General features: G+C 27.5%; 114 protein-coding genes, 1 riboswitch and 1 other annotated feature. Of the genes, 94 read left to right on the top strand and 20 right to left on the bottom strand.

Features of this window, described 5'->3' with window-relative positions; translation table 11 throughout:
* Positions 1-202 precede the first annotated feature (202 nt).
* The 4 genes from ACEXNK_RS11000 (at position 203) to ACEXNK_RS10985 (ending at position 4,209) form a co-directional block, all read left to right on the top strand.
* Positions 203-853: an HD domain-containing protein gene (locus ACEXNK_RS11000; protein WP_373598588.1), complete on the top strand. Its 651-nt coding sequence runs from the start codon at positions 203-205 to the stop codon at positions 851-853.
* Between the two features lie 233 nt (positions 854-1,086).
* On the top strand, positions 1,087-1,791 hold the full coding sequence (locus ACEXNK_RS10995) for a response regulator transcription factor (RefSeq protein WP_373598587.1): 705 nt from the start codon (positions 1,087-1,089) through the stop codon (positions 1,789-1,791).
* Positions 1,760-2,815, top strand: a complete 1,056-nt coding sequence (locus tag ACEXNK_RS10990; RefSeq protein ID WP_373598586.1) for a sensor histidine kinase — start codon at positions 1,760-1,762, stop codon at positions 2,813-2,815. Before ACEXNK_RS10995 ends, ACEXNK_RS10990 begins: the two co-directional genes overlap by 32 nt.
* 8 nt (positions 2,816-2,823) lie before the next feature.
* Positions 2,824-4,209, top strand: a complete 1,386-nt coding sequence (locus ACEXNK_RS10985) for a sensor histidine kinase (protein WP_373598585.1) — start codon at positions 2,824-2,826, stop codon at positions 4,207-4,209.
* Positions 4,210-4,245: 36 nt separating this feature from the next.
* Here the strand turns inward: ACEXNK_RS10985 and ACEXNK_RS10980 are convergent, their stop codons facing one another.
* A complete protein-coding gene (locus tag ACEXNK_RS10980) occupies positions 4,246-5,862 on the bottom strand; it encodes a HAMP domain-containing sensor histidine kinase (protein ID WP_373598584.1) in 1,617 nt (538 codons plus the stop codon).
* Positions 5,831-6,541: a response regulator transcription factor gene (locus ACEXNK_RS10975; RefSeq protein WP_373598583.1), complete on the bottom strand. Its 711-nt coding sequence runs from the start codon at positions 6,539-6,541 to the stop codon at positions 5,831-5,833. The genes ACEXNK_RS10980 and ACEXNK_RS10975 overlap by 32 nt, the downstream gene beginning before the upstream one ends.
* Before the next feature lie 217 nt (positions 6,542-6,758).
* Between ACEXNK_RS10975 and ACEXNK_RS10970 the strand changes: the two genes are divergently transcribed.
* Both ACEXNK_RS10970 and ACEXNK_RS10965 read left to right on the top strand, forming a co-directional pair.
* Positions 6,759-9,347: an ABC transporter permease gene (locus tag ACEXNK_RS10970; protein WP_373598582.1), complete on the top strand. Its 2,589-nt coding sequence runs from the start codon at positions 6,759-6,761 to the stop codon at positions 9,345-9,347.
* Positions 9,348-9,364: 17 nt separating this feature from the next.
* Complete coding sequence (locus tag ACEXNK_RS10965) at positions 9,365-10,030, top strand: ABC transporter ATP-binding protein (RefSeq protein ID WP_373598581.1); 666 nt, start codon at positions 9,365-9,367, stop codon at positions 10,028-10,030.
* Positions 10,031-10,070: 40 nt separating this feature from the next.
* On the opposite strand, the gene ACEXNK_RS10960 is transcribed toward ACEXNK_RS10965, so the two are convergent.
* Positions 10,071-10,892 (bottom strand): MerR family transcriptional regulator, encoded by an 822-nt coding sequence (locus tag ACEXNK_RS10960; protein WP_373598580.1) that lies wholly within the window; start codon positions 10,890-10,892, stop codon positions 10,071-10,073.
* An 84-nt stretch (positions 10,893-10,976) separates the two neighbouring features.
* Here ACEXNK_RS10960 and ACEXNK_RS10955 point away from each other — a divergent pair, with 84 nt between their 5' ends.
* The 4 genes from ACEXNK_RS10955 to ACEXNK_RS10940 all read left to right on the top strand — a co-directional run bounded on the left by ACEXNK_RS10955 (position 10,977) and on the right by ACEXNK_RS10940 (position 14,688).
* Positions 10,977-12,344, top strand: coding sequence for an MATE family efflux transporter (locus tag ACEXNK_RS10955; RefSeq protein ID WP_373598579.1), 1,368 nt, complete (start codon positions 10,977-10,979; stop codon positions 12,342-12,344).
* A gap of 2 nt (positions 12,345-12,346) precedes the next feature.
* Positions 12,347-12,985 carry a pentapeptide repeat-containing protein gene (locus ACEXNK_RS10950; RefSeq protein ID WP_373598578.1) on the top strand — a complete coding sequence of 213 codons (639 nt, stop codon included), beginning with the start codon at positions 12,347-12,349 and terminating at the stop codon, positions 12,983-12,985.
* A gap of 117 nt (positions 12,986-13,102) precedes the next feature.
* A complete protein-coding gene (locus tag ACEXNK_RS10945) occupies positions 13,103-13,798 on the top strand; it encodes a bacteriorhodopsin (protein WP_373598577.1) in 696 nt (231 codons plus the stop codon).
* Positions 13,799-14,244: 446 nt separating this feature from the next.
* Positions 14,245-14,688 (top strand): YaiI/YqxD family protein, encoded by a 444-nt coding sequence (locus tag ACEXNK_RS10940; protein WP_373601603.1) that lies wholly within the window; start codon positions 14,245-14,247, stop codon positions 14,686-14,688.
* Positions 14,689-14,707: 19 nt separating this feature from the next.
* Here ACEXNK_RS10940 and ACEXNK_RS10935 read toward each other — a convergent pair whose 3' ends face one another.
* Positions 14,708-16,858: a type IA DNA topoisomerase gene (locus tag ACEXNK_RS10935; RefSeq protein WP_373598575.1), complete on the bottom strand. Its 2,151-nt coding sequence runs from the start codon at positions 16,856-16,858 to the stop codon at positions 14,708-14,710.
* 264 nt (positions 16,859-17,122) lie between these two features.
* Here ACEXNK_RS10935 and ACEXNK_RS10930 point away from each other — a divergent pair, with 264 nt between their 5' ends.
* Together ACEXNK_RS10930 and ACEXNK_RS10925 are read left to right on the top strand one after the other, a co-directional pair.
* A complete protein-coding gene (locus tag ACEXNK_RS10930; protein WP_373598574.1) occupies positions 17,123-18,511 on the top strand; it encodes an SH3 domain-containing protein in 1,389 nt (462 codons plus the stop codon).
* A 116-nt stretch (positions 18,512-18,627) separates the two neighbouring features.
* Positions 18,628-19,029, top strand: a complete 402-nt coding sequence (locus ACEXNK_RS10925; RefSeq protein ID WP_373598573.1) for a hypothetical protein — start codon at positions 18,628-18,630, stop codon at positions 19,027-19,029.
* Positions 19,030-19,098: 69 nt separating this feature from the next.
* Here ACEXNK_RS10925 and ACEXNK_RS10920 read toward each other — a convergent pair whose 3' ends face one another.
* From ACEXNK_RS10920 to ACEXNK_RS10910, 3 genes are read right to left on the bottom strand one after another with little or no spacing between them, the layout of a single operon-like run.
* On the bottom strand, positions 19,099-19,671 hold the full coding sequence (locus ACEXNK_RS10920; RefSeq protein WP_373598572.1) for a manganese catalase family protein: 573 nt from the start codon (positions 19,669-19,671) through the stop codon (positions 19,099-19,101).
* A gap of 18 nt (positions 19,672-19,689) precedes the next feature.
* Positions 19,690-19,953, bottom strand: a complete 264-nt coding sequence (locus tag ACEXNK_RS10915; RefSeq protein ID WP_373598571.1) for a spore coat protein CotJB — start codon at positions 19,951-19,953, stop codon at positions 19,690-19,692.
* Complete coding sequence (locus tag ACEXNK_RS10910) at positions 19,953-20,156, bottom strand: spore coat associated protein CotJA (RefSeq protein WP_373598570.1); 204 nt, start codon at positions 20,154-20,156, stop codon at positions 19,953-19,955. The genes ACEXNK_RS10915 and ACEXNK_RS10910 overlap by 1 nt, the downstream gene beginning before the upstream one ends.
* 258 nt (positions 20,157-20,414) lie before the next feature.
* Here ACEXNK_RS10910 and ACEXNK_RS10905 point away from each other — a divergent pair, with 258 nt between their 5' ends.
* From ACEXNK_RS10905 to ACEXNK_RS10845, 13 genes are all read left to right on the top strand, one after another.
* Positions 20,415-21,275: a tRNA 2-thiocytidine biosynthesis TtcA family protein gene (locus tag ACEXNK_RS10905; RefSeq protein WP_373598569.1), complete on the top strand. Its 861-nt coding sequence runs from the start codon at positions 20,415-20,417 to the stop codon at positions 21,273-21,275.
* 188 nt (positions 21,276-21,463) lie between these two features.
* Positions 21,464-22,480 (top strand): exonuclease domain-containing protein, encoded by a 1,017-nt coding sequence (locus ACEXNK_RS10900; RefSeq protein WP_373598568.1) that lies wholly within the window; start codon positions 21,464-21,466, stop codon positions 22,478-22,480.
* Between the two features lie 158 nt (positions 22,481-22,638).
* Positions 22,639-23,652 carry a PTS sugar transporter subunit IIC gene (locus ACEXNK_RS10895; protein WP_373598567.1) on the top strand — a complete coding sequence of 338 codons (1,014 nt, stop codon included), beginning with the start codon at positions 22,639-22,641 and terminating at the stop codon, positions 23,650-23,652.
* A gap of 193 nt (positions 23,653-23,845) precedes the next feature.
* The gene (locus tag ACEXNK_RS10890) at positions 23,846-25,039 is read left to right on the top strand and encodes an MORN repeat-containing protein (RefSeq protein ID WP_373598566.1); all 1,194 of its coding nucleotides are present in this window, start codon (positions 23,846-23,848) and stop codon (positions 25,037-25,039) included.
* Between the two features lie 79 nt (positions 25,040-25,118).
* Positions 25,119-25,544, top strand: a complete 426-nt coding sequence (locus ACEXNK_RS10885; protein WP_373598565.1) for an NfeD family protein — start codon at positions 25,119-25,121, stop codon at positions 25,542-25,544.
* Positions 25,545-25,561: 17 nt separating this feature from the next.
* Positions 25,562-26,506, top strand: coding sequence for an SPFH domain-containing protein (locus ACEXNK_RS10880; RefSeq protein WP_373598564.1), 945 nt, complete (start codon positions 25,562-25,564; stop codon positions 26,504-26,506).
* 100 nt (positions 26,507-26,606) lie between these two features.
* Positions 26,607-27,524 carry a S8 family peptidase gene (locus ACEXNK_RS10875; protein WP_373598563.1) on the top strand — a complete coding sequence of 306 codons (918 nt, stop codon included), beginning with the start codon at positions 26,607-26,609 and terminating at the stop codon, positions 27,522-27,524.
* 116 nt (positions 27,525-27,640) lie between these two features.
* Positions 27,641-28,327, top strand: a complete 687-nt coding sequence (gene ftsE / locus ACEXNK_RS10870) for a cell division ATP-binding protein FtsE (protein WP_373598562.1) — start codon at positions 27,641-27,643, stop codon at positions 28,325-28,327.
* Positions 28,311-29,210 (top strand): permease-like cell division protein FtsX, encoded by a 900-nt coding sequence (gene ftsX, locus ACEXNK_RS10865; RefSeq protein ID WP_373598561.1) that lies wholly within the window; start codon positions 28,311-28,313, stop codon positions 29,208-29,210. The genes ftsE and ftsX overlap by 17 nt, the downstream gene beginning before the upstream one ends.
* Positions 29,211-29,230: 20 nt before the next feature.
* On the top strand, positions 29,231-30,322 hold the full coding sequence (locus tag ACEXNK_RS10860) for a murein hydrolase activator EnvC family protein (RefSeq protein WP_373598560.1): 1,092 nt from the start codon (positions 29,231-29,233) through the stop codon (positions 30,320-30,322).
* A gap of 165 nt (positions 30,323-30,487) precedes the next feature.
* On the top strand, positions 30,488-30,991 hold the full coding sequence (locus ACEXNK_RS10855) for a 3'-5' exonuclease (protein ID WP_373598559.1): 504 nt from the start codon (positions 30,488-30,490) through the stop codon (positions 30,989-30,991).
* A 162-nt stretch (positions 30,992-31,153) separates the two neighbouring features.
* Positions 31,154-32,215, top strand: a complete 1,062-nt coding sequence (locus tag ACEXNK_RS10850; RefSeq protein ID WP_373598558.1) for a serine/threonine-protein kinase — start codon at positions 31,154-31,156, stop codon at positions 32,213-32,215.
* A gap of 241 nt (positions 32,216-32,456) precedes the next feature.
* Positions 32,457-32,945 carry a hypothetical protein gene (locus ACEXNK_RS10845; protein ID WP_373598557.1) on the top strand — a complete coding sequence of 163 codons (489 nt, stop codon included), beginning with the start codon at positions 32,457-32,459 and terminating at the stop codon, positions 32,943-32,945.
* Between the two features lie 34 nt (positions 32,946-32,979).
* On the opposite strand, the gene ACEXNK_RS10840 is transcribed toward ACEXNK_RS10845, so the two are convergent.
* A complete protein-coding gene (locus ACEXNK_RS10840) occupies positions 32,980-33,150 on the bottom strand; it encodes a 4Fe-4S binding protein (protein WP_373598556.1) in 171 nt (56 codons plus the stop codon).
* Between the two features lie 211 nt (positions 33,151-33,361).
* On the opposite strand from ACEXNK_RS10840, the gene ACEXNK_RS10835 reads away from it, so the two are divergent.
* Complete coding sequence (locus ACEXNK_RS10835; RefSeq protein ID WP_373598555.1) at positions 33,362-34,264, top strand: transglycosylase domain-containing protein; 903 nt, start codon at positions 33,362-33,364, stop codon at positions 34,262-34,264.
* Between the two features lie 12 nt (positions 34,265-34,276).
* On the top strand, positions 34,277-34,696 hold the full coding sequence (locus ACEXNK_RS10830; protein WP_373598554.1) for a DUF3785 domain-containing protein: 420 nt from the start codon (positions 34,277-34,279) through the stop codon (positions 34,694-34,696).
* 223 nt (positions 34,697-34,919) lie between these two features.
* On the opposite strand, the gene ACEXNK_RS10825 is transcribed toward ACEXNK_RS10830, so the two are convergent.
* Complete coding sequence (locus tag ACEXNK_RS10825; RefSeq protein ID WP_373598553.1) at positions 34,920-35,558, bottom strand: SIMPL domain-containing protein; 639 nt, start codon at positions 35,556-35,558, stop codon at positions 34,920-34,922.
* A 133-nt stretch (positions 35,559-35,691) separates the two neighbouring features.
* Between ACEXNK_RS10825 and ACEXNK_RS10820 the strand changes: the two genes are divergently transcribed.
* On the top strand, positions 35,692-36,966 hold the full coding sequence (locus tag ACEXNK_RS10820; protein WP_373598552.1) for a replication-associated recombination protein A: 1,275 nt from the start codon (positions 35,692-35,694) through the stop codon (positions 36,964-36,966).
* Between the two features lie 49 nt (positions 36,967-37,015).
* Here ACEXNK_RS10820 and ACEXNK_RS10815 read toward each other — a convergent pair whose 3' ends face one another.
* Complete coding sequence (locus ACEXNK_RS10815) at positions 37,016-38,287, bottom strand: peptidoglycan-binding domain-containing protein (RefSeq protein WP_373598551.1); 1,272 nt, start codon at positions 38,285-38,287, stop codon at positions 37,016-37,018.
* A 170-nt stretch (positions 38,288-38,457) separates the two neighbouring features.
* Here ACEXNK_RS10815 and cspBA point away from each other — a divergent pair, with 170 nt between their 5' ends.
* Complete coding sequence (gene cspBA, locus ACEXNK_RS10810; RefSeq protein ID WP_373598550.1) at positions 38,458-41,730, top strand: bifunctional germination protease/germinant receptor pseudoprotease CspBA; 3,273 nt, start codon at positions 38,458-38,460, stop codon at positions 41,728-41,730.
* 11 nt (positions 41,731-41,741) lie between these two features.
* Positions 41,742-43,424: a bile acid germinant receptor pseudoprotease CspC gene (cspC, locus tag ACEXNK_RS10805; protein ID WP_373598549.1), complete on the top strand. Its 1,683-nt coding sequence runs from the start codon at positions 41,742-41,744 to the stop codon at positions 43,422-43,424.
* Positions 43,425-43,470: 46 nt separating this feature from the next.
* Here the strand turns inward: cspC and ACEXNK_RS10800 are convergent, their stop codons facing one another.
* Complete coding sequence (locus ACEXNK_RS10800) at positions 43,471-44,031, bottom strand: hypothetical protein (protein ID WP_373598548.1); 561 nt, start codon at positions 44,029-44,031, stop codon at positions 43,471-43,473.
* A gap of 234 nt (positions 44,032-44,265) precedes the next feature.
* Between ACEXNK_RS10800 and ACEXNK_RS10795 the strand changes: the two genes are divergently transcribed.
* The 9 genes from ACEXNK_RS10795 (at position 44,266) to ACEXNK_RS10755 (ending at position 51,549) form a co-directional block, all read left to right on the top strand.
* Positions 44,266-45,036: a GNAT family N-acetyltransferase gene (locus tag ACEXNK_RS10795; RefSeq protein WP_373598547.1), complete on the top strand. Its 771-nt coding sequence runs from the start codon at positions 44,266-44,268 to the stop codon at positions 45,034-45,036.
* Positions 45,037-45,201: 165 nt separating this feature from the next.
* Positions 45,202-45,651 carry an RrF2 family transcriptional regulator gene (locus tag ACEXNK_RS10790; protein ID WP_373598546.1) on the top strand — a complete coding sequence of 150 codons (450 nt, stop codon included), beginning with the start codon at positions 45,202-45,204 and terminating at the stop codon, positions 45,649-45,651.
* A gap of 18 nt (positions 45,652-45,669) precedes the next feature.
* Positions 45,670-46,851 (top strand): cysteine desulfurase NifS, encoded by a 1,182-nt coding sequence (nifS, locus tag ACEXNK_RS10785; protein WP_373598545.1) that lies wholly within the window; start codon positions 45,670-45,672, stop codon positions 46,849-46,851.
* A 14-nt stretch (positions 46,852-46,865) separates the two neighbouring features.
* A complete protein-coding gene (gene nifU / locus ACEXNK_RS10780; protein WP_373598544.1) occupies positions 46,866-47,318 on the top strand; it encodes a Fe-S cluster assembly scaffold protein NifU in 453 nt (150 codons plus the stop codon).
* Positions 47,319-47,489: 171 nt separating this feature from the next.
* Positions 47,490-48,401: a quinolinate synthase NadA gene (nadA, locus tag ACEXNK_RS10775; protein WP_373598543.1), complete on the top strand. Its 912-nt coding sequence runs from the start codon at positions 47,490-47,492 to the stop codon at positions 48,399-48,401.
* Between the two features lie 3 nt (positions 48,402-48,404).
* A complete protein-coding gene (locus ACEXNK_RS10770; RefSeq protein ID WP_373598542.1) occupies positions 48,405-49,709 on the top strand; it encodes an L-aspartate oxidase in 1,305 nt (434 codons plus the stop codon).
* On the top strand, positions 49,687-50,532 hold the full coding sequence (gene nadC / locus ACEXNK_RS10765) for a carboxylating nicotinate-nucleotide diphosphorylase (protein ID WP_373598541.1): 846 nt from the start codon (positions 49,687-49,689) through the stop codon (positions 50,530-50,532). The genes ACEXNK_RS10770 and nadC overlap by 23 nt, the downstream gene beginning before the upstream one ends.
* Positions 50,533-50,792: 260 nt before the next feature.
* On the top strand, positions 50,793-51,086 hold the full coding sequence (locus ACEXNK_RS10760; RefSeq protein WP_373598540.1) for a hypothetical protein: 294 nt from the start codon (positions 50,793-50,795) through the stop codon (positions 51,084-51,086).
* A 244-nt stretch (positions 51,087-51,330) separates the two neighbouring features.
* The gene (locus ACEXNK_RS10755; RefSeq protein ID WP_373598539.1) at positions 51,331-51,549 is read left to right on the top strand and encodes a hypothetical protein; all 219 of its coding nucleotides are present in this window, start codon (positions 51,331-51,333) and stop codon (positions 51,547-51,549) included.
* 72 nt (positions 51,550-51,621) lie between these two features.
* On the opposite strand, the gene ACEXNK_RS10750 is transcribed toward ACEXNK_RS10755, so the two are convergent.
* Positions 51,622-55,053: a pyruvate carboxylase gene (locus tag ACEXNK_RS10750; RefSeq protein WP_373598538.1), complete on the bottom strand. Its 3,432-nt coding sequence runs from the start codon at positions 55,051-55,053 to the stop codon at positions 51,622-51,624.
* Between the two features lie 345 nt (positions 55,054-55,398).
* Between ACEXNK_RS10750 and ACEXNK_RS10745 the strand changes: the two genes are divergently transcribed.
* The 3 genes from ACEXNK_RS10745 to ACEXNK_RS10735 all read left to right on the top strand — a co-directional run bounded on the left by ACEXNK_RS10745 (position 55,399) and on the right by ACEXNK_RS10735 (position 59,065).
* Entirely contained in the window at positions 55,399-56,094 is a 696-nt protein-coding gene (locus ACEXNK_RS10745; RefSeq protein ID WP_373598537.1) for a hypothetical protein, read from the top strand.
* 256 nt (positions 56,095-56,350) lie between these two features.
* Positions 56,351-58,036 carry an MFS transporter gene (locus tag ACEXNK_RS10740; protein ID WP_373598536.1) on the top strand — a complete coding sequence of 562 codons (1,686 nt, stop codon included), beginning with the start codon at positions 56,351-56,353 and terminating at the stop codon, positions 58,034-58,036.
* Between the two features lie 108 nt (positions 58,037-58,144).
* Positions 58,145-59,065, top strand: a complete 921-nt coding sequence (locus ACEXNK_RS10735; RefSeq protein WP_373598535.1) for a hypothetical protein — start codon at positions 58,145-58,147, stop codon at positions 59,063-59,065.
* A gap of 32 nt (positions 59,066-59,097) precedes the next feature.
* Here the strand turns inward: ACEXNK_RS10735 and ACEXNK_RS10730 are convergent, their stop codons facing one another.
* Both ACEXNK_RS10730 and ACEXNK_RS10725 read right to left on the bottom strand, forming a co-directional pair.
* The gene (locus ACEXNK_RS10730) at positions 59,098-59,511 is read right to left on the bottom strand and encodes a DUF3783 domain-containing protein (RefSeq protein WP_373598534.1); all 414 of its coding nucleotides are present in this window, start codon (positions 59,509-59,511) and stop codon (positions 59,098-59,100) included.
* 267 nt (positions 59,512-59,778) lie between these two features.
* On the bottom strand, positions 59,779-60,846 hold the full coding sequence (locus ACEXNK_RS10725) for a M24 family metallopeptidase (RefSeq protein ID WP_373598533.1): 1,068 nt from the start codon (positions 60,844-60,846) through the stop codon (positions 59,779-59,781).
* Positions 60,847-61,008: 162 nt separating this feature from the next.
* Here ACEXNK_RS10725 and ACEXNK_RS10720 point away from each other — a divergent pair, with 162 nt between their 5' ends.
* The 10 genes from ACEXNK_RS10720 to ACEXNK_RS10675 all read left to right on the top strand — a co-directional run bounded on the left by ACEXNK_RS10720 (position 61,009) and on the right by ACEXNK_RS10675 (position 71,488).
* A complete protein-coding gene (locus ACEXNK_RS10720) occupies positions 61,009-61,428 on the top strand; it encodes a hypothetical protein (RefSeq protein ID WP_373598532.1) in 420 nt (139 codons plus the stop codon).
* Between the two features lie 57 nt (positions 61,429-61,485).
* The gene (gene mnmA, locus ACEXNK_RS10715; protein ID WP_373598531.1) at positions 61,486-62,571 is read left to right on the top strand and encodes a tRNA 2-thiouridine(34) synthase MnmA; all 1,086 of its coding nucleotides are present in this window, start codon (positions 61,486-61,488) and stop codon (positions 62,569-62,571) included.
* Positions 62,572-62,635: 64 nt separating this feature from the next.
* Positions 62,636-62,858 (top strand) — a binding site (T-box leader).
* A gap of 63 nt (positions 62,859-62,921) precedes the next feature.
* Positions 62,922-65,567 carry an alanine--tRNA ligase gene (gene alaS / locus ACEXNK_RS10710; protein ID WP_373598530.1) on the top strand — a complete coding sequence of 882 codons (2,646 nt, stop codon included), beginning with the start codon at positions 62,922-62,924 and terminating at the stop codon, positions 65,565-65,567.
* Positions 65,568-65,610: 43 nt separating this feature from the next.
* Positions 65,611-65,871, top strand: coding sequence for an IreB family regulatory phosphoprotein (locus tag ACEXNK_RS10705; RefSeq protein ID WP_373598529.1), 261 nt, complete (start codon positions 65,611-65,613; stop codon positions 65,869-65,871).
* Positions 65,872-65,880: 9 nt separating this feature from the next.
* Positions 65,881-68,046, top strand: coding sequence for a hypothetical protein (locus ACEXNK_RS10700; RefSeq protein WP_373598528.1), 2,166 nt, complete (start codon positions 65,881-65,883; stop codon positions 68,044-68,046).
* 141 nt (positions 68,047-68,187) lie between these two features.
* Positions 68,188-68,613 (top strand): Holliday junction resolvase RuvX, encoded by a 426-nt coding sequence (ruvX, locus tag ACEXNK_RS10695; RefSeq protein ID WP_373598861.1) that lies wholly within the window; start codon positions 68,188-68,190, stop codon positions 68,611-68,613.
* Positions 68,614-68,680: 67 nt separating this feature from the next.
* Complete coding sequence (locus tag ACEXNK_RS10690; protein WP_147546514.1) at positions 68,681-68,950, top strand: DUF1292 domain-containing protein; 270 nt, start codon at positions 68,681-68,683, stop codon at positions 68,948-68,950.
* 118 nt (positions 68,951-69,068) lie between these two features.
* Positions 69,069-69,830, top strand: a complete 762-nt coding sequence (locus ACEXNK_RS10685) for a YdcF family protein (RefSeq protein ID WP_373598527.1) — start codon at positions 69,069-69,071, stop codon at positions 69,828-69,830.
* Positions 69,831-69,917: 87 nt separating this feature from the next.
* Entirely contained in the window at positions 69,918-70,880 is a 963-nt protein-coding gene (locus ACEXNK_RS10680; protein ID WP_373598526.1) for an LCP family protein, read from the top strand.
* 173 nt (positions 70,881-71,053) lie between these two features.
* Positions 71,054-71,488, top strand: a complete 435-nt coding sequence (locus ACEXNK_RS10675) for a Fur family transcriptional regulator (RefSeq protein ID WP_373598525.1) — start codon at positions 71,054-71,056, stop codon at positions 71,486-71,488.
* A 23-nt stretch (positions 71,489-71,511) separates the two neighbouring features.
* On the opposite strand, the gene ACEXNK_RS10670 is transcribed toward ACEXNK_RS10675, so the two are convergent.
* Entirely contained in the window at positions 71,512-72,249 is a 738-nt protein-coding gene (locus ACEXNK_RS10670) for a metal-dependent hydrolase (RefSeq protein WP_373598524.1), read from the bottom strand.
* 211 nt (positions 72,250-72,460) lie between these two features.
* On the opposite strand from ACEXNK_RS10670, the gene ACEXNK_RS10665 reads away from it, so the two are divergent.
* The 13 genes from ACEXNK_RS10665 (at position 72,461) to ACEXNK_RS10605 (ending at position 82,969) form a co-directional block, all read left to right on the top strand.
* Entirely contained in the window at positions 72,461-74,137 is a 1,677-nt protein-coding gene (locus tag ACEXNK_RS10665) for a ribonuclease J (protein ID WP_373598523.1), read from the top strand.
* 194 nt (positions 74,138-74,331) lie between these two features.
* On the top strand, positions 74,332-74,667 hold the full coding sequence (locus ACEXNK_RS10660; protein ID WP_373598522.1) for a YlbF family regulator: 336 nt from the start codon (positions 74,332-74,334) through the stop codon (positions 74,665-74,667).
* Positions 74,668-74,775: 108 nt separating this feature from the next.
* On the top strand, positions 74,776-75,885 hold the full coding sequence (locus tag ACEXNK_RS10655) for an ABC transporter ATP-binding protein (RefSeq protein ID WP_373598521.1): 1,110 nt from the start codon (positions 74,776-74,778) through the stop codon (positions 75,883-75,885).
* Positions 75,886-75,987: 102 nt separating this feature from the next.
* Positions 75,988-76,758, top strand: a complete 771-nt coding sequence (locus tag ACEXNK_RS10650) for a PucR family transcriptional regulator (RefSeq protein ID WP_373598520.1) — start codon at positions 75,988-75,990, stop codon at positions 76,756-76,758.
* A gap of 15 nt (positions 76,759-76,773) precedes the next feature.
* The gene (locus tag ACEXNK_RS10645) at positions 76,774-77,061 is read left to right on the top strand and encodes a DUF503 domain-containing protein (RefSeq protein ID WP_373598519.1); all 288 of its coding nucleotides are present in this window, start codon (positions 76,774-76,776) and stop codon (positions 77,059-77,061) included.
* Between the two features lie 68 nt (positions 77,062-77,129).
* The gene (locus tag ACEXNK_RS10640) at positions 77,130-78,290 is read left to right on the top strand and encodes a D-alanyl-D-alanine carboxypeptidase family protein (RefSeq protein WP_373598518.1); all 1,161 of its coding nucleotides are present in this window, start codon (positions 77,130-77,132) and stop codon (positions 78,288-78,290) included.
* Between the two features lie 107 nt (positions 78,291-78,397).
* Positions 78,398-78,991 carry a site-2 protease family protein gene (locus tag ACEXNK_RS10635; RefSeq protein ID WP_373598517.1) on the top strand — a complete coding sequence of 198 codons (594 nt, stop codon included), beginning with the start codon at positions 78,398-78,400 and terminating at the stop codon, positions 78,989-78,991.
* Positions 78,992-79,021: 30 nt separating this feature from the next.
* On the top strand, positions 79,022-79,750 hold the full coding sequence (locus ACEXNK_RS10630) for a segregation and condensation protein A (RefSeq protein ID WP_373598516.1): 729 nt from the start codon (positions 79,022-79,024) through the stop codon (positions 79,748-79,750).
* Position 79,751: 1 nt separating this feature from the next.
* A complete protein-coding gene (gene scpB / locus ACEXNK_RS10625; protein WP_373598515.1) occupies positions 79,752-80,279 on the top strand; it encodes an SMC-Scp complex subunit ScpB in 528 nt (175 codons plus the stop codon).
* Between the two features lie 91 nt (positions 80,280-80,370).
* Entirely contained in the window at positions 80,371-81,042 is a 672-nt protein-coding gene (locus ACEXNK_RS10620) for a hypothetical protein (protein WP_373601602.1), read from the top strand.
* Complete coding sequence (gene ytfJ / locus ACEXNK_RS10615) at positions 80,996-81,424, top strand: GerW family sporulation protein (protein WP_373598513.1); 429 nt, start codon at positions 80,996-80,998, stop codon at positions 81,422-81,424. The genes ACEXNK_RS10620 and ytfJ overlap by 47 nt, the downstream gene beginning before the upstream one ends.
* Before the next feature lie 181 nt (positions 81,425-81,605).
* Positions 81,606-82,046, top strand: coding sequence for a MarR family winged helix-turn-helix transcriptional regulator (locus ACEXNK_RS10610; protein ID WP_373598512.1), 441 nt, complete (start codon positions 81,606-81,608; stop codon positions 82,044-82,046).
* Positions 82,047-82,333: 287 nt separating this feature from the next.
* Positions 82,334-82,969 (top strand): hypothetical protein, encoded by a 636-nt coding sequence (locus ACEXNK_RS10605; RefSeq protein ID WP_373598511.1) that lies wholly within the window; start codon positions 82,334-82,336, stop codon positions 82,967-82,969.
* Between the two features lie 5 nt (positions 82,970-82,974).
* Here the strand turns inward: ACEXNK_RS10605 and ACEXNK_RS10600 are convergent, their stop codons facing one another.
* Positions 82,975-83,649 (bottom strand): TMEM164 family acyltransferase, encoded by a 675-nt coding sequence (locus ACEXNK_RS10600; RefSeq protein WP_373598510.1) that lies wholly within the window; start codon positions 83,647-83,649, stop codon positions 82,975-82,977.
* A 235-nt stretch (positions 83,650-83,884) separates the two neighbouring features.
* Between ACEXNK_RS10600 and ACEXNK_RS10595 the strand changes: the two genes are divergently transcribed.
* From ACEXNK_RS10595 to ACEXNK_RS10565, 7 genes are all read left to right on the top strand, one after another.
* Positions 83,885-84,841 carry a hypothetical protein gene (locus ACEXNK_RS10595; protein ID WP_373598509.1) on the top strand — a complete coding sequence of 319 codons (957 nt, stop codon included), beginning with the start codon at positions 83,885-83,887 and terminating at the stop codon, positions 84,839-84,841.
* 34 nt (positions 84,842-84,875) lie between these two features.
* Positions 84,876-86,159 (top strand): FAD-dependent oxidoreductase, encoded by a 1,284-nt coding sequence (locus ACEXNK_RS10590; protein WP_373598508.1) that lies wholly within the window; start codon positions 84,876-84,878, stop codon positions 86,157-86,159.
* Between the two features lie 155 nt (positions 86,160-86,314).
* On the top strand, positions 86,315-87,505 hold the full coding sequence (dltD, locus tag ACEXNK_RS10585; protein ID WP_373598507.1) for a D-alanyl-lipoteichoic acid biosynthesis protein DltD: 1,191 nt from the start codon (positions 86,315-86,317) through the stop codon (positions 87,503-87,505).
* On the top strand, positions 87,465-87,611 hold the full coding sequence (locus ACEXNK_RS10580; RefSeq protein WP_373601601.1) for a hypothetical protein: 147 nt from the start codon (positions 87,465-87,467) through the stop codon (positions 87,609-87,611). The genes dltD and ACEXNK_RS10580 overlap by 41 nt, the downstream gene beginning before the upstream one ends.
* A gap of 14 nt (positions 87,612-87,625) precedes the next feature.
* Entirely contained in the window at positions 87,626-89,140 is a 1,515-nt protein-coding gene (locus ACEXNK_RS10575) for a D-alanine--poly(phosphoribitol) ligase (protein ID WP_373598506.1), read from the top strand.
* Positions 89,140-90,288 carry a D-alanyl-lipoteichoic acid biosynthesis protein DltB gene (gene dltB, locus ACEXNK_RS10570; RefSeq protein ID WP_373598505.1) on the top strand — a complete coding sequence of 383 codons (1,149 nt, stop codon included), beginning with the start codon at positions 89,140-89,142 and terminating at the stop codon, positions 90,286-90,288. The genes ACEXNK_RS10575 and dltB overlap by 1 nt, the downstream gene beginning before the upstream one ends.
* A gap of 19 nt (positions 90,289-90,307) precedes the next feature.
* Positions 90,308-90,538 (top strand): phosphopantetheine-binding protein, encoded by a 231-nt coding sequence (locus ACEXNK_RS10565; RefSeq protein ID WP_373598504.1) that lies wholly within the window; start codon positions 90,308-90,310, stop codon positions 90,536-90,538.
* Between the two features lie 47 nt (positions 90,539-90,585).
* Here the strand turns inward: ACEXNK_RS10565 and ACEXNK_RS10560 are convergent, their stop codons facing one another.
* Positions 90,586-90,888: a hypothetical protein gene (locus ACEXNK_RS10560; RefSeq protein WP_373598503.1), complete on the bottom strand. Its 303-nt coding sequence runs from the start codon at positions 90,886-90,888 to the stop codon at positions 90,586-90,588.
* A gap of 175 nt (positions 90,889-91,063) precedes the next feature.
* Between ACEXNK_RS10560 and murJ the strand changes: the two genes are divergently transcribed.
* The 4 genes from murJ (at position 91,064) to ACEXNK_RS10540 (ending at position 94,283) form a co-directional block, all read left to right on the top strand.
* Complete coding sequence (gene murJ / locus ACEXNK_RS10555) at positions 91,064-92,608, top strand: murein biosynthesis integral membrane protein MurJ (RefSeq protein WP_373598502.1); 1,545 nt, start codon at positions 91,064-91,066, stop codon at positions 92,606-92,608.
* A 192-nt stretch (positions 92,609-92,800) separates the two neighbouring features.
* On the top strand, positions 92,801-93,412 hold the full coding sequence (locus tag ACEXNK_RS10550) for a DUF3786 domain-containing protein (RefSeq protein ID WP_373600626.1): 612 nt from the start codon (positions 92,801-92,803) through the stop codon (positions 93,410-93,412).
* Positions 93,413-93,488: 76 nt separating this feature from the next.
* On the top strand, positions 93,489-93,611 hold the full coding sequence (locus ACEXNK_RS10545) for a hypothetical protein (RefSeq protein WP_373600625.1): 123 nt from the start codon (positions 93,489-93,491) through the stop codon (positions 93,609-93,611).
* A gap of 114 nt (positions 93,612-93,725) precedes the next feature.
* On the top strand, positions 93,726-94,283 hold the full coding sequence (locus tag ACEXNK_RS10540) for an NUDIX hydrolase (protein ID WP_373600624.1): 558 nt from the start codon (positions 93,726-93,728) through the stop codon (positions 94,281-94,283).
* Positions 94,284-94,359: 76 nt separating this feature from the next.
* Here ACEXNK_RS10540 and ACEXNK_RS10535 read toward each other — a convergent pair whose 3' ends face one another.
* Positions 94,360-95,097, bottom strand: coding sequence for a hypothetical protein (locus ACEXNK_RS10535; RefSeq protein ID WP_373600623.1), 738 nt, complete (start codon positions 95,095-95,097; stop codon positions 94,360-94,362).
* 213 nt (positions 95,098-95,310) lie between these two features.
* Between ACEXNK_RS10535 and ACEXNK_RS10530 the strand changes: the two genes are divergently transcribed.
* Positions 95,311-96,249, top strand: coding sequence for a dipeptidase (locus ACEXNK_RS10530; protein WP_373600622.1), 939 nt, complete (start codon positions 95,311-95,313; stop codon positions 96,247-96,249).
* Positions 96,250-96,394: 145 nt separating this feature from the next.
* Positions 96,395-96,462, top strand: a riboswitch (Fluoride riboswitch).
* Between the two features lie 53 nt (positions 96,463-96,515).
* Positions 96,516-97,745, top strand: a complete 1,230-nt coding sequence (locus ACEXNK_RS10525) for a cation:proton antiporter domain-containing protein (protein ID WP_373600621.1) — start codon at positions 96,516-96,518, stop codon at positions 97,743-97,745.
* Between the two features lie 16 nt (positions 97,746-97,761).
* Here ACEXNK_RS10525 and ACEXNK_RS10520 read toward each other — a convergent pair whose 3' ends face one another.
* Positions 97,762-98,109, bottom strand: a complete 348-nt coding sequence (locus ACEXNK_RS10520) for a hypothetical protein (RefSeq protein ID WP_373600620.1) — start codon at positions 98,107-98,109, stop codon at positions 97,762-97,764.
* 240 nt (positions 98,110-98,349) lie between these two features.
* On the opposite strand from ACEXNK_RS10520, the gene ACEXNK_RS10515 reads away from it, so the two are divergent.
* From ACEXNK_RS10515 to ACEXNK_RS10455, 13 genes are all read left to right on the top strand, one after another.
* On the top strand, positions 98,350-100,008 hold the full coding sequence (locus ACEXNK_RS10515) for a LytS/YhcK type 5TM receptor domain-containing protein (RefSeq protein WP_373600619.1): 1,659 nt from the start codon (positions 98,350-98,352) through the stop codon (positions 100,006-100,008).
* A gap of 12 nt (positions 100,009-100,020) precedes the next feature.
* Positions 100,021-100,758, top strand: a complete 738-nt coding sequence (locus ACEXNK_RS10510) for a LytR/AlgR family response regulator transcription factor (protein WP_373600618.1) — start codon at positions 100,021-100,023, stop codon at positions 100,756-100,758.
* Positions 100,759-100,923: 165 nt separating this feature from the next.
* Complete coding sequence (locus tag ACEXNK_RS10505; RefSeq protein WP_373600617.1) at positions 100,924-102,264, top strand: PTS sugar transporter subunit IIC; 1,341 nt, start codon at positions 100,924-100,926, stop codon at positions 102,262-102,264.
* Between the two features lie 2 nt (positions 102,265-102,266).
* On the top strand, positions 102,267-103,019 hold the full coding sequence (locus tag ACEXNK_RS10500) for a MurR/RpiR family transcriptional regulator (protein ID WP_373600616.1): 753 nt from the start codon (positions 102,267-102,269) through the stop codon (positions 103,017-103,019).
* A gap of 2 nt (positions 103,020-103,021) precedes the next feature.
* The gene (locus ACEXNK_RS10495) at positions 103,022-104,200 is read left to right on the top strand and encodes a MalY/PatB family protein (protein ID WP_373600615.1); all 1,179 of its coding nucleotides are present in this window, start codon (positions 103,022-103,024) and stop codon (positions 104,198-104,200) included.
* Between the two features lie 185 nt (positions 104,201-104,385).
* Positions 104,386-105,339 (top strand): ABC transporter permease, encoded by a 954-nt coding sequence (locus tag ACEXNK_RS10490; RefSeq protein WP_373600614.1) that lies wholly within the window; start codon positions 104,386-104,388, stop codon positions 105,337-105,339.
* Complete coding sequence (locus ACEXNK_RS10485; RefSeq protein ID WP_373600613.1) at positions 105,329-106,321, top strand: iron chelate uptake ABC transporter family permease subunit; 993 nt, start codon at positions 105,329-105,331, stop codon at positions 106,319-106,321. The genes ACEXNK_RS10490 and ACEXNK_RS10485 overlap by 11 nt, the downstream gene beginning before the upstream one ends.
* On the top strand, positions 106,321-107,076 hold the full coding sequence (locus ACEXNK_RS10480; protein WP_373600612.1) for an iron ABC transporter ATP-binding protein: 756 nt from the start codon (positions 106,321-106,323) through the stop codon (positions 107,074-107,076). Before ACEXNK_RS10485 ends, ACEXNK_RS10480 begins: the two co-directional genes overlap by 1 nt.
* Positions 107,077-107,151: 75 nt before the next feature.
* Positions 107,152-108,114, top strand: a complete 963-nt coding sequence (locus tag ACEXNK_RS10475) for a siderophore ABC transporter substrate-binding protein (protein ID WP_373600611.1) — start codon at positions 107,152-107,154, stop codon at positions 108,112-108,114.
* Positions 108,115-108,242: 128 nt separating this feature from the next.
* Entirely contained in the window at positions 108,243-109,943 is a 1,701-nt protein-coding gene (locus ACEXNK_RS10470; RefSeq protein WP_373600610.1) for an ABC transporter ATP-binding protein, read from the top strand.
* A gap of 169 nt (positions 109,944-110,112) precedes the next feature.
* Positions 110,113-110,703: a GNAT family N-acetyltransferase gene (locus tag ACEXNK_RS10465; protein ID WP_373600609.1), complete on the top strand. Its 591-nt coding sequence runs from the start codon at positions 110,113-110,115 to the stop codon at positions 110,701-110,703.
* Positions 110,704-110,995: 292 nt separating this feature from the next.
* Positions 110,996-111,991 carry a peptidylprolyl isomerase gene (locus ACEXNK_RS10460; RefSeq protein ID WP_373600608.1) on the top strand — a complete coding sequence of 332 codons (996 nt, stop codon included), beginning with the start codon at positions 110,996-110,998 and terminating at the stop codon, positions 111,989-111,991.
* Between the two features lie 84 nt (positions 111,992-112,075).
* On the top strand, positions 112,076-112,423 hold the full coding sequence (locus ACEXNK_RS10455; protein WP_373600607.1) for a cupin domain-containing protein: 348 nt from the start codon (positions 112,076-112,078) through the stop codon (positions 112,421-112,423).
* Positions 112,424-112,447: 24 nt separating this feature from the next.
* On the opposite strand, the gene ACEXNK_RS10450 is transcribed toward ACEXNK_RS10455, so the two are convergent.
* Positions 112,448-112,753: a PadR family transcriptional regulator gene (locus ACEXNK_RS10450; RefSeq protein WP_373600606.1), complete on the bottom strand. Its 306-nt coding sequence runs from the start codon at positions 112,751-112,753 to the stop codon at positions 112,448-112,450.
* 132 nt (positions 112,754-112,885) lie between these two features.
* Between ACEXNK_RS10450 and ACEXNK_RS10445 the strand changes: the two genes are divergently transcribed.
* The 3 genes from ACEXNK_RS10445 to ACEXNK_RS10435 form a co-directional block, all read left to right on the top strand.
* Positions 112,886-113,563, top strand: coding sequence for an ABC transporter ATP-binding protein (locus ACEXNK_RS10445; RefSeq protein ID WP_373600605.1), 678 nt, complete (start codon positions 112,886-112,888; stop codon positions 113,561-113,563).
* The gene (locus tag ACEXNK_RS10440) at positions 113,542-114,288 is read left to right on the top strand and encodes an ABC transporter permease (protein ID WP_373600604.1); all 747 of its coding nucleotides are present in this window, start codon (positions 113,542-113,544) and stop codon (positions 114,286-114,288) included. The genes ACEXNK_RS10445 and ACEXNK_RS10440 overlap by 22 nt, the downstream gene beginning before the upstream one ends.
* 125 nt (positions 114,289-114,413) lie before the next feature.
* The coding region (locus tag ACEXNK_RS10435) for an SH3 domain-containing protein (protein ID WP_373601600.1) at positions 114,414-115,343 on the top strand (930 nt) is incomplete at its 3' end.

Below are 115,343 nucleotides of genomic sequence, written 5' to 3'. Positions count from 1 at the left end.
CACGCGGTGAAGCTGCGAGTAAATGTCGCTGCAACTTATATATCACTACTCCACCCTGTTAGCTATTTTAGGGAAGAAGGAAAATAGAAAGACTCTTGATGTATCAAGAGTCTTTTTATATGTTAGAATTTATAATAAAGATATTTAGTAGGGTATGAATTTTATAAAATTAATATAGAGGATAAGCAGGGAGGTTTATATTATGCGTGAAGAAATTATGATAGATAATACTAAAACTTTTGTTAAGGACAAGTTGTTTGGAGAAGGTAGTGGACATGATTGGTTTCATGTAGAGCGAGTTTATAATATGGCTAAGTATATAGGTGAAATGGAGGGTGCTGATAGTTTTGTAGTTGAAATGACAGCTCTTCTTCATGATATAGATGATTGGAAGTTTTCAGATGGTAATGAAACTGAAACTACTGTTACTGAGGAGTTTTTAATGTCTATTGATGTATCTAGTGAAGATATGGATAAGATTATAAGTATAATAAAGACTATGTCTTATAAAGGTGGAGTTGTTGATTCTAGTCAAGGTACTATAGAGGGGATGGTTGTTCAGGATGCAGATAGGTTAGATGCTATTGGAGCTATTGGGATAGCTAGGACTTTTGCTTATGGGGGAAGTGAAAATAGGGTTATGTATGATCCTGATGTTAGGCCTATGGATTTTAAGAGTTTAGATGAGGTTAAGTGTGATAATAATCATACGGTTAATCATTTTTATGAGAAGCTGCTTAAGTTAAAGGATTTGATGAATACTGATACTGCTAAGGTTATAGCAAAGAGAAGACATAAGTTTATGGAAGATTACCTAAAAGAATTCTACTACGAGTGGGAGTTTAAGGGATAACTAAGTTGGGCGCGAAAGGGGAATATATAAGCTTTGCTCCATATACGCGATGAGGCTGCGTGTAAATGTCGCTACAGCTTATATATTCCCCTTTCGCTTGGCAAGTTTAGTTATAACCGTTTTGTGGGGAAAGTATAAAGAATTTGTTAAGAAAAATTTAAGAATTGTGCAAAGTTTATTGTAAGATTTGTGTGATAATATGTGTTTATAGTTAACTATTTATGGAGGGGTTTATGAGTGAGTATAGTGTTTTAGTGGTTGATGATGAGAGGGAGATTCCTGATGCTGTTGAGAGGTATTTGAGACATGAGGGGATTAGTGTTTTTAAGGCTTATGATGGGAATGAGGCTTTGGATATTGTGGAAAGAGAAGAGGTTCATTTGATTTTGATGGATGTTATGATGCCTAATTTGGATGGTATCGAGGCTACTATGAGAATTAGAGAGGATAAGAATATTCCTATTATTATTCTTAGCGCTAAGTCTGAGTATAGTGATAAGATATTAGGTTTAAATGTTGGTGCTGATGATTATATTACTAAGCCTTTTTATCCGTTAGAGCTTGTGGCAAGGGTAAAGTCACAGTTAAGAAGATATGTGGATTTAGGCAATTTTAAGAATAAAGATAATGATGAGGTTATTTTGATAGGCGGAGTTAAGCTTGATACTGTGAGTAAGGAGTTAGAGGTTGATGGTAATATCAAGAAAGTTACACCTATGGAGTATAAAATTCTTGAGCTACTTATGAAAAATGCGGGTAGAGTTTTTTCGGCAGAAGAGATTTATGAAAAAGTTTGGAATGATTATTGTGTAAATACTGATACTGTTATGGTTCATGTTAGGAGGATTAGAGAAAAGATTGAAATTAATCCTAAGGAACCTAGATATTTAAAGGTGGTGTGGGGAATTGGATATAAATTCGATAAATTTAAAAGATGAGAAGCTGACAAAGCTTTTTAAAAGAGTAAGGTTGATAAAATATAGCGTGTATATATTAGCAGGGTTATTAAGTGTAAGTATATTTTTATTTGGTTATGATAAGTTTTTAGCTATTACAAGTAGTTTATTTATAATAACTATGGTACTTATGGTAGAAAATTTTATAAATGAAATTAGAGATATAGCTCTTTTTCAGGAAATACATTCAATTACTCAAATATCAGAAGATACTTTAGATATATTTGAACATATACATAAGGAATATGCTGGAAGAAGTGAGATATTAGGTAAAGATAGAGAAAATATAATGAAACATTTAGATAAAGTTTCTGAGTATATATACGATAGTAAGATGAAAGAAAAAAGTAATAAGAATATGACTAATGAGCTTATTTTAAGTGTAGCGAAAAGTTTAAAAGATCCTGTAAATGAAATCACAGAAAACATAGAGGAACTAGATATAAATTTAGACTATGAAACTATAAATAATTTAGAAGAAAAGTCTAATTTGCTTAAACATAATATAGAGGAATTATTTGAACTAACAAAGGCGGTTAATAATGATATAGATTTAGAAATAGAGAGTTTAGATATAAAAAATATACTAAAGCAAGCTATTGTGGAATATGAAGATAAGTTTAAAGAACATAACTTAGTAGTAAAAAATAGTATGGTTGATGAAAAATTATATATAAATTGCGATGGACAGAAGATGTGGAGAGCATTTGAAATATTATTAGATAATATAGTTAAATATTCAAAGGAAAATAGTAGGGTACATGTGAAACTATACCAAGTAAATGATGAAGTTATTATAAAGCTTATTAATACATCTAAGGAAGAGTTAAATATAGATACTAAGGATTTCATAGAAAGTTTAAGTAATGGAGATAAAAAACAAATGGGTCTTTTTATAGCTTGTAGTTTGATAGAACTTCAAAAAGGTAAGGTAAATATAGTCATAGATGGGGATATGTTTAAGGTAGAAATTAAGTTTAAAAATATAGAAACGGATAAAGAGTAGGTGGGAATATGTTTGAAGCTTTTTTATATAAATTTAATGATAGATATAAAGTATTTGATGAAGAAGATTTAAAAATTAGATTATCACTTTCAAAACCTTTATTAGTGCAAAAGGTATGGTACTACATATTACTTACTATATTTTTTATTATGAGTTATAGATTTTATTATGGATATTATAACTATTACTATTATAGTTTATTAAAAGTTATGACAGTAATAGAATGGGGAATATATTTAGCTCTAGCGATAAGTACGATTACTGTGTTGATGAGGTCAGTATATTGGTATAGGTTAAATGTAAAAAAAGATGAAGATAGTGAAAACTCCATATATACAAAGATTATCATAAAAAAATGGATAGCATTAATTCTACATATAGCACTTGTATTTGGATATATAGGATCTGTAAGAGATGGAGATATGCTATTAACCAAAGTATTTATAGGGGTATTAATAATAAATATATTAAGATTAATACTAAAAATAGCTGGAAATAAAATGAGTTTATCTATAATAAAAGAAAATCTGATAATGGCTATGGAAAATGTAGATAAAAGAGAAGGCAGATTGGAATATATAAAAAACCACTTAGGAATAGATAAGGATATAGAGGTATTCTTTGGAGCAAGATGTGTGTATATAACTAATAGATTAAAATTAGCTTTATTAAAGGTAGAAGAATCAACACTAAAAGAAAAGCTGAGTATAAGCAATAAATCACAGTTAATAACAAACTTATCACATGATTTGAAAACTCCATTAACATCTATAATAAACTCAACTTATATATTAAAAACAGAAAAATTAAATGATGAAGAAGTATTAGAGCAAATAGATATATTAAAAAATAAAACTAATAGATTAAATTCTCTTATAGATAATATGAATGATGTTATAAACTCAGATGAAGAAGATGTTGTATTAAATACAGAGAATATAAATATAGTTTATTTATTGAAAGATACTATAGAAAACTTTAAAGATAGATTAGGTGAAAGTAATCTACACTTAAGAGTTAATATACAAAATGAAGATATAATAATGAATTTAGATAAAGATAAGACTACTAGAATATTTGAAAATTTATTAGATAATATAATTAAATATTCACTAGAAGACACCAGAGTTTATATAGATTTATGGCAAAAAGAAGATGATATAGAAATTAGTTTTAAGAATATAAGTAAATACGATATAGATACAAATGAAGATATGCTAACTAATAGATTTGTAAAAGGTGATAAGTCGAGAAACAGTGAAGGATATGGACTTGGATTAAGTATAGTAAATAATTTGGTTAAGGTTCAAGGTGGAAAAGTTAAAGTAGAGGTAGAAGGAGATTTGTTTAAAGCTTTAATAACTTTTAAAGCTTTAAACAATAATATTGTATAAAAAAGTAGGAGTACCGTTTTGGTACCCCTACTTTTATTAAACTACTTCTTCAACTATTTTCTCACACAGCTCAGTAGTTTTTATAGCTTTAAATTTAAGTATAACTTTAAATAAATCCCCATCAATATCAAGGTCAAGGCTACCATCTTGCATATCAACTAAATTACTAGCAATAGAAAGTCCTAGTCCACTTCCATTAGTAGTTCTTGAAACATCACCACGAACAAATCTTTCGAGAAGTTCTTCGGGAGAAATATTTAATTTATGATTTGAAATGTTTTTCATCGTAATAACTGCAAATCCATCTTGTATAAAAGCATCAATATAAACCCGAGTACCTCTTAAAGAATATTTAGTTATATTAGATATAAGGTTAGAGAAAACTCTAAACATTCTTTTACCATCTATATTAGTAAAGATAGGTTCATTTGGAGCATTTATTACAAAATCCAATCTAGCATGTTCTATTTTATCATCAAGTTCAACTACACTTTGAATAAGCAATTCTTTTATATCGGTTTTTTCAAGATTTATTTCTATATCACCACTACTTATTTTAGAAGCTTCAAAAATATCTTCTACTAAGTTTTTAAGTCTATAAGCTTTTTTATCAAGTATATTTATATAGTCCTTGGTAGTTTTATCATCAAGTTCATTATTTTTTAAGATATCTATATAACTTACTATAGAAGTAAGTGGAGTTTTTAAGTCATGACTAACATTAGTTATAAGTTCTGTTTTCATTCTTTCATTTTTAAGCTGAGTTTCAAGTGCTTTATCAAGTCCATCGCTAATGTTATTAATACTATTTGCAATAGATGATAGTTCATCATTTCCAATAATATCTAATTCACACTTTAAATCTCCATTTTCTATACTTTTTATATTACGTTCTAGATACTCAACATATTCAATTCTATCATTGATAAGCTTATAAACATATGAAAAGCATATACAACTTACAATGCAAGTAAGTATGGAATAAATAAGAACAGTAACAATAGAACAATAATATGTATAAAGTAATAAAAATGTTAATACAAATTGAACACAAATAGCAAAGATAAATATTTTGCTTAATTTTATACTTAATATATTTTTATTAAATTTATTTAAATAGTTTTTTATAAGTGACAACGTAAGAATCCTATTTTTAAATGGAATTTCAGAAGCTATTAATCCATTAAAAGTAAAATATAATGCCCATAAAATTATAATGTTACAATTAACTAGTTCGGTATCATAAAACTCTGGAGTCATTCTCCAAGTGCTATATCTTGATAAAATTAAGAAGCTTATTAAGAATATAATAATTTCTATTGGAGCTTTAGACATTAAAGAAATAAAATAATCTAAAATTATATTTTTAGCTTTTCTATTGAAAAGATAAATAACTAAGAAAATTAACGAAGCAGTTAAAGTTATAATTGCTATATCCTTTTGGAATTCTAAAAGGTAAGTTTTAGGATGTTTATAAACCGGACCAAATAAATAATATTTAGGTATGAACTCGGTAGTTGATTCACCTAAAAAGTTAAACATAATATTAAAACAAACTTCAAATAAGACAGACAAAGAGAAAAATAGCGCAAATAAAGATAATAACTTTAAAACAGAATTATTAATAAATAATTTCTTCAATTTTGTAGCCAATTCCCCACACCACCTTTAAATACTTTGGTTCTTTTGAATTAATTTCTATCTTTTCCCTAATCCTTCTTATATGAACAGCAACAGTCTTTTCACAGTGATAAGCAACTTCTTCCCAAACATTTTCGTAAATATCTTTAGAAGAAAAGACCGTTCCCTTATTTTCAAGTAAAAACTCTAAAATCTTAAACTCAATAGGAGTTACCTTAACACTTTCACCATCTAAAGTAACAACCTTTGTATCTTTATTTAAACAAAGACCACCACTAACTAATAAAGAATTGTTAATACAATCATCGATACTCCTATTATTCAAATTAATAAATCTTCTAAGCTGAGATTTAACACGAGCTATAAGTTCTAGTGGGTTAAAAGGTTTAGTAACATAATCATCAGCACCCATATTAAGCCCTAAAATTTTATCCATATCAGCATCCTTAGCAGATAAAAGTATTATAGGAATATTATTATTTTCTCTTATCTTAAGGGTTGCTTTAAGTCCATCCATATTAGGCATCATAACATCCATTATAACCAAATCTATATTAGTATCTAGTAACTTTTCTATAGCTTCCAATCCATCATAAGCCTTTAAAACATTAAACCCCTCTGGCTTTAAATAAAACTCTATAGCATCAACTATTTCTCTATCATCATCAACTATTAATATATTTTCACCCAAATAAATCACTCCTTCAAAAGTATTATAGCATACCAAAAATTACAATTAATGGATAAAACCAATTTTAATTATTAAGATTTTATTACGAAAGTATGTAATTATTAAGACTTTATTACGAAGTTTGTACAATGAAACTAATTTCCTGTTTTTGTAAAAAAATTAAGCTAGAATGATGTTGTGAGTAAAGCAGTGCTTTAAAAAAGAAAGGGGAAGTAAAATGCGAAAAAAAGTAAATCTAGGTGCTAGGTACATGAAAGCCTACAAAGCAAGGTCTTTTGCAATTATATTAAGCATGATTTTATCTGTAGGGATGATAGTGGGAGTATTAACTTTAACAAAAACACAAAACATGAATGAACTTCAAACTATGAAATACAACACTGGAATATATCATACAACATTTAAAGATTTAAATGATAAGCAATTAAAAATATTAGAAGAATCTAATAATGTAGAAAATGTAGGTGCTTTTAATTTTCATGGAGTTACCACAGATAAAGAAAAACAAACTGTAGCAATACTAAATTGCAATGAAGATTATATAATATCAAACTCAAAGCTTGAAAAGGGAAGTTTTCCAAAAGCTAAAAATGAAATAGTAGTTGAAGAGTGGGTTTTAAAAAATCTTGGGTTAAAACCAGAAATAAATCAAACTATAAAACTTAATATAGAAGACATAAACAAAAATGTTAAAGATGAAGAATTTAAACTGGTAGGTATTATAAAAGACAGACCTACAGAAAAGAAATTGGGTAAGATGCAAATGTATTTACCTCTAAAAGATAAAAGTGAACACTTAGAAATTGGAGTAGCTTTTAACGAGAAAATAGATATACAACAATACTCTTTAGAACTAGCTAAAAAAGCTAATGTAAATGAAGAAAATGTGAGTGTTTCAGAGGACTTGGTATCAATAGCATATTCTGCAAATAATGTTAGCTCAGACACAATAATAGGTGCAGTAGTTATAAGCTTAATATGTGGAGTAGTTATATATAGTATTTTTAATATATCTATGTACAAAAGATTTAAGGAATATGGAATCTTAAGAGCAATAGGAGCTAGAAACTTTAAAGTATTTAAACTTATCTTAAATGAATTAATGACACTTGCAATTATAGGAATACCTATAGGTATATTAGGAGGACTAGGAGCTTCTTTAATAGCTTATAAAAAAACAAGCAAGTTACAAACTAATATAGTTTTAGATGGGAAATTAATGAGTTCACATATGGTGTATCCAATAGTTGAAATATTAGTAGCACTACTATTTATGTTTTTAATATTACTTTTGATAGCATTTTTTACATATAGAAAAATAAATAAACTATCAATAATAGATGCTATAAAAGGAAATAGGAAAGAAGATGATTTAAAAAGAAATAGAGTGAGTGTTAAAACTTTAAGTAAGTATATGAAAACTTATAAAGCTATTTCTTTTAAGAATATATTAAGAAATAAAAAGAGATTTTTAATGATAGTACTATCCATGAGTATTTGTGGAATTTTATTTATAAATTCTAATTACCGTTCACATCTATCTCAATCAGATGATTTTGTAAGTGATAGAGCCATGTGTAATAATTCTGATATGAGGATTGATGTATATGGAACTGGAAACCAAAGAGATGGATTGACTAAAAAAGATATAAAACAAATTGAAAATATAGATGGAGTAAAAGAAGTTGTAAAATCTCAAATAATGAATGGAAGAATGGTTATTAATAAGGGAGATATAATCAATGAAGATTATTTTGACTCTATAAATAACTCAATTAGAGGAAAAAAACTTTTTAAAGGATATCTTGTAAAAGATAAGATAAACAATGAATTAATATTAAAACAAAATTTAAGAGGCTATGATGAAAAAGCTTTAAAAGAATTAAATAATTACTTGGTTGAAGGAAAAATAGATATTAACAAAATGAAAAAAGAAAACTTGGCTATAGTTTATGTTCCAAGAGTTGTAGAAGAAAATTATGATGGAGTACCATATTACAACAAAGTTGATAATGGAAAATCAGTTGCAAATATAAAGGTAGGAGATACTGTAAAAGTTAAGTTTAGAGAAGATGGTAACGTACCTATAGAATTTTATACATTAGAAGATGTAAATGCTAAATACATAGAAAAAGAATTTAAAGTAGGAGCTGTAGTTAGCTATCCATTTATGGCAGAGGACATATACACAAGTGATAATTGTATAGATGTAATAGTAAGTGATGATACTTTTTCTAAAGCAACAGATAGCGATGTTTATAGAGCTGTAAATATTAATTTAGAAGAAGGTGCAAATGATAAAAAAGTTTACGATGAAATACTAAAAACTACTATAAAAGTAAATGGAGCAATGGCTAGAAATATAGTAGAAGAAAAACGAAACTCAGATGCAATGTATGAAAAATCTAGAATATACAACGCAGCAATGGTATTAGTATTATTTGTAATAGCTATTGTAAATGTAGTAAACAATATCAGTCAAAGTATATTAGATAGAACTAATGAATTTGGAATGTTAAGAGCAGTAGGTCTTAATAACAAAGATTTTAGAAAGATGATAATCTTTGAAGGGCTTATGTATACCTTGATATCTAGTTTAATTATTATAGTAGTATCTTTAATACTTAATAAAATGGCTTATGACTCATTTAATGTAGCAAAATATGGAATAGAATTTAGTATAAGATATATAGATTTTATAATAATCATAGGATTAAATGCTTTAGTTGGAGTATTTACAACATACTTCCCAGCTAAAAAACTAGAAAAAATAAGTGTAGTTGAAATGATGAATATAACTGAATAAAAATTGGAGGAGTAACTATGAATATACTAGAAACTATAGATTTATCGAAAACTTATGGAAGTAAAGAAAGCAAAGTAAAGGCTTTAACTGATATAAATATAAACATAGAAAAAGGAGAGTTTGTTGCAATAATAGGCCCTAGTGGTAGTGGTAAAAGTACTTTACTACATTTATTAGGAGGACTTGAAAGATTAAGTGACGGAAGTATAAAAGTAAATGGAAAAGATATAAGTAAGTTAAAAGACAAAGAACTTGCAGAGTATAGAAGAAAAGAAGTAGGATTTGTGTTTCAACAATACAATCTAATACCAGTTTTAAATGTAGAAGAAAATATAGAACTTCCTCTTATGTTAGGAAATGATGATATAGATGAAAATTATATAAATGAACTTATAGAAATACTAGGTCTTAAAGAAAGAAAAACTCATTTACCAAGTCAATTATCAGGAGGACAACAACAAAGGGTAGCCATAGGAAGAGCCTTAGCTACAAAACCTAGTATAATACTTGCAGATGAACCTACAGGTAACTTAGACAGCAAAACTACAGAAGAAGTAATGGAGCTACTTAAAAAGTCTATAAAGAAGTTTAATCAAACTTTGATAGTTATAACACACGACACTGATATAGCACAAAAAGCAGATAGAATAATAAACATAGTTGATGGAAAAATAGCTATGTAAAAATTAGTAACCCTCTACTGATTACTATTTAAGTAGAGGGTTATTTTATCTTTATACAAATTTTAAGTAAATAATTATCATATCCTTGAACAGCTAAATCATCTAAAATAACTTCTTCATAAAAGTTACTATCTATTAAAAGGTTGTTTTCTTCAATATATTTAAGTATTTTATTGTAAGTTATATCAGTATCGTAATAGCTACCTTTATGATATCCAACTACATAATTACCACTAGGTTTTACACAATTAGAAAACTCAGTATCTGATTCATAAAGTTTTGTATAAATATATGCATATGTAGAATAGTTTTTATTTTTTATAATATCAAAATCTAAAACGCCACCTACAAAATAAGCTGAATTAATTCCCTTACTAAGACAATTACGAGTATGTTTAGTAAAAGCTTCATAGATTTTTTTATCACTAGAACTATCTAAAACCTCGGTTATAATTAACTTTTCTTCGGATAAATGCTTTACAGTTATATTTTCACTATAATCGGATAAACATTTTTTAGTATTATCTATTTTTTTATCTATAAAAGTTTTAATCTTATTTAACTTATCAAGCTTTTCTATAACAGATTCACGTTCTTTTTCTAAAAGTGAAATAAGTTCTTTTGGACTTCTTTTATCCAAATAATTTTTAATTTCCTTTAAGGGCATACCAATATCCTTTAACATATTTATAGCCCCAAACACTTCAAGTTGCTGGTATGAATAATATCTATAGTTGTTTTCATCTATTATTTCAGGAGAAAATATACCAATGCTGTCATAATGATAAAGGGTTTGTTTACCAACATTACAAAGTTTAGCAAACTCTCCTGTAGTAAAATATATTTGCGAATTTATATCCATAATTTGAAAAATCACCTCTTGACTATATGGTTACCATATACCTTATTTTATAATAGGATATCATATTATTTTTAGGAGGAATACATGGAAAATTCAATAGCAAAAAGTTTTACATTTTCATCGCTTATAAAATTTACAATGCCATCTGTAGTTATGCTAATATTTTTGGCTTTATATACTATAGTAGATGGTGTTTTTATATCTAGATTTGTAAGTACAGATGCTTTATCTGCATTTAACATAATATATCCATTTATAAATGTGGTAATAGCTATCGGAGTAATGTTAGCAACAGGAAGTAGTGCCGTTATAGCAAAGAAGTTAGGTGAAGGTAAAGAAAGAGAAGCAAAAGAAAATTTCACATTAATAATGTTAGTTGGATTAGCATTAGGAATTATTATTACTGTTATAGGTTTTGTATTTTGCAAGCAAATAATAAGAGTATTAGGTTCAACAAAAGAGTTAGATAAATATTGTATAGATTATTTTTATGTAGCATTAATATTTATGCCAACATATATAACAAATTTATTGTTTCAATATTTAACAATAACTTCAGGAAAACCAAATATAGGTTTAATATTTACGGTAATTGGTGGACTTACAAATATAATACTAGATTATGTATTTATAGTACCTATGGGAATGGGTATATCAGGTGCAGCACTTGCAACAGGTATTGGAAATTTCATTCCAACTGCATTAGGTACAATTTACTTCTTTAGAAAAAAGGCAATTTTATATTTTGTAAAACCTAAACTAGATATGAAAATGATAATGCAAACTTGTGCCAATGGATCATCGGAAATGGTAACAAACCTTTCAAGTGGTGTAACTACAATGTTATTTAATATAGTAATTATGAAATACTTAGGATCAGATGGAGTAGCAGCAATAAGTATTGTATTATACGGACAATTTTTAATAACTTCTGTATATATAGGTTTCTCATCTGGAGTAGCACCTATAATTAGTTATAATTATGGAAGTGAAAATAAAAAGGAATTAAAAAAAGTAACTAGATATAGTGCAAGATTTATATTAATAAGCTCGGTAATTTTACTTATAATAGCCCTTACAACAGCTACTTATATAGTTTCGGTATTTACCCCAAAAGGTACAAATGTTTATGAAATAGGGTATAATGGATTTAGGATATTTTCTATAAGTTTTTTAGTAAGTGGAGTAAATATATTTGCATCAGCCATGTTTACTGCATTTTCAAATGGAAAAGTATCTGCAACTATTTCTTTCTTAAGAACATTTTTATTTATAGTAGCAGGGATACTTATATTACCAAAGCTTATAGGTATAAATGGAATATGGTTAGCAGTTCCAGTAGCAGAATTATTAACTATTATAATTTCACTAATTTATATAAATAAATATAAGGGTATCTATGGATATGGGAAAGAAAAAAGTGAGTCCTATAAAGATTTAAAGGAGTTTTAATTATGAAAAGAAAAATACAAGAACCAAAGATAAACAAAGACTTAGAAGAAGCTTATGATGTAATTGATGAGATTTATGAAGAAGAATACTTGGAAAATAAGTTGGTACAAAATACTACTATATCTGGAGTTTATGAAGTTAGACTTAGTTTAAATTCTTGTATATTTAAAAATGTAACATTTGAAAGTTGTGATTTAAGAAAGATAGATATAACTGATGTTATATTTGAAAATTGCAATATATCTAATATAAATTTTGCTGATAGTGGAATTTATAGAGCTAAGTTTATAAACTGTAAGTTAACAGGAACAAGATTTGAAGATTCTATATTAAAGGATGTTATTTTTAAAGATAGTCTAGGTAGATATTCAAACTTTTCATTCTCAAAGTTTAAGGGAGTAGCATTTGAAGAATGTGATTTCCAAAGTGCAGTTTTCCAAGAGGTTGATAATCACAAACTAGAACTAAGTGATACAAATTTAAGTAGTGCTGTACTTAGTGGAACTTCATTAAAAGGATGTGATTTTACAACTTGCAATATAGAAGGTTGTGAGTTCAAATTACAAGACCTAAAAGGTGGAACTTTCTCTGTAGCACAAACACTAGAACTGGCAAAACTTATGGGAATAATAATAAAATAGATAAAAAAGCTATTTATAAAAGATATGAATTTTTATAAATAGCTTTTTATTTTGTATAAATTTTACATAAATACTAACAATACCTATATAATGTAAATTTGAAAGGGTGATAGGTATATGGGTAGAGAAGTAATAATACTTAATTGGATATATATAGTTATAATGTTACTATTAGCTTTAATAATTCTTATAATGAGTAAAAATCCTAAAAGAGTTCCAAAAATAAATTATTATATAGTATTTTTCGTACCTATATGGTCTGCTATTTGCTACATATTTTTTAATATACAACAAAATTCAAATATCATAGATGAACAATTACTTTTTATTGTTAGGTATATAGATAGGTTAATAATAATACCTCTTTTATTAACATCTCTTTGTTTTACGGCTATGTATTATTCAAAAAAAGATAAATCTTTAATATCTAAAATTATATTGGTTAATATTATAATGATAACTTCTGGGTTATTAGGTGATTTATCTATAGGGGTTTATAGTTATATATGGTTTATTATAAGTGTAATAGCTTTTTTAACTACAATATGGTTAATATGGGGACCTATTGAAGATATAGCTAGTACACAAGGGGCTACAATTTATGTATTATATAAAAAGCTATCACTATATATCACTGTGATTTGGTTAATATATCTTGTAATATGGATATTAGGACCAGTTGGGCTTGAATTTATTGATAAAACTATAGATATCTATGTGTTTATGCTAATTAATATTATTTCAAGAGGTGGTTTAATACTAATAAATTTAGTAGAACTTAGAAAACTATCGAGTGATAACATAATACCATAAAAATTATTATGTATAATAAATAATGTAAAAATAAAGAAAAATGTCGAATTTAAAATTATATTTTAAATTAAAAATAAAGAATAAATTTAAAGTGTCATAAAATAAATTTTTTACAAAAAATATTAATTTTAGTATAGATTTTAAGAAAAAAGTGTAGTATGATGTATACATAGACAACAAGATTAGACAAAAAGATAAACAGACGACAATAGGAAATGACATAATTTTTAAAATATAGACATAGGCGAATCATTTCCCGATGATTCCTTATAACCTTTAGATAAAATACTATCCCCCCATAAAATAGTATTTTAAACCTAATACCCACCCATTTAAAAAGACTGTACGGAAACAGTCTTTTTTTTTATCCATTTTAATAGTATAGTTATATCTAAGGAGTACCGAAACGGTACTCCTTGAAAAATATTATAAGGGTAGGAATAAGAATGAAAATTTTAATAGATGCAGATGGATGTCCAGTTGTAGATATAACTATAAAAGTAGCGAAAAAGTTTGGCTTAAAGACTATAATAATGTGTGATACATCACATATCTTCAATAAAGCTGGAGTTGAAACTATAGTACTTCCAAAAGGAGCTGATTCAGTAGATTTTGCACTAGTTAATAAGGTGGAAAAAAATGATGTAGTCGTAACACAAGATTATGGTTTAGCTGCTATGGTTTTATCAAAAGGGGGACAACCTATAAATCAAAATGGAAGAATCTATACAAATGAAAATATAGATGAGTTATTATTTACAAGACATGTAGCAAAGAAAGCAAGAAGCGCAGGAAAGAAGATGAAAGGTCCTAAAAAAAGACAAAAAGAAGACGATATAAACTTTGAAAAGAGTTTAATAAATTTAATAAATATGAAAAAAGAGAATTAAACTTCGATAAATACGAAGCTTAATTCTCTTTTTCAAATTCCATATCCCATGCGAAATATCCATTTTCTTTTTTACTATATTTTAAAATAGCATCAAACTTAGAACCATTTTTACTAGTTAGACCTTTAACCTTGGCAGAACCATTTTTTAATATACTCTTAACCATAGTCTTATTAGGCTTTTTCTTTAATGCTAAAAGAAATTTATCAGTATTCCAAATACCAAATTTACATTCCTTATAATTAGTGCAAATATATCCTTTAGAACATTCAACTACATCATTACCACAAACTGGGCATTTACCTAAACTATCTTGCTTAGCACCATCATTTGAAAAAGTACCCTTAGCATATCTTTTAGTTTTAGGGTTATAACTATAAACTTCTGTACTAATATTTTTATTGCTATCATTTTTTATAGTTTGAACACCATTTACTATAAAATTCATTATATTAGTTAAATACTCACTTCTAGTATATTCACCTCTTTGAATATCACTTAAACTTTTTTCAAGTTTACCAGTATAATCAACATCAAGTAAGTCTTTTAAAGGGAATATCTCAACTAAGTTTTTACCTAAATCAGTTATATAATAAGATTTACCTTTTTTATTAACATATCCAACTTCAGCAATCTTTTTAAGAACCTCAGCACGAGTTGCAGAAGTACCTATAGAATAACCTGATAATACAGCACTATCTTCATCTGAAACATTTTTACCACAGTTTTTCATAGCTTTAAGTAATGTATCTTCAGTATAAGATTTAGGGGGAGTAGTTTGCTTAGTTAATATGTCCATTTTAACAACATCAACAACCTCATCTTTATTTACAAGAGGTAATAAATCATTTTTTTCCTCTTTATTATAAACTTCTAAATATCCCTTAACTTTAAGCACTTTACCTTTAGTTAAAAACTTATGCTCATTGACAAATGTATGAATTTCAGTGTTTTCATATTGTGCTGGAGGCATAAAGTTAGCTATAAATCTGTCTTTAATAGCAGTATATACAATCTCCTCATCAGGAGTTAATTTATTTGGAATTATATAAGTAGGCATTATGGCACTATGGCTGTCTACTTTTGAAGAGTCAAAAACTCTTTTGCTTTTGCTAAATTTAATCTTATCTTCATAAGGAAGTCCTGCTTTAAGTTTCTCTAAAGTTTGAGATGCCTTACCAGCTAAACTTTCTTCAAGATAAATAGAATCTGTTCTTGGATAAGTTATGTATCCACCTTTACCTTTACCTTCATATAAAGACTGACATACTTTTAAAACTTTATCAGAAGTAAAGCTAGAATATTTAGATGTTATATATCCTTGAAGAGAAGTTAAACTGAATAACTTAGGAGCATATTCCTTAGAAGTTGTAACCTTCTTTTCTTTTACAACACCAGTTTCAGAAGTTATACTATCTATTACTTTGTTAGCATCTTCTATAGTATCAAACTTAGATTCTTTTCCTTTTATATATTTACCTTTATAGCTACCATTTTCGCATTTGAAATTTCCTTCTATCTCATAATAAGTTTTAGGAATGAAGTTTGCTATTTCCATATCTCTATCGTAAACTAATTTTACAGTAGGAAGTATAACTCTACCTATATTTAAAAGTTTTCCATTACCATATTTTAAAGTAGTCATAGATGTAAAATTAATTCCTATTAACCAGTCAGTTACTAATCTAGTGTATCCTGCAGCTTGTAGGTTTCTCATTTGTTCATCAGTTTTTAAATTTGCTAGACCTCTTTTTATATCTTCAGGAGTCCACTCATTTACTAGTATTCTTTTTATTGGCTTTTTATTTTTAGCCGTTAAAAAAATTAAAAAAGCTATCAGCTCTCCTTCTCGGTCGTTATCTGTAGCATTTATTATTTCATCAACATCATCTCTATGAATAAGTGATTTTACTATATTAAATTGCTTTGTTTTAGAACCATCAACCTTAAATCTAAATTTATCAGGTATAAAAGGAAAGTTTTCACTTTTCCAAGAACCTGCATAAGCCTTGTCGTAATCTTTTACATCATATAAGGAAACTAAATGACCAACGGCATAAGTTACTATATAATTATTTCCTTCAAAATATCCATCACCTCTAGTTTTAGCTCCTAAAAATGATGCTATTGTTTTTGCAACAGAGGGTTTTTCTGCTAATATCAGTTTCATACTTAAACCTCCTTAATAAAACCTAATAAATATATTATCATATAAAAATAATATCATACAAATAAAACTATACAATTTATAAACTAGAAATGAAAATTAACTTTAAGATGGAGTGAAAATTTTGGAATTATTATGGAATGTATGGCAATACCTGTATATGTATAGACAATAGATTACAAATTTGTAATAATATTTATAGTATAAATTAACAAATAGACTACATAATGGAGTTTTAAGCATAGGGAGAGGAGTCAAACAATACATATGAATTTGAAAAGAAAGAGTGTTATAGCTGGATTAATTTCAGCTGCGATAATAATGCCATCAGCAACTGGTATATCATTTGCAAATGGGGAAAATAATACGAGTGAGCAAGCTAAAACTGTTGATTATAGAACTATAACTGGAAATTCAGTTAACTTTAGAAAAGGTCCAGGAACAAATCATGCTTCTATAGGGAAGTTAAATAAAGGATATAAAGTAGAATATTTAGAATCTGTTGGTTCATGGGTTAAGGTCAAGTACAATGGAACAGAAGGATTTGTATATGGAGACTATGTATCGAATTCATCGCAAGGTGGAGGTAACACAGATACAAGTGTTAAAGAAAATAAGCAAGTAACAGGAAGTAAAGTAAACTTTAGAACAGGGCCAGGAACAAATTACTCAATAATAACTTCACTAGGAAGAGGAACAAAAGTAGGAGTAATATCAGAAAGTAACGGATGGTCAAAGATAAGCTACAATGGAAAAGTAGGATATATGTCATCAAAATACCTAGGAACAGTAAATTCAGGTGGTGGAGATACAGGAGAAGTAGATACAGATACAACTGTTAAAGAAAATAAACAAGTAACAGGAAGTAGAGTCAACTTTAGAAAAGGACCAGGAACAAATTACTCAATAATAACTTCATTAGGAAGAGGAACAACAGTAGGAGTAATATCAGAAAGTAACGGATGGTCAAAGATAAGCTACAATGGAAACATAGGATATATGTCATCAAGCTACCTAGGAACAGTAAACTCAGGTGGAGGAGATACAGGAGAAGTAGATACAGATACAACTGTTAAAGAAAACAAACAAGTAACAGGAAGTAGAGTTAACTTTAGAAAAGGACCAGGAACAAATTATTCTATAATAACTTCACTAGGAAGAGGAACAACAGTAGGAGTAATATCAGAAAGTAATGGATGGTCGAAGGTAAGCTACAATGGAAACATAGGATATATGTCATCAAACTACCTAGGGACAGTAAATTCAGGTGGTGGAGATGTAAGCCAAGGAGCAGATGCTGTTATATCATTAGGAATGCAACAATTAGGAAAGCCATATGTATGGGGAGCAGAAGGTCCTAATAGCTTTGACTGTTCAGGATTTACTCAATATGTATTCAAAAATGCAGCAGGTATAAATTTACCTAGAGTATCTAGAGAGCAAGCTAGATTTGGAACTGCTATAAGTAGAAGTAATCTTCAAAAAGGAGATTTAATATTCTTTGATACAGACCACAATGGATCAGTTAACCATGTTGGTATATATATGGGGAATAATGAGTTTATACATGCTTCATCAGGAGCTAAAAAAGTTGTTATATCTCAATTAAATAGTTTTTACAGTTCTGCATACACAAATGCAAGAAGAGTATTATAAAAAAATAAAAAGCGTAAGCTTTTTATTTTTTTATATAAAACGTATAAATATCACAATAATATGAAAATACTAATAAGGTCATTATAATCAGATTACTAATTATAAGGAGCGTAGTCATGTGCTTAATAACTGATTTTTATCAATTTAAGTATAGTAGAGATAATTACTATATAGAATTTTATATGAATAGAGATGCTATAAAAAATATTGAATATGCTTTAGATGAAAGGCTTAGTAACTATGTAAACAATAGAGAGTCGGAATGTGCATATATGAGATTAAAAGAAATGTTTCAAATTGCTAGGTTATCAGGAAATTCACCATATGCTGAAATCAGAATGAATAAGTGTTATATAATCTATATATCTAATCTACAATTGTATTTTAGAGGGCAATATCAAGTTTTAGATACATTATATAAGTATTTGCAGACATACATGACTCAAGAGTATGAAACTTTAAAAGTATTTAACGTATTAGATGAAGACACTAAAATAAGAGTCTTATCTATAATTTAGCAAAAAACTCAAGTAGCTTCTAAATAAATTTATTTAGAAGCTACTTGAGTTTTTTGTTACTATATTTAATTAAAAAGTTTTTTTGTTTTCTTGGAATTCATATACATCCATCAAAGCTTCTCCAAATCTTTGATAGTGAACTATTTCTCTTTCACCTAAAAATCTAAGTGCATTTTTTATATCAACATCATCAGTTAAGTTTGTAAGTTGATAATAAGTTGCTAAAGCTTTTTGCTCAGCAGCCATGTTTTCATGAAGGTTTGTAACAGGATTTCCCATAACTGCTATTGGAGCAGCTGAAAATGGAACTCCATTAGCATCTGATGGATATATTCCATATCCGTTTTGAGCATAGTTAGCACCAAGCCCTGCTTTTCGAAGTTCTTCTGGAGTAGCATCCTGCGTAAGTTGATAAACCATAGTAGCTATCATCTCAACATGAGCTAATTCCTCTGTACCTATGTCTGTTAAAAGAGCTTTAGATTTGCCTGTAGGCATAGTAAATCTTTGAGATAAGTATCTTATAGCAGCACCTAACTCTCCATTAGGTCCCCCGAATTGAGTTATAAGAAATTTTGCCATTTGTAAATCTTTAGACTTAAGATTTACAGGGTGTTGTAATGTTTTTTGATATATCCACATAATTATTCTCCTCCTTATTTATCTTTCATAAAATTCATTTTCCCAAGGCCATGGGTCTTCTACCCATTGAAAGGGAGCTTTAGTTGGAGAATATCCAAAATTATTTAAAGGACCATATTTTTTCTCATAATCTATTCTAGCTTTTGCAAGATCAGAACAAAGCTTATTATAAGTAGCTAGAGCTTTTTCATCTTCAGTATGAGTATCTAAATATAAGTTCATATCTAAACAAGCAAAAACAAGTTCTTCTATATCAGTTAGCATTTCAGATCTTGTAAGCATTATCTTTTACCTCCACTTAATCTTTTTTTACTTCTATATAAATCTTTATTATACATAGTAGAATCCCATAAATTTAATTCAGGAAATATTGTTCCATACTCTAATGCTTTTGATAAGTTGTACATTTTATTAAAAGTTTGATCGTTTACATAGGGTCTGGCTAAAGAATCCCCACAGTTTTTCTTTACATCTCTATTATTCATCTAAACTCCTCCAGTCTTAATTAATTTATAAATGATATAGATAATAATAGTTATATGAGCACTATCTAATAGCATAATATGCATGTACTTATAAATAGTTACAGCGAATTTATTAAATTAAAAAATAAAAACTGATTAAAATAATAAAAATAAAAGGATTTGTGGTAAATAACTGGATATAAGGTATGAATATCTTGAATTGACATTAGTCTTTGTGATAAAATAAGTTGCATGTTCACAAAAAAATGAGGTGATTTAATGAGCGAATTAGCAGGAAAAGGCTGTGAAATTATAGTTCCTTTTGATGAAAGACAGCCACTTAAAGATATCGAGAGAAGTATTGTAAAAAGATATAGAAAGAACTTATGGTCTAAATTTATAAAAGCTATAAAAAACTATAACTTAGTAGAAGATGGAGATAAAATTGCTGTAGCTATATCTGGAGGTAAAGATAGTTTGCTTATGGCTAAAATGTTCCAAGAATTAAAAAGACATAGTCAAGTAAACTTTGAAGTAGAGTTTATTGCTATGGACCCGGGATATCATAAAGATATAAGACAATTATTAGTAGATAACTGTGAATACTTAGATATACCTATACATTTATTTGATTCGAGAATATTTGAAATAGCAGATGAAATAGCTAAGGATTATCCATGCTATATGTGTGCAAGAATGAGAAGAGGAGCATTATATTCTAAAGCCGAAGAATTAGGATGTAATAAGCTAGCACTTGGACATCATTATGATGATGTTATAGAAACTACAATGTTAAATTTACTATGTGCTGGTAACTTCAAAACTATGCTTCCAAAACTAAAATCTACTAACTTCGATGGAATACAAATAATAAGACCGTTATATTATATAAGAGAAGAACATATAGTAAGATTTATACAAAATAGTGGTATATGGCCACTTAACTGTGCATGTATGGTAGCTGCTAAAAAGACTGGAAACAAGAGATACGAAATAAAAGACCTTATAAAGAGTTTAGGTGATAATTTCAAAGATGTTGAAAAGTCTATATTTAAGGCTGCTGAAAATGTAAATATGGATTCGGTACTAGGATGGCAACAAGATGGGCAAAAACATTCATTCCTAGAGAGATTCGAGTAGGATGTACTTTGTACATCCTTTTTTACGATTAAAAGGGAATTACACTTAATGAATATTCGCACATGTGGTGGCTCAAGCGAAGCCACTTTTTAATTGATATTAACAATGATGTATTATAAAATGGTACTATAGAAATTTGAAAAGAGGTAAAATAGATATGTTTATAGCTTTTAGAAAGGATGAAGGGGATGAAGCGAATATATGTAGATTTTGAGATGAACATGTCAAATTCTAAATATGGAAGAGATATAAATAACGCTGACATTATTGCTATTGGTGCTGTTAAATATGATACATTAACAAAGCGTACGTCAAACTTTAAATCATTAATAAAGCCAGTTAGCGATATAGATATATATCCACATATAGAAGAGCTTACAAAAATATCTAATGAAGATATAAAAAAAGCTCCAACTTATGAAGAAGTAATGAGAGAATTTAAAAAATGGTTAGGGAATTTTTCTGACATAGAGGGAATATATACTTTTGGAAATTTAGATTTAACATGTTTTAATAACACTGATAGAAGGAGTGCTCAGAAAAATAACCACCCAAGGTTTGTAAGCAATATAAAAGATTTGTTTATAGATATAAAAAAACTGTACTTAAATGAAGGAATTAGATGCATAAATTATGTATCTTTAAAAAACTTACTAGAATGTTCTAATATTGAATTTGATGGAAATGCACATGATCCTTTAGCAGATGCGTATAATCTTTTAATTTTAGATAAAACCTTATCATCTAATAGAGATATTAGAGAGTTATTAGTTATAAAAGATATAGTAAAAAATCCTTTCGTTGAAATAAATCCAAACTTAGAAAGTGTATTTGAAGAATATAAAAATAGTGTACATGATAAAGGTAAAGATATAAAATTAGATGAAATATCATTAGAAGTATTAAAAACTTTTAAATTATATATACAATCGGCAATAGATATAGATATTCATAATATTGAAGAAATAAAAGATCTAGAAAAAAAATTAATGAGTTTTAACAATCTTATAGATATAAAAGATGGTTACTTTTATTTATTAGAAAATGCATATTTAGATATGTTAGATTTAGTAGAAGATATATCCTTTTATAAGTTAAATTTAGAACAATATAAATCGGAATTATTAAAAATAATAGCATTATTTGAAGAAGATTTAACATATGAAAATTTAGAATTAGACAAAATACTACAAGCCAGTTATTAAGCGTATTTGAGCTATAACTGGCTCATCTTATTTTGACAAAAAAATATCATTAAGAAATGTAAATATTTAGAAAATTGTTGCCAAATAGCAAGAAAAAGGACTATAATATACTAAAGAAAACGTTTTTCATCTACAGATGAGACAGAGGGGGCTTTAAAATGGAAGTTTTAAAAGGAACATTAGTATTATTAATGGTGCTAACCGCATTTTCGCTGTTTAGCTACAAGGCACCACATGGAATGAGAGCAATGGGAGCATTAGCAAATGCAGCATGTGCTACATTTCTAGTAGAAGCAATACAATTTTCACTTTTAGGAAACACATTAGGAATACCATTTCTTGCAGAGCTAGGAGAAATTAGTGGTGGACTTGGAGGTCTTGCAGCCGCTACACTAGTAATGTCTGCCTTAGGCGTTTCGCCAGTATATTCAATGTTACTAGGAATAACATGTTCAGGTTTTGGTATATTACCAGGATTTATAGCAGGATATTTAATGTCATTTGTAGTTAAATATTTAGAAGAAAAAGTACCACCAGGAATTGATTTATTAGTTATGGTAGTTATAATGGCACCTTTAACAAGATATATCGGAGCTTTATTAGAACCGGTAGTAAATGGAACATTATGGACTGTAGGAGATATAATAGCAGGTTCTACAGATGCTAGTCCAATTGTAATGGGAATAATAATAGGTGGATTCTTCACATTAATATCAACATCTCCATTAAGCTCTATGGCACTAACTGCAATGTTAGGATTAACAGGAGTACCTATGGCAATCGCATCATTACCAATATCAGCAACATCATGGTCAAACTTTATATTATTTAAAAAGTTAAAATTTGGAGATACAAGAGATACTATAGCAGTAGTAATAGAGCCATTAACTCAAGCTGATATAATATCGGCGAATCCAATACCTATATATATAACAAATTTTATAAGTGGGGCACTTGGAGGAGTTGTAGTTTCAATGATGGGACTTATAAATAATGCACCAGGAACAGCAGCACCATCAGCAGCACTTCCAGTTATGTTTGCATTTAACCCAGCAGGAAAAGTAATAATGGCAATGGCTATATGCTCAGTATTTAGTATAATTGTAGGGTTTGCAGGAAGTTACATATTTAGAAATCATAAAATAGTAACAGCAGCTGAAATAAGAGGATAAGTTATAATATAAAATTATAAAATAAGAATATATAGGCTATCTTAAAATGAAATAATTTTGAGATAGCCTTTTTTGAGCTTAAACAAATTCCTTTATTACATATCAAGTATTATAATGTCGTAAGGTTATATTCATTTTTTTGGACTTGCATATATACATTTATAGTATAAGAAATATGTAAGGGGGAATTTATATGGATACAAGTAAATCCTATTTTGAAACTGTAATTTTAATATTTATTTCAATATCTTCTATTTTTATACTATTAAAGGTAATGGCATTTATAATAAATTTTAAATTTAAAAAATCTAAAAAAATAGTAACTAAACATAAGTCAAATGCATTAAATTTAAGTATGAGGAGTGAAAAAAATAGCTTTAGAGAAAGTGAGGAGTTTGTCCAATATAATAGCTATAAAAATAACAAGAAGAAAGAAAAAAATGATAAATATGAGATTATTAAGTATGACAATGGAGATGTGTATAAAGGTGAATTGACAGATGGTAAACGTAGTGGGTTTGGTGTTTGTATATATGCAAATAAAGATAAATATGAAGGGCTATGGAAAGAAGATAACATGCATAGTATAGGGAAATATACATATGCAGATGGAACTATTTATAGTGGAGATTTTAGATTTGGAGAAATAGAAGGCGTAGGTATGTACACTTTGTTAAATAATGATATATATAAAGGTGAGTTCAAAAAAGGAAAGATAAATGGAAAAGGAACAATTTCATACAGCAATGGAGATAGATTTGTAGGAAACTTCAAAAATGGATTAAAAGAAGGTAAAGGACGATATATATGGGATAATGGAGATATGTATGAAGGTGAATATGTAGAAGGAAAGATAGAAGGAAAAGGAAAATATGTATATTCAAATGGAAGTAGATATATAGGTGAATTTAAAGGAAATGTATATAATGGTTATGGCGTATTAACATCAGAAAATGGAGATATATATGAAGGTGAATTTAAATATGGGTATAAAAAAGGAGATGGGTTATTAAAATATAGAAATGGAGATGTATATAAAGGAAGCTTTAAAGATGATTTATTTGAAGGAAAAGGAGCTTATACCTATAGAGATGGGGAATGCTATGATGGGGATTATGTTAATGGATTAAGAGACGGTATAGGAACACATACCTGTGAATATTTTAAATATATAGGAGAATTCAAAGATAATAATAAATACGGAATAGGTACTTATTATTTAATAGATGGAGCTAGGTTAGAAGTTGAAATAAAAGATAGTATAATAATTAATGGTAAATATATAAAAGAAGGAAGCGAAAATGATGAAATATTTGAAGTTAAAAATATAGATATTAATGATAATGAAGTGGATATAATTAAAAATATATATAAGTTTAATAAGTAGTTACAATAAAGATACAAAGTAATTATTTTATCCAAAAAATGGTATAAATAATATATATTATATTTAAGGAGGAGATGTTATGTTTTTAACTTGGATTATTATAGGGATAATACTATTAATAGTTGAAGCGAGTACAGTAAGTTTTGTATCTATATTCTTTGCTATTGGATGTTTTATAGCAAGTGTAGTTTCACTAGTTGTTCCATCAATTGGAACTCAGATAATAGTAATGTGCGTGTTCTCAGGAATAGGGGTTATATTTGGAAGAAAAGTACTTCAAAGATATTTTGAAGTAAATAAAGAAATTAAACCATCAACAATAAACGCATTAATAGGGAAAACAGGAATTGTAGTTAAAGAAATAACTAAAGATGAAGTAGGTCTTGTAAAAATAGAAGGTGAAACATGGAGTGCAGCTTCTAAAGACTTAAAACATATACCTAAAGATGTTAATGTAAAAATAGTAAATATAGATGGAGTAAAATTAATTGTAGAAAGAATATAAGGGAGGTAGATTTTAATATGTTTGCATCAATATTTTTTACAGTTTTAATAGTATTAGCTATAGTATTAGCTGTTTCTACTATTAAAATAGTAAAGCAATCAGAAGTAATTATAATAGAAAGATTAGGAAAGTATAGAACAACAGGAGAATCAGGACTTAATATAGTAGTTCCTATATTAGATAGAGTTGTAAAGAGAATAGATCTTAGAACTCAAGTTATAGATTCACCACCACAACCTGTAATAACTAAGGATAATGTTACAATGTCAATAGACACAGTAGTTTATTATCAAATAACAGATTCTTTTAAAGCTACTTATGAAATAGCTAACTTAGTTCAAGCTATAAGATACTTAACAACAACAACTTTAAGAGATGTTATAGGTACTATGGAATTAGATAGAACATTATCTTCAAGAGATGATGTAAACAATAAATTAAGAATTATACTTGATGAAGCTACTGATAAATGGGGCGTTAGAGTAGAAAGAGTTGAGATAAAAAATATAGATCTTCCAGCTGACATAAAAGAAGCTATGGAAAAACAAATGAGAGCAGAAAGAGAAAAACGTGCTACAATACTTACTGCAGAAGGTAAAAAACAAGCTGCTATAACAGAAGCACAAGGTCTTAAAGAGTCTCAAATATTAAAGGCAGAAGGAGAAAAGCAAACAGCTATACTTCATGCAGAGGCTCAAAGAGAAGCTCAAATAAGAAAAGCAGAAGGGGAAGCAGAAGCTATTAAAAAAGTGGCAGATGCGGAAGCTACAAGAGTTCAAATGGTATATGATGCACTTAAAAATGCTAATATCGATGAAGCTATGTTATCAGTTAAATATGTAGAAGCTTTAAATGAAATGGCTAAAGGAGATAATAAAGTATTTATACCTTATGAATCACAAGGATTACTTGGTAGCATAGGTGCAATAAAAGAATTAATTTCAGATAAAAAACAACATTAATATAAAAGAAGAGATTGCCTTTAAGGTAGTCTCTTTTTTGTTTGTTTATCACGAATTCATCAACAAATGTATATAATTCAATATAAATATTATTTAGGAGATGGTCGTTTTGACAAATAAGATGAAATTACTTCCATATAAAGTTAAAGATGTTAGTAGAGATAGTAAAATTACTCCATATGGTTATAAAATGATAAAAGCAGATAAATTTTCAAAAAAATGTGATGGAGGGCAAGGGGTTACGGTTGCTATTATAGATACAGGATGTGATATAAATCATAGTATGCTAAAAGAAAATATAGTTCATACAAGAAACTTTACAAAGGATGATAATTCAAATAAGAGTATAGTTACTGACTACGTTGGGCATGGAACTCACGTTTCAGGGATTGTTTTAAGTGTAGCCCCAAGTTGTAACTTAATGATATTAAAAGCATTAAATAGATATGGAGAAGGAGATTATCCATGGATAATTAATGCTGTTAATTATGCCATAAATCAAAAGGTAGATATTATAAGTATGTCATTAGGAGGATATACAGATGATGAAAATCTTCATAAGGCTATAAAAAAAGCTATAAATAATAATATACTAGTAGTTTGTGCTGCTGGAAATGATGGAGATAATAGCTCTAAAACAGATGAATATTCATATCCTGCATCATATAGTGAGGTTATTTCAGTAGGAGCTGTAGATTCAAATGCAAAGCCTGCATATTTTTCAAATAGTAATAATTTATTAGATATTATGGCTCCTGGGGTAGGAATACTATCTACTTATAAAGATAACTCTTATGCTATATTAGATGGAACTAGTATGGCTGCACCACATGTTAGTGGAGCCTTGGCACTTATAAAAGATTACTCTATAAAAGAATTTAAAAGAGAGCTTAGTGAAGCTGAAATATATGCACAACTTATAAAATACACTGTTGATTTAAATTATGATAAAAATATACAAGGAAACGGGCTTGTGTTTTTAGAATCACCTAAGATATCTAAAAATTTATTTAAGTAATAAACTATTAATTCACAGAAAAGGTTACAAATTTGTAACAAAAATGATATAATATTGATATCTGTAGACAAAAGAGCGGAAAAATCTGCAAAAAACACTAAAGAAGGAGGACTGTTATGATTAAATTTACAAAAGTTGATAAGGTTTATAAAGACGGACAAAAATCTTTATCTAACATAAATATAGGAATAAAACAGGGTGAATTTGTATTTTTAGTTGGGCACTCAGGTGCTGGAAAATCAACACTATTAAAACTCTTATTAAGAGAAGAAAAAGTATCATCAGGTAGATTAACAGTATTAGGTGAAGATATAAGTAAGATAAAAAATAAAAATATACATTTATTAAGAAGAAAACTAGGAGTTGTATTCCAAGATTTCAGACTATTAAAAGAGAAAACGGCATACGAAAATGTAGAACTTGCTATGAGAGTAGTTGGAGCAAATCCAAAGCAAATAAAACCAAGGGTACTAGAAGTTTTAGACAAGGTTGGACTAAAAGATAAAGCTAATAGATATCCAAGTCAATTATCTGGAGGAGAATGCCAAAGAGTTGCTATAGCAAGAGCTATAGTAAATAGACCATCTATTGTTATAGCAGATGAATGTACGGGAAATCTAGACTTTGAAAACTCTGTAGAAATAATGAAGATATTAAATAATATAAACAAAGAAGGCGCTACTGTAATAATGGCAACTCATGATGTAGAATTACTTAAACTAATGGATAAAAGAACTATAGAACTTAAAAATGGACAAGTAATAAAAGATACAAAAGGAGCACATCATGAAGATATTATCTAGTTTTTTATATAATTTAAAACAAGGCTTAAAAGGTCTATTAAGTAATAAAACAATGAGTTTTATATCTATAGGTTCAGTTAGCGCATCATTAATAATACTTGGAATAGTAATATCTATAGTGTTAAATACAAATGAGTTTATACAAAATACAAAGGATGAAGTGAACGAAATAAGAGCTTCTATACCAAGCAATTTAGTACAATCTGATAGAGATAATGTAGAAGATAAAATAAAAGAAATAGATGGCGTAAAAGAAGTAAGATATGAAAGTAAAGAATCGGCATTTAATGAAATGAAATCTAGTTGGGGAGATGATGCATATCTTTTAGACGGAATGAAAAACCCATTAGATGATTATTTTGTAATAACAATAAATGATTCAACTAATATATCAAAAATAGCAAATGAACTAAAAACTATAAATAATATAAATGAAGTTAACTATTATCAAGATATAATGAACAACTTCTTAACTTTATCTAACACTATAAAAAAAGTTGGTAGTATAGTGATAGGATGCTTATTTATTGTTTGCTTATTTATGATATCTAATACTATAAGAAGTAGAGTTTATAGTAAAAGAGAAGAAATCAAGATAATGAGATATGTAGGAGCTAGTAAAGGATTTATAAGAGCACCATTTTTAATAGAAGGATTTTCTATCGGTGTAATAGGAGCTATGATATCAGCTTTAATATCTGTGTTTATGTATAAATATGTATATGAGAACATGGGAGCTAGTTTGAATTTTGTAGCTTCAGGAAATATGTTAATACCTACTAAAGAAATAGCTATAATACTTACTAGCGTATTTATAATAATAGGAATTATAATAGGTATTGTAGGAAGTGCAATATCACTTAGAAAACATTTAAAAGTATAATTTTACGGGGGAAATTGAGTATGAAAAAAACAGCTTTAACTTTAGCGGCTCTTTTATGTTTAAATACAGGACTTGTTTATGCTGAGCCGAAAAAAGAAGAGTTAGATGAAAAACTTAAGCAAAATAGACAACAACAAAATGAATTAGGAGACCAAATAAAGTCTTTAGACTTAGAGGTTGAAAAACTAAATGTAGACATAGATAAAATAAATTCACAAATGGGAGAAGCTAATCAAAAGCTAGAAAGTTTAAAAAGTGAAATAAGTACTACTGAAGGTGAAATAGATAAAATAACAAAAGATATACAAGCAAATGAAGAAAAATTAGGAGAAAGACTAAAAGCAATAAACAATAACTATTCAATGAGTTATATAAAAGTTCTTTTAGATAGTGATTCTATATCAGACTTTTTCAACAATGTATATCTAGTAAAACAAGTTGTAGAGTATGATAAAGAAATAATAAAAACTTTAGATAATGACAAGAGTCAGTTAGATGCTAAAAAAGCAGAATTAGATAAGAAAAAAGAAGAAAGTCAACTTTTAGCAGATACATTAAAAAAAGATCAAGAATCAGTAGAAGCTAAGAAAAACGAAGTACAAGCAAAAAAAGATGAAGTTCAAAGTTTAAAGAATAAATTAGAACAAGAAGAAACAGATATTGAAGGTCAAATATCAGAGTTAGCTATGCAATCTGGAGAAGTAGAACCAGGAGCTGTTATAAGCAGTGGGTCTTGGCCAGTTCCAGGACATACTAGAATAAGTTCTCCTTATGGAAGTAGAGTACATCCAATACTAGGGACACAAAGTTTCCATAAAGGAATAGATATACCAGCACCAACTGGTACACCTATAGTTGCAGTAGATGATGGAACTGTAATTTTCTCAGGGGTTCAAAATGGTTATGGTAATGTAGTTATGATAAAGCATACAGATGGCAAAGTTTCATTAATGGGTCATAACTCACAAAATGTAGTTAGTGTTGGACAACAAGTTAAAAAAGGACAAGTTGTAGCTAAAATAGGATCAACAGGAAGATCAACAGGGCCACATACACACTTTGAAATAAGAATAAATGGACAACATGTAAATCCTATGCCGTATTTAAATTAGGATTTATAATATAAGGACTATCATTAGATAGTCCTTTTTTACGTTTAAGAAGATTAAGTTTATATTATTAAATAAAGTGAAGTTATTACTTAATTTAGAAATTCTTGATATAATATTTTTTTATTTGATATAATTATTTATATAATAGTGTGAAAGGAGTAACTTATGAATAACGAATATGTAGTTGTAGACTTAGAAACTACAGGTCTTGATCCTTATAAAGGTTGTGAGATTATAGAAATAGGTATTACTGAAATAAAAAATAGAGAAATCGTTAGGAATTACTCAAGATTAATAAAACCTAAAAGTATAATTCCTAAATTTATAACTGATATAACAAATATAAGCAATGACATGGTAGAAAATGAAAAGAGTTTAGAAGAAGTCTTACCTAAGTTTAGAGAATATATAGGACAAAAAACTATAATAGCTCATAATGCTAAATTTGATTTAAAGTTTCTAAATTATTATTTAAAAGAACTTGGACTAGAGCCAATTGAAAATCATATTTGTACCTTAGAGTTATTAAAACAAAACAAAGAATACAAAGGGAAAAATAAAAAATTAGAAACAGCGTGTGAATATTATAATATAGAGAATAAAAATGCACATAGAGCTGATAGTGATACTTTAGCAACGGCTAAACTGTTTCTTATACTTAACAAATAACAAAAGCTTTCACATTAATAAAAATTAGTGTGAAAGCTTTTGTTGTTTTAGTGTTTATTTGAAGTTCAAAATCATAGTATATATAAGTCATAAAAAATCATAGTTAGGAGTGACGTATATGGGGATTATGATAGAAGTATCATTAGGTGGTGATTATATACTATGAGTATAGTTACTAATGTAGATTTAAATATAATAAAACCTTTAAAATCAGAAGGAGTAAATTCTAAATTATACTTAGTTGAAGACATGCAGATGGGGAGAAACTTTATATTAAAAAAAATAAAAAAATCATCGTTTAAAAATACTGATAAATATTTTGAAGAACCTAAAAAAATTTGTAAAGCTAAACATCCAAATATAATAACTATAAATCATGTTTCATATGATGATGAAAATATATATATAACAATGCCGTATTATAAGAATGGATCACTTTATCATTTATTAGAAACAAAAGCATTAACTATAAGAGAAATAATTAACTATTCAATAGACTTTTTAAGTGCTATAGAACATTTACACAAAATAGGAATTGCACATTGTGATATAAAACCAAATAACATACTTATAAATAATGAAAATAAGGCAATCTTAACAGACTTTGGGTCAGCGGTATATTTAAATAGTAGGGGTGTAGGTAAATTAAGAAATGTATATTATAAGCATATAGCTCCAGAGCAGTGTAAAAGTACAACAATAACTAATAAAATTGATATATATCAAATAGGCACAACCTTATATAGAATGTGTAATGGAAATTTAGAGTATAATACTCAATTAAAAAAATATAAAGATATAAATATGGTGAAAGTGGCATCTGCATGTGGTAAATTTCCAAAACGAAATAAGTACTTGCCACATATACCAAAAGAGATGACAAAAATAATAGAAAAATGTATAAATTTAAACCCAGAAGATAGATATGATAGTGTTTCTGAAATAATTGAAGATATAAAAAATATAAATGAAAATTTAGATTGGAAATGTGAAATTAACTCTAAGAATTATTACTTTACTAGAAAAAATACTGATAATACCATGATTCAAATTATAGTGAATGAAGATGAAGGATATTGGAATGTAAAAACAGTTAAAGTAAATAAAGATACTAGAAAATATAATATATACAAAGGGTATTGTTGTGAATATCTTGAGAAAAAATCAGATGCATTAAAGGAAGTGAAAAAAATAATAGCCTTACTTTCATACCGATCAAAGTAAGGCTTTTAAAGGGGTAAAATATATTATAAAAAGGGGTTTATTAGGGAATATATTTTATTTGGGGAGTAAAAATTTTAGGTTATCAGGGGAATAACCTTATGTATATATAATAACAAGATTCGACAAATATGTCAACAAGATTCGACAAAAAACTTACAAAAAAATAAAATTTTTAAAAAGTATGAATGAAAAAATTTCCTGTGAGCAAACTATAACCATATTATGTTATAGGAGGAAAGTAATGAAATTTAAGAAAAAATTAATATTTATAATTTTAAATATAATATTAATAGGGAATTTATTTTTAACTGGAGCTGAAGCCTTAAATAATAATAGAAATATAATATATAAAAATATAAATATGAACTATTGCGATACTTTAAATATAAGAGTAGAAGATATAAATTTAAAAGATGAGTCAATATGTTTAGGTGAATATTACAATGGGATGGCTATAATTACATTAGAGGTTAAAAATAATGATGTAGTAGACATGGAACTATCTAATATAGATATAAATCCATATCAAAATGAAAGTCTTACAGAATGCTTTGTAACAACTGAATCAGGTGAAGTAACAGGAATGATCGGTAATTTACAAAGAGGAGAAAGTAAATATGTAAAAATTGGAGTAGCATTAGAAAACTTAAAAGATCCAGTAAAACTAGAATTTAAAAATATAGATCAATATCAAAACTATAAGTTTATTGAAAATATTGATATAAAATAAAAAGAAAAGCAAAATTGCTTTTCTTTTTTATGTATTACTCTGGTTGAGGAGCATCAACAGGACATACGCTGTTGCAAGTTCCGCAAGATATACATACATCCGCATCTATAACGTATTTGTCATCTCCAGCTGATATACAGCTAACTGGACATTCTGGTTCACAAGCTCCACAACTTATACAAGCATCGTTTATTTTATAAGCCATAATAATTACCTCCTAAAAACTTATTCAAAGTTATTATACCCAAAAAAAATGGATTTACACAAAAAAATTAAAAAATAATTTTAATAATTAATATATAAAGATAAAATAATATAAAATAAATATTACAAATGTGTAATAGTAATTTTTAGGTTTTGATTTATTTGACATAAAAAGGTATAATTACTCATATATTCAAAAAGGAGCGTAAAAAATGGGTTATTATGATGATGAAAAAAACAAGATAAGACGCAAAAAAGTTAGCTCTCATAATAAAAGTTCAAAGTCTCAAAAGACTTCAAAAAGAGTAGTAAAAAAGACTAGTAGTGAAAGTGATAAAAATAAAAACAATAATATAAGTAGAGGAACAAGAGCTAACAAAAGCAGGTCGAGAAAAAAGAGGAAAAATAAGAAAATTTTAGGTATAATAAAGAAATTATTAATATTTTTATTGATAGTATCATTTATAGTTGCTGTATCTGCTAATTTACTTGTTAATATGGCGTTAAAAGATACACCAAAGCTAACATACAATTATATGAAAGAAAAATCTATAAGTAGTGAATATGTTAGTATAGGAGAAATACCAGTAGACCTACAACATGCAGTTGTATCTATTGAAGATGAAAGATTTTTTGAACATAAAGGTGTAGATTATATGTCTTTAGCAAGATCAGTAGTTCATAATATATTTAGTAAAAGTACTCAAGGTGGAAGTACTTTAGAAATGCAAATTTCTAAAAACTTATTAACTAGCATGGATCAGACAGTAAAAAGAAAGATTAAAGATATGTATAATGCAAAACAAATGGATAAAAATATGAATAAAAGAGAGATACTAGAGCTTTACTTAAATAATATATACCTAGGTAGAGGAATATATGGAGTAGCAAAAGGTGCTCAAGTTTATTTTGATAAAGATGTTAGTGAATTAAACTTAGGAGAATGTGCATTACTTGCAGGAATAACAAATAATCCAGGTTTATACTCTAAAGATTACAATGCAGCAAAGAAAAGAAGAGATGTAATTCTTTACAAAATGGAGGAACTTGGATATATAACTAAAGATGAATATGAAAAAGTTAAAAAACAAGAAACTCCTATGAATATAAAATAAAAGAGGTGTAAGATGAGTATTTATAAGTTTAACTTTAATGAAAAAGAATATGAATTAACAAAAGATAATTGCAGTGGATTGATAAATGATGAAGAAAAACCTGTAAAAGGAATTGATTTAGAAGAAATATTAAATCTTTTAAGTCAAGGAAATGAAGTAGATTTTGACTTAGAATATTATCAGGAAGCTTGTCCGGAGTGTTTAAAAGGTGTAAAGGAAAAACAAAAATTCTTTGGCTTTTTAGAGTATCATTTTTATATATTTACTAAAGATGGAAAATATGTAATAAGTGATATAAGTAGTGACTATGAAGGGTTATCATTCAATAAATTAAGCAGAGCTAATAAAGTAGATGATAGTTACATTGTTAGTGTGATAATATGTGAAAACTGTAGTGACTATATAGTTCAAATTGAAAATTGTATAGTATAAAACTTTAAATAAAAAAGCTGCTAATATAGCAGCTTTTTTTACGCTTAAGGAATTGATCCTTAACGAATATCTATTGATATCTTATAGAGTATAGTTATATCAACGCTTTGCTGAAAGTAAAAAAAGGATATTTTTGAGCAACGGACGAAGTCGTTGGCGACATGAAGTGGTTCGCACACGTGGTGGCTCAAGCGAAGCGAATTTTTTATTTATATCAAAGAATTTATATATAAGTATTAAAAACTATGCTAACTTGAGCATTTATACTTAAATCTCCTGATGATAGATAAGGAGAACTAGAGTATGATACATTTCTTTGGGAAACAGAATATTGAGAAGAACTATTCTCATAAATATTTTCAGGTAAAGGTTTTAATTTTAAACCAAGATTTTTAGCAAGCAATGAACCTTTATTTAAAGCATCTTCAGTGGCTAATAAAAGAGCTTTATTGTAATAAGGTGATATATCAGATAGTGTAAATGAAATATCTACTTCACTATTTGCTCCATTTTCTACAGCTAAAGAGAACAAATCTCCTAAACTTTCAAGATTAGAAACTTCAACCTTTATAGTAGTTGTAATTTCATATGCTATAATTTCGTTTGTTGTATTATCATACATTCTTTTTATAGAAATATTATCTGCATTTACATTTTCTTTTGGAACTCCATAATCAGTCAAACTTATTATTATTGCATTTACAGTATTTGCATTATTAACTTGAGCAACTTGAACATCTTCATTAGATGTAGTAACTCCAACTGTAAGTATAGCTAAGTCAGCTTTAGCTTTAACAGTACCAACTCCATTTACTGATAGCTGACCCTTATCCCTTCCATTATTCATATTCATATACTGCATAAATTACCTCCTTATAATTACATTTAGTATAAATATACTAAGATGGAAGATAATTTATGAGTGTAGTATAATATATAACTATAGAAACTTTAAAATGTTAAATAAAAATTATAATTATAGATAGGAGGATAATATGCAACCATTAGCAGATAAATTACGACCGGAGAAAATAGAAGATATGGTCGGGCAATCACATATAATTGGAAAAGGAAAAATTATAAATAAACTTATAGAAAATAAAACTATTCCTAATATGATATTATATGGTCCTCCAGGAACAGGTAAAACAACACTGGCAAATATAATTGCAAATGTAACAGGGAAAAAATATATAAAACTAAATGCTGTAAATTGTGGGGTTAAAGAAATTACAGAGGCGATAAATGCTAGCAAAAGAGATTTATTCTCTTTTAATGGAATAATTTTAATGCTAGATGAGATTCAAGCTTTAAATAGGAAGCAACAACAGTCGTTACTTGAAGTTATAGAAGATGGATCAGTAACATTAATAGCAAGTACTGCTGATAACCCATATTTCGTAGTATATAAAGCTATTTTAAGCCGAAGTACAATTTTTGAATTTAAACCTATAGATAGTAATGATATTTTAAAAGGACTACATAGATCAATAAATAGATTAAAAGAAACTACAAGATACGAATCTATAAATGTAGAAGATAAAGCTTTAGAATATATAGCTAAAACTTGTAATGGAGATATGAGAAGCGCGCTTAATAAGCTTGAACTAGTATTTAATATAGGAATAGATATTGTTAATAACTGTGTAAATATAACTGTTGATAATGTTATGGATTCATCTACTATAAAGATGTTAAATTTTGATAGAGGTGGGGATGATGGATATTCTATATTATCTGCATTTCACAAGTCACTAAGGGGATCAGATGAAAATGCAGCAATACATTATTTAGCAAGACTTGTTAAAGCTGGAGATATACAAGGAATAACAAGAAGATTACTCTGTGTAGCAAGTGAAGATGTAGGGCTTGCTGTTCCTCAAGCAATCACTATAACAGAAGCTTGTGTAGCAGCAGCACTTCAACTAGGGTTTCCAGAAGCTAGATTACCTCTAGCACAAGCTACAATATATTTAGCTCAATGTCCAAAGTCAGATTCCGTAATTAGTGCAATAGATATGGCACTAGCTGATTTAGATACAGTAGAAACTGGAGATATACCTCTACATTTAAAAGATGCTCACTATTCAGGCGCAAAAAATTTAGGTAGAGGTGTAGAGTATAAATACCCTCATAACTATGAAAATCATTATGTAGATCAACAATATTTACCAGATCCTATAAAAGATAGAAAATACTATATTCCAAGAAATAATAAAAATGAAAAATCTTTTGAGCAGTACTGGAATAGTTTGAAAAATAATAAATAGATTTAATATAATAAGACCTATAAATAATTATTTATAGGTCTAAATAAGTTTAGATTGTTGGATTTAGAGATGCAATTTTAGTAACAGCAACATAGACTCTAGAGATTTCATACCAAGTTTTAAAGTCTACAATACCCGTTTGAGGTAAATTAAATATCTCTTGAAATTTTTTTACTGACTCTGAAGTAGCTTCATTATAAATACCATCTTCTTTAAGCTTTTGTATGGCAGGGTATGCATTAGCTATTGCATTTAATTGACTTTGTATTGTTCTGACGTCTTTTCCAGTAGAACCTATTTCTAAAGCAGCACCAGGGAAGGAGACTGGAACACCACTTACAACAGGAGCTTTTGCAAAAACTACATTTTCTCCATAGTAAAATCTTATTATCTCTTCATAGTTAAGTCCATCATCTCCTAAATCTTTACTACCCCATTGTGACATCTGACCAGGACATTGAGTTCTAACCCCATCACAATATTGAGAAAGTAAAGGTTGCCTAGCAGTAGGAGGTCTTTTCATATAAGTATCAAAAAACTCATCTACAATAACATTTATAGTATCAAATACATTTCTCTCATGGATGTATTTATGATCAAATGCTGTAGTTGAAGTTATAGTAAAATCATATCCTTTGCTTCTATACCATTCAGTAAAAACTCTATTTAAAGAGAAGGATATAATAGCTATAATATTAGCAATTATAGTGTCACGAGACCACGTGGAATATATTTCTGAAGAAGCTACATTTTTTATATAATCTTTAAAATATACCCAGTAATTAGGAGCACCTTTATCTTCAGGAAGACCATCATGAACAATAATAAATTCTGGTATAACTGGATTATCTAAAACAACAAACCCTGTAGGTGGAGGAATTGGCTTTAAATTACTCTCAGGTATTTTAGGTGGATAATCTCCCCATAAAGTATGCTCTCCTATATTTACAACTAATTCATTTTGACGAGAGTATAGGCGCTTACTTCTATTCTTAGGTGGCATCTTTACTCTTTGTAAAGCTGTACTAACGGATAAAATTTGAGTACCATTTACTATAGTAGTTTCATAACCATCTTTTATAACTTCTACACTATATTGACTGTAAGGTCTAACATTACTAGGCTCTTGAGAATAAATAAAATCAGGAGCCTCTAGTTGTAAGCCATAAATTATTCCCGATAAATCAGTTTTCAAATTTTGATAAACTAATACACTGCTTTGGTTATCAGGATTTATTGCGTAAACATTAACATTAGCATCAGCAATAGGATAATTATTTACTAGATTTACAACAGAAATATTTAAAAATCCAATTTCCATAAAACACTCCTTTCTAAATACTCTATAATTTTTCTATTACATATTATGAAACTAATTACAAATGTGATAATAAATTTAAAAGTAATAACTTTAAGTAACTTATTTCGTTTTAAAAAAGGGGATAAAGTCAAAAAGCGGAATTATTATATACATAATTTAAAATCGAAGAGGTGATTATTATAGAGTACGAAGTAATAGTCAAGTACAACTCAGACATAAAAAGATTAGAAGAAGAATTAGATGTTATTGTAGAGATATTAAATTCATCTTATGCAATTGTAATATCTTCAAGTGAAGAAGAATTGGATAGATTAATTGAATATCCTGAAGTTGAATATGTAGAAAAACCTTTTATATTACAAACACAAGACTCTCAGAGCTTTTCTAGTACAGGAATACATGCTTTTAAAAGCAAATATAAATTAACAGGAAAATCAACGCTATTAGGGATAATAGACTCAGGGATTGATCATACACTACCTATATTTAAAGATGAAAATGGAGATTCTAAAATACTTTATTATTGGGATCAGAGTGGAGCCGGTAATTCGCCAGAAGGCTTTAGTAAAGGAACTTTATATACACAAGATAATATAGATGAAGCACCTATTTATACTACTAGTTTACATGGCACTCATGTTGCTTCTATATCTGCAAGTATAGCTAATAAGGCAAATATAGTAGCTGTAAAAGTAGGCACTAGTACAACGGACACATTTTCTAAAAGTACAGAGTTTATGAGAGCTATAAAATTTATTTTAGATAAAGCTGTAGAATTAGATATGCCAATAGCTATAAACGTAAGCTATGGAACTAATGAAGGCTCTCATAGAGGCCAATCTCTATTTGAAGAATACATAGACGATATGACTATATTTTGGAAAAATAACATAGTGGTAGCTGCGGGAAATAATGCAATAAAAGGAAGTCATAAAAGAATTAAACTTGAGAATGGAGAAATTCAAGAAGCAGAGTTTGTAATAGGAGAGAATGAGAAGATAATAAATATAAATATATGGCCGAATTATGTAGATACATTTAGTGTATTTATAAAAGATCCATCTAATAGAAAAAGTCAAGCTATATCTAATGATACACCACGTATAAACAATAGACTAGGAACTACAATAGTTGATGGATTTTATTTTCCGGTTGCACCATACTCATTAGCTAGTAGAATAACAATACAGTTACGTTCCAATATTCAGATAACACCAGGGATATGGACTTTAGTATTTACACCAATTGATATCGTAGAAGGAAATATAGATATGTATTTACCAACATCTGAAGGAATTTCAGAAGATACAAAGTTTTTAGAACCAACTGAAATACTAACAGTTACAGTACCTGGTACAGCAAAAAAGGTAATAACGGTTGGTAGTTACAATTCAAGAACAGACGTAAGATCTCCATTTTCTGGAGAGGGAGATTTTGATACAGGAGTATATAAACCAGATTTATTAGCTCCAGGAGAAGATATAATATCTTTTTTACCAGGTGGAACTCTAGGGGCATTAACAGGAACAAGTATGGCAACGCCTCATGTTACGGGAGTATGCTCTCTTTTAATGGAGTGGGGTATAGTAAATGAAAATGACCCTTTTTTATACTCACAAAGAATAAGGGCTTTATTAAATAAAAGTGCTAGAAGAAGACCTGATATAGAATATCCAAACTCATCATATGGATATGGATTTTTAAATTTAGATAATATTAATTTAGAAGATTTAAATAGGAGTAAAAAAAAACTAAATTTAGAAATATTTAGGAAATTAGACAAAAGTGTACTCAAAGATATTGCAAATTCAATTTTAATATCTCATAATGAAAATTTTTTTGAGGAACTTGAAACTTTAGATATAATTTATAACTTAATAAAATTAAGTGAAACAAGATCATTAATGTTTTTTATAGCTCTTACTAAATCTAATATAGAAGCTATACTTGGGCTAAAATCTGTACAAATAATTGAAAATGTGGTAAGAATTGCGCCATTAGGAATTATAACAAGAGGTACAGAAAATGGTGTAGTAGCACAAGAAGATATAGGTATAAATTTTTTTAAAAACAACCCAAACCTATTACTAACAGGACAAGGAACAGTAATAGGGATAATAGATACTGGAATAGATTACTTACATGAAGATTTTATATATCCAGATGGAACGAGTAAAATACTTTATTTATGGGACCAAACTAAAGAAGGCACTTCTCCAAAAGGGTTCTTTTTAGGGACCGAATACACTAATGATGATATAAATGAAGCTATACGATCTAAGGATAATAGTTTATCTACTGATGAAGAAGGGCATGGGACTATGGTAAGTGGAATATGTGCAGGACTTGGGAATTTAAACAAATCTTATGAAGGAGTAGCGCCAGGTGCTGAACTTATAGTTGTAAAATTAGCAAAAGTAGAAGGCTATTATAACAACGCTATGTTAGTTGCAGCAATTCAGTACATTTATCAAAAATCATATGAATTGAAGCTAACTACAGTATTAAATATATCAATGGGAAGTACAGGTTTAGTAGGGTATGCAGACCGAGTAAATAGTAGACAAACTTATTTTTCTAATGGTACATGTATAGTTGCAGGTGCAGGAAACGAAGGAAATACTGAAATTCATACAACTGGAATTATACAAAGAGAAGGAGAATCTGTTGAGCTAGGAATACAAGTTGAAGAAGAAGAGGAAATTCTAAGAATTGAATTATGGCTTAGTAGACATGATAGAGTAAATCTAACTATAATAACTCCAAGTGGAGAGGAAAGTAAGGCTGTAGACTTATCTAACTATGATTTAGTAAATGGAATATTTGATCTAGAAAATACAACATATTCTATAAGATATTCATATCCTACTAGTTACTCAGGACAAGAACATACTATTATATATTTGAAAAATGTAAAAAGAGGTATATGGAAGATAGAGCTAGAAGGAGCATCTATAAGTGAAGGAAGATATAATGCTTATTTAGAAAATAGAGTATTTTTAAATAAGGGAACTAAATTTATTGAATCTAATCCCAACTATACAATAACCTACCCTGCAGTACAACAAGATTTAATAACTATAGGAACTTATAACTCTATAAATAGAAGTATATGGACATCATCATCTAGAGGACCTAGTATAATACAAAGATTAAAACCTGATGTAGTAGCACCTGGAGTTAATATAATTGCACCTTATCCTAATAATAAATATGCAACTATAACAGGAAGCTCTGCAGCTGGATCACATGGAGCCGGAGTTGTATCTTTATATTTTGAATATATAATAACTAAAGATACTTATCCTAACAAGGGATTTATTCAAATGATTAGAACCTTTATGCAAGGTGGAGCCAGTAGAATTGGGGAAGTAGATTATCCAAACAATGTAACTGGATATGGAATATTAAATTTAAGAGGTATGTTTGAACAATTAAAGTAGGAGGATGTGATGTGGAAAAAAAAGAAAAATCATATTATATGTTATATAGAGGTGATATAGAAAGTGCATTTGAAAATAATGGAATAGATAGATATGTAATACTAAATGATAAACTTGCATCTATATATGTAGACTTAGATTTTGATGAAAGTATACTTGATGATATAAAAGAAATTAACTGGTGGAGTATATCAGGAAATATGAGCTCTTTAATAGAGATAACCGATGACTTGAAAAATGGGGAAACTGCTACAGATGCAGCTGGAACTATATATATAGAAAATAATCCATATATTAATGTCACAGGAAAAGGTATATTAATAGCAGTTATAGATTCTGGAGTTAGCTATCTTCATAGAGATTTGATCAATAAAGATAATGAAAGTAAAATTATGTACCTTTGGGATCAAGAAAGTGATTTGGGAGAACCGCCAGAAGGTCTTAAGTTTGGAAGTGAATATACCAATGAAGATTTAAATGAAGCTATTAAAGAAAATAATGAAACATTAAGCATAGATGAAACAGGGACAGGGACTATGGTTTGTGGAATGTTAGTTGGAGAAGGTAATATAGTTAAAGAGTACCAAGGTATTGCAAAAGACGCTAAACTAGTAGTTGTAAAGTTAAGGGGATATGAAAATGTTTATTACAATGGCAAAATTAGCTATACAGAATCAGATTTTTTAGCAGCTATAACTTATGTAACAAGAATTGCAGAAGAACAAAATTTACCTATGATAATTAACATGACAGTAGGAACAAAATCAAATATAAGAATAGAGGCATCTATTATAGAATCATATAAAGATTTGCAAAAATCAGGTATGGTTTTAGTAAGTGGGGCAGGGAATGAAGGTAATACTGATATACATTATGGTAATAAGATTCTTATTGAAAATGAGTACCAAGATGTTATTATACAAAATGGAGACAATAAAAATTTAGATATAATTTTAAGTGGAACTGGTCCTGATAAAATAGGAATACAAATAATATCTCCGTCAGGAGATGTGAGTCAAATTGTAAAATATAGCCCAGATGACCCAATTTATAAAGGTAGATTTTATATTGAAGGAACGAATTATAAAATTGTTTATAGATACCCATGGTTAGAATCTGGAGAAGAAGCTTTAGAAATTGAGCTATTAGATATAAAGCCTGGAGTATGGACATTAAGACTACTTCCAGAGTTTATAATACATGGAAATTATGACTTGTATTTACCTAATAAAAATTTGATTTCAAAAGATACTAGATTCTTAGACCCTACATCTATTGGAACTATAACAGAGTTTGCATTGTCTAGAGATGTTATTACAATAGGAGCCTACAACGGAAAAACAAATAGCTTATGGATAGGATCTTCAAAAGGAGGGGTAACAGCTCATAGAGTAAATCCAGATTTGATAGCACCAGGAGTTGATATTATTTCTACATATAATGATGGGTTATATAACACAGCTACAGGGACTGGGGTAAGTAGTAGTATAGTAAGTGGTGCATTGGCACTTATTATGGAGTACTTGAAACAACAAAGTCAACTACCTAAACTATCATTGTTTACAGATGTATTAAGAACTTATTTAGTACAAGGTGCTATTAGAGATGAAATTTATGAATATCCAAATATATCTCAAGGATATGGAATTATGGATTTAAGAAATACATTTAGAGCTATAGCTAGAAACTTATAGATAAACAATAGAGGGTATATTAAATATTTAATATACCCTCTATTGTTTATGAAACTCTTTTATAAACGATAGGATCAACAAATCCAAATGTTATTTTATCATTTTTATAAAATACTTCACTTACATAAAGTATATCTTTTTCTATTTTTTCTTTAAGTATAAACTTAGTCACAGGTGTAAAATAACTTGTACTTTCACCTATAAATATACCATTAGATTCATTGTATATCATAGGTGTGAATTTTTCAGATTTAACTAAAGTATTATAATCCATTACAAGATTATTATTATCATTTCTGAAATCTTCCTTAGAAATTCCATTCGGCAACTCATAAGAAGTTAATACAACCCTATTTTCTTCATTTAAAGTAAATAAGAATAAATGCGGAAGTATATTATTAAAATTACCTTGTTTATAATAACTTTCTTCTATTACAAAATAACCATCAAAACTATTAGGTAAGTTTTTAATTTTGTTATTACATACACCGTTAATATGCTTTGCATAAGGGTGAGTTACTTCACCTAAACTAACTTGCTCTTTTATTTGGTCATCGTTATTAAATGTTCCACATAAATTTTTTACAAAAGTATCTAATACATTCATAATTAATCCTTCTTTCTTGAATTTAATAGTTAGTAATATTAGTTAGAATTATTAGATTTAATATATCGCTAAACAAAAATATTTACAAATAAAATAATTATAAAATTATAAATAAAATTTAACTATAAATTAAAACTAAATATAAATAATGAAGGATAATACGTGATATAAAAAGAATAAATAACTTATCTAAAACATATTATTTAACATTAAACTTAGATATCGGAGGATATTATGATTGAGAAGTTAAATGAATCATACATAAGTGAAATAATAAGTTATTTACAAAATCAAGAAGGATTTAATAATATTTTAGTAGGTGATATAAAAAGGTATGGTTTAGAAAACTATTTTTTTAATATATGGGCAAACATAGATAATAAAGGTAATATACGAGGGGTGTTAATTAAATATTTTGATTTATTAACTATTTATTCTGAAGATAATTATAATATAGAGGATTTTATAGAACATATAAATAAAATTCCTTACAGTAATATAAATGGAAAGGTAGATACATTAAAAGAAATAGAACAATATATATCATATAATAGAAAAAGAATAGTTAACTTTTGTATATTGAAAGACTGTAACTATTTAAATGAATATGATATAGATTACAACGTAAAAAAAATAAGAGTTGGGAAGCTAAACAAAATATTAAAGCTATACGAGGATATAGATGAATTTGAAACACCTACAATTCAAAGTATAAAAAATAATTTAAAAAGTGGAAGAGGTTATTATATAGAAAAAGATAGAAAAATAGTTTCTATGGCAAAGTCTACATCTGAATGTGATAACTATGCTATGGTAGTTGGGGTAGGAACACATCCTAAGTTTAGAAAAAAAGGGTATGCAACTAAATGTATGATTAAATTATGTCATAGCTTAATTAAAGATAAAAAGATACCGTGTCTTTTTTATGACAATGAAAAAGCAGGTAAAATTTATAAAAAAATAGGGTTTAAAGATGTTAATCAGTGGGTAATTTATTATAAATAACATTTTGAAAGAGTTGAAAATACTTAATTTTAACTCTTTTTTTAATTCCTACAAAAATACTATGAATTTAATGTTGACAAGATCACTAGGATATAATAAAATAATCTTGAAGATAAAACCTAGTAAGTTAGTCGGAAATACCTATTTGAAAAGAAGGTGTATAAAATGAAACTATCAACTAAAGGTAGATACGGACTAAAAGCGATGTTTGAGTTATCACTTACTCAAAAAAATGGACCAGTTCCATTAAGACAGATAGCTCAAAAACAAAATATATCAGAACAATACTTAGAACAAATATTTTCAGCTCTTAAAAAAGCTGGATTGATAAAAAGTGTAAGAGGTGCACAAGGTGGATATTTGTTAGTAAAAGAACCTAAGGATATAACTGTAGGAGATATACTAATAGTACTTGAAGGACCTGTTTCAATTTCAGATTGTGTTATAGACGAAGAGGTATGTCAAAATTCTGGAATATGTGTTACTAAGGTTGTTTGGGAAAGACTTAAAAAAGGTATAGAAGATGTTATAAATTCTATAACACTTCAAAATATGATAGATGATTACAATAAGAATAAAAATATAAATGACATAACAGAGTTAATAATAAAATAAATTTAGGAGATGAATGAAATGGAAAAAAGAAAGATATATATGGATTATTCAGCAACAACTCCTGTAAAACAAGAAGTAGTAGATGCTATGATGCCTTACTTTACTGAAACTTTTGGAAATGCATCAAGTTTCCACTCTTTCGGGAGAGATGCTAAAAATATATTAGATAAATCAAGAGCTACAGTTGCAGAACTTGTAAATGCAAAGCCAAATGAAATATACTTTACAGCTGGTGGAACAGAAAGTGATAACTGGGCAATAGAAGGTGTTGCTTTTGCAAACAAAGCAAAAGGAAATCACATAATAACTTCTAAAGTAGAACATCATGGAATACTTCATGTATGTGAGTACTTAGAAAAGCATCATGGATTTGAAGTAACATACTTAGATGTAGATGCTGACGGAAGAGTAGATGCAAAAGATGTTGAAAATGCAATAACAGACAAAACAATATTAATAAGTATAATGTTTGCTAACAACGAAGTAGGAACAATACAACCTATAAAAGAAATAGGAGAAATAGCTAAAAAGCATAATGTTATATTCCATACAGATGCTGTTCAAGCTGCAGGTAATGTGCCTATAGATGTTAAAGAATTAAATATAGACTTAATGAGTATGTCATCTCATAAAATATACGGACCTAAAGGTATAGGTGCTTTATACATAAGAACTGGAGTTAAATTACATACTTTTGTTCATGGTGGAGCACAAGAAAGAAGAAGAAGAGCAGGAACTGAAAATATACCTGGTATAGTAGGATATGCTAAAGCTTGTGAACTTGCAAAAGCTAACATGGGAGAGCATATAGAAAGATTAACAGCTTTAAGAACTAAATTAATAGATGGTATATTAGAAAGAATACCTCATACAAAAGTTAATGGAAGCTTAGAATATAGACTTCCAGGAAATGTAAACTTCTCATTTGAATTTATAGAAGGAGAAGGAATATTACTAATGTTAGATATGTTAGGTATAGCTGCATCAAGTGGATCAGCTTGTACTTCAGGATCATTAGATCCATCTCACGTACTTATGGCTATGGGATTACCACATGAAATAGCTCATGGTTCTTTAAGATTAAGTATAGGAGATTTCACAACAGAGGAAGATATCGATTTTATAATAGAGAATTTACCAAATATAATAGCAAGATTAAGAAGTATGTCACCATTATACAATAAGTTAGAGGTTAAATAAGGGAGGTAAGTAAAATGCAATATAGTGAAAAAGTTATGGACCATTTCATGAATCCAAGAAATGTTGGAGAGATAGAAAACGCAAGTGGAGTAGGAGAAGTTGGAAACGTTAAGTGTGGAGATATAATGAGAATATATCTTGATATAAATAATGATACTAAGGTTATAAATGACGTTAAGTTTATGACTTTCGGATGTGGATCAGCTATAGCAAGTTCATCTATGGCAACTGAATTAATAAAAGGAAAAACTATAGAGGAAGCTTTAGAAATAACTAACAAAGCTGTTGCTGAAGCATTAGATGGTTTACCACCAGTAAAAATGCACTGTTCAGTGTTAGCAGAGCAAGCTATAAAAGCTGCTTTAATAGACTACTCTAAAAAGAACAATATACACATAGCTGCACTTGATGGTGTAGTTATAGAAGATGATCATGATCATCATCATGATATCGAAGAAGAAGAATAAGTTTAAATTTTATATAAATAAGAAAAAAGGGATTATCTATTAATAGATAATTCCTTTTTTTATTTATATAATCATAGATTAAGAATATATTGATTGATGAAAATAATAAACAATGCTACAATGACATTACAGGTGTAAAGACACATAAAATAGATAGGAAGTGATATAAAAATGGTTAAAAATTTAGTAGATGAAATAAAGAAATTAAAAAAAGAAAAAAATGCAATAATATTAGCGCATTATTATCAACCACCAGAAATACAGGATATAGCTGATGTTATAGGAGATTCCTACTATTTAAGTGAGGTGGCAAGAGATAGAAAAGAAAAAGTTATAGTAATATGTGGAGTTAGATTTATGGCAGAAAGTGCTAAGATTTTATCTCCAGAAAAAATAGTATTAATGCCAGCACCAGATTCAGGATGTGCAATGGCAGATATGGCATGCGAAAAAGAAATAATAAAGTTAAAAGAAAAATACAAAGATGCATATACAGTATGTTACATAAATACAACTGCAAAAGTAAAATCTCATTGTGATGTAGCAGTTACATCATCAAGTGCTTTAAGTATTTTAGAAAATGTAGAAAATAAACAAATAATATTTTTACCAGATAAAAACTTAGGAGGCTATATAGCAGAGCATTTACCAGATAAAAAATTTATATTTTGGGATGGATACTGCAAATATCATAACGATATAAAGGTTGAAGATATAATAAATCTAAAGAATGAACATAAAGATGCAAAAGTGTTAGTACATCCAGAGTGTACGAAAGAGGTAAGAGAATTAGGGGATTACATAGGTAGTACAAGTCAAATAATAGAATTTGCAACACAAAGTGATACTAATGATTTTATAATAGCGACAGAAGAAGGAATATTACATGAGTTATCAAAGAAAAATCCTCAAAAAAGATTCTTCATACCTGGAGGAAGTATATGCTGTAAGGATATGAAAAAAACAAATTTAGAAAACTTATATGATACCCTATTAAATATGAAAAATGAAGTAACACTAGATAATGAAATATCTAAAAGTGCATTAAGATGCTTAGAGAATATGCATTCTTTGGCAAAATAATAAATGAATAAAGTAGTAGATGTATTAATTGTAGGTTCAGGGGTATCAGGTATTTATAGTAGCTTAAATTTAAGTAAAGATTTAAATGTATTATTAGTAACAAAATCTAAGTTAGAAGATACAAATACATATTTAGCTCAAGGGGGTATATCAACAGCAATAAATAAAGATGATATAGAATTATTCATAAAAGATACGTTAAAAGCAGGCAAATATAAAAATAATATAAAAGCAGTTCAAGTTTTAGCAGACGAGTCTATAAAGGACATACAAGAATTATTAAATCTAGGGGTAGATTTTGACAGAGATAATGGAAAGTTAGTTTATACAAAAGAAGGAGCACACAGTATCAATAGAATAGTACATACTAAAGATAATACTGGAGAGAGTGTTCAAAATTCGCTTATTAAAGAATTAAAGAAAAGAAAAAATATAACCATTTATGAAGATACATATTTTACTGATTTAATAAGTTGTAATAATGAATGTAAGGGTGCAATTCTTGTAAAGAACAATAATCAAATAAATGTATATGCTAAAGCTGTTATATTAGCAACTGGAGGAATAGGTGGAATATTTAAGAATTCTACAAACCAAAGAATATTAAATGGAGATTCCATAGCTATTTCTGCAAAGCATAATATAAAACTAAAAGATCTAAACTATATACAAATACATCCAACAGCTTTTTATGAAGAGAATCAAAATGAAAAAAGATTATTAATATCAGAAGCAGTAAGAGGAGAAGGTGGTAGGTTATTAGATTTAAATGGTAAAAGGTTTGTGAATGAATTATTACCAAGAGATGTAGTATCAAAGGCAATACAAGATCAAATGAAAAAAACGAATTTACCTTATGTAAACTTAGATATAACTTTTATGGAAAAGGAGTATATAATAAATAGGTTTCCATATATATATAAAGAATGTTTAAAAAGAGGAATAGACATTACTAAAGAGTATATAAGAGTTTCACCAGCACAACATTACTTTATGGGGGGAATTGAAGTTGATTTAAACTCAAAAACTTCAATGAAAAATTTATATGCAGTAGGTGAAACTAGCTGTACAGGAGTTCATGGAGCAAATAGACTAGCAAGCAATTCTTTATTAGAGGGATTAGTATTTTCTAGAAGATGTGCAAATAGTATAAATAATGATATTTGCAATATAAATATAAAATTAATAGATACTTATAAGATAAAAGAAGATATTAATAAACTAATGAATCGAAATAAAGAAATAGCTATAAAGATAATAAAACAAAAGTGTGGGGAAGAATATGATGAATTATTTGATTATAGATAATATAATAAAAAATGCTTTAATAGAAGACATACCAAATGAGGACATTAGTACTAATTGTATTATAGATGAAAAGAGTTTATCTACAATAGATTTGATATGTAAGGAAGATGGTATAATAGCTGGACTTGATGTATTTAAAAGAGTGTTTGAAATAATAGGTGATATCGATGTAACACTATATAAAAAGGACGGGGATAGCGTTTACAAGAAAGAAAAAATAGCATATTTAAAGGGAAGTACCAGAAAAATATTATTAGGTGAAAGAGTAGCTCTTAATTTAATACAAAGAATGAGTGGAATAGCAACTTTAACTAACTTATTTATAAAAGAATTAGAAGGAAGTAATACAAGGTTATTAGATACAAGAAAAACTACACCTAATTTAAGGATATTAGAAAAGTATGCAGTAAAAATAGGTGGAGGAAGCAATCATAGATTTAACTTGTCTGATGGAGTTATGTTAAAAGATAACCATATAAGTGCATGTGGAGGAATAAAAAAAGCTGTAGAGATTGCTAGAAAAAATACTTCTTTTGTAAGAAAAATTGAAGTTGAAACTGAAAGTTTAGAAATGGTAAAGCAAGCTATAGAAGCTAAAGTTGATATAATAATGCTTGATAATATGGATCTAGAAACAGCTAAAGAAGCCGTTAGAATTATAAATAAAAGATCTATAACTGAGTTTTCTGGGAATGTAAGTTTAGAAAATATAAAAAAAATAGGAGAAATAGGAGTTGATTATATTTCGGTGGGGATGTTGACACATTCTTTTAAAGTTTTAGATTTAAGCATGAAGAATTTAACTCCAATAAAAAGAGCCTAATTAGGTTCTTTTTTTACGCTTAAGGAATGTATGCTTAACGAATATGTGTTGATAACTTATAGAGTATAGTTATATCAATACTTTGCTGAAAGGAAAAAAGACATTTTTGAGCAACGGACGAAGTCGTTGGCGACAGGAGCGAAGAGACTTTTTATTTTATATTTAAATATAGTATATAAGTATCAAAGTTGTAATTATGCAAAATGATTTAAAGATGATAATATTATAGTAATAAAAATGCATTTTAGGGAGTGTTTATTATGGAAATATTAGTTTTAATTATATTTATTATATGTATGAGTATTATTAGTAATAGATATAACAAGTGTAAAAAAATAGATGAAAAAACATATGAAAAAGTTGATATTAAAATGGATAGCATTAATTATAACAATGATGACAATATATGGCTTAACAATTTCCAATTTAATGATTATTATAATAATGATGATTGTAACTGTAATTGTGATGATTATAGCAGTGATTTTGGAAGTGATTGTTGTGGAGATATGGGGATGGATTCAAGTTTCGACTGTAGTTGTGGTTGTGATTAAAAAAGAAGCGAAAGCTTCTTTTTTTTTGATAGATAATACAGTTTCCTAATCGAAATATATATTGATAATAATTTATTTAAAAATGAAACTAAATGGAACGTTATTTCGTCTAATAATATGTAGGGGTATTTTAATTGTAAGAAAATCTTAAGAATTTTCTTAAGATTTTCTTAAGATTTATAGATTATCATTTAGTTAAATAAAAGTTATATCGGAAATTAAAAAGATGGGAGACTGTAGGAATATGAAGATAAGAAATTATGATGTTTTTAAAATTAAAAGATGGAATATACATCTTATTCTACATTTTGCAATGCTACTTATATTTTTCTTTATGACACAATTAGGAGCTATTTTAATTGGATTTACATATTTAGATGGGGATGTAAACTTACAAGTTACAATATTGGTAATAGCTAACTTTATATTTTACAAAGTAATCACGGGACTAGACCTATTATAAGTACATAAATAGGAGGACTGCCTCAAGGTATTTATATTTATAAATATTTTGAGACAGTCCTTTTTAAAAATTTTATACAAGTTCCATTAATAATTGTTTATCTTTTACAGTTTCATTTTCGCTTACCTTTATAGACTTAATACTTCCATCAGCCTTAGAAACTACAACAGTTTCCATTTTCATAGCTTCAATTACAATAAGAGGTTCATTTGTTTTAACTTCTTGACCTTCTTTTACTAATATCTTTACTACTTTTCCAGGAATACTAGCTCCAACTTGCATTGGGTTGTTCATATCAGCTTTTACAATATCTTTTATATTTCCAGCATAGTTATTATCTTTTATTTCAATATCTCTCATCATACCATTTAACTCAAATGATAATGTTCTTGTTCCATCCTCTTTTGTATCTCCAATTTCGATTAGTTTAATAGTTAAAACTTTTCCTTCTTCTATTTCAACTTCACATTCTTCGCCTAATGCTAAACCGTAGAAATACACATGACTTTCTAATTTAGATATATCATTGTATAACTCTAAGTGTTTTAAATAATCTTCATAAACCTTAGGATATAGTGTGTAGCTTAAAATATTTCTTATATTTGAATCCATATTAAACTTTTCATCAAGGTGAGTTTTTATACCATCAAAATCTTCATTAGGTATTAATAAACCTGGTCTAGTAGTTATAGGAGATTCTCCTTTTAATACTATTTTCTGAATATCCTTAGGTATTCCACCTTCTGGTTGACCAATCATTCCTTTACAATAATCTACAACTGAATCAGGGAATGATAAATTCTTTCCTTGTGAAATTATATTATCTTTATCAAGTTTATTTTTAACCATGAATATTGCCAAATCTCCAACTACTTTAGAAGAAGGAGTAACTTTTATTATATCTCCCAATATTTCATTTGATTCTTTATATTTTTCTTTGACTAAGTCAAACTTACTAGACAATCCCAAACTATCAGCTTGTGGCTTTAAGTTTGTATATTGACCACCAGGTATTTCATATTTATATATTTCAGCTGATGGATTTTTTAAGTCACTTTCAAACTTCGAATAAACATTTCTTAAATCCTTGTAGTAGTTTCCTAATTCCTCATAACCATGTAAATCAATTTTAGTATCTCTTTCAGTATGCTTAAGAGCCTCTACGATAGCATTTAAAGAAGGTTGACTAGTAAGTCCAGCCATAGTTTCAAGTGCACCATCAACTATATCTACACCAGCTTCAGCAGCCATTAAGCATGTAGCAACACCATTTCCGCTAGTATCATGAGTGTGTAAATGAATAGGAGTATTTACATTTTGTTTTAACTCTTTTATAAGTTTGTAAGCAGCATATGGTTTTAAAAGTCCTGCCATATCTTTTATACATATAATATCTGAACCTAATTCTTCTAATTGTTTAGCCATATTAATGTAATATTCTAAGTTGTACTTACTTTTAGACTCATCTAATATATCTCCAGTGTAGCACATAGTAGATTCAACTATCTTACCAGTTTCAAGTGCTTTATATATAGAAGGTTTCATATTTTCTACCCAGTTAAGAGAGTCAAATATTCTAAATACATCAATACCTTTATTAGCAGATTCTTTTAAAAATTCCTTTATCACATTATCAGGGTAGTTTTTATAACCTACACCGTTAGATGCTCTAAATAACATTTGAAACATTATGTTAGGTATTTCTTCTCTTAGTTTTTCAAGTCTTACCCAAGGAGATTCTTTTAAGAATCTATAAGCTACATCGTAAGTTGCTCCTCCCCACATTTCAAGAGAGAATAAGTCTTTCATGTATTCATTTGTTTGTTTTGAAACCTTTAACAAGTCATAGCTTCTAAGTCTTGTTGCAAGAAGAGATTGATGAGCATCTCTCATAGTTGTATCTGTTAAAAGTAATTTTTTCTCATTTTTTATACTTTCTATATATTTTTCTTTACCTAATTTATTGAATAAATCTCTACTACCTTGGGTAGATGATGTACTTTTAGGTAGAGTAGGGTTGTATATAGTTTTTATTTCTGGCTTTTCTATACATTTATTTTCATTTACTATAGTATTACCTATAAATTGAAGTAATTTAGTACCTCTGTCTTTACTTTCTTTTATTTCAAATAAATCAGGATTTTCATCTATGAATTTTGTACTACATTTACCGTCTGTAAATATAGGGTTATTTAAAACATTAACTAAAAATCCTATATTAGTTTTAACTCCTCTTATTCTAAGTTCCTTTATAGAACGAATAGTTTTATTAATAGCTCCTTTAAAAGTTCTATCCCAAGATATAGTTTTTACTAATAAGCTATCATAGTATGGACTTATAGTTGACCCTGTAAATCCATTTCCACCATCAAGTCTTATACCAAAACCTGAGCCTGTTCTATAAACTTGAATTTTACCTGTATCAGGCATAAAGTTATTTTTAGGATCCTCAGTAGTTATTCTACATTGGATAGAGTAGCCTCTAACCTCTATATCATCTTGAGATTTTATATTTATAACATCATCAGATAATTTATGTCCTTTAGCTATTAAAATTTGGCTTTGAACTATATCTATTCCTGTAATCATTTCAGTTACAGTATGTTCAACCTGAACTCTAGGGTTCATTTCTATAAAGTAGAAGTTTTCGCTGTCATCAACTAAAAATTCAAGAGTTCCTGCATTTACATAACCTACATGCTTAGCCATCTTAACTGCACAAGTACATATTTTTTCTCTTAATTCATCTGATAGAGAAAAAGCAGGAGCATACTCGATTATTTTTTGATGCCTTCTTTGAACAGAACAATCTCTTTCGTGTAAATGAACTATATCTCCGTAACTATCACCTAATATTTGAACTTCTATATGCTTTGGATTAGAAATATATTTTTCTATAAATATAATATCTTCACCAAAGGCTTTTTTAGATTCACTACAAGCAGTTTCGTATTCAACAGCTAAGTCTTTTTCATCGTAAACTACACGCATTCCTCTTCCGCCACCACCGTTAGAGGCTTTAAGCATTATAGGGTAACCTATTTTACTAGCTATTTCTTTAGCTTCAACTATACTTTTAATAGGTGAATCTATACCTGGAATAGTTGGGACATTTGCTTCTTTAGCTATTTGTTTTGAGTTTATCTTATCTCCCATCATATTCATTATATCTGCTGAAGGACCTATGAATACAATTCCGTTTTCTTCACATTTTTTTACAAACTCTGGATTTTCAGATAAGAAACCATAACCAGGATGTATTGCATCTACATTTTTACTTTTTGCAAGTTCTATTATATTATCAATATCTAGATAAGCATCTATAGGACCTTTGTCTTCTCCTATTAGATAAGATTCATCTGCTTTTGTTCTAAATAATGAATATTTATCTTCTTTACTATAAATACCTACACTTTTTATACCTAATTCAGAGCAAGCTCTAAATATTCTTATTGCGATTTCGCCTCTATTGGCAACTAAGATTTTATTAATTTTTTTAAGCATAATTGAAAAAACCCCTCTCGATTCTTTTGATATTAAAGATTATACAGGAAATCACTTTAATTTTAAATGCTTAAAGTGAAGTTCCTTAATAAGTAAAATAAATTTATTAAATCAAATAAATTATATAGTTTAAAAGTATATAATCATCTTATTAAAGAAGTGTAAATAAGTTGAAAACACTTAAAAAGTATGATAATTATGACTATTTAAGGTAACTTTAAAGAATAACTTAAGTTTAATAAAGTTAAATTTAATAATAGGGTGGACAAATAAAGTAAATTATATAAATATAAGTTGTGCTATAATAAAGAAAAATTTAATTAAACATACAAGGAGGAACTTTTTGTGAATAAAATCAAATATTATTTCGTTATATCATTCATATTAATCTTTTTATCTGCAATAATGTTTGGAATTCATTACATGGTATTTGGCCAGGCAATAAATACTGCATATTATTCTCTTATGAATTTATGTTTTATACCTATAAATAGTTTAGTTGTAACTATAATTTTAGAAAAATTAATAGACTATAGGGCTAAAAAAGAAAGATTAGAAAAATTAAATATGCTAGTGGGTATATTTTTTACAGAAGTTGGAAGTAAACTTATGCATCTTATAATAGATGCAGATAAAGATGCTAAAAACTATATATTATCTTTTGAAGACCTAAATAAAGTTAAAGCTGCAGTAGAAAATCATAAGTATAAAGTAGATATAAATGAATTGGATATAGATGCTATAAAAATCTTATTGCAAGAAAACAGTAGCTTATTTATAAATTTAATAAGTAATGAAAATATATTACAACATCAAATTTTCACAGACTTGTTGATGTCAGTTATACATTTAAGAGATGAAATAATATTTATTGAAAATGACACTGATGGAGAAATAGATATAAGACATATAGAAAATGATGTAATAAGAGTATATAAAAATATTACAATTCAGTGGGTTCATTATTTGGAATACTTAGAGAAATTTTATCCATATTTATACAACAATGCTATAAGAGTAAACCCATTTAAATTTAAGTAAAACAAAGCTATATTGAAATAAATATTTCAGTATAGCTTTTTATTTATATATATATGTTATGAATAATTACTTTTTATATGGGTATATGAATAAGTGTTGAATTAAAATGTAATAGTTGTATGAGTAGTATTATAGTTATTTTAGGGTTTAATATTATAAAATATTAAGTTTTAAAATATTTATAATCGATATTTATAAAAACACAAACTCGTACATTTAAAGTATTAACAACAGTAGAATAGGAGTGAGTTTTTTTATGAGTGAAACGTTAAAGAAAAATAGCACAGGAATTGCTATGTTAGTATTTTTACTAGGTATATTCATGGGTGCTATGGACTCGGGAATAGTATCACCAGCGAGAAATGTAATAGCTAGTGGACTTTCTATATCAGAGTCAGCTAGTGTTTGGATGATAACCATATACACTTTAGCATATGCAGTATCTATGCCTATAACAGGTAAACTAGCAGATACATATGGAAGAAAAAAAGTATATATGATTTGTGTTGTATTATTTGGTACAGGTTCTTTACTTTGTGGAATTTCAGATATTGTAGGTAGTTATGAATTTTTATTAGTTTCAAGAGTTATTCAAGCTATAGGTGGAGGAGGTATAATGCCGATAGCCACAGCTTATATAGGAGCATCTTTTCCAGAAGAAAAAAGAGGTTCAGCACTTGGAATGGTAGGTGGAGTATACGGAATAGCTACAGTTCTAGGACCTACATTAGGTAGTTTTATACTTTCTATGGCAGGAGATAGTAGATGGGGATTTTTATTTTTAGTAAATGTTCCTATAAGTATAGTTATAATATTTGCAGCTTTAAAATTAGATGAAAATAAAAAAGAAACAGATATCAAAAAAATGGATGTTTGGGGATCAGTTGCAATAAGTATTTTAGTTGCATCAATTATGTATGCATTAACTAATTTAAAATTCTATGATTTTGCAAACTCAATAAAATCAATAGATGTATGGCCTTACTTATTAATATTTATAGTTATGCTTCCTATATTTGTATATATAGAAAAAAGAGCAGAAGATCCAGTATTAAACTTAAATTTCTTTACTAATAAACAAACAGCATTAACTTTATTTATAAGTTTTATAGTTGGTTGTGGACTTATGAGTACTGTATTTTTACCACAATTTGCAGAAAATGTATTAAGACTTAAAAAAGGTAGTGGAGGTTATATTGTAACTTTATTTGCTGTATTTACAGGTATAGCAGCACCACTTGGAGGTAAGTTTATCGATAAGTTTGGAGTTAAAAAATTATTGTTACTAGGATTTTTTGCAAATATATTTGGAGTATTATATCAAGCTATGGTAACTGCTAATAATCCAAATTTTATAAACTTAACAATAGGATTAGCATTCATGGGAATAGGTATGGGATTTACTATGGGAACACCTGTAAACTATTTAATGATGAGTTTGGTTAAACCAGAAGAGATATCTATGGGACAATCAACAGTATCATTACTTCGTTCTATAGGGGTTGCGGTATCTCCAAATTTACTTATAAACTTTGTATCAGATGCTGGTAGAAAAGTTCCTGGAGCAATTGAAAAGGTAATGCCTCATATCCAAGGAATACCTGGTGGTTCACTTGGAGGAAGTGGAGCTTCAGCTGATATGATGAGTAAATTTCAAAATGCTGATGTTACTAATATTTTTGAAACTGTTAAATCATTTATGATATCAATGTTTAATGGATTACAACATACTATGGGAGCAAATCCTAATATTGATTTTGCAGCCTTAAAAAATAATTATCTAATAAGTTTAGATAAAGCTAAACCAGCAATAGAACATGCATATCAATATACTATGAACCAAGGGTATGCGCACTTATTTATAGGAACTGCTGTAATAGCTGGACTAGGATTTATAGCATCACTATTTATAAAAAATAAACATAATGTAAAAACTAAATAGATAACCAAAAGGGCTGTTAAAAACAGCCCTTTTTACATATGAAGGTATCATCTATAGGGGATATGATATAATATATAGATATAATTGTTTATAGAAAGGAGGAATTACATGGAAATTAGAAAGATGACAGAAGCAGCAGTAATGTCTGCTTTATTTATAGTTTGCAGTATATTTGCTATAAGCACAGGACTTTTATATACATTATATATAGATATAATAGTTCCTATATTTATAGCTATTATATATTTAAGATGTGATTTTAAATTTACAATATTGGCTATGATAACATGTCTAGCAATAATAGGATTGGTAATAGGGGATATTGGTTCAGCAATTTTTATGAGTCAAAGCATGTTAATTGGAATTATGACAGGCTACATTATAACTAAAAAGAGTAAAATACTTGATGATATGTTTTATTTAAGTATAGCTGCATGCTTTATAATGGTTTTAATAGATGTATTTTTAGCTAATTTAACAGGGTTTAGTTTTATGAAGGATTATAAAGAAATGCTAAGAGCTGTTCCTATAAGTGAAAATGCAAAAGAAGTAATGTTTTATATACTAATAGCCACACTTCCTTTAGGAACTATAATTATGACTTACTTTGGAAGTTTATTTATAGGAAGTAGACTAAAATGTTTAAAAGAAGAAGGTAATGAAAAGTTTTATATATTAAAGAATATAAGAAAATATGCAAACTATATACATTGTTCTAAATATAGTATATATGGAGGATTAGCATATTTATTTTTATTACAGATAAAAAATTTAATAGGATATAATATAAATCAAGTATACTTACTAACTGTAACAGAAACTATAAAATATATAATTTATTATTTTTTACTTAGAGATGCATATGCATTTTTAAGAATATATACTTATCAAAAAACAAAATCTATAAAAGCTTTAAACTTTATGGGAATGGCATTTTTAGGTTCACTAGTATTAAAGTTTGATATAAGTTTTTGGATAATATCTATAATTTCATTTATATATATTCCTAAAAAATTAAGTTTACTATAAAAATACCCGTAATCTAAAGTTACGGGTATTTACTAGTGTTCGATTTTTTTCCCAGATTTCAAAGCTTCTCTTTCATCAACTAAGTTTTTTATTAGAGTATTAACATCCCAATTAATTGAAGTTTCAGTAACTACAGCAATTAAAGGAAGTTGCATTCTAAATCTTTTTAAAGAATCTATAAAAGCATGTATTTTACTGTGATCTATATTATTAAAAATAACTGCTTTATTATTTAATCCATTTTCACAAGTTTCATCTAGATTATTATTTAAAATATCTTTAACTATAGTATTTCCGTTTTTCGGAGTAAGTATAATTTTATCTTTAATTCCAATTAAGCCACATATATTTTTCAACATAGTTAATTCTTTAGCGTTAAAATTGTAAAGCATAGCACAAGTTATATCATCACTAGTAGATATTTTATTTATATTTTCAAAACTCATAGTAACCTCCGTAATATAATTAATATTATTATTAATACCTATTTTAAAATAATTTAAACATAGCGAATTATGGAATATAATATTATAAAGTAAAAGGAGGCTATAGAAAATATAACCTCCTTTTTACGCTTAAGGAATTTAAGCTTAACGAATATCTGTTGCTAACTTATAGAGTATAGTCATACTAATATTTTGCTGAAAGTAAAAAAGGACATTTTGAGCAACGGACGAAGTCGTTGGCGCCATGAGCGAAGCGAATTTTTTACTTTATAATATCATTAAATCTTTAGGGAACTTAGTAAGTATTTCTATACCATCTTTAGTAACCACAACAGTATCCTCTATTCTAACTCCACCAAAACCAGGTATATATAATCCAGGCTCCATAGTTATGATACAACCTTCTTCAATAACCTTAGCTCCATAGTTTCCTAAGAAAGGTTCTTCGTGTAAGTCCATACCAACACCGTGACCTATTCCTGGATAGTAAAATTCTTCATATTTTTTTATAACTTCTCTTATAGCTTTATCTGGTTCATTTGCTAAAACACCTGCCCTTAAGTTATCAAGACCAACCTGTTGAGCTTCTTTAACTAAGTTATATATTTCTATATGTTTATCACTTGCTTTACCTACTACGAAAGTTCTAGTCATATCAGATATATAACCATTGTACTTAGCTCCAAAATCTATAGTTACAAAGTCACCTTCTTCTATTAACTTTTTATCTGGTTTACCATGAGGTAAAGATGTTTTACTTCCTGAAATTAAAATAGTTTCAAAACCTATTTCATCAGCACCATTCATTTTTAAATAATATTCAAGTTTTGCACAAAGTTCTTTTTCGCTAACACCAACTTTAATATGAGGTACTAACTCTTCTAAGGCTTTATCACTTATTTCGCATGCTTTTTTTATATAACTTGCTTCAGTTTCATCTTTTATATATCTTAAAGACTCAACCATACCTTCTGTTCCAATAAGTTCAACATCATTTAGTATGTTTTTTAAAGATTCATATCTATCAAAAGTTATATTGTTTTTTTCAAAACCTAATCTTTTAACGTTATTTTCTTTACAAACATGATCAACTGCTTTTATAAGGTTTCTATCAAATAAATGCCAGTTAATTATTTCAAAATCTACACATTCTTTTTGAGCTAACTCTGTAAATCTACCATCAGTTATAAGATAATGTTTATCTTTGCAAGCAAGTACAAATGCAGCCTCATCAGTAAATTTACTAATGTAATTAACATTAGATTGCTTAGTCAAAAATATTGCATCTAAATTATTTTCATTAAGTAATAATGAAAGTCTCTCTATTCTATTCATAATATACCCCCTTATAATTAGAAAAAGGTTTTCTTGGAATATATTATAGCAGTATTTGTAATTAATTAAAATATTTTGAAGATATACACTTGTTATAAGTGGTACAAAAAAGATATTATAGATATAAGTTTTATTTTGAATATTAGTCTAAAGGAGTATATTATGAATAGAGCTGAATTTTTAAAAAGTATAACTTATAGATTATCAAAAGGTGCAAATAAAGGGAAAAATTTAATAATAAAAACAATATTAGAAAAAGTTTTAGAAACAGTGTCTAAAGTATTAATAGTTCCACCTATTATTTTTACAGGTTTAATGATTGTAGGTATGTTAGTATTATTAGGTATGAGTATGTTTACTATAAATTTATTCCCAGATTTTATATCTATGATAGATAGTAGATTAATAATCTCTACAATAGGAATACTAATTAGTATAATATTTTCTACTATTCTTGTAATAGGGTGGCCTATATATATTATTACATTAATAAGTGGAATATGGTTTATAAGAACTTATAGAAAAATGATAAAGAATAATTATTTATATATAAAGGCTAATGATTTTGTAGATAGAGTATAAGTTAATACTTTAAAAAATAATATAAAATATATATAATATAAAGAACGAGGTGATAATATGAAAAAAAGAGTAATGATCGGTATGAGTGGTGGAGTAGATAGTTCTGTTGCAGCATATCTTTTAAAAGAGCAAGGATACGATGTAATCGGAGTTACTATGAAGCTATGGCAAGATGATGATGATGAACTTATAGAAAACGAAGGTGGTTGTTGTTCATTAGCAGCGGTTGAAGATGCAAGAAAAGTTGCAGATAGAATAGGTATTCCTTTTTACGTATTAAACTTTAGTGACGTATTTAAAGAAAAGGTAATAAATCCATTTATAGATGAATATTTAAACGGAAGAACTCCAAATCCATGTATAGCATGTAATAAACACATAAAGTTTGATGACTTCTTTAATAAAGCTCGTCAAATAGGATGTGATTATGTAGCTACAGGACACTATGCTAAGATAGAAAAAGATGAAGAGACTGGTAGATTTTTATTAAAGAAATCAGTTACGGATAAAAAAGATCAAACTTATGCATTATACAATTTAACTCAAGAACAATTAGAACATACATTATTACCAATAGGTGATTATGAGAAAGATAGAGTTAGAGAAATAGCTAAAGAAATAGGTATAGATGTTCATAATAAACCAGATAGTCAAGAAATATGTTTTGTAAAAGATAACGACTATGCTGGATATGTAAAAAAACATTCTAATAAGAGAATTGACTCAGGATTTTTTGTAGATACTAAAGGTAATGTTTTAGGAAAACATACTGGTATAATAAACTATACAATAGGGCAAAGAAAAGGTCTTGGAATAGCATTTGGAAAGCCTATGTTTGTTGTTGATATAGATCCTGTTAAAAATACTGTTGTATTAGGAGATAACGAAGATATATTCACTAAAGGATTAATAGCTAAAGATGTAAACTTAATAGCTATAGATGATATAAAAGAACCTATAAGAGTACAAGCTAAAATAAGATACTCAGCAAGACCTGCAGATGCAACTGTAACTAAAATAGGTGAAAATACTGTTAAAATAGTATTTGACGAACCTCAAAGAGCTATAACTAAAGGTCAATCAGTAGTAATGTATGACAATGATAAAGTTGTAGGTGGAGGAATAATAGATAGAAGCCTATAGAAAAAAGTATTGATTATTTTTATAAAATTTAGTAATATAACTATAATAAAATAGTATATATAAAAAACATACAATGAAGAGAAGTAGTAAATTAATTGATGCTTTACAGAGAGAGGGGTATGGTGAGAACCCTTATGATAGATTAATTGAAGCAGTCTTGGAGTATCAACTTTGAAACTAAGTAGGAGTTGACGGTAGTTCCGTTATAACTTAAGGTTTTCCGAAGATACTGTAAATTTATTTACAGTAATTAGGGTGGTACCGCGAGATATATCCTCGCCCCTATAGTATTATAGAGGCGGGGATTTTTTTATTATCAGATAAATACATAAATCAAGGAGGAAATTTTAATGCAAAAGATGGGATTAAACGAAATAAGAAGCAAGTTTTTAAACTTCTTTGAATCAAAAGGACATTTAGTTCAACCAAGTTATCCACTAGTGCCACAAAATGATAAGAGTTTATTATTAATAAATGCAGGAATGGCACCACTTAAAAATTATTTTTCAGGAGTAGAAGTTCCACCAAGTAAAAGAATGAGTACTTGCCAAAAATGTGTAAGAACAGGTGATATAGAAAATGTTGGTGTTACAGCTAGACATGCTACATTATTCGAGATGTTAGGTAACTTCTCTTTTGGAGACTACTTCAAAGAAGAAACTTTAAAATGGGGATGGGAGTTCGTTACAGAACACTTAAATATACCTCAAGATAAAATATGGGTAAGTGTATACTTTGAAGATGATGAAGCTTTCGAAATATGGGAAAAAGAAATAGGTATACCAAAAGAAAGAATAGTAAGATTAGGTAAAGAAGATAACTTCTGGGAAATAGGAACTGGTGCTTGTGGACCTTGTTCAGAGATACACTTTGACAGAGGTGAAGAATATGGATGTGACAATCCTGATTGTAAACCAGGATGTGACTGTGACAGATATTTAGAATTCTGGAACCATGTATTCTCTCAATTTAACAAAGATGAAGAAGGAAACTACAACCCACTTGAGAACAAAAACATAGATACAGGTATGGGACTTGAAAGAATAGCTTGTATAATGCAAGGAGTTAACACTATATTTGATGTTGATACTATAAAGCATATACTACATTCTGTAGAGAAAATGACAAACTCAACTTATGGAAAAGAATACAAAGTTGATAAATCAATAAGAATAATAACTGACCATATAAGAAGTGTAAGTTTCTTAGTTGCAGATGGAGTATTACCATCAAATGAAGGTAGAGGATACGTTTTAAGAAGATTACTTAGAAGAGCTGCAAGAAATGGTAAATTATTAGGAATGAAAGAACCTTTCTTATATAAATTAGTTGATGAAGTTATAGCTGTAAGTGGAGAAGCTTACCCAGAGTTAGTAGAAAAAGCTGACTACATCAAAAAAGTTATAAGAATAGAAGAAGAAAAGTTCAATGAAACAATAGATAAAGGAAGCGAAATATTAGCTTCATATATAGAAGATTTAAAAAATAAAAATGAAAAAATTCTAAGTGGAGAAAATGCATTTAGATTATACGATACTTATGGATTCCCTGTAGACTTAACTAAAGAAATATTAGAAGAAGAACATTTAGAAATAGATGAAGAAGGATTCCAATCTGAAATGGAAAAACAAAGACAAACAGCTAGAGATGCTAGAGGTAACATGGATGGTGAAGCTTGGAAAGAAGATGCTATAGCTAAACTAGACAAAAACATAGTTACAAACTTTGAAGGATATGATACTTTATCTATAGAATCAACTGTAAAAGGTATAGCTAAAGACAATGAATTAGTAGAGTCTGCTAGTGTAGGAGATGAAGTTATAATAGTTCTTGATAAAACTGCTTTCTATGCAGAAGGTGGAGGACAAGTAGGAGATAAAGGTCTTTTAGTTAACAAAAACGAAGATGTTGTAGTTGAAGTAATAGATACTAAAAAAGGACCAAATAACACTATAAAACATATATGTGTTGTTAAATCAGGAATTATAAACTTAGGAGATGTAGTATATACTAAAGTTGATAAAGAAGTAAGATTAGCTTCTGCTAGAAACCACAGTGCTACACATATACTTCACAAAGTATTAAAAGAAGTATTAGGAGATCACGTTAACCAAGCTGGATCACTTGTTACTCCTGAAAGATTAAGATTTGACATAACTCACTTTGAAGCTATATCAAAAGATGAATTAAAACTTATAGAAGAAAAAGTAAATGATGCAATATTTGAAGCTTTAGACATAACTTGTGAAAACATGAGTATGGTAGATGCTTCTAAAAAAGGTGCTACTGCATTATTCGGTGAAAAATACGGAGATGAAGTAAGAGTTGTAACTATGGGAGACTTCTCAATGGAATTATGTGGAGGAACTCACTTAACAAACACTGCTCAAGTTGGTATGTTTAAGATACTTTCTGAAGGTGGAGTTGCAGCTGGAGTAAGAAGAATAGAAGCTATAACAGGTAAAGAAGTTTACAACTTCTTAAATAACAAGCAACACTTAATAAATGAAGTTTGTACTGCTGTAAAAGCTAGAGAAGATAACTTAACAGCTAGAGTGTCAAGCTTATTAGAAGAAACTAAAACATTAAATAAAGAATTAAATGAAGTTAAAGCTAAAATGAGTTTACAATCTGCTGACTCTATATTAGACTCTAAAGTAGATATAAATGGAGTTAACATAGTTACAGCTAAGTTTGAAGATATGGATATGGACACATTAAGAAATACTGCAGACACATTAAGAGACAAATTAGCTTCTGGTGTAGTAGTATTAGCTAATGTAGCAGGAGGAAAAATAAACTTTGTTGCTACAGCTACAAAAGATGCAGTTGAAAAAGGTGTTCATGCTGGTAACATTGTTAGAGAAGTTGCACAAACTGCTGGTGGAAAAGGTGGAGGAAGACCTAATATGGCACAAGCTGGAGCACCAGATGTAACTAAGGTTGACGAAGCTTTAAATCATGCAACTGAGGTATTAAAATCTCAAGTAAAATAATTAACAAAATAACAAACAAATAAAATGATAGGGGTGTTGTAGTATGAATGAAAATATGGATTTTACAATGAAATTCGAAGGTATAACATCTGAACAAATGAGTGTCAGTGAAGCTATTGATTTAGTATATGATGCTTTAACAGAAAAAGGATACAACCCTATAAATCAAATTATAGGTTACATTCTTTCAGGAGACTCTAGCTATATAACAAGTCATAACAATGCTAGAGGAATTATGAAAAAGTTTGAAAGAGATGAAATCCTAGAAGAGGTTATTACTTATTATTTGAACAATAGAAAGTAGGTCAATCTTATGAAAAAAAAGATTGTATCCTTATTAACTACATTAATTGTACTTATAAGTGCTATAACAACTACTAGTTTTGCAGATGATAAAGGAAAAGTAATACTTATTAACATGAATAGATCTAATCTAGAAGATATGTTAAGTATAGACTCTTTATCTAAAAAACTAGAGGATGAAGGATATATAGGGCTTATGAATATCATAGGTGACCGAGGTACTGATGATAGAAGGTCATATGCAGCAATAGGTGCAGGTGGAAGAGTTACTTTAGCAAGTCAAGGTCTTATAAACTTTGAAGAAGTAAATAAAGACAATGCCAAAGCCTATAAAGCTGAAACAGGACACAATCCTAAAAAAATAAATGATATGACTATAAACTATTCTCTAAGTGAAAACTTAGAGAATGGTTCTTATGGATCAAAACTTGGTTCACTAGGGCAAACTTTAGCGGACGAAAAAAAGAAGGTTTCTGTTATAGGCAATGCCGATAAAGTTAATAATGGAGAATTATTAATAAATAGAAACATAGCTTTAATGGCTATGGACAACATAGGTAGAGTTGAAGCTGGTAATGTAGACAATATAAATACAAAAGACAACACTATGCCTTATGGAATCAGAACTGATTATGATAAGCTAAAAAGTGAAACTAAAAAGTTTTATGATAATAGTGATGTAGTATTTGTAGAACTTGGAGATACATATAGATTAGATGAATATAGAAATTACTTAAATGACGAAACTTATAAAGATATGAAATCAAAAATATATAAAAATATAGATTCATATTTAAATGAAGTTTTTAAAATGGTAAATGAAAATGATACAGTTTATATAACATCTACATTTCCAAGTAGAGAAGACTATAAAAACCAAAAAAGACTATCACCTGTAATTAAATTTGAAGGTTCTGGTAAAGGAGTTTTAAGCTCTGCTACAACTAGAAGAGATGGTGTAGTTGGAAATATAGATATAGGTGTAGATATACTTTCTAAATTTGGTTTAGAAAATAAAGAAATGGTAGGAAAAAAATTAATAAATGTAGATAAAGAAAATAATATAGACTTTATAAATCATGAGTTTGAAAAAATGGTTTCTATGCTAGGAGTTAGAAGTACTATAGTTAACACTTCTGTAGGCATAGTTGCTGTGGCATGTGTAATAGCAACTATATTATTATTTTTTAAAGATAAAATGCCGAAAAAAGAAATGATCTTTGGTATTTTAAAAGAATTTATCAAGTTAGGTATATTAATACCTTTAGCATTTATAGTTGCACCTATCTTTAATTTATCTACACAATTTGGAATAGTTATGGAAATACTAGGAACCTTAATTGGGTTATATATTATAGGTAAAATATTCTTTAAAAATGATATAACTTATATGGGATTCTTTTCAATAATTACAATTATAGTTATAGTTATTGATTCTATATTTGGTACACATTTAATGCAAAATAACATTATGAGTTATGATGCAATAATTGGTGCTAGATATTACGGTATAGGAAATGAATATGAAGGCATAACAATAGGATGTGCTATATTTGCATTATCTGTACTAGTTAATTATAAGAAGATACCAAAGTGGAGTATAGTAGTATTTTCTTCAATAATTTTAATAACAAGTGCATATCCTTCGATGGGAGCTAATGTTGGAGGTTCAATCTCTGAATCTGTAGCATATGCACTGTTCATATTACTTGCATTTGATGTGAAGATGGATCTTAAAAAATATATATTGATAGGATTAGTTCCAGTTGTAATAGTATTTTTATTTGCAATCTTAGATATAATTTCTAAGAGTGAATCTCACTTGTCAGGATTTGTTAATCAAATTATAACAAATGGACCAGGGGCAATAGTTCAAACTTTTGCTAGAAAAATACAAATGAATATAGATATAGCTACAAGTAATATCTTTATAGTTATAGCTTTATTTATAGCTGGATTTATGACTAAGTTTATATTTAAACCAACTAAACATTTTAAAAAGTTGGAAGAAAAGTATCCATATATATTTAAAGGATTTGTAGCCTCTACAGTAGGATGTATAGTAACATTAGTAGTTAATGATTCAGGAATAGTTGCAGCATCAACAGCTGCTATTTATATACTTATACCATTATTGATTATGAGTATAAATATGATAATTTTTGATAGAGATTAAAAATTATGCTAAGGGGGTAACATTTTGTTACTCCCTTAATCTTTTCTACATAATGTGTTGAAATTAGAGTAGAATAAGAATATAGTATATACATATAGTTAATAAGTTACTAAAAATTGATTAATCAAGGAGATTTATATGATATTAGATGGAAGAATAATGGGGCTTGATGTCGGAGATAAAACTATAGGAGTTGCGACAAGTGATCTTATGGGAATTACAGCTCAAGGTGTTAAAACTGTTAGAAGAGTGGGTAAGAAAAAGGATATAGAAGAATTAAAAGCTATCATAAAAGAAAGACAAGTGACAAAGATAGTTTCAGGCCTTCCTAAAAATATGAATGGAACATTAGGACCACAAGGTGAAAAAGTTATAAAGTTCTGTGAACTTTTAGAAGAAGAAACTGGAATTAAAATAGAGTATTGGGATGAAAGATTATCTACTGTTGCAGCTGAAAGATCTTTAATAGAAGCTGATGTTAGAAGAGAAAAAAGAAAAAAAGTTATAGATATGCTAGCTGCTGTAATAATCCTTCAAGGATACTTAGATAGCAAAAGAATTTTCTAAAACCTATATAAAATAATGTAGATATACGTTATAATATATTTAAATAATTAAATTTGAGGTGAGGCACATGCAAGAAAATATAGTAAATTTAATAGACCAAGACGGAAACGAAATACAATTTGAAATAATATTAACTTTAGAAGCAGAAGGAAAAGAGTATGCTATACTTATGCCTTTAGATGATAATGAAGCAGAAGAAGCTTTAATATTTAGAATTGATTCAGATGAAGAAGGAGATATATTAACTCCACTTGAAAATGATGATGAGTATGAAACAGTTGTTGCTGTTTACAATACTTTAATGGAAGAAGAAGGATTAGATTACGACGAAGAGTAATTAATATTAAAATTGTATAGTTTATAATTAGGAGTACCAAAACGGTACTCCTTTTTTAAATCTAAAAAATAAAAAAATTATATGTTATAATAGAGTTAAAAAATGCAGGAGGAAGAATTTGACAAAATACATAGATTTAGTAATAGGATTAATTTTAATAGCATATTATGCTTACCTAGAAGTTAGGTATAATGGTATGGCATTTGATGGGTTTTTCTTAGGAGTTGGTATAGTTTTATTGGTATATCACTTTTTGAAAAACAAAGTAGTATTAAATAAAAAGTTAAAAAAGTTTATAAATATATTGATAGCAACAGGGTTAGCTATATTTTTAATAGTTGAAAGTTTAATTGTATTTTTCCCAAAACACAATTATGAAGATGATTGTGATTATATGGTAGTATTAGGAGCTGCAGTAAAAGGAACTACACCTAGCTTAACTTTAAGAAGGAGACTAGATACGGCTATAGACTACCTTAAAAAAAGTAAAGATGATTGTTACATAGTTGTTTCTGGAGGAAAAGGAAGCGGAGAAAAAATATCAGAAGCAGAAGCTATGAAAAGATATCTAGAAGAAAATGGTATATCAAAAGATAAAATTATAATGGAAGATAAATCTACTAGTACATATGAAAACTTTAAGTATAGTAAAGAAAAAATTGAAAAACATAGTAATAAAGATATAAATAAAGTAGGAGTCAAAGTTGTAACTACAGATTTTCATAGTTTTAGAAGCTTTTTAATAGCAAAAAAGAATGGATATGATGATATAACTTTCTGTACAGATAGATCTATAAAACAATTTATACCAGTATATTATGCGAGAGAATTTTTTGCAGTAATAAAATCTGCTATATTTGATATAGGGTTAAATATATAGATATTTAATGTAAATATTTCTAAAATAAGATTTAAATTTATTCAAATGGTTAAAATAGAATTAACAAAAATATAAGGGGAAATGCATATGAATAAATTTAAAAAAATTTGTATTATGTTAAGTGTATTAGTTATTATGATATTTACTGCAGGAAATATATATGCAATAAATAGTTATAATAAGTTAATAAATAAAAATGAATTAAAAGTAGCTACAGAACAACAAAATATGGAAACAGGTTCTGTACCAAAGAACAATGATGTATCTAATATATTACTAATAGGAAGTGATTCTGGCGATTTTAATGAAATAGGAAGGTCAGATTCAATGATGATTTTAACTGTAGATAATAAAAATAAAAGTTTAAAGTTAACATCTTTAGCAAGAGATACATTAGTTAATATACCTGGACATGGATATGAAAAACTTACACATGCTTATGCATATGGTAAGGCAGAACTATTATTAGAAACTATTGAAAAAAACTTAAAAATAGATATTGATGACTATATAGCAGTTAATTTTAATTCATTTATAGACTTGGTAGATGTCATAGGTGGAGTTGAAATAGACATACATGAAAAAGAAATATCGCATCTTAATGACGTTATAGTTAATTCATTTAATCTAGCTGAAAAAGAAGCTGAAGAACCTCAATTTATAAGAAGTGATGGAAAACAGTTATTAAATGGATATCAAGCACTAGCATATGCTAGAATAAGACAAATAGATAGTATTTATGAAAGAGATAAAAGACAGCGAGATGTACTAAAAAGTATTGCTAATAAATTAGTAGAATTACCAGCAACTAGCTATCCAAAAGTAATAAAAGAAATGCTTCCATATGTAGATGTTAACATTTCTATACCTAAATTAATTAAACTGGCAGTTACGTCTAAAGACTTATATAATTATGAGTTAAAACAAATGGAATTTCCACTTGAAGAATATAGAGAGTCGGGAAGATTAGCTAAAGATAATAGCTTTGTAGTAAAATGGGATAAAACAGAAAACTTAAAAAATTTAAGGAACTTTATATATAATGAGTAAAAAGATTATTAAAAAAGCTAATATTTGGGTATATTTATAAAAGTAAAGATAATTATCTTTACTTTTATTTAATTTAATAAAGTGTAATTGTGTACATATATTGACAAAGTCAATAATTTAAATTAAAATAATTAATAAAGATTATCATTTGAAAATAAAGGTGGTAAATATAAATGAACCAAATGGATATATTAAAGGAAAAATTAAAAGAAACGGGATTTAAGATAACACCTCAAAGAAGAGCGATAGTAGAGACGTTATTAAAACATAAGGATAAACATTTAAGTAGTGAAGAAATATATGATTTAGTTAGAACTGATTGTCCTGAAATAGGATTAGCAACAGTTTATAGAACTATGCAACTATTAGATGAAGTAGGGGCAATTTCAAAATTAAACTTAGATGATGGATGTATAAGATATGAAATTGATTTAGATGACTCTGATGCACATAATCATCATCATCTAATATGTAAAAATTGTGGGAAAATAATAGAGGTAAAAGAGGATTTATTAGATTCTATAGAGCTAGAGATTCAAAATTTATATAATTTTAGTATAATAGATCACGATCTTAAATTTTATGGTTTATGTGAAGAATGTAAGTAAAAATAAGCCCCTTATATAGGGGCTTATAATTTTATTAAGGTCAATATTATTATAAAAACTAAAAATATAACGAATACAATTTCTAAAAAGTTACTTAGTGCACCTCCAACCCTTAAAAATCCTAAAGAAAATTTTCTTTCACTAAAAGGATAAAATATTGGAATTCCTGATTTTGTAAATAAATCTCCTAAAAATAAATGAGACGAGTATCCAATAGTACCAAAAAAACATAGATTAGATAGATTAGTTAATATTTCTATTTGTTTAAGCAAAAAGCTTAGTATTAAAATTGCTAGTAAACTATGGGATAGTTTTCTATGTTTTAACCAAGGAAATACTGCAAGTATAATACTAGATAAGATAAAATAAAATTTACCATTAATTAGATATATACAAACTGCCAATAATATAAATATTAATGATAAAAATAATTTTCTTAAAAAACCATGAGTTATTTTAGCTTCTAGAATTATTATAGCTATAAATGTTACTAATGAACTTACTAAAAAATCATCGTTTATTTTTATAGAGATTAAAAATATCAATATATCTAAAAAATATATAATAAATTTATAAAATTTTTTTGAAAGATTATGGTTTAAAATTGTATTAGATATAATTGAGTTTGAAGTGTCTAAATCAGGCAGTATTGAACATACAGAACAAACTGCAATATTAATAAGAGAAAGAGGTTTATTAAATAGTATAGAAGCTTGTAATGAAGCCAATATACCTATCGTGAAGTGAGTTTTACCACGCATGTTAACCTCCTATAAATATTATAATTTGAGAATACCAAAATAATTATACTTTGTCAAAACAATACGGTAAATGTATTTTAAATATATCTTAAAATATAGTTCAAGTTGTGATACAATTATAATAACTGGTAAAGAGTGCGTGATTTGATATTATTTGTATATGAATTAAGAACGTTTTAGAGTGCGAAAAAGATATAGACAAAAGGAGATGATGCAATTGTTCAAAAAGAGTTTGAATAAAATTAAAGTTATGGCTCTGGGAGGGCTAAATGAAATCGGGAAAAACATGACTGTTATTGAATATAAAGATGAGATTATAGTTATAGATTCAGGATTAAGTTTTCCGGAAGAAGAGATGTTAGGGGTAGATATAGTTATACCTGATATAACTTACTTAGTTAAAAATAAAGATAGAATAAAGGGAATATTTATAACACACGGTCATGAGGACCATATAGGGGCATTACCTTACGTATTAAAGAAGATAAATGTTCCTGTGTATGCTTCTAAACTTACAGTAGGACTTATACAAGTAAAATTAAAAGAACATAAGTTAAACAACGTAAACTTAAATGTAATAACTCCAAAGCAAGTTATAAAACTTAAGAATTTCGATGTTGAATTTTTAAAAGTAAATCATAGTATACCAGATGCTTGTGCAATAGCAGTTCATACAGATCAAGGAATAATATTCCATACTGGGGACTTTAAAATCGATTTAACTCCAATAGATGGAGATGTTATGGATTTTCACAGAATATGTGAATTAAGCAAAAAGGGTGTATTATTAATGCTGGCTGACAGTACAAATGTTGAAAGACCAGGATACACTATGTCGGAGAGAACAGTAGGTACAGGATTAGATGATTTATTTAGAAAAGGTAGCAATAGCAGAATAATAGTTGCTACATTTGCATCTAACATACACAGACTACAACAAATAATTAATGCAGCTCAAAAATTTGAAAGAAAAGTTGCTGTTTCAGGTAGATCTATGGTAAATGTTATGGGTGTAGCAAGAGACTTAGGTTATATAGATATAGATGAAGACATGCTAATTGATTTAAATGATATTCATAAATATGAAGATAATGAATTAGTTATAATAACTACAGGGTCTCAAGGAGAGCCTATGTCAGCACTTGCAAGAATGGCATCTGCTGAGCATAAAAAAGTAGAAATAAGACAAGGTGATTTAGTAATAATATCTGCTCATCCAATACCAGGGAATGAAAAGCTTATATCAAAAGTAGTAAATTGTTTATTTGAAAAAGGTGCAGAAGTTGTATATGACGATGCAGCTGATATACATGTTTCAGGGCATGCTAAGCAAGAAGAGTTAAAATTAATGCATAGATTAGTTGCTCCTAAGTTCTTTATGCCAGCACACGGTGAATTTAGAATGTTAAAGAAACATGCAGAAATAGCAGAAGATTTAGGAATGCCAAGTCAAAACATATTTGTTATGAAAACAGGTGAGGTTTTAGAAATAGATAAAAACTCAGCTAAAGTAGCATCTCACATACCAACAGGAAATGTATTAGTTGATGGACTAGGTGTTGGAGATGTTGGAAATATAGTACTAAGAGATAGAAAACATTTATCAGAAGATGGTCTTATGATAGTTGTTGTTACTATATCTAAAGAAGACGGTAAAGTTTTAGCAGGTCCAGATATAATATCTAGAGGATTCGTATACGTAAGAGAATCAGAAGACTTAATGGATGGAGCTAAATCTGTAATAAAGAATGTGTTAACTGTTTGTGAAGAAAGTCATATAAAAGAGTGGGCATATTTAAAAAATAATATAAAGGATAACTTAAAAGAGTACTTATATCAAAGAACTAAGAGAAATCCTATGATACTTCCTATTATAATGGAGGTATAAATGAGAAAGATTGAATATAATATATTATATTCAATCTTTTTTACGTTTAAGGAATGTATGCTTAACGAATATTTGCTGATAACTCATAGTGTATAGTCATGCCAATATCTTGATGAAAGTAAAAAAGTACATTTTGAGCAACGGACGAAGTCGTTAGCGACATGAGCGAAGCGAATTTTTTATGGAGGTAAATTATGGGGATTTATGATAGTACTACAAAACTGGCAAGTGATATAAAGAGTAGCAAAGAATATAAAGAATTTAAAAAATATATGAAAATAGTTAAAAATAATCCAAAGTATGAATCGATTCTTAATAACTATAGAAAAATTCAAATGGAAATAAAATCTAGAAGCATGAATGGAGTAACGGTAGATAAAAATACTATAAAAACAGAACAAGAGTTAAGAAAGATAATATCAAATAATAAAGAATTAAGTAAATATCTAGATAGTGAATATAAATTTACATCTATGATGGAAAAAATAAATAAAATCTTAGCTTCAGCAGTATATGAAGATTATAGATAAGAAATATTGTATAAAATGAATGAAACTATTTAGTTAATATAACTATATATAAGAAAACGTTTCTAAACTATACTTTAATTATAGAAAACATAATTGGGGGAGATAAATATGGCAGAGGTAATTTTAAAAAGTATAGGGAAATCTTATGATAATGGGTATGAAGCGGTAAAGGATGTAAATATAGATATACAAGATAAGGAATTTGTTGTTTTAGTAGGACCATCAGGTTGTGGTAAATCAACTACCTTAAGAATGATAGCTGGGCTTGAAGAAATAAGTTCAGGAGAATTATATATAGGAGATAAGATAGTAAATGATGTAGCTCCTAAAGATAGAGATATAGCTATGGTTTTCCAAAACTATGCGTTGTATCCTCACTTAAGTGTTTATGAAAATATGGCTTTTGCACTTAAATTAAGAAAGATGCCAAAGGCTGAAATAGAAGCTAAAGTAAAAGAAGCAGCAAAAATACTAGACTTAGAAAAAGTTTTAGATAGAAAACCAAAAGCTTTATCAGGGGGACAAAGACAAAGGGTTGCATTAGGTAGAGCTATAGTTAGAAATCCTAAGGTATTCTTGATGGATGAACCTTTATCAAACCTAGATGCTAAACTTAGAACAGCGATGAGAACAGAAATAACTAAACTACATAAAAAACTTGGAACAACTTTTATATATGTAACTCATGATCAAGTTGAAGCTATGACAATGGCAGATAGAATAGTTATAATGAAAGATGGAGTAATTCAACAAATAGATACTCCTCAAGAAGTATATGACAATCCAAAAAATATGTTTGTGGCAGGGTTTATAGGTGCACCACAAATGAACTTGATAGATTGTAGTATATTAGAAGAAGAAAATGTAGTTTATGCAAAATCTGAAGGATTCAAGGTAGCTTTAGATAAAGTAAAGTCTGATGTGTTAAAGAAAAATGGATACTTAGGAAAAGAAGTTGTATTGGGTATAAGACCAGAAGATGTTCATATAGAAGATTTATTTATAGATAATAGCGAAGATACAATATTTAATGCAACTGTAGAAATAAGTGAACTTATGGGAGCAGAGGTATATGCTTATTTAACTGTTGGTGGAAAGAGTGTTACAGCTAGATTTGATTCAAGATACAATGTGAAATATGGGCAAGAACTAAAATTAGCATTAGACAAAAACAAAGTTCATATATTTGATAAAGAAACTACTAAAGCTATAAGATAATATATAATTTTAAAACTGTGAAACTAATAAGTTACTTTAGTTTCACAGTTTTTTTATGTATAATGAAAATTATAGATTTATAAAGGGGTATGGGGTGATAAATTGAAGGGATTAATAAACTTTTTTGAAGAACAGTTAGGTAAAAAAGTAAATATATATAAATATAAAAAAGGTAAAATTATAAAAAAATCCCAGCAAATTGTAGTTTGGGATAATAAAGAATATATTGTAGAGGTCATAGAAAATAATATTAACATTAAGTTAAATGGGAATTTCTATTTAATATATCAAAAAAATATAAATAAAGAGATACTAGATAAAGTTTTTAAAAGTCTTTATGAGACTGTAAATATAATAAAATACAATGGGAACTACATATTAAATACTAATGAATTAGGTTTAATAGATGAAAATACACCTCAAATAATAGAAACAGAAGTGTATGAAAAAACTTATATAATAAACCTAGGTACAATTAGTAATAGAGAAGAATTTGATTTAAAGATAGATTTGGCTAATAGATTAAAAAGATATATATTTATTGAAAATAGCGATAGAAAGTATTTTGATATATATGATTTAGGTATATACAATTTAATTGAATTAGTAAGAAAAGAAAAATCTTATCCAACTTTATTTGATTATAACCTAATTGACAAGGTAGATAATTTAGTTTTAGAAACAGGAATAGCTTTTATAGAAAATGGGTTTAATATATCTAAAACATCTAATAATATATATCTTCATAGAAATACATTGATATATCGATTAGAAAAAATAAAAGATATAATGGGTATGGATATAAGAAATTTTAATGAAGCACTTATATATTATGTAATAGTTAAAGATTACTTAGTAAGTAAAAACATGTAAAATGCAGGTGATAAAATGAAAATAATAGTTATGAAAGTTAATTTAAGAGCGAGTTGGGTACATTCCCTAAAAGAAAAGAGAATGGTAGTTAAAAGCTTGATAAAAAGAATTCAAAACACCTTCAATGTATCTGTTGGTGAAGTTGAAAATCAAGATATACATCAAAGTATAGTAATTGGATTAAGTGGAGTTTGTGTAGATAATAAACAGGCTAATTCAATTATTGATAATATAACAAATTTTATATATGAAAATACAGACGCAGAAGTTATACATATAGATAGTGATATTGATGTTTACTAAATACCTCGCATAAATTTAGGTAAAATGTGAAAAAATAGTATCAAATAAAACATCAAGAGGTGAAATTAATGAAACGATTTACCAGTATAGTTTTAGCTATGATGATGGTTATAATGGTTTTTGGGACAAACTCATTTGCAGATGACAAAAAAGCACAAGGACCTATTAACTTATCCTCTAAGTCAGCTATATTAATGGATGTAGGAAGTGGTCAGATACTATTTGAAAAAAATCCACATGAAAAACTTCCTCCAGCTAGTGTTACGAAAGTAATGACTATGTTGCTTATAGTTGAAGCATTAGATAATGGAAAGATAAAATTGGATGATGAAGTACAAATAAGCGAAAGAGCATCAGAAATGGGAGGAAGTCAAATATTTTTAGAACCAGGAGAAACACAAAAAGTAGATGACCTTTTAAAAGGAATAGCTGTTGCATCTGCTAATGATGGTTGTGTTGCTATGGCTGAGTTTATAGCGGGAAGTGAAGAAGAATTTGTAGCTATGATGAATAATAAAGCTAAAGAATTAGGAATGAAAGATACTAATTTTGCTAATACAAATGGATTACCAGTAGAAAATCATTATACATCAGCACATGATATAGCTATAATGTCTAAAGAATTATTAAAACATGATAAAATAACTAAGTATCTAACAACATGGATGGATCAAATTGTAGTAGGTAAAAAGAGAGTATCTATTGGACTTGCAAATACTAACAAGATGATAAAACACTATCAAGGAGCAACAGGAGTTAAAACTGGATTTACACAAGAAGCTAAATATTGCTTATCGGCATCAGCTAAAAGAGGAGAAACACACTTAGTAGCCGCAACCTTAGGAGCACCTACAACACAGGAAAGATTTAAAGATGCATCGTCATTATTAAGTTATGGATTTGCAAACTATGAAAGTGTAAAATTATGTTCTAAAGGTGATACAGTTGCAACATTAACTTTAGATAAAGCTGAAGATAATAAAGTAAACTTAGTTGCTAAAGAAGATTTAAGTGCACTTATTAAAAAAGGAGAAAGTAAAGACTTTACTAAGAAGATAGATGTAGTTAAAGATTTAAAATTACCTGTAAAAAAAGGTACTGAATTAGGAAGTATAAGTATCTATAAAGGTGATAAGCAAGTAGGCAAAGTTATGCTTGTAAATGAAAAAGATATAAAAAAAGCAGGATATTTCAAAATGTTTGAAAGAGTTATAGATAGTATATTTTAGATAAAAGGCCTAGATAATCTAGGTCTTTTATAATTTAAATCTTAAATTGATTATAAGTATATATATTGTTATAATAATATTAAAACTTAAAAATAGGAGAGAATTTAATGAATATTTTAAGCCAGTTTTTAGTAGGGGCAGTAGGTATAGCGGTAGCTATATCAGTTCATGAGTTTGGGCATGCGTATGTAGCTCATCTTTTAGGCGATGATACAGCTAAAATGAGCGGAAGAATGACTCTAGACCCTATGAAACATGTTGATCCGCTTGGACTTATAATGCTTATAGTGGCTAGGTTTGGATGGGCAAAGCCAGTTCCAGTAAATCCAAACAACTTTAAAAATTATAAAGTTGGGAACTTATTAGTTTCTTTAGCAGGACCATTATTTAATGTAATAACAGCAATAATAGTTATAAACTTAATGGGATTTGTAAAATTAGAAGCTTTAATTATTATATTAGATAGTATTTTTATGTATAATGTAGGATTTGCAGCATTTAACCTTTTACCGTTACCTCCATTAGATGGATGGGGTATAGTATCTACTTTTATACCACTTAAGTATTATGATGCGGTATATAAATATGAAAGTATGAGTACTTTTATATTTATAGTGTTAATATTAACTAACATACATGTAATAATATTAGACCCTATAGTAAAAGTACTATATAGTATAATTAGCATGTTTATATTTTAGAGTATAAATTAAAAAATTTAGAGGTAATTTATGAAGTATAGTGTACAACTTAAGGTATATGAAGGGCCATTAGATCTTTTATATGATCTTATAACTAAACATAAAATAGATATAAAGGATATATCTATTATAGAAATAACGAAGCAGTATTTAAAGTATTTAGATATGCTTGAAGAGTTTGATTTGGAAATAGCAAGTGAGTTTATAACCATGGCATCAAAACTTTTACAAATCAAGTCAAAGTATTTATTATATAAGCAAAGAAATGATGAGGAAGAAGAAGATCCAAGATTAGAGCTTATGGAACAACTTGCAGAGTATAAAAAATATAAAAATGCTGCACAAGATTTAAAAAATAATGTAACGTATGTAGAAGATATATTCTATAGAAAAAAAGAAGAAATAGTAGTAGAAGAAAATTTAGACCTAGAAACTATATCTTTAGATGCTATAGTAAAAATACTTCCTCATATATTAAATGTTAAAGAGAATAGTGAAGAAGAAGTAGTAAAAGATGATAAGCTAAATAAGATTGTTAGAACTCGTATTATATCTGTTGAAGAAAAAATGCACTATGTAAGAGATATTATAAAAGAAAAAGAAGATGTTAAATTTACAAGCTTAATATCTAATTATCAAAAGGATGAAGTTATAGCGACATTTTTATCTGTTTTAGAGCTTATAAAAACTCATGAAGTAATTGTTGTTCAAGATTTATTCTTTGATGATATCTTAATAAAGAGAAATATGGAGAGTTAATATGAGACGTGATGAAATAAAAAGTATTATAGAAGCTATAATGTTTGCATATAGTGAACCTATAAGTATAAAAGAGTTAAATAATGCTATTAATGAAGAACTTTCTTCAAAAGAAATAGAAATAATGTTAAATAGTTTAATTGAAGATTATAAAGAAAATAATAGAGGGATACAAATTATAAAATTACAAGATAAGTATCAGATGTGTACAAACAAAGAGTATTCATCATTTGTAAAAAATATTTTAGAACCTAAAAGAAAGAAAACTTTAAGTCAGGCAACATTAGAGGCATTAACTATAATAGCTTACAAACAGCCTATAACAAAAGTTGAGTTAGAAGAAATAAGAGGAGTTAAAAGTGATAAAGTTATACAGACTTTACTTGAGAACGAACTTATTTATGAAGCTGGAAGGTTAGATAAAATAGGAAAGCCTATAATATTTAGAACAACTGATGAATTCTTAAAATTACTAAACATTGAAAAATTAGAGGATTTACCTTCAATAGAAAATTATGAAAATGAATAAAGTCGCAATAGCAGATATTGATTAAGTTATATCTTAATTAGTATCTGCTATTTTTATGCATAGTTTTGAAAAAATGGAAAATAATATAAATATGAAATATATAGATTTAGGAACTATATTTATTTTTTTATTAAAGATAATATTGCCTTTAGCTTTATTAATTTATTTTATATTAAAAAGCAGTATACACATAATTATAACTTCAAATATAAATAATAAGGATATAGAGGTTAAGGTATCTATAAGATATCTATTTAACTTAATTAATATAACAAAAACTATCTATCCAATAAGTAAGAGCAATGAAGAAAAAAAACAAACAAAACAAAAGGAGGATGTTAAAAGTAATTCTAAAAAAATTAACTTAAAGATGATAGAAATACAGAATTTGTTAGTTTTATACAGAATTATTAGAAAGGTAAAAGTAACACGAATATATTCAGATTTTAACTTTGGTAGTGAAAATATACAATTTACATCTTTTATATACGTTTTAGTTAATGCTATATATGCAAATGTAGATAATTACTTAAAACCACAAAATATGTATTTGAAAGTGATTCCATGTTACAACAAAAACTACATAAAGCACAAAGGAATATTACATATAAGTCCTACTATAAAAGATATAATAACTTTAACTAGAGGATTGATTAAAATATATATACAAATTAGAAAATATGAAAAGGTTAAGTATGGCAAGGAGGCTAAAGATAATGAGATCAGCAAACTCAATAAAAAATTTAATGGATACAACACTTGATTCTATTAGAACAACCATTGATGCAAATACTATAATAGGAGATCCTATAAAAGCGGATAATACAGTTGTAGTACCTATATCAAAAGTAACGATCGGTTTTGGTATAGGAGGAGGCGAATATTCAAGGGGAAATAGTAACAATAAAAAAAGCCAAGATGATGAAAATAAAGATGATACAAATTTTGCAGGAGGTAGTGCAGGAGCTATATCACTTCAACCTGTTGCATTTGTTGTAGTAGAAAATGGAGAAACAAGATTAATGAGCTTAGATCATAACATAAATATGGTAGATAATATTCTAAGTGTAACTCCACGAGTTTTAGAAAAAATTCAAAAACTAAAAAATAATGAAAACGAAGTTAAAGACAATAAAGAATGTTAAATTTAAATGAAGCTATAAAGGTGTAATAAATATTTTACCTTTATAGCTTTTTGATTTACAAAGATTGTTATTAAAATATTTTACATCTAAATTATTTGTAACTTAAAAAATTAGAAAAATAATAGTATAATAAGAATAGGTTAATAAATTTTAGTGTTGTAATATTTAATGAGGTGACTATATGGAAAATAAAGAAATATCAAAGCTGATGCTCCAAAGCATGAACAGCTATCAAAATTTAATTAAAACTACAAATACAGATAGATACAGATTAGGGAAAGTTTTAACTAAAAAACAATTTTTTACATTAGTAGAAATACAGAAGCATGACAAAATAGAACTTAAAAACTTAAGTAGAGAACTATACGTTTCTACATCAAGTTTATGTATACTTTTAAATAAGTTGGTTGAATTAGGTTATGTATATAGGGAAGAAGACAGTAAAGATAGAAGAAATACTTTTTATGGAATTACTAAAGAAGGTGAAGAAATAATAAATACAGAAATAGATAAATTTATGCACATAATAAACGATAAAATAGATAAATTAGATTTAGATAAAAAGAAAGAATTAGAGGAAAGTTTACAAAAAACTATAGATATAATGAACGAGATAATATAGTTATAAAAAAATACTTAAGGTTTAGATAGCATTATAATACAAATTTATACAAATTTTTAAAGCTGACTTAAAAAGTTATTTAATTTTACTCAAATCAGTACAATGTAGGTAAATTGTGGTATAATTAAACTAACCTAAGATTTTAAATTTTCTTCTTACAGATTAAAGTATATTTTACTCGCTTAACGGCGAGTATTTTTTTTATTTATTAATCAGAATATTTAGAAAAAATATACAATACATGTGATATAATAAATATATATAGATAATTTAATGGGGGAGATTTAATGGGGGATAAAATAAATTATACTGAAAAAAATTTTGATGTATATACAAAGATGATAAAGTATGTTAGAAATTTAAAAATGTTGGAAGTTAATAAACGAGAAATAAATCAAAAACTTTATAACATGTATGTAAATTTAAGCTCTAAAAACATAGATTTAAAAGATTATGTAGTTAATCCCAAAACATTTTGTGATAAGCTATGTAGTGATTATGTTAAAAATACTTCTATGTATCTACTATACTTAGAAACTCTAAAAAAGTTTTCTATTGTTGTTGCAATACTAGCTTTAGGTTGTGATATGCTTTTAGACAAGCCATTAGTAAGTAAATATTTCATATATATTTTAATAGCAGCTTTTGTAGTTTCAATAATATTAACTTATTTGAAATTGTATAGAGCAAATAAATATGGAGTAGAGGAAGAACCTTTAAGTTATAAGATAATATACAACTTAGTTGCTTTGATTTTAGTAATTCCATTATTTATTTTAAGAAATGAAATAAAAGCAAATGGAGATATTAGTATAATTCTTATAGGAATAATATCTATTTGTACATTTTTTATAAGTTCTTTAATAATTAAATTAAATAAAAATAATATAGATAAAAAAATAAGCTGTAAGAGTACTAACTAGCACTCTTACAGCTTATTTTTTCTTTTTTTAAAAGTAAAATCTATACTATTTTTATCATTGATGAATAAAGGAATATAAACCATAGATGTAATTATTATAAATAAAACTACACTATATAAATTGCTATTTGAAAAGCTATAAGTGTAACTTGCATTAGTTAGACTATTTAATAAAAATGTAAATAAGAAGAAAAGGCTACAGGCTTTTAAATTGTCTAATATACAATTAGAGTTAACTTTAAACTTTCTAACTCCAACTAAATACACTAAAGAATATAAAAGTAACAATCTAGAACTTATATAGAAAAAATATAATATATGAGGGAACTCAAAATACATATCTTTAAAGAATATTAAATCTCCAATAGAACAAACAATGCTCCAAGAGAAAAAAACATTAAATAAATGGTACTTTTTAAAATACAAAATAGCTATACAAATATAAGTTGTGATTCTAGTTATGTTTATAGGTAACGTATATAAAACGTTATAACTACCTAAAGATATTAAACAGATTTGCTCAAGTAAGATTTCAAAAATAAATGAAAAACAAATTATCTTTTCAATTAAATAGCTATATGGAAGTAAGTTTTTAGTAAGTTTTGGTAGTGAGAATAAAAATATAGCTACGAAAATTAGAATTAATAGATGTTCATTTGAAAATACAAAATTAGAATTCATAGACTTCCCCCTAACTATTAATATTTTTAAATATATACCCTTAAATTAAATCAAATAAAACAAATATGTAATCATGTCCTTTTATATATTATATTCAAAATAGTTATTCATGATATACAAAAATTAAAAAATTACATAAATATTTAATTGTAACAAAATGAGTCATACTTAATAAATTAGTATTATAAGAAATAAAGAAGTAGACATTAAAAATTTATCTAAGGGAAGTGATTCTTTGAAAAGAATATGTATACAACCATGTGCTGATTGTGGCAGTGAATATTGTCCATGTCATTTAGCATACTCAGGAGATTGTATTCAGTGTAGTTTAATTCAAGGTAGTAAAACATGTGATTGTATATGGCAGGGGGTATGTATATACAATGAAGTTCAGCATAACAAAAATATGAAATGTAATGAAAAGATAGATGTGTTATGTGATGTCAGTAAGAAAAAAGAATTATTAACAGATGTATATTTATTAGAAATAAAAACTCCTAGAAAACTATTAGAGCAATTGATAAATCCAGGATCATATATTTTATTAAGAGGTAAAAATGAACTTGATTCTAAGTATAATGTACCTATATCTGTTATGGATATAGATTTAGAAAATGAACTATTAAAAGTAATTATCAAAGAAGTAGGGCACAAGACTAAAACTTTATTAAATTTTGATAAAGTATGGGTTAGAGGACCTTATTTAAATGGAGTTTTAGGACTTAAAGAATTCAAATTAACTAACAATAGTAATGTAGCAGTAATATTAAGTGGATTATCTCAAGTTAATGCTCCAAAAATAATAAAATATATTTTGAAAAATAATAACAATGTAGAAGTTTTTGTAGATACAAGAAGAACTATATTAGATGAAGTAATTGAAAGAATAAAAGAATTAAATGTAAACATACATTTTATAAATATAAAAGAAGATGAAGATTTAATAAAAGATTATATTGTAAGAAATAATGTAGAATTAGTTTATAGCGGTGGGTTTAATTCATTTAATAGAGAGACTATGAAGTTAGTAGATAGTATAGATGAAAATATTAGATTTGCAATAGCTAATAACAACTTGATTGTATGTGGAGAAGGAATATGTGGAGGATGCACGGTTATAGTTAATGGAAAGAGAATGAAATCGTGTAAAGCTCAAATTGATGGTAGAGATTATCTAAAAAGCTTGAAATAAATTATAAGTTTTATAATTAAGGGGGAAAAGGAATATGCCAAAAGTTGTAGTTATAGGTGGAGGCTGGGCTGGTTGTGCAGCTGCAATATCTGCAAAAAAAGCAGGAGCTGAAGTTGTCATATTAGAAAGAACAGATTTACTATTAGGTCTTGGAAATATTGGTGGAATAATGAGAAATAATGGAAGATATACAGCTACAGAAGAAGCAATAGCATTAGGAGCAAGGGAGTTATTCGAATTAACAGACAAATATTCAACACATAAAGACATGGATTTCCCGGGACATAAACATTCTACAATATATAATGTTACAGAAATCGAAAAACCAGTAAGAGAAAAAATAATAAGTATGGGGATTGATGTAAGATTTTTTTCAAGAGTAATAGATGTTAAGTTAAATGGTAAAAAAATAGAAGCAGTAGTATTAGAAGATGGAGAAATAATAAGTGGAGATTCATTTGTAGAAACTACAGGGTCATCAGGCCCAATGGGAAATTGTACTAAGTATGGAAATGGATGTGCAATGTGTGTTCTTAGATGTCCATCTTTTGGAGGAAGAGTAAGTATAACAGCTAAGTGTGGAGTAGAAGATATGTATGGTAGAAGAAATACTGGAGAATTAGGTGCATTTAGTGGATCTATGAAGTTACTAAAAGAAAGTTTGAGTGAAGAAATACAAAAAGATTTAAATGAAAAAGGTTGTGCAGTAGTTCCTTTACCAGAAGAACTTATAAATACTGAAAAATTAGATATAAAAGTATGTCAACAATATTCATTACCTGAGTTTGCTAAGAACTTAGTATTAATAGATACAGGTCATGCTAAGTTAATGGCTCCATTTTATCCTCTTGAAAAATTAAGAAAAATACCAGGATTTGAAGCAGCGATAATAGTAGATCCATATTCAGGAGGCAAAGGAAACTCTATAAGATACTTGTCTGTTGCTCCTAGAGATAACTATATGAGAGTTACAGGTGTAGAAAACTTATTTGTAGGTGGAGAAAAAAGTGGATTCTTTGTAGGGCATACAGAAGCAATATGTACAGGAAGTTTAGCAGGTCATAATGCTGCTAGAAACTCAATAGGGATGTATCTATTACAATTACCTACAAGTATAGCTATTGGAGACTTTATAGCTCATGCTAACAAATCTTTAAAAGAAGAAGGAGCAGATAAACTTAAGTTCACTTTTGCAGGAAGTGTATATTTTAATAGAATGAAAGAATTAGATTTTTATACTACTGATAAAAAATCAATAGAAGAAAGAGTAAGAAAAACAGGGCTTGAAGGCATTTTTGACAAGAAAATAATTAGATAAAAACTAGGGAGTAACAATTTTGTTACTTCCTTATTTTTGTTGAAAATACTAATAAAAGACAGAATATTACATATAATTACAAAAGTGTAATTGAATATATTACAGTAAAGTAATAATATATTTATAGATTATGAAAATTTCAGAGGAGTACACATATGAAAAAATTGATTTATTTCATTATGCCACTAATCATAGGAGGTATATTTTTATTTGGGCTAGATAAATTTCTTGATGTCAAAATTGATGAACTATTACAAGAAAAAAATCTAGTGCCTATTATGAATAACTCTTTAAGTAATGTAAAAGACAAAGGGGTTATTGTAAATAATTATTTCTTAGAAAATAAAGACATTATGATGTTGGGATCATCTGAATTAGGGCATTCAACGAAACAACATCCTACATATTACTTTAATACTAATAGAAGTAAAGATGGTATTTTTACAATAGGGAGAGCATATACTCAAAGTTTACAAGATTCAGCGATAATAGGGAGTGTAAACCCTAATATAAAAGATAAAAAAGTGGTTTTATTAATCTCAATGCAATGGTTTATGGATAAAGAGGGAGTTACACCTCATCATTATCAAACCAGATTTTCTCCTGTGCAATTTTATTCGTTTTTAGATAATCCTGATATATCAAAAGAAAATAAGTTAAAATTTGCACAAAGATCAAGTGATTTACTAGTTGGAGCAGGCGAGTTTAAACCAGAAGCTGTATATGCAAACTTATATGGGGATAATTCTTTAATTGCAAAAACAGAGAAAGCTTTATTATCTCCTTATTTTGAAGCGAGAAAATATTTTGTCACTCTTAAAGGGAAAGGATTATTGTATGAAAGACTAGTAGGATTAAAAGACAAAACTACTACAAAACAAACAAATCCAATAAACTGGAAGAAAGAGGAGCAAAAAGCTATACAAGATGCGAAAAAAAGAGTCGGAAATAATGACTTATGTATAGACAAAATATATTACAAAAAGAACTTTGGTGAAAATTTAAACAAAGTTAAGGATAAATACAAAGATGTAGATTTATTAGAATCAAAAGAGTTCTATGATTATAATCTTAACTTAGATATATGTAAGGACTTAGGAATAAAGCCTGTAGTAGTACTTATACCTGCTATGGACAAATTCTACAATGTTACAGGAATATCTAAGGGAGAAAGACATGAATTCTATGATAAAGCCGGTGCGATGGCAAAAGAGCATGGATTTGATGTAATTGACCTTAGAGATAAAGAAACGGAAAAATATTATTTAAGAGATGTAATGCACCTTGGTACGAAAGGATGGGTAGATGTCTGTGAAAAGCTATTTAAAGAATTTGATGAGCAATAAATATTTAATGATGAGTATAGGATTTACTGTAGTTATAATAGCAGCTATATTAATTTTAGCATTTACTCCATTTAAGGAGTTACCATTTATATATAATGAGTTTTAATGGGAGGATTACAAATGAAAATTATTGAAGGCATAAAAAAGTATGCAAACACAGATAGAATAGCATTAAAATGTAATGATGAAAGTCTTTCATATAAAGATTTAGATAAATATTCAGAAGCTATAGCAGTATATTTAAAAGAAGTATATAAAGAAGAAGATACACCTATAGTTATATACGGAAATAAAGAAAATCTTATAATGGCATGTATGATAGGTGCTTTAAAATCAGGAAGAGCATATGTGCCACTAGATATAAGTTTTCCGTTAGATAGAGTTTTTGAAGTAACAAAAGAAGTTAAGCCTAAAGTTGTATTTAACTTTAGTGATGAAAAAGACTTTGATGGATTAAATGTTATAAACAAAGATGAACTTGAAAATATAATTAAAAAATATGAAGGAATAACTGTAGACAAAGAATCTTGGGTAAAAGAAGATGAAAATGCATACATATTATTTACATCAGGAAGTACAGGAAAACCTAAAGGAGTTCAAATTAGCTCAAATAACTTAGATAGTTTTGTAGATTGGATTAGTCCTTACTTAAAAATAGATGGAAGTGAGAAAGTAATTATGAATCAAGCAGCATATTCATTTGACCTTTCAGTTACATCTATATATCCAGGATTAGTAAATGGAGCTACATTATTTTCATTATCAAAGAAGGTATTAGCAGATTACAAAGAGTTATTTAAACAGTTTAAAGAATCTGATATGGCTGTTTGGGTATCAACACCATCATTTGCAGGCGTTTGTGTAACAGAAAATGATTTTAATAGTGAAATGCTTCCAAAATTAGAATCTATGATATTTATAGGAGAAGCTCTGCCAAAGAGTTTAGCAAAAGAACTTTTAGATAGATTCCCAAATACAAGAGTTATAAATGGATATGGTCCAACAGAAGCTACAGTTGGAGTAAGTGTAAATGATATTACATACAATGAAATAAATGATGAAAAGAGTTTACCAGTTGGATATCCTATGGAGAATTGCAAAATTAAAATAGTAGATGAAAATGGAACTGAAGTTAAAGAAGCTGAAAAAGGCGAAGTTGTAATAATAGGACCATCAGTATCTAAAGGATACTTTAATAATAAGGAAAAAACAGATGAAGTATTTTATTATGATGAAATAGATGGAGCAAAATATAGAGCATATAAAACAGGGGATATGGGATATATGCTAGACGGGAATATATACTACTGTGGTAGAAAAGATTTCCAAATAAAGTTAAATGGATTTAGAATTGAAATAGAAGATATAGAAAATAATTTAAGAAAAGTTGATAATGTAAAAAATGCAATAGTTTTACCAGTATACAAAGATGAGAAAATAGCTTATCTAAGAGGGATAGTAGAACTAAAAGAAAAAAATGAACTAGGAAACCTTAAAAATGGTATGTTAATAAAGAAAGAATTAGGAAAATACATACCAGGATATATGATTCCTAGAAACATAAAGGTTATAGATGAGTTTCCAACAAATATTAATGGAAAAATAGATAGAAAGAAACTTATGGAGGAAAATTAATGACTTTTTCGCAATATGGAGATTATTTTTATCTTTATATATTACTATTAACGTCAATCCCAGCAATAGTGTTAGGGCTTACTGGTAAGAACATAAAGTACTATGGAATGATAGCTACAGCGTTTATGATATTTTTAATAGTTGGAGTAAATGTGCATTTATCATTTTTAATAGCCTTTATTATAATTGAGGTTATAGTAGTTAAAGGATATGAATATGTAAGGAAAAAAACTGATAATAAATGGATATATAGATTATTTCTATTAGCATCAATGTCACCAATTATAATAAATAAACTTTCACCGTATACATCATTTGGTGTTATTGGGTTTATAGGAATATCATATTTAAACTTTAGAACGATACAAATGGTTATTGAAATTTATGATGGGGCAATAAAAGAAGTTAAATTAATAAATATGCTTTACTTTGTTTTATTCTTCCCAACACTAAGTTCAGGGCCTATAGATAGATCAAGAAGATTTGAAAAAGATTTAGAAACTATAATACCTAGAAATGAATATATAAATGATTATTTAATTCCAGGGGTTAAAAAAATAGTTATGGGAATTGGATATAAATATGTAATAGCATTTTTAGTTAATACATACTGGATGTCAAAGATACCATCACAAATAAATTTTGTAAATGCAATGAGTTATATGTATGCATATAGTTTATACTTATTCTTTGACTTTGGAGGATATAGTTTATTTGCAGTAGGGACAAGTTATATATTTGGAATAAAAGCTCCAGATAACTTTAATAAGCCATTTATAAGTAAAGATATGAAAGAGTTCTGGACAAGATGGCATATAAGTCTTTCTAGATGGTTTGGAGATTACATATTCTCAAGATTTGTAATATCTTCTATAAGAAAAAAGAGATTTAAAAAAAGGGCAACTGCTTCACATGTTGCTCAAATGATTACAATGCTAGTTATGGGATTTTGGCATGGGTTAACATGGTTTTATATAGTGTATGGAATATATCAAGGGTTAGCACTTGTCTTAACTGATATATATCAGAAGAAATCTAAGTTTTACAAAAAACATAAAAAAGAGAAATGGTTTGAAGCTGTGCAAATTGTGACTACATTCCACATTGCTTGCTTTGGATTATTGATTTTCTCAGGATATTTTGCTTAAATTTAAGGAGGAATACTAAATGCAAGAAACAGTTATAGGAATATTTGAAGATGTTTTAGGGTGTGATGAAATAAGAGAGGATTTAGATTTAGACTTATTTGAAGCTGAACTTTTAGACTCTCTAGCTATAATAGAAGTATTACTTGAGATAGAAGAAAGACTTGGTATAACACTTCAACCAACAGATTTAGAAAGAAGTGATATGGCTACAGTAAATAACTTAACTAAGTTTTTAGAAGCTAGAAAATAAATTATTAAAAAATAATATTAAAAAAGGAGGAAAATGCTCCTCCTTTTTTAATATACATCACTATAATTCATATATTCAATTATATCGTTATAAATTTCAACAACAGAAGAAATATTTGTCATTGTATTATCAAAATATAATTTTATGACATCTTCAGTTTTGTATAATATTAAATCTTTATTGTCTGGATTTATAAATGATATAGTTTTTTCGCTGTTATACTCATCAACATCGATAGTTTTTACAACGCAGTTATGTTTACTTATTTTAGTAGCAATATTAAATAATAAGTCATCGCTACAGTTTTCCAGCTTAATAACTAAGCAGTGAAATGTAGTTTTAAAATTCATAATAAACCTCCTTGGATAAAGTTTGATTTTAGTATATAATAATACCCTAATAAAAATTTTATCATATTTAGTCAAAAAAACAAATTTGCAAAATAGAAAAATAGATATATAATAATAAAATAGACTAGATATGGAAATAACTAAGCTATATATATATTTTAGAGGAGAGAGTTTTATGTCAAAGGTTGCAAAAGCAGCAGTAGGTCTTATGGCTGCAACACTAATAGCCAAAATGATGGGGTTTGGTAGAGAACTAGCCTTAGCATCGGCATACGGAGCATCAGGGACAAGTGATGCCTTTTTAGTAGCTATGAATATACCCGCAGTTATATTCTCAGCAATAGGTACATCTTTAGGAACTGCTTTCATACCGCTTTATTGTGAGTTGGATTCTAAGCAGGGAAAGAAAGCTTCGCTTAAATTTACAAATAATGTATTCAATATAGTAATACTTATATGTTTAATCATTTCTGTATTTGGAGCTATATTTACAGAACCAATAGTTAAACTATTTGCAGTAGGGTTTAAAGGAGAAACTTTAGTACAAGCAGTGTACTTCACTAGAGTATTAATTCTAGGAATGGCATTCCTAGGAATGAGTTATATAATGATGGCATTTTTACAAGTTAAAGAAAACTTTATAATACCAGGATTAATGCCAGTTCCATATAACATACTTATAATAGTATCTATATTCTTAAGTGTTATGATTAACCCAAATCTATTACCTTGGGGAACTTTATTTGGATTATCATTACAATTTGTATTCCAATTTCCTTTTGCATATAAAAAAGGATTTAGATACAGACCGTATGTTAATTTAAAAGATGAATATTTAAAGAAAATGATATGGTTAATTGCACCTGTTTTAATAGGAGTTGCTGTTACTCAAGTTAATACAATAGTAGATAGAACAATAGCATCTACACTAGTTGAAGGTAGTATATCTGCACTTAACTACGCTACAAAACTTAATCAGTTTGTTATGGGTATGTTTATAGTTTCAATATCATCAGTTATATACCCGATGCTTTCAAAGTTATCAACAGAAAATAATATAAAGAAATTTAAAGAATCTATAGTCACTGCTATAAATGTTGTTATATTAATAATAATACCAATATCAGCAGGAGCTATAATACTGGCAACACCTATAGTCAGATTACTATTTGAAAGAGGAGAATTTGATGCCAGAGCTACATCTATGACAGCAATAGCATTAACATTTTACTCTATAGGTATGTTAGGTTTCGGACTTAGAGATATATTAGGTAAAATATTCTATTCTTTAAAAGATACTAAAACACCTATGATAAATGGTATAATAGCTATGTTTTTAAATATAGTATTAAATCTAGCTTTTGTTAAATTTACTAATATGCAATTAGCTGGATTAGCATTTGCAACTAGTATATCATCATTATTTACAATAGCATTATTATCTGTAAGTTTAAGAAAAAAAATAGGTGCATTTGGTGGTAAGAAAATAGTATCGGTACTTATAAAGGCTTTAATATCAGCATTTATAATGGCATTTGTAACAAGGGGATCATATAACTTACTAGATGGAATTTTAAGCACAGGATTCATTCAAGATGCAATAAAATTAGGAGTATCTGTAGGACTAGGTGCTATAGTATACGGAATATTTATAATAATATTTAGAGTTGATGAAGTTAAATTAATCTTTAAAATGTTAAAGAAGAAAATAAAAAAATAAATCATATATATTAAACTACAGCATATGCTGTAGTTTTTTTATGATTAAAGAAACTATACTTAACAAAATATGATAGTTAAGTTATTTTATTTAATTATAAAAAGATTTTAAATATAAATGTGAAATAAAAGGATATTTGTTATAATATATAGAATTTATAGTAAGTATACTAATTATTTAATAGGTGATTGAATGAATAATAATTTAAACAAGGGAAATTATCAACTAGTTTTAAATCATACCATAAATCAATTTAAGAAATTAAATTCAGAAGTAGCTTCAAATTTATCTAACTCATTTTATGACAGCAAAAATAATTTAATTATTTTGGAATTTATTGACCATACCTTAGACATAGAGTATCCATCTGGAAATATTACAACTGAAAATAATGAAATCACAAATGATGTATGTGAAAAAATATTAATTTTAAGATTTTTAATAAATGCTAATCAAATAAAAAGACAAGAACATTACATAACATACAAAGAGATTGAAGGAGGATATGTATACTATAATAACTTTTATAATAGAACAATAAGAGGATTTATTGATAAATACGGTAGAAATATAAATATATTTAAAACAAGTATGGAAAAAATAGGGGGACAAAAGTTAGCATTAGGAGATATTTCATATAAAGTTAAATTTATAAATGATACATATGTAGTATTTGTTTTATGGGAAGGTGATGATGAGTTAGAGCCATCTGGAAATATATTGTTTACATCTAATGTAACTGATTATTTTAATGCTGAAGATCTAGCTGTTATACCAGATATTATTTTAAATAAATTAAAATAAATTATGAATTAGAATGTCATAAATTGTTAATTATCATAATATATATTATTAATATTTTGTAGGGGGTATCTATACTATGATTATGTCAAGAAGCATAAGAAAAACTAAACATAAACAAAGTAGTGTATACACATTAGTTGCTATAGCAGATATAGTGATATTAGGAGCATCTTTTGCTATAGTACTTGCTAACTGGTAAAATAAAGAAAGCTATCTCATATGAGGTAGCTTTTAATTTTTAATATAAATAAGCTTTGATACTTATACAATAATGTGTTTATATATAGTTATAGAGCTAAAAAAGGAGGACTTCATGAATTATATAGAAGATATAAAAAAATATAAGCCAATAAATGAGCAAGAGAAAAAAGATAAAGAAATAATATTATCGTGTATAAATAATTATAGCGATATATTAACTAGAGAAAATGAGGTATGTCATTTAACTAGTTCTGGATTTATTGTTAATAAAGATAGAGATAAAGTGCTTATGATTCATCACAATATATATAAATCTTGGGGATGGACTGGTGGACATGCAGATGGAGATAGTAATTTATTAGAAGTGGCAATAAAGGAAGCTATGGAAGAAACAGGAGTTAAAAATGTATCTCCAATAACTAAAGATATATGCTCTATAGAAATATTACCTGTAAATTCCCACATAAAAAAAGGGAAGTATGTAGCAGCGCACTTGCACTTATCAATTGCATATATACTAGAGGCAGAGGAGAACGAAGAGTTACATATAAAGGAAGATGAAAATAGTGGAGTAAAATGGATAAGCATGAAAGATATAAAAAATCATGTAAATGAAGAACATATGTTAAAAGTTTATGAAAAATTAATTAATAAATCAAAAAATATTTAGTAAATAAATAGCTTGTATATTAAGGCTTATAATTGATAAATTTAATCCTTCTTATACAAGCTATTTAAAAAATAAATTAAGAAATTGCACTAGAATCTATATCACAAGATTTAAGCATATTAGCTAATTTTAATTTAGGACAGGAATTTTTTTTCTTAGAATTTAATTTTTGGTGAGAATAACCTTTATATTCTTTAGACTCCTTTATAAAATACCTATAGATAGAAAAGTCTAACAATAAATCAGAGTCACTAAAATTCATATAATTTAGATAATCCATTTCTAAAGATGGATTTTCTATAATGAAATCTCTAATCATAGATTTTACAACTTGTAAATCGTAAATAAGTTTTTCTGTATTTATGTCAAGTTCATCATTTACAAATGAACAGTCTCTAGCACTATTTGTAAGAAGTGATAATGTATCATATTGTGTATGTTTTATTTTTGTTGAAATGGAATTATATAAGAAGAACAAATTACCAAATGATTTTTCAATTTCAAACTCACCATTTAAAACTAGTCGAATTGATTTTAAATCTTTTTTAGAGTTAACTGTAAGTTGAGTTCCTTTATTAAAAACTATGCTAGTTGGAAAAGTTATATTATTATAATCGATACAACCAGTTAAAACTCCATCTTCTACACTAAAAAATTCATCACCGTGATAAATAATGAAATTTTCACCATAGTTATAATAAAGTGTTTTAGTTGGAACTTTATCTCCAAAGCTAAATTCTATTAAATTATCACAACATTTAACCACCTTATTATTAGCATTTAATATTGGATAATAAAAACATTCAAATAACATAAAAAGCCTCCTATTAGAAATACTTTTAATTTTGTTAAAAAATTATTTATCTTACTAATTTAAATATAGCTAATAAAAAGTTTTTTTTCAAGCTTATTCATAATTTAAAATATACTAGAATATGATATTAATCGACAATTACATTTTTATGGTCTTTTAAGATATATACTACTATAATAATAATATAGATATTATTATAAGGGGGGACTAAAAATGAAATTTATAGATTTACACTGCGATACTATAGATAGATTGATAGCTGAAGAAAGTGATAATAAATTAAGATGTAACTTTCATTCAGTAGATATAGAAAAGTTGAAAAAAGGGGATTGCTTAGCTCAAACATTTGCTTTATATGTGGATATAGATGAACAAAAACAACCATATAATCACTGTATGAAAATGGCTAACAAATTTCATGAAGAAATAAAACTAAATAATGATTTAATAAGTCTAGCTACTAATTATGATGAAATTATTGAAAATAATAGAAATTCAAAAATAAGTGCATTATTAGCTATTGAAGAAGGTGCTGTTTTAGAAGGAAATATAGATAATTTACAAAAATTTTATGATTTAGGAGTAAGAATGATGACCCTTACTTGGAATCATGAAAATGAAATAGGGTATCCTCATATAAAGCCTGAATATAAAGAAAAAGGACTTAAAAAATTTGGAATAGAAGTTGTGGAGAAAATGAATGAATTAGGAATGATAGTTGATGTATCTCATTTATCTGATGCTGGTTTTTATGATGTATCAAAAATATCAAAAAAACCTTTTATAGCAACTCATTCTAATTCAAGAACTATAACAAATCATAGTAGAAATCTAACAGATGAAATGATAAAAATTTTAGCAAACTCAGGAGGAGTTACTGGAATAAATTTCTGTAGTGCATTTATAGGAGATACTCCTATGACTATGATTAAAGATATGGTTTCTCATATAAAGCATATAAAAAATATTGGAGGAATAGATGTTGTAGCTTTAGGATCTGATTTTGATGGTATTGGATGTAAGGTAGAAATAAATGATGTTAGTGAAATGGGTAAACTAGCTTTACAACTAGAAAAAGAAGGATTTACAAATGAAGAAATAGAGAAAATTTACTACAAAAATGCATTAAGGGTAATAAAAGATGTTATGTAGTAATTACCATTTAGATATATTAAAAAATTTGATATAATGATATTAGTTTTTTCTAGAGGAATATGAATTTTACAACATAATATATATGAATTTATATACTTAATTATTGATTATTATATAATGAATATGATATAATCTGTTGTACAAAAAAATAGGTGATGGAGTTCGCCATTAAATGCTTAAAAATAAGAAGCTAATGACTCCTACTCTTTTATAAGGGTAGGAGTCTATTTTTTTTGTGTAAAATAAAAAGGAAGGAGAATTTTATGACGATAATATTAAGTTTAATAGCTATAGGAATTTTAACAAACTATAGTGGAAAGTTAGTAGAGTATATTAAACTACCATCTCTAATTGGGATGATGATATTTGGTATGTTTATAGGACCATCATTTTTAAATTTGGTTCCAGAGAGTGTACTTGATATATCGCCATTATTAAAAGATTTCGCTCTTGTAACAGTTCTATTTATAGGAGGATTAGGCATAAGTGTAGATCAAATGAAAAAAATAGGAAGACCAGCTATGTTATTAAGTGTAATACCAGCAACATTAGAGGGGCTTACAATTGCATTTATATCAATGATTATTTTAGATTTTACATTTATACAAGGAGGAATACTTGGATTTATAATAGCGGCAGTAAGTCCTGCAGTTTTAATTCCTGGAATGATATCTTTAATAGAAAGAAAGTTAGGGCAAGATAAGGCTATTCCTCAAATGCTTTTAGTAGGAGCATCTGCAGATGATACAGTTGCAATAACTTTATTTACTACATTTTTAACTATATACACACAAAGTGCAAAAGGAGAAAGTGTATCTATATTTAACATGTTAGTATCAATACCATTGACTATAATTATAAGCATACTTATAGGATGGATTATTGTTAAGTTAATAAAACCAATTATATTAAAAATTAAAAATGAATACTTAAAGGTTTTAATAGTATTTCCAATATGTTTAGGTATGAGATTAATCGAAAATAATGGTCATATACCTATGTTCAACTCATTATTAACTATAATGATATGTGGATTTTTTATAAGAAATGAACTAGAGGAAAGTGCAAAAACAATATTAAAACATATGAATAGTTTTTGGAAAATTGGAAAACTATATTTATTTACATTTGTAGGTATGGCTATAAATCCAAATCTAGTAGGTCGATATTTTTCAATAGGAATAACTATTTTAGCAATATCTTTGACTATACGTTCTATAGGAGTACTTATATCTTTAGTAGGAACAAACTTAACAGCAAAAGAAAGATTATTTTGTATAATAGCATATCTACCTAAAGCAACAGTTCAATCAGCAAAAGCTGGAATACCTCTACAAATGGGTGTTGCAGGAGGCGAAATAATGCAAGCTTTAGCTATTCTTAGTGTTCTAATAACTGCACCAATAGGAGCTATAGGAATTAATTTAACGTGTGATAAACTGTTAAGTTCAGAAGAAGATGTATGTATAAACAAAGAAAGCCATGTATATTAATATACATGGCTTTTGATTATTTTATTAACTCTAAGTATCCACTTGGATGGAAGTAGTATATATGAGAAGTATCTTGATCAACAAAGTATCCCATATCAGTGTCTACGTCTGGTAAAAATACATATCCTTTAAGTCCTTTTTCTTGTAAAGTTTTAAAGTTATCAGAAGTTCCTTGGAATATGTAATTTATTTTATTATTATTATTTATTAAAAGCTGATTAGCCTCAGCTTGAGTTAGTACTGTTTTTTGTTGTTCTACAGATGTTGTTTTAGTATTTTCTTGTGCAAATGTTACCTCTTGAGTAGGATTAATTAATAATAAACCTCCAACTAATACTGATAAAACTAATAATGATTTTTTCATATGTAAAACCTCTTTTCTTTTTTTATAATTTATTTATGTAAGTATAATTTCTTTTGCTTTGTCTTTCTATACTTAAATATTAACATAGAAAATATAGCCATAACAGTTACACCCTTGTTACCTGCGATTACAAAATTGTCATAAAAATTTTGTTTAAAATCAAACTTATTTGAATGTGTATATTATTCATAATTAATAGTATAATTAGCATGTATAAACTATAATTATGGAGGTGATTTAATGACAGGTGGAAGTATAATATTAAGCTTAATGGAGAAAACAAGTCTTTTGATTGTAATACTTATACTAATAAGTAAAATAAATTTTTTTAAAAGAATATTTCAAAGTGAACAAAATAGTAAAATAAATTTAATTATAATATCGGGAGTATTTAGTGGACTTGCAATTATAGGTACATATATAGGAATAGATGTAAATGGATCCATAGCTAATGTAAGAAATATTGCAATAGTATCTGGAGGGTTATTATTTGGACCAATAGTAGGAATAGTTTCAGGTGTAGTAGCAGGGCTACATAGATTTTTAATAGATATAAATGGAATAACATCTTTACCATGCTTGATTATTAGTATAACTGCCGGAATTTTATCGGGATACTTATGTAATAAAGTTCCAAATGATAAAAAATGGATAGTAGGGATATTATGTGGAATATTTATAGAAACTGTTGGTGTGGAGCTTATATTAGTATTATCAAAGCCACATGAACAGGCTGCTTTAATTGTTAGATATATATATATTCCTATGATTATAGGGCAAGTAGGAACAGGTTTTTTAATATCAATACTTCAAAGTTTAAAAAAAGAAAAAGAAGAAATTGCAGCACAACAAGCAAAGTTAGCGCTAGACATAGCAAATAAAACTTTGCCTTATTTTAGAAATATGAATGAAGAATCTCTTACTAAAGTATGTAAAATAATAAAAGAAGACATAAGTGCAGATGCTGTTTCTATAACAAATAAGAATAGTATAATGGCATATGTAGGTATTGGAGAAGATTATTTTAAAGAGAAAACACAAGGCTTAAGCGATATAACTAAAGAATGTATATATAGAGGAGAAATTATATATGTAAAGGAAAATAATGAGGAATATTTTAAAGATCAAAAAACACCTCTTAAGACAGCTATGTTGATTCCATTAAAAGAAAAAAATGAAATTGTAGGAACTCTTAAAATATATTATTCAAGGCAAAGGGAAATAACTGATTCTCAACAAGCACTAGCAATAGGGTTATCTCAAATGATATCTACATTAATGGAAGTTTCAAAGGTTGAAAAAATAAAAGAAGCTGCTAATAAAGCAGAAATAAAAGCTTTACAAACTCAAATAAATCCTCATTTTTTATTTAATGCATTAAATACTATAACATCATTTATAAGAATAAATCCTGATAGTGCTAGGAATCTAATAATAAATCTAGCTACGTTTTTGAGATACAATTTAGAGTTTAGTGATACAACTATAGATATAAAAAAAGAGCTAGAACAAGTTAAAGCTTATGTTGAAATTGAAAAAGCCAGATTTGGAGATAAGTTAAATGTAGTATATGATATAGATGAGGATATAAATGTAAAGATACCAAGTTTAATAATACAACCATTAGTTGAAAATGCAATCATTCATGGAATTAGGGCTAATGGAGGGAGTGGAACAGTTAAAATAAATGTTAAAAAATCAGGATATAAGACTAATATAAGTGTAGAAAATGATGGGGTAACAATAGATAATAGTATTATAAATAAAGTTAAATCAGGAGATATGCCAGAGAATAAAATAGGTCTTTATAATGTATATTTAAGAATAAAGTTAATGTATGGAAAAGGGCTAGAGATAAAGCAACTAAATCCAGGGACTAAGATTGAATTTACAATATAGGAGGATTAACTTATGAGATGTATTATAGTAGAAGATGAATTTCCGGCAAGAGAAGAATTAAAGTATTTTATAAAAAATTATAGTGACATAGAAATAATAAATGAATTTGATAATGGATTAGATGTATTGAAATTTATACAGGAAAACAGTATAGATGTAATATTTTTAGATATAAATATTCCTATGCTAGATGGAATGTTACTTGCTAAAACTATAAATAAATTTAAATCAAAACCTAAGATTGTATTTATTACTGCATATAAAGAACATGCAGTTGAAGCTTTTGAATTAGATGTTTTTGATTATGTATTAAAACCATACTCAGATGAAAGGATAATAAATACTTTAAATAAATTAAAAGATAATGAATTAACAAAAAATAACTCAAAGAAAGAAATTTTAGAAGATAAAAATGATATGCATGATGCAGTAACTTTGTGGAAAAATGATAAAATGGTAGTTTTAAAAACAAATGATATATACTACTGTGAAGCACATGAAAGAGAGACATTAGTATATACAAAAAATGAAGAGTATATAGTTAAAAGTTCTATATCTGAATTTTATAAAACTATAGCTAGTAATCAATTTTTTAAGACGCATAGATCATACATTGTTAATATTAATAAAATAAAAGAAATAATACCTTGGTTTAACAGTACATATATACTTAAGTTAAAAGATATTGATAGAGAAATACCTGTTAGTAGAAGCAAAATAAAAGAGTTTAGAAATCTTATGCATATATAATAATTATGAGAATGGATAATGTATATTATTTATATTTTTATTCATTCTCATTTTTATTATATGAAATGGAAAATTTTCCGCAAAAAGGGATGTACAATTAGAAAAATTGCCATTAAAATAGACTTACAGAAAACGTTAACAAAAATACAACGGGGAGGAAATAAAATGGATAAAGTAACACAGTTTATTGAAGAAAAAATGGTGCCTAAAGTAGCGAAGTTCTCAAACTTACGTTATATAAAAGCACTTCGTTCTGGATTTTTTGCTATAATGCCTCTTACTATAATAGGTTCTATATTTTTACTTATAGCCGATTTTCCACTAAATGGATATGCTGATTTTATGGCTAGTATATTTGGGGATAACTGGGGAGCGTATTTAGAACCAGGTTATAGAGCAACATTTGATTTAATGGGAATAATGCTAGCAGGGACATTATCTTATAAGTTGGCAGAAGATTATAAGTTAGATAGTTTATCAGTAATGATAATATCTCTAGTTGCATACATGATAGTAACTCCTAAATCTATGACAACAGAAGGTGGAGAGTTTGTAAATAAAGTAATACCTATGGTGTGGCTAGGAGCAAGAGGAGTAATAACGGCAATTATAATGAGTATATTATCTACTGAAATATATAGATTTGCAATAGATAAAAAAATAGTTATAAAACTACCTAGTAATGTTCCAGATATGGTAAGCAAATCATTTACAGCATTAGTACCAGGAACGATAGTTGTAGTTGTAGCTCTTATATTAAATGGAATATTCTTATTCCTTGGAACAACTATGCATGATTTTATATATACAGTACTACAAGTTCCTTTACAAGGACTTACATCATCTGTACAAGCAATAACTGTAGTAGCAGGATTAAATGGATTACTTTGGTGGTTTGGAATACATCCAACTGTAGTTAATTCTATAGTGAATCCATTATTAAATGCAAATGCAATAGAAAATTTAGAATTATTTAAAGCAGGACATCTTACATTTGAAAATGCAAATGTAGGAACTATACAAATGATAGATCAATTTGCAACTATTGGTGGAGCGGGAATGACGATAGGTTTAGTAGTAGCTATGCTTATAGTGGCTAGATCTCAAAGATTAAAGATGATGTCTAAATTAGGTGCAGTGCCTTCATTATTTAACATCAATGAGCCGTTAATATTTGGAACACCTATAATATTAAATCCATTAATGTTAGTTCCAGTAACACTAGCTCCAATAGTTTCAGTATTAATAGCATATATGGCTATGAAATTACAGTTTATGCTTCCGTTTAATGGAGTAATAGCACCATGGACAACACCACCTATAATAAGTGGACTTTTAGTAAGTGGATGGCAAGGTGCAGTAGTACAAATTATAGCAATAACAGCATCTACATTAGTATATTTACCATTTGTTAAAGCTTTAGATAATCAATATAGAAAAGAAGAATTAGAAATAGAAAATGATAACTCATCTATAGAAGATGAAGATGATGAGTGGGCATTTTAGTTATGAATTTAAATAGAAGAATTTCTCTTAGTGCTAAAAACCTAACTAAATTAGAAAAAGATCTTCTACATGGGCTTTTAGAAAATAAAAGTAAGTTCACATATAAGAAATTTACTATATCTAATATAGCGAATGAGTTTTTAGTAAGTAATACAAGTGTTCATAGATTATCAGAAAAATTAGGCTATGATAGCTTTATACAATTTAAGGATGATTATTTTAAAAAGAATGAAAAAAATGTAGATGTAAATATAGAAGAAAATAATGAATTTATAAATTTAATGATAGACACTTATAGTCTAGTTTCTGAGTCTATAGATGAAGAAATTATAGATAAGATGAATAGCTGTAAGAAAATAAATATCTATGGAATGGGTATGAGTAATTATTTGGGGAAAATATTTCAAATAAAGTTACAATTATTAGGCATACCTGCTGAACAACATGATGATTCGAGATTTATGAGGCTATCTAGTAGAATATTAAAAAAAGAAGAAGATTTAGTTATAGTATTATCTAGAAGCGGAGAAACGCCAGAGCTTTTAGAAGTATTAGTAGAAGCTAATCTTAGAGAGGTAGATGTAGTTTTAATTACTGAAACTAGAGGATCCACTTTTGAAAGAATGAGTAAGTATATAATTTATACTGGGTGTACACAAGATTCTGATGCAGATATTGACACTAGATTAAATTTTCACATAGCAATGGATATGCTTATAAAAAGGTTCATAGAAAAATATAAAAAGAAGGTATAGACATGTATAACTTTGAAGACATATTATATAGAAATGAAAATGGCTCTAAAAAGTGGAACATAGACTATATAGATAAAAGATTCCCAAAGCATAAGAGCATTTATTATCCATTATTTATAGCTGATATGGATTATAAACTACCTGAGGAAATAACAAGTAAATTTACTGAATACATACAAACTGGAGATTTTGGTTACTTTGATGTTTTAGAAAAGTTTAATAATTCTATCTCTAGATGGTATAAAAGGGTAAATAATATACACATAGATAAAAAATGGATAATACCTGGAATAGGTACTTTAGCATCGATGAATATAGCATTAAAAGCGACAATAAAGAAAAATTCAAATGTACTTATATTTACACCTGTATATGGACCTTTTAAAGATATTGTTATTAATAATAAATTTAATTTAACAACTCAAAAACTTTATAAAAAGAAAAATAGATATTATATAGATTTTGACCTTTTAGAAAAAAACATTGCAAAGAACGAAATAAAATGTATATTAATGTGTAATCCACATAATCCTTCTGGTAGAGTATGGAGCTTTGAAGAATTAAATGAATTAGTAAAAATATGCAAAAAGTATGATGTAACTTTAATATCGGATGAAGTTCATAGCGATTTAGTTTTAGATAAGGGTAAATTTACATCAATGGCTCAATTTTTTAATACTTATAAAAATATAATAATTAGTTCATCACCAAATAAAACATTTAATTTAGCAGGTATAAGTTCTTCATATATAATTACCAGTGACAACTCTATATATGAAAATATAGAAAGTGAATTTAAAAAAAATAAATTAGGTATTAACAGAGTTGGTTATGAATTTTCAACTATTTGCTATAACTATGGTCAAGATTGGGTAGAAGAGTTAACTTTAAATATAAAATCAAATATTAAACTAGTAAAAGAACTACTAGATTTAGATGGTATAAATGTAATGGAACCAGAAGCGGGGTATTTATTATGGATAAAGTTAGATAAAGTAACTAATACATTAGATTTTGTAGAAAAATTAGCTCAAAAGACAGGCGTATTAGTTGAAAGTGGGACTAGATTTGTTGATGGTGAAGATGGATACATAAGATTGAATGTAGCTACTAGTAAAAATATATTATTAAAATCAATGAAGGAACTAGTAAATTTTTATAGAGCGTTTAATGAAGTATAAGATGATTATAAGCACTTACTAAAATGTAAGTGCTTATTTTAATTATTCAATTTACCCAAAAATACAAAATTTTGTAAAATTTAAAAAATAATATTGACAATGATAACTGTTATCAGTAAAATGAAAGTACAACATGAAAATGATTAATTTATGAAAATTGTTTTCAATAAGTAGGAGAGATAACAATGAAGAAAAGATATTTAATAATATTGTTAATATTTCTATCAGCCGCTTCTTTATTTATAGGGGTTCATGATATAGCGATGGTAGATGTAATAAATTACAATAAAGAGAAAATGGATATATTTTTTATAAGTAGAGTTCCAAGGCTAGTAAGTATATTGGTAGCAGGTATGGGAATGAGCATATGTGGACTTATAATGCAACAGATTAGCAGAAATAAATTTGTATCTCCAACAACTGGAGCCACTATAGACTCAGCCCAGTTAGGTTTAGTATTTTCTATGCTCTTAATGCCTAATGCTGGGATGTCTGGGAAAATGATAATATCATTTATATTTGCTTTAGGTGGAACATTTATATTTATGAAAGTACTAAAAAGTTTAAAATTCAAAAATGCAGTATTTGTACCATTAGTTGGTATAATGTTTGGAAATATAATAGGTTCAATTACTACATTTATTGGATATAAGTATAATCTTATGCAAGATATAACTGCTTGGATGCAAGGCAACTTTTCTATGATAATAAAAGGAAATTATGAGATGCTATATATAACAATACCACTTATAATTATAGCTTACATATATGCAAATAAGTTTACTATAGCTGGAATGGGAGAAGATTTTGCAACTAATTTAGGACTTGACTACAATAAAGTTATAAACATTGGATTAACAATAGTAGCATTAGTTACAGTCTGTGTAGTGATAACGGCAGGTAGTATACCATTTATAGGACTTATAGTTCCTAATATAGTATCTATGTATAAAGGAGACAACCTAAGAGATAGCATATGGCATACAGGATTGTTTGGAGCTATATTTGTATTAATATGCGACATGTTATCTAGAGTTATAATATACCCATATGAAATCCCTATAGGACTTACAGTAGGAGTCGTAGGAAGTATAATTTTCCTTTGTATGATATTAAGGAGGAAATCATATGCAAATTAGTACAAATATAAATAAAAAAAGAAATTTAAGTTTAGATATAAATAAAAAAATATATATTATTGGATTATTAATAGTTATATTTTCAGCTTTATTTTTAACTGTAGGTGTAAATATGGAGCATTTAGACTATGCCATGAGCCAGAGGATACCTAAGCTTATAGCTATAATAATAACTGGAACTTGTATAGCATTTTCGTCTATGATATTTCAAACTATTACAAATAACAATATATTAACTCCTAGTGTGTTAGGTCTAGATTCGCTGTATATATTAGTACAAACTATAATAGTATTTTTCGTTGGAGTAGATAGTGTATTTATATCAAGTAAAAGTCACAACTTTATACTATCTGTAGTAGTTATGATAATAGCATCATTTATTCTTTATAAGAACTTATTTGAAAAATCTAACAATAACATATTTTTCTTATTACTAGTAGGTATGATATTTGGAACTCTATTTAAAAGTTTATCCACTTTTATGCAAGTTGTAATAGACCCTAATGAATATGCCGCTCTTCAAAATAGCTTATATGCTAGTTTTGGAAATGTTAACACAGATATATTGGTTATATCAGTGATAATAATAATAGGAATAATACCATTTGTATATGACGAATTAAAGATGTTAGATGTTATATCATTAGGAAAAGATCATGCTATAAATTTAGGAGTAGATTATGACAAAGTAGTTAAGAAGATGATAGTTGTAGTAGCTGTATTAGTATCTATATCAACAGCTTTAGTTGGACCAATAACATTTTTAGGGTTGTTAGTAACAAATGTTTCTAAACAGCTATTTAAAACATACAAACATTCATATTTAATAACTGCATCTATTTTAATTAGTATATTAACATTAGTAAGTGGACAGTTCTTGGTTGAAAGAGTTTTCACTTTTACTACAACAATAAGTGTTATTATAAACTTCATTGGAGGAATATACTTTATACACTTACTATTAAAGGAGAGTAAAGCATAATGATACAAGCAGCTAATCTTATAAAAAAATATTCTGATAAAACTGTTGTAAAAGATGTAACAGTTAATATAAAAAAAGGTAAAATTACATCTTTCATAGGGCCAAACGGTGCTGGTAAAAGTACTGTACTATCTATGATAACTAGGATTATGAAAAAAGATGGAGGAGAAATATTAATAGAAGGAAAAAGATTAGAAGATTGGGGGAGTAAAGAACTATCTAAAAAGATGGCTATACTGAAACAATCTAATAATATAAACTTAAAACTTACAATAAGAGAACTAGTGGGCTTTGGTAGATATCCCCATAGTGAAGGTCGATTAACAGAAGAAGATAATAAGTACATAGAAGAAGCTATACAATATATGAAACTAAAAGATATAGAAAATAAGTATCTAGATGAATTAAGTGGAGGGCAAAGACAAAGAGCGTATATCGCTATGGTTATTGCACAAAACACGGAATATGTATTTCTAGATGAACCACTTAATAATTTAGACATGAAACACTCTGTAGAAATGATGAAGGTACTAAGAAATTTATGTGATGATTTAGGAAAAACAGTAGTGTTAGTTATGCATGATATAAATTATACATCTTGTTATTCCGATTATATTGTTGCACTTAAAAATGGAGAAATTGCTAGATATGGAAAAACAGAAGAAATAATACAAAAAGATGTATTGGAAGAAATATACGAGATGGAGTTTGATATTAGAGAAATAAATGGAGATAAAATTTGTGTATATTTCTAAAAAAATTTAGGAAGTTAATGAGAAAGATAATCAATATTTTATAAAAGTAATTATTAAAAAGGAGAGTTAAGTAATATGAATAAAAAAGTAGCATTAGTATCGGGATTAGTTATAGCGGGGCTAGTAGGAGGTACATTAATATTTGGAGTAAGTAAAAAAACTAGCTCAGCTGATCAACAGGTAAGTCAAAAAGTATCAGTAAAACATTCATTAGGAACAACAGATGTTGAAGTTAATCCAGAAAAAGTAGTTGTATTTGACTTTGCAGCTTTAGATGCGATGGAAACTTTAGGAGTAGATAGTGTTGTTGGAACGGCTAAGAGTTCTTCTATACCTAAATATTTAGAAAAATATACAGGAGAAGAATATGCTAACGTAGGAGGACTTAAAGAACCTGACTTAGAAAAAATAAATGAACTTGACCCAGACTTAATAATAATAAACGGAAGACAACATAGTTTTTACGATAAGTTAAAAGAAATAGCTCCAACTATATCACTGTCAAAAGAAGATGGAAAGTATATGGAATCTTTCACTCATAATATGGAAGTAATAGGTGATATATTTGATAAAGAAGATCAAGTAGATGCAGAGATAGCTAAAATAAATGATAAAATAGAAGGCATAAACAAAGAAGTTAAGGAAAATGGATACACAGCAACAACTTTAATGGTAAGTGATGGAAACTTAAGTGTATTTGGAGCAGATTCAAGATTTGGGCATATATACAACACTCTAGGATTTAAAAATACAGATGATAATATAGAAGCAGCGAATCACGGACAAGATGTATCTTTTGAATATATAGCAAGTCAACCATCGGATTATATGTTTGTGGTAGATAAGTCTGTGATATCAAGTGATAAAAATCAAAAGCCAGCTAAAGATATATTAAATAATGAGTTAATAAATAAGACTGAGGTAGCTAAAAATGATAATATAGTATACTTAGATACTCATTCATGGTATTTAAGTGATGGAGGATTTATATCTACTAACACTATGTTAGATGAAGTAAATGAAGCCATAAGTAAATAGTATTATTTGAAAAAAGTTGTATGATTACTATGCAGTTGTCATACAACTTTTAAATTTTATAAATATTCTTTTTTTTATTACATATGCTTTTAAATGGGTATATAATAATATAGAAACGGAGGTATTATATGTTAAAAGAATTTATTAAATATTACAAGCCATATAAAAAATTATTCATATTAGATTTATTAGCAGCATTTACCGTTGCTTTATGTGATTTAGTTTATCCTATGATAACTAGAAATATAATGAATGAAGTTGTACCTAACAAAGATTTAAGAATGCTGTTAGTTTTTGCAGCAACACTTCTAGTTATATTTATTATTAAAGCAGGACTTAACTATTTTATGCAGTATTGGGGACATGTAGTTGGGGTTAGAATGCAAGCTGATATGAGAAGCTATGTATTTACTCATCTTCAAAAGCTTCCAAATACATATTTTAATAATAATAAGTCTGGAGTTATAATGTCTAGAATTATAAATGACCTTATGGAAATATCAGAACTTGCACATCATGGACCAGAGGATTTATTTATATCAATAGTAATGTTATTTGGATCTTTCTTTATATTAATGGGAATTAATGTACCGCTTACATTAATAGTTTTCTCTATATTACCATTTATATTTTTATATGCAATAACTCAAAGAAAGAGGATGTCAAAAGCATTCAAAGAAACTAGAGTAAAAACAGGAGATGTAAATGCAACATTAGAAAATAGTATAGCAGGTATGAGAGTAACTAAATCATTCTGTACAGAAAAAGAAGAATTAGAAAAGTTTAATAAGTCTAATAATATATTTAGACATGCAAGAGAATCTGCATATAAAGTAATGGCTCAGTATTTTTCTGGAATGTTTTTATTTATAGACTTATTAGAATTGATAGTTCTGATAGTAGCAGGATACTTTACGTATATGAACTATATAAATCTTGGAGATTTTGCAGCATACCTTTTATATGTAAAGATGTTTATACAACCAATTAGAAAATTAATTAACTTTACAGAGCAATATCAAAATGGAATGACTGGATTTGAGAGATTTACTGAGATAATAAACGAAGAAACTGAAAAAGAAAGCGATAATCCTATAGAATTAACAGATGTAGCAGGAAATATAGACATAGAAAATGTTTCATTTACTTATGAAGATGATAATGAAGTATTTAAAAATCTTAGCTTATCAATAGAAGCAGGTAAAACTGTAGCTTTAGTTGGACCATCAGGTGGAGGAAAAACCACTTTATGTAATCTTATACCTAGATTTTTTGAGTTTACTGAAGGTGATATAAAAATAGATGGAACTAGTGTAAAAGATGTGAGTTTAAATTCACTAAGAAAAAACATAGGAGTAGTTGCACAAGATGTATTTTTATTTACAGGAACTATAAAAGAAAATATAGTTATAGGTAAATCAAATGCAAGTGATGAGGAAGTTATTAGCGCGTGTAAAAAAGCAAGAATTCATGATTTTATAATGACTCTACCTCAAGGGTATGATACTTATGTAGGTGAAAGAGGAGTCAAATTATCTGGAGGTCAAAAACAAAGAATCTCCATAGCGAGAATATTCTTGAAAAATCCTCCAATTATGATACTAGATGAAGCAACATCAGCATTAGATAATGTTACAGAGCATGAAATACAAAAATCACTAGAAGAGTTAGGTAAAGATAGAACAAACTTAGTAGTTGCTCATAGATTATCAACTATACAAAATGCAGACGAAATAATAGTTTTAACTCCAAATGGAATAGAAGAAAGAGGAACACATAAAGAACTTATTGAGAGAGATGGTGTTTATTCAAAACTTCATAGAAAGTAAAGTAAAAGCTATAAGGTAGATAGTATTTATCAACCTTATAGCTTTTTTACGCTTAAGGAATTTAAGTATTTTGGGTATAAATCAAATATAAGTGAATTTTTAGCATGTATTAACAATAAATTAAAGATAAGCATATTAAATAGTATTACAATAAAGGAGGAGTTTGATTATGAAAGATTCTATATATCCTCAGATGAAAATCATAGAAAATAATAAATATATACTAAGACCTATATGTTTAGAGGATGCAACTAGTATGTTTGAATATTACTCTCAAGAAAGAGTGGTTAGATATCTTCCTATAAAGGTTCATAAGTCTATAGCTGAGACAAAAAGATTTATAAAAAAATATTTTATAGAAAATTATAAAAATGGACATATAAGTCATTGGGCAATAATAGATAAAACTAATAATAAATTAATAGGCAATGCAGGATTAAATAATATATCAATGAAAGACAAACAAGGGGAAATAGGTATATGCATAAATCCTATATATTGGGGAAATGATATAGCTTCACAAATTACGAAAATATCATTAAACTATGGATTTAAGTATTTGAATTTAGAAAAGATAATAGCAATAACATATGAGGATAATCCAAGTACTAAAAAATCTTTAGAAAATTTAGGATTTAAATATGTAAAAACTTATAATAAAAGAATTAAAATGTCTAGTGAAAGTAAAAATGTAAAATGTATTAGATACGAGATATTAAGGAAAGATTATATATTAAATAGATATTTAAATTGGGCTTAAAACAAATAGATTTTATAATAAAAAAAAGTATGAATTTAAATTCATACTTTTTTTAGGACATTTTAATTAAAACATAAGAATCTATATTAAATCTACTTTATTACAAAAAATATTCTGAATATTATTATAGTTAAAAAAATAAAAAAAGTAAATATAATTTTAAAAAAAATTATAATTGTCATAAAAAATAGAATTAGATAATACGAAAAAAAATACCATTCATATAGAATTCACACTTATAATGTAAAGTATATAGTAATAGTTTTAATTACAGGAGGATTATAAATAAAATATGAACAAGGAAAAAAAAGGTTTAAATAAAGCTATATTGATAGCTATAGTAGTTTTAGTTATAGGGTTAGGTATAGGTTTTTATATGGGTAAAGAAAAAGGAAGAACTTTACCAGCAACAAGTAGACATTATAGTGACAATAAAGTTATAGCTACTGTTGGAGATGTAAAAATAACAGAAAAAGAATTGAAAAATAGAATGGAACCTGTATTCTACATGAATGGCAAAACAAAAATGACCGATGAAGAGATAGATTATTATGAGCAAAATATGATAGATTACATAACGACTACTGAGATGCTTTATCAAGCAGGTGTTAAAAATAAAGTTAAAGTAGATAAGGAAGAGTTAGATGCTCAATATACATCTTTAATGGCAACTATATCTCAAAGTTTTGGGATGGATGAAGAAGCATATTTAAAGAAGTTTGATTTAACAAAAGATGGAGTTGAAAAATCTTTAGAAAAAGAAGCTATAGCAGCAAAATATATAGATGAAGAATCTAAAGTAAGTGATAAAGAGGTTGAAGAATATTATAATAAAAATAAAAAAGACTTTGATGAAATAAAGGCATCTCATATACTAATAAAAAATGTAGATGAAAATGGAGAAAAGTTAGATGATGCTAAAATAAAAGAAAATAAAAGAGTAGCTGAAGATGTATTAAAGAAAGCTTTAGAGGGAGAAGACTTCGCAGAGTTAGCTAAAAAATATTCAGAAGATGGAAGTGCTCAATCAGGAGGAGATTTAGGTTTCTTTGGAAAGGGAAAAATGGTTCCTGAGTTTGAAAAAGCTGCATTTAGTTTAAACAAAGGTGAAATATATCCTGAAGTTGTAGAAACACAATTTGGATATCATATAATAAAGAAAACTGATGAGCAAGAAAAAACTTTTGATGAAGTTAAGGATTCTTTAAAACAACAATTAGTATTAGAAAAACAAAATGCGTTAATAGAAAAATTAACTAAAGAGTATAATGTAGAAATAAAAAAATAAATTTAGAAAAATTTGACTCTTCTTAAATGACTATGTTTTATAAATGTGATAAAATTATAGTAAGCATATAGGGGGGCGATTTAAATGATAAAAAGACCGCAAGAATTAACTGTTAACGAGGTCAATAAATTAAGAGATGGTAGAGGTATAACTACTATCTATCATTTGATTGAAGGAAATGAATTAAAGGGAAAAGCTAAACTAATATCTAGATTGGTATTAGAACCTGGAGCATCTATAGGAGTACATGACCATACTGATGACTTTGAAGTATATTATATATTAAAAGGTGAAGGTAGAGTTTTAGATGATGGATTTATGCAACCGATAGGATCAGGCGATGTAGTATATACAGCTGATGGAGAATCTCATTACTTGGAAAATACTGGAAATGAAGAATTAGAACTTTTGGCTATAGTTATAAATGATTAAAAAAGATGGTAAATACCATCTTTTTTAATTTAATTCATCAAATAGTTCCGTGGCTTTAGCTTTAGCTTTTATAAGAACTTCTTCTCCATCAGGGGTTATTTTATAATATTTTCTTATTTTACCATCTACCAATAAATCTTCTTTTTCTAATAAATTAGAAGCCTCTAATGATTTTAATATAGGATAAATAGTGCCTGGGCTTACGTTGTATCCATGTTCTTTTAGTTCCTCTATCATCCAAGAACCATAAAATGGTTCTTTTTTTGCGTGATGTAGAATGTGAATATGTATGAATCCTAAGAATATCTTTCTTAATATTTGCTCTTGCATAACTACCTCCATATAATATAAAATATCAATATCGATATTCGATATCGAAAAATGATATTTAATAAAAACATATTATAAAACTATTTTACCATTATTAAAAAATTTTAAAAACATTAAAGTGGAGGTATCACATTGAATATTTTAAAAATTATCAATGTAAAATATTCATCGGATAAAGATGAAATTATAAAAGGTATAAATTTAACCGTTGAAAAAGGAGATTGTATATCTATAGTAGGCCAATCAGGATCGGGGAAAAGTACATTTCTTAAAATGCTTTCAGACTTAATATCACCTACAGGAGGCGCAATTTATTACAATGGAAAAGATTATAAAGAAATTAATCCTATAGAATTAAGAAGGAAGATTAGCTATTGTATTCAAATTCCATATTTATTTGGGGAAAGTGTATATGAAAATTTAGCATTTCCTTTTGAAATAAGAAACACAAGTGTAGATGAAGATGAAATTCTAAAATTATTAGAGTTGTTAAAGTTAGATAAAAGCTATTTAAATAAAAAGGTAGATGCTTTATCAGGAGGAGAAAAGCAAAGAATTGCTCTTATTAGGAACTTATTGTCTAAACCAGATATATTACTTTTAGACGAAGTTACATCTGGTCTAGATAAAGAAAATACAAAAATAGTACAATCTCTGATAAAAAAAATTAACGAAGAAGGTATGACTATTTTATGGATAACACATGATATGGACCAAAGTAAATCTATATTTAACAAAAGGGTACATATAGATGAAGGAAAAATAATAAAAGAGGAGAATCTAGCATCATGCAAACTATGTCACTTTTAATTGCATCAAGCTTAATAATTGTACCGATAATAATATCTCATAAAGAACAGTTGGGACTAGGAAAAGAAATAGGGATAAGTATGTTAAGAGCCGTAGTCCAATTAACTTTAATAGGATATATATTAGAAATAATATTTGGATTTAAAAGTAATATATTTACAGTACTAATTGTTTTAATAATGATTTTTAATGCAGCGTTAAATACTAAAAAAAGAGGCGAAGGAATAAAAAATGTAGTAGGTATATCTTTTATATCAATATTAATAGGGAGTAGTACTACCTTAATAGTATTAGTAGCTGCTAAAGCTGTGAATTTCACACCTAATGAAATAATACCTATTGCAGGGATGATTGTAAGTAATAGTATGGTAGCTATATCTTTAACGTATAAAAATCTTAATAGTAGCTTTAAAAACAGGAAAAGTGAGGTAGAGGTAAAGCTATCTTTGGGAGCTGATATAGGTCAGGCATCGAAAGATATAATAAGAGAGTGTGTGAAAACCTCTATAATACCATCTATAGACTCAGCGAAAACTCTCGGAATAGTATCTCTTCCAGGTATGATGACTGGACTTATATTAGGAGGAGCATCTCCTATGTTAGCTATAAAATTTCAAATAATGGTAACATTTATGATACTATCATCGGTTTCTGTTTCAACTATAATATCAACGTATATATCATATAAACATTTTTTTAATGAAAGAAAGCAAATTAATATATAATAGAAGTATAAAAATGGAATTATATGAAAAGATTACAAAATTTTAACCATTTGTATTCAATATCAACATAAAGTGTCGTATAATAGACTTAAGTGTATGAAATGAATAGAATGGGGGAATATGTGTTGAAGCGAAAAATAGCAATGGCAACCTTAGCATTAATACCATTGACAGCTACAAATGCATTTGCGTCTAACCAAGAGGGGATAGTAACGGCAACATCATTAAATGTAAGAAGCGGGCCATCGACAGGTCACCCAATAGTATTTACAGCTAAAAAAAATGATAAAGTTACTATACTTCAAAGTGAGAGTGGATGGTATAAGATAAGTTCTAAAAATGGAACTGAAGGATGGGCTTCTAGTGAATATATAAGTACAAACTTAGATAATATAGATAATTCTAATAAAAAGATAGTTAAAGCAGATAAACTTAACATGAGAAATGGAGCATCGACTAGTTATAGAATTATCACTAAAATAAATAATGGTACAGTGGTAGAACTAATATCAGAAAGTAACGGATGGTCAAAAATTAAATATGACGGAAGAATAGGATATGTATCAAGTGAATTTTTATATGATATAAACAATGAAAATAAACAACAGGAAATACCACAGACACAACCTGAATCACATGAACAAGAAAAAACTCCTGAAGTAGTGCCTAATGTAGTTAATGATACAAAAGCATCTACAATAAAGATAGTTACAGCGACATCATTAAATGTAAGAAGTGGACCATCAACAAGTCACGGAACAATAGGTAGTTTAAAGCAAAATGAAAAAGTAGAAGTAATATCAGAAAGTAATGGATGGTCGAAGATAAACTTCAAAGGAAAACAAGCGTACGTATCAAGTTCATATTTAAAAAATGATAACGGAGGATCAGTAACACCAGATCCAGACGATAAGCCAAATACAGGAAATACTACAACGAAAATAGTAACAGCAACATCATTAAATGTAAGAAGTGGGCCATCAACAAGTCACGGAACAATAGGTAGTTTAAAGCAAAATGAAAAAGTAGAAGTAATATCAGAAAGTAATGGATGG

The organism is Paraclostridium bifermentans (assembly GCF_964259345.1).
GTDB classification, from domain to species: domain Bacteria; phylum Bacillota; class Clostridia; order Peptostreptococcales; family Peptostreptococcaceae; genus Paraclostridium; species Paraclostridium bifermentans_B.
The sequence above is the reverse complement of the archived record's forward strand: the minus strand, read 5'-3'. Positions and strand labels throughout refer to the sequence as shown.

Coding starts and splice junctions, on each gene's coding strand:
- ACEXNK_RS11000 (WP_373598588.1), top strand. CDS start 203: ATGCGTGAAGAAATTATGATAGATAATACTAAAACTTTTGTTAAGGAC.
- ACEXNK_RS10995 (WP_373598587.1), top strand. CDS start 1,087: ATGAGTGAGTATAGTGTTTTAGTGGTTGATGATGAGAGGGAGATTCCT.
- ACEXNK_RS10985 (WP_373598585.1), top strand. CDS start 2,824: ATGTTTGAAGCTTTTTTATATAAATTTAATGATAGATATAAAGTATTT.
- ACEXNK_RS10970 (WP_373598582.1), top strand. CDS start 6,759: ATGCGAAAAAAAGTAAATCTAGGTGCTAGGTACATGAAAGCCTACAAA.
- ACEXNK_RS10965 (WP_373598581.1), top strand. CDS start 9,365: ATGAATATACTAGAAACTATAGATTTATCGAAAACTTATGGAAGTAAA.
- ACEXNK_RS10960 (WP_373598580.1), bottom strand. CDS start 10,892: ATGGATATAAATTCGCAAATATATTTTACTACAGGAGAGTTTGCTAAA.
- ACEXNK_RS10955 (WP_373598579.1), top strand. CDS start 10,977: ATGGAAAATTCAATAGCAAAAAGTTTTACATTTTCATCGCTTATAAAA.
- ACEXNK_RS10950 (WP_373598578.1), top strand. CDS start 12,347: ATGAAAAGAAAAATACAAGAACCAAAGATAAACAAAGACTTAGAAGAA.
- ACEXNK_RS10945 (WP_373598577.1), top strand. CDS start 13,103: ATGGGTAGAGAAGTAATAATACTTAATTGGATATATATAGTTATAATG.
- ACEXNK_RS10940 (WP_373601603.1), top strand. CDS start 14,245: ATGAAAATTTTAATAGATGCAGATGGATGTCCAGTTGTAGATATAACT.
- ACEXNK_RS10935 (WP_373598575.1), bottom strand. CDS start 16,858: ATGAAACTGATATTAGCAGAAAAACCCTCTGTTGCAAAAACAATAGCA.
- ACEXNK_RS10930 (WP_373598574.1), top strand. CDS start 17,123: ATGAATTTGAAAAGAAAGAGTGTTATAGCTGGATTAATTTCAGCTGCG.
- ACEXNK_RS10925 (WP_373598573.1), top strand. CDS start 18,628: ATGTGCTTAATAACTGATTTTTATCAATTTAAGTATAGTAGAGATAAT.
- ACEXNK_RS10920 (WP_373598572.1), bottom strand. CDS start 19,671: ATGTGGATATATCAAAAAACATTACAACACCCTGTAAATCTTAAGTCT.
- ACEXNK_RS10915 (WP_373598571.1), bottom strand. CDS start 19,953: ATGCTTACAAGATCTGAAATGCTAACTGATATAGAAGAACTTGTTTTT.
- ACEXNK_RS10910 (WP_373598570.1), bottom strand. CDS start 20,156: ATGAATAATAGAGATGTAAAGAAAAACTGTGGGGATTCTTTAGCCAGA.
- ACEXNK_RS10905 (WP_373598569.1), top strand. CDS start 20,415: ATGAGCGAATTAGCAGGAAAAGGCTGTGAAATTATAGTTCCTTTTGAT.
- ACEXNK_RS10900 (WP_373598568.1), top strand. CDS start 21,464: ATGAAGCGAATATATGTAGATTTTGAGATGAACATGTCAAATTCTAAA.
- ACEXNK_RS10895 (WP_373598567.1), top strand. CDS start 22,639: ATGGAAGTTTTAAAAGGAACATTAGTATTATTAATGGTGCTAACCGCA.
- ACEXNK_RS10890 (WP_373598566.1), top strand. CDS start 23,846: ATGGATACAAGTAAATCCTATTTTGAAACTGTAATTTTAATATTTATT.
- ACEXNK_RS10885 (WP_373598565.1), top strand. CDS start 25,119: ATGTTTTTAACTTGGATTATTATAGGGATAATACTATTAATAGTTGAA.
- ACEXNK_RS10880 (WP_373598564.1), top strand. CDS start 25,562: ATGTTTGCATCAATATTTTTTACAGTTTTAATAGTATTAGCTATAGTA.
- ACEXNK_RS10875 (WP_373598563.1), top strand. CDS start 26,607: ATGGTCGTTTTGACAAATAAGATGAAATTACTTCCATATAAAGTTAAA.
- ftsE (WP_373598562.1), top strand. CDS start 27,641: ATGATTAAATTTACAAAAGTTGATAAGGTTTATAAAGACGGACAAAAA.
- ftsX (WP_373598561.1), top strand. CDS start 28,311: ATGAAGATATTATCTAGTTTTTTATATAATTTAAAACAAGGCTTAAAA.
- ACEXNK_RS10860 (WP_373598560.1), top strand. CDS start 29,231: ATGAAAAAAACAGCTTTAACTTTAGCGGCTCTTTTATGTTTAAATACA.
- ACEXNK_RS10855 (WP_373598559.1), top strand. CDS start 30,488: ATGAATAACGAATATGTAGTTGTAGACTTAGAAACTACAGGTCTTGAT.
- ACEXNK_RS10850 (WP_373598558.1), top strand. CDS start 31,154: ATGAGTATAGTTACTAATGTAGATTTAAATATAATAAAACCTTTAAAA.
- ACEXNK_RS10845 (WP_373598557.1), top strand. CDS start 32,457: ATGAAATTTAAGAAAAAATTAATATTTATAATTTTAAATATAATATTA.
- ACEXNK_RS10840 (WP_373598556.1), bottom strand. CDS start 33,150: ATGGCTTATAAAATAAACGATGCTTGTATAAGTTGTGGAGCTTGTGAA.
- ACEXNK_RS10835 (WP_373598555.1), top strand. CDS start 33,362: ATGGGTTATTATGATGATGAAAAAAACAAGATAAGACGCAAAAAAGTT.
- ACEXNK_RS10830 (WP_373598554.1), top strand. CDS start 34,277: ATGAGTATTTATAAGTTTAACTTTAATGAAAAAGAATATGAATTAACA.
- ACEXNK_RS10825 (WP_373598553.1), bottom strand. CDS start 35,558: ATGCAGTATATGAATATGAATAATGGAAGGGATAAGGGTCAGCTATCA.
- ACEXNK_RS10820 (WP_373598552.1), top strand. CDS start 35,692: ATGCAACCATTAGCAGATAAATTACGACCGGAGAAAATAGAAGATATG.
- ACEXNK_RS10815 (WP_373598551.1), bottom strand. CDS start 38,287: ATGGAAATTGGATTTTTAAATATTTCTGTTGTAAATCTAGTAAATAAT.
- ACEXNK_RS10800 (WP_373598548.1), bottom strand. CDS start 44,031: ATGAATGTATTAGATACTTTTGTAAAAAATTTATGTGGAACATTTAAT.
- ACEXNK_RS10795 (WP_373598547.1), top strand. CDS start 44,266: ATGATTGAGAAGTTAAATGAATCATACATAAGTGAAATAATAAGTTAT.
- ACEXNK_RS10790 (WP_373598546.1), top strand. CDS start 45,202: ATGAAACTATCAACTAAAGGTAGATACGGACTAAAAGCGATGTTTGAG.
- nifS (WP_373598545.1), top strand. CDS start 45,670: ATGGAAAAAAGAAAGATATATATGGATTATTCAGCAACAACTCCTGTA.
- nifU (WP_373598544.1), top strand. CDS start 46,866: ATGCAATATAGTGAAAAAGTTATGGACCATTTCATGAATCCAAGAAAT.
- nadA (WP_373598543.1), top strand. CDS start 47,490: ATGGTTAAAAATTTAGTAGATGAAATAAAGAAATTAAAAAAAGAAAAA.
- ACEXNK_RS10770 (WP_373598542.1), top strand. CDS start 48,405: ATGAATAAAGTAGTAGATGTATTAATTGTAGGTTCAGGGGTATCAGGT.
- nadC (WP_373598541.1), top strand. CDS start 49,687: ATGAATTATTTGATTATAGATAATATAATAAAAAATGCTTTAATAGAA.
- ACEXNK_RS10760 (WP_373598540.1), top strand. CDS start 50,793: ATGGAAATATTAGTTTTAATTATATTTATTATATGTATGAGTATTATT.
- ACEXNK_RS10755 (WP_373598539.1), top strand. CDS start 51,331: ATGAAGATAAGAAATTATGATGTTTTTAAAATTAAAAGATGGAATATA.
- ACEXNK_RS10750 (WP_373598538.1), bottom strand. CDS start 55,053: ATGCTTAAAAAAATTAATAAAATCTTAGTTGCCAATAGAGGCGAAATC.
- ACEXNK_RS10740 (WP_373598536.1), top strand. CDS start 56,351: ATGAGTGAAACGTTAAAGAAAAATAGCACAGGAATTGCTATGTTAGTA.
- ACEXNK_RS10735 (WP_373598535.1), top strand. CDS start 58,145: ATGGAAATTAGAAAGATGACAGAAGCAGCAGTAATGTCTGCTTTATTT.
- ACEXNK_RS10730 (WP_373598534.1), bottom strand. CDS start 59,511: ATGAGTTTTGAAAATATAAATAAAATATCTACTAGTGATGATATAACT.
- ACEXNK_RS10725 (WP_373598533.1), bottom strand. CDS start 60,846: ATGAATAGAATAGAGAGACTTTCATTATTACTTAATGAAAATAATTTA.
- ACEXNK_RS10720 (WP_373598532.1), top strand. CDS start 61,009: ATGAATAGAGCTGAATTTTTAAAAAGTATAACTTATAGATTATCAAAA.
- mnmA (WP_373598531.1), top strand. CDS start 61,486: ATGAAAAAAAGAGTAATGATCGGTATGAGTGGTGGAGTAGATAGTTCT.
- alaS (WP_373598530.1), top strand. CDS start 62,922: ATGCAAAAGATGGGATTAAACGAAATAAGAAGCAAGTTTTTAAACTTC.
- ACEXNK_RS10705 (WP_373598529.1), top strand. CDS start 65,611: ATGAATGAAAATATGGATTTTACAATGAAATTCGAAGGTATAACATCT.
- ACEXNK_RS10700 (WP_373598528.1), top strand. CDS start 65,881: ATGAAAAAAAAGATTGTATCCTTATTAACTACATTAATTGTACTTATA.
- ACEXNK_RS10690 (WP_147546514.1), top strand. CDS start 68,681: ATGCAAGAAAATATAGTAAATTTAATAGACCAAGACGGAAACGAAATA.
- ACEXNK_RS10680 (WP_373598526.1), top strand. CDS start 69,918: ATGAATAAATTTAAAAAAATTTGTATTATGTTAAGTGTATTAGTTATT.
- ACEXNK_RS10675 (WP_373598525.1), top strand. CDS start 71,054: ATGAACCAAATGGATATATTAAAGGAAAAATTAAAAGAAACGGGATTT.
- ACEXNK_RS10670 (WP_373598524.1), bottom strand. CDS start 72,249: ATGCGTGGTAAAACTCACTTCACGATAGGTATATTGGCTTCATTACAA.
- ACEXNK_RS10665 (WP_373598523.1), top strand. CDS start 72,461: ATGCAATTGTTCAAAAAGAGTTTGAATAAAATTAAAGTTATGGCTCTG.
- ACEXNK_RS10660 (WP_373598522.1), top strand. CDS start 74,332: ATGGGGATTTATGATAGTACTACAAAACTGGCAAGTGATATAAAGAGT.
- ACEXNK_RS10655 (WP_373598521.1), top strand. CDS start 74,776: ATGGCAGAGGTAATTTTAAAAAGTATAGGGAAATCTTATGATAATGGG.
- ACEXNK_RS10645 (WP_373598519.1), top strand. CDS start 76,774: ATGAAAATAATAGTTATGAAAGTTAATTTAAGAGCGAGTTGGGTACAT.
- ACEXNK_RS10640 (WP_373598518.1), top strand. CDS start 77,130: ATGAAACGATTTACCAGTATAGTTTTAGCTATGATGATGGTTATAATG.
- ACEXNK_RS10635 (WP_373598517.1), top strand. CDS start 78,398: ATGAATATTTTAAGCCAGTTTTTAGTAGGGGCAGTAGGTATAGCGGTA.
- ACEXNK_RS10630 (WP_373598516.1), top strand. CDS start 79,022: ATGAAGTATAGTGTACAACTTAAGGTATATGAAGGGCCATTAGATCTT.
- scpB (WP_373598515.1), top strand. CDS start 79,752: ATGAGACGTGATGAAATAAAAAGTATTATAGAAGCTATAATGTTTGCA.
- ACEXNK_RS10620 (WP_373601602.1), top strand. CDS start 80,371: ATGAAATATATAGATTTAGGAACTATATTTATTTTTTTATTAAAGATA.
- ytfJ (WP_373598513.1), top strand. CDS start 80,996: ATGAGATCAGCAAACTCAATAAAAAATTTAATGGATACAACACTTGAT.
- ACEXNK_RS10610 (WP_373598512.1), top strand. CDS start 81,606: ATGGAAAATAAAGAAATATCAAAGCTGATGCTCCAAAGCATGAACAGC.
- ACEXNK_RS10605 (WP_373598511.1), top strand. CDS start 82,334: ATGGGGGATAAAATAAATTATACTGAAAAAAATTTTGATGTATATACA.
- ACEXNK_RS10600 (WP_373598510.1), bottom strand. CDS start 83,649: ATGAATTCTAATTTTGTATTTTCAAATGAACATCTATTAATTCTAATT.
- ACEXNK_RS10590 (WP_373598508.1), top strand. CDS start 84,876: ATGCCAAAAGTTGTAGTTATAGGTGGAGGCTGGGCTGGTTGTGCAGCT.
- dltD (WP_373598507.1), top strand. CDS start 86,315: ATGAAAAAATTGATTTATTTCATTATGCCACTAATCATAGGAGGTATA.
- ACEXNK_RS10580 (WP_373601601.1), top strand. CDS start 87,465: ATGTCTGTGAAAAGCTATTTAAAGAATTTGATGAGCAATAAATATTTA.
- ACEXNK_RS10575 (WP_373598506.1), top strand. CDS start 87,626: ATGAAAATTATTGAAGGCATAAAAAAGTATGCAAACACAGATAGAATA.
- dltB (WP_373598505.1), top strand. CDS start 89,140: ATGACTTTTTCGCAATATGGAGATTATTTTTATCTTTATATATTACTA.
- ACEXNK_RS10565 (WP_373598504.1), top strand. CDS start 90,308: ATGCAAGAAACAGTTATAGGAATATTTGAAGATGTTTTAGGGTGTGAT.
- ACEXNK_RS10560 (WP_373598503.1), bottom strand. CDS start 90,888: ATGAATTTTAAAACTACATTTCACTGCTTAGTTATTAAGCTGGAAAAC.
- murJ (WP_373598502.1), top strand. CDS start 91,064: ATGTCAAAGGTTGCAAAAGCAGCAGTAGGTCTTATGGCTGCAACACTA.
- ACEXNK_RS10550 (WP_373600626.1), top strand. CDS start 92,801: ATGAATAATAATTTAAACAAGGGAAATTATCAACTAGTTTTAAATCAT.
- ACEXNK_RS10545 (WP_373600625.1), top strand. CDS start 93,489: ATGATTATGTCAAGAAGCATAAGAAAAACTAAACATAAACAAAGTAGT.
- ACEXNK_RS10540 (WP_373600624.1), top strand. CDS start 93,726: ATGAATTATATAGAAGATATAAAAAAATATAAGCCAATAAATGAGCAA.
- ACEXNK_RS10535 (WP_373600623.1), bottom strand. CDS start 95,097: ATGTTATTTGAATGTTTTTATTATCCAATATTAAATGCTAATAATAAG.
- ACEXNK_RS10530 (WP_373600622.1), top strand. CDS start 95,311: ATGAAATTTATAGATTTACACTGCGATACTATAGATAGATTGATAGCT.
- ACEXNK_RS10525 (WP_373600621.1), top strand. CDS start 96,516: ATGACGATAATATTAAGTTTAATAGCTATAGGAATTTTAACAAACTAT.
- ACEXNK_RS10520 (WP_373600620.1), bottom strand. CDS start 98,109: ATGAAAAAATCATTATTAGTTTTATCAGTATTAGTTGGAGGTTTATTA.
- ACEXNK_RS10515 (WP_373600619.1), top strand. CDS start 98,350: ATGACAGGTGGAAGTATAATATTAAGCTTAATGGAGAAAACAAGTCTT.
- ACEXNK_RS10510 (WP_373600618.1), top strand. CDS start 100,021: ATGAGATGTATTATAGTAGAAGATGAATTTCCGGCAAGAGAAGAATTA.
- ACEXNK_RS10505 (WP_373600617.1), top strand. CDS start 100,924: ATGGATAAAGTAACACAGTTTATTGAAGAAAAAATGGTGCCTAAAGTA.
- ACEXNK_RS10500 (WP_373600616.1), top strand. CDS start 102,267: ATGAATTTAAATAGAAGAATTTCTCTTAGTGCTAAAAACCTAACTAAA.
- ACEXNK_RS10495 (WP_373600615.1), top strand. CDS start 103,022: ATGTATAACTTTGAAGACATATTATATAGAAATGAAAATGGCTCTAAA.
- ACEXNK_RS10490 (WP_373600614.1), top strand. CDS start 104,386: ATGAAGAAAAGATATTTAATAATATTGTTAATATTTCTATCAGCCGCT.
- ACEXNK_RS10485 (WP_373600613.1), top strand. CDS start 105,329: ATGCAAATTAGTACAAATATAAATAAAAAAAGAAATTTAAGTTTAGAT.
- ACEXNK_RS10480 (WP_373600612.1), top strand. CDS start 106,321: ATGATACAAGCAGCTAATCTTATAAAAAAATATTCTGATAAAACTGTT.
- ACEXNK_RS10475 (WP_373600611.1), top strand. CDS start 107,152: ATGAATAAAAAAGTAGCATTAGTATCGGGATTAGTTATAGCGGGGCTA.
- ACEXNK_RS10470 (WP_373600610.1), top strand. CDS start 108,243: ATGTTAAAAGAATTTATTAAATATTACAAGCCATATAAAAAATTATTC.
- ACEXNK_RS10465 (WP_373600609.1), top strand. CDS start 110,113: ATGAAAGATTCTATATATCCTCAGATGAAAATCATAGAAAATAATAAA.
- ACEXNK_RS10460 (WP_373600608.1), top strand. CDS start 110,996: ATGAACAAGGAAAAAAAAGGTTTAAATAAAGCTATATTGATAGCTATA.
- ACEXNK_RS10455 (WP_373600607.1), top strand. CDS start 112,076: ATGATAAAAAGACCGCAAGAATTAACTGTTAACGAGGTCAATAAATTA.
- ACEXNK_RS10450 (WP_373600606.1), bottom strand. CDS start 112,753: ATGCAAGAGCAAATATTAAGAAAGATATTCTTAGGATTCATACATATT.
- ACEXNK_RS10440 (WP_373600604.1), top strand. CDS start 113,542: ATGCAAACTATGTCACTTTTAATTGCATCAAGCTTAATAATTGTACCG.